Origin of the sequence: Massilia sp. Root133, from assembly GCF_001426525.1 — a bacterium.
GTDB classification, from domain to species: Bacteria; Pseudomonadota; Gammaproteobacteria; order Burkholderiales; family Burkholderiaceae_D; genus Telluria; species Telluria orientalis.
Genome location: NZ_LMEW01000012.1, coordinates 1 through 115,343, shown reverse-complemented (window position 1 = coordinate 115,343; position 115,343 = coordinate 1). Strand labels below are relative to the sequence as shown.

Genomic DNA, 115,343 nt, shown 5'->3' with positions numbered 1-115,343 from the left:
GCGATGCCCAGCACGGCGTTGTCGAGGATCGCCTGGTTTTCCAGCAGCGCGTTGCGCAGCGATTCCTCGGCCGCCTTCTGGCCGGTGCGGTCCTCGATCATCCAGATCATCGTCCCGGTGCCCAGTTCCTCGGGATTGACGGCGTAGCCGATCATGTTCACCCACATCCGCGTGCCGTCGCGGCGCACCATCGTCGTCTCGGTCTTGAACGAACCGCCCAGCGCCAGCACGCCGTACGCGGTGCGGCCCATTGCCTCGAACGCGGCGTCGTCGGCATACAGCACGCGCGTCGAACGGCCCAGCACCTCGCCGGGGGAATAGCCGAACATCGAGCCGAAACAGTGGTTGTAGCGCGTGATGGTGCGGGCGCGCGTGAAGAAGATCCCGATCGTGGCATTGGTCATGATCGACTGGATCTCGGTGAACGCCTGGCGCGCTTCCGTGACGTCTTCCACGATCCACACGGTGCCCGCCTCGCGTGCGCTCATGTCGACGGCCTTGGCGCGGATGCGGCACCAGATCGTGCTGCCGTCGCGCCGCCGCAGCGGCACCTCGCTCTTTTCGAACAGGCTGCCGGCCGTCAGCACGACGACGGCCTCGCCGATGAACGCCTCGTACTGGGCGCGCGAGGCGAACACCCGGGCCGGGCTGTGGTTGATGAGTTCTTCCGGCGCATAGCCCAGCATCTCCGCCATGCGCGGATTGCACGACTTGACCAGGTCGGGCAACGTGACGGCAATGCCGACCGGCGCATGCTCGACGACCGCGGCCTGTTCCAGCAGGCGCCCGCGCAGCGCGGCCTGGCCGTCGCCGAACGTGAGCACGTCGCCGAAGACGAAGGTGGCGCCCTCCGGGGACAGTGGCTTCGCGCGTACCTCGACGGGCCGGCCGGTGGCGCCGTGTTCGATCAAACCGTCCCAGCGGCGTTCGCCGGACTGCGACAGGCGGATCTCGACCGCCATCGCCGCCGCCGTACGCGGGCAGAACAGCGACACCAGCGGCCGCCCCACCACGTCGCCGCCGGCCAGTTCGGCCAGCGCCGCGTTCGCGGCCCAGATGGTGCCCTCGCCGTCGCAGGCGCAGGCCGGCGCGGCGATCAATGCCAATGCGTCGGCCACCAAGGCCGCTATGCTCGTTCCCCGATCCATCCCTCTGTCCCTAGCGCGCCTATTGACAAGGCGCTATGTCGATTTTTGGATGGATCATAGCCGAAAACCCACCTGATTTATCGTTCGGGAAAGATGAATTTCCGCGTGTGACGCGGCGCAGCAACGGTCTCAGAAGGCGTCGCCCGGCACGCGCACCCAACCTTCCATCAGCACGCGCGCACTGCGGCTCATCACCGCCTTCTTGACGATCCAGTCGCCGTCCTCCTGGCGCGCCTCGGCGCCCACGCGCAAGGTGCCGGACGGATGGCCGAACCGCACCGCCTCGTGCGCCCTGCCGCCCGCGGCGAGGCTCACAAGCGTGCCCGGGATCGCGGCCGCCGTGCCGATGGCGACGGCCGCCGTGCCCATCATCGCATGGTGCAGCTTGCCCATCGACAGGGCGCGCACGAGCAGATCGATGTCGCCCGCCTCCACCTGTTTGCCGCTCGACGCGGTATAGGCTGCCGGCGGCGCGACGAACGCCACCTTCGGCGTGTGCTGGCGGCGCGCGGCTTCCTCGACGTGCGCGATCAGGCCCATGCGCATGGCGCCGTAGGCACGGATCGTCTCGAACATCGCCAGCGCCTTCGGGTCGCCGTTGATCGCATCCTGCAGCTCCGTGCCCGTGTAGCCGATGTCGGCGGCGTTCACGAAGACGGTCGGGATGCCCGCGTTGATCAGCGTCGCCTTCAGGGTGCCGACACCAGGCACCTCCAGGTCGTCGACCAGGTTCCCGGTCGGGAACATCGCGCCGCCGCCCTCCCCTTCTTCGGCCGCGGGGTCCATGAATTCCAGTTGGACCTCGGCCGCCGGGAACGTGACGCCATCGAGCTCGAAGTCGCCCGTCTCCTGCACCTGCCCGTCCGCGATGGGCACGTGGGCGACGATCGTCTTGCCGATGTTGACCTGCCAGATGCGCACGACGACGGTCCCGTTGTCGGGGATGCGCGCGGGATCGATGAAGCCGTTGGCGATGGCGTACGGGCCGATCGCGGCCGACAGGTTGCCGCAGTTGCCGCTCCAGTCGACGAACGGCTTGTCGATGGCGACCTGGCCGAACAGGTAGTCCACGTCGTGGCCGGGACGGGAGGACGGCGCGACGATCACGGTCTTGCTCGTGCTGGACGTGGCGCCGCCCATGCCGTCGATGTGCTTCGCGTACGGGTCGGGGCTGCCGATCACGCGCAGCAGGAAGTTGTCGCGCGCCTCGCCCGGGACTTGCGCGGCTTCCGGCAGGTCTTGCAGGCGGAAGAACACGCCTTTGCTCGTGCCGCCGCGCATGTAGACGGCGGGGATTTTGATTTGGGGTACGTGAGTCATGAGTGTTGTCCCTAGCCCGTCGTCCCCGCGAAGGCAGGGGCGACGGTGTTTTTATGCCGCGACTTTGGAAGACGCGAGGAAGTCCTGCGCAAACCGCTGCAGCACTCCACCCGCCTCGTAGATCGACACTTCTTCGGCCGTGTCGAGACGGCAGATCACCGGCACCTCGACCGTTTCGCCGCTGCGGCGATGGATGACCAGCGTGAGGGTCGCGCGCGGCGTGCGCGCGCCCACGACGTCGAACGTCTCCGTGCCGTCGATCCCGAGGGTGAGGCGCGTGGTGCCCGGCTGGAATTCCAGCGGCAGCACGCCCATGCCGACGAGGTTCGTGCGGTGGATGCGTTCGAAGCCTTCGGCCGCGATGGCTTCCACACCGGCCAGCCGCACGCCCTTCGCGGCCCAGTCGCGCGACGAGCCCTGGCCATAGTCGGCACCGGCGATCACGATCAGCGGCTGCTTGCGCTCCATGTACGTCTCGATCGCTTCCCACATGCGGGTCACGGTGCCTTCCGGCTCGATGCGCGCGAGCGAACCGGCACGCACGCTGCCGTCCGGGTTGCGCACCATCTCGTTCTTCAGCGTCGGATTCGCGAACGTGGCGCGCTGCGCCGTCAGGTGGTCGCCGCGGTGCGTCGCGTACGAGTTGAAATCCTCTTCCGGCAGGCCCATCTTCGCGAGGTATTCGCCCGCGGCGCTGTTCAGCATGATCGCGTTCGACGGCGACAGGTGATCCGTCGTGATGTTGTCGCCCAGGACCGCCAGCGGACGCATGCCGGTCAAAGTACGCTCACCGGCGAGCGCGCCTTCCCAGTACGGCGGACGGCGGATGTAGGTGCTCATCGGGCGCCAGTCGTACAGCGGCGCCACGGCACCGTCTCCGCCTTCGCGGCGCGCGAACATGATGTCGTACACCTTGCGGAACTGCTGCGGCTTCACGGCGCGCTCGACGACGGCGTCGATCTCCGCATCGCTCGGCCAGATGTCCGCGAGGCGCACCGGCTTGCCGTCGGCATCGATGCCCAGCACGTCCTTCTCGATGTCGAAGCGGATCGTGCCCGCGATGGCGTACGCGACGACGAGCGCCGGCGACGCGAGGAACGCCTGCTTCGCATACGGGTGGATGCGGCCGTCGAAATTGCGGTTGCCCGACAGGACCGCGGTCGCGTACAGGTCGCGCTCGACGATCTCCTGCTGGATCGCCGGGTCCAGCGCACCGGACATGCCGTTGCAGGTGGTGCACGCGAAGGCGACCACGCCGAAGCCCAGCTTTTCGAGTTCCGGCAACAGCCCCGCTTCCTCCAGGTACAGCGGCACGGCCTTGGAGCCCGGCGCGAGCGACGACTTCACCCACGGCTTGCGCGCGAGCCCGCGTGCGTTCGCGTTGCGCGCGATGAGACCTGCGGCCACCATGTTGCGCGGGTTGTTCGTGTTCGTGCAGCTCGTGATGGCGGCGATGATGACGGCGCCGTCGGGCATCTTGCCCGGCTCGTTCTCGACCGTACCCGTGATGCCGTGCTGCGCCAGCTCCGACGTCGCCACGCGCTTGTGCGGGTTCGACGGGCCGGCGATGTTGCGCACGACGGTCGACAAATCGAAGCTCAGCACGCGCTCGTACTGCGCGTGCGCGAGCGTGTCGGCCCACAGGCCCGTTTCCTTCGCATACAGCTCGACCAGTTTGACCAGGTCGTCGTCGCGGCCCGTCAGCTTCAGGTACTTGATGGTTTGCTCGTCGATGGCGAACATCGCCGCGGTCGCACCGTATTCCGGCGCCATGTTGGAAATCGTCGCGCGGTCGCCCAGCGTGAGATTCGCGGCGCCTTCACCGTAGAACTCGAGGTAGGCGGACACCACTTTCGACTTGCGCAGGAATTCCGTCAGCGCCAGCACGATGTCGGTCGCGGTGATGCCGGGGCCCGGCTTGCCGGTCAGCTCGACGCCGACGATGTCCGGCAGGCGCATGTACGACGCGCGGCCCAGCATGACGCTTTCCGCTTCCAGGCCGCCGACCCCGATCGCGATGACGCCCAGCGCATCGACCATCGGCGTGTGCGAGTCGGTGCCGACGAGCGTGTCGGGGAATGCCACGCCATCCTTCACCTGCACGACGGGGCTCATGCGCTCCAGGTTGATCTGGTGGAGGATGCCGTTCCCCGGCGGGATCACGTCGACGTTCTCGAACGCCTTGCGGGTCCATTCGATGAAGTCGAAGCGGTCCTCGTTGCGGCGGTCCTCGATGGCGCGGTTCTTCGCGAACGCGTCCGGATCGAAGCCCCCGCATTCGACGGCGAGCGAGTGGTCGACGACGAGCTGCGTCGGCACGACGGGATTCACGAGCGCGGGATTGCCGCCCTCCTGTGCGATGGCGTCGCGCAGGCCGGCCAGGTCGACGAGGGCCGTCTGGCCGAGGATGTCGTGGCAGACGACGCGCGCGGGGAACCACGGGAAATCGAGGTCGCGTTTGCGCTCGATGATCTGCGTCAGCGACGGCACCAGCGCGACGGGATCGCAGCGGCGCACGAGGTTTTCGGCCAGCACGCGCGAGGTGTACGGGAGCGTGTCCCAGGCGCCGGGCTGGATCTCCTCGACGGCGGCGCGCGCGTCGAAGTAATGGAGGTTCGTGCCGTGCAGGGGCTTGCGATAATGGCTGTTCATTTTGCGACTCCGTAGTCCGCGGCCCTGGCACTGTCTTCCCCGCGAAGGCGGGGATCCAATTTCAGTCCGCCGGTACGCGACGTAATTGGGTTCCCGCCTGCGCGGGAACGACGGTGTTCGGGCCGCATGTATGTTTACTTGCGCTCGGCCAGCGGCACGAAGGTCAGGTCTTCCGGACCGACATAGTTCGCGCTCGGGCGGATGATCTTGTTGTCGATCCGCTGCTCGATGATGTGCGCGGACCAGCCGGACGTGCGCGAGATGACGAACAGCGGCGTGAACATCGCCGTCGGCACGCCCATCATGTGGTACGAGACGGCCGAGAACCAGTCGAGGTTCGGGAACATCTTTTTCACTTCCCACATCACGGATTCGAGGCGCTCGGCGATGTCGAACATCTTCATCGAGCCGGCGCTTTGCGACAGCGTGCGCGCCACTTCCTTGATCACCTTGTTGCGCGGGTCGGAGATCGTGTAGACCGGGTGGCCGAAGCCGATGACGACTTCCTTGTTCGCCACGCGGTTGCGGATGTCGGCTTCCGCCTCGTCCGCGTTCTCGTAGCGCTTCTGGATGTCGAGCGCCACCTCGTTGGCGCCGCCGTGCTTCGGACCGCGCAGCGCGCCGATCGCGCCCGTGATCGCGGAATAGATGTCGGAACCGGTGCCGGCGATGACGCGGCCGGTGAACGTCGACGCGTTGAACTCGTGTTCCGCGTACAGGATCAGGGACGTGTGCATCGCCTTGACCCACTCGTCGGACGGCTTGAAGCCGTGCAGCAGGTGCAGGAAGTGGCCGCCGATCGAATCGTCGTCCGTCTCCACGTCGATGCGCTTGCCATTATGGCTGTAGTGGTACCAGTACAGCAGCATCGAGCCGAACGACGCCATCAGGCGGTCGGCGATGTCGCGCGCGCCGGCGATGTTGTGGTCGTCCTTTTCCGGCAGCACGCAGCCCAGCACCGACGCGCCCGTGCGCATCACGTCCATCGGATGCGCGCCGGCCGGCAGCGCTTCCAGCGCGGCCTTCACGGCGTGCGGCAGGCCGCGCAGCGATTTCAGCTTGGCCTTGTAGCCGCGCAGCTCCGCCTCGTTCGGCAGCTTGCCGTGCACGAGCAGGTAGGCGATTTCCTCGAACTCGCTGTTGCCCGCCACGTCCAGGATGTCGTAGCCGCGGTAGTGCAGGTCGTTGCCGGAGCGGCCCACGGAGCACAGGGCGGTATTGCCGGCGGCGACGCCGGACAGCGCGACGGATTTCTTCGGTTTGAAGGTGGGCGTATCGGTCTTCACGTCGGTCATTTGCGTCTCCTTTATTTGGATTTATTCTGGGCGAACAGAGCGTCGAGCTTCTGTTCGTAGCTGTGGTAATCGATGCGCTCGTACAGTTCGGCGCGGGTCTGCATCGTGTCGACGACGTTCTTCTGCGTGCCGTCGCGGCGGATGGCTTCATAAACGTTTTCCGCGGCCTTGTTCATCGCGCGGAACGCGGACAGCGGGTACAGCACGATGTCGACGTCGGCACCGCGCAGCTCGTCCACGGTGAACAGCGGCGTCGCGCCGAATTCCGTGATGTTCGCGAGGATCGGCACCTTGACCGCCTTCTTGAACTGCGCGTACATCTCCAGGCTCGTGATCGCTTCCGGGAAGATCATGTCGGCGCCCGCCTCCACGCACGCGACCGCGCGCTCGACGGCTTTGTCCAGACCCTCGACGGCCAGCGCATCCGTGCGCGCCATGATGACGAAGTTGTCGTCGGTGCGCGCGTCGACGGCGGCCTTCACGCGGTCGACCATCTCGCCCTGGGTGACGATTTCCTTGCCCGGACGGTGGCCACAGCGCTTGGCGCCGACCTGGTCCTCGATGTGGCAGGCACCCGCGCCGGCCTTGATCAGCGAGCGGACGGTGCGCGCGACGTTGAACGCCGACGAACCGAAACCGGTGTCGATGTCGACGAGCAGCGGCAGGTCGCACACGTCGGTGATGCGGCGCACGTCGATCAGCACGTCTTCGAGACCGGAGATGCCGAGGTCCGGCAGGCCCAGCGATCCGGCCGCGACGCCGCCGCCCGACAGGTAGATCGCACGGTAGCCGGCCCGCTTGGCGAGCAGCGCGTGGTTGGCGTTGATGGCGCCGATGACCTGCAGCGGATGTTCTTCCTGGACGGCCTGGCGGAATTTGGCGCCGGCGGATTGTTGGCTCATGTCCTACCCTTTCATGATGCGTTCTGTGATGGTGGCCTATGGGATTGCAAGGACCGTGCCACTCACGCGGCAGCCTAGACAGCCCGGATATTCAAGGGGTTGGGTGGTTCGCCCGGTCATGACACGTTTCATCGCGTTTCAAAATGAAACAGTGTTGACACATCGAACGAAACTGAACACACTGCGCGCGACCCGCCACCACCACATCGACAAAGACGAGGACCACCATGTTAAAACGCTCATCCAGGCTGTGCGCCGCGCTGCTGGCCGGCCTGTCCATCACCACGTCCGCCGCCGCTGCCGGCCCGGACAGCCGCGCGGAAGCGGTGAACATCATCGCCGGCATGCGCCGCATCGTCACGCCGCAAGGCATCGAACAGACACGGGCAGTACGCATCGGCGGCATAGCCCAATGGATCAGCGTGCGCGGCACGGACCGGCGCAATCCCGTGCTGCTGTTCCTGCACGGCGGCCCGGGCTATGTCGCGATGCCGACGAGCTGGTATTTCCAGCGCGGCTGGGAAGAATATTTCACGGTCGTGCAATGGGACCAGCGCGGCGCCGGCAAGACGTATGCCGCCAACGACCCGGCGCAGATCGCCCCCACGATGACGCGCGCCCGGATGCTGGCCGACGCCGAAGAGATGGTCGCGTTCCTGCGCAAGGAATTCGGCAAGGACCGCATCTTCGTGCTGGGCCACTCGTGGGGGTCGTCGCTCGGCATCCAGCTCGCGCAACGCCATCCGGACTGGCTGCACGCGTACATCGGCATCGGCCAGGTCACGGATGCGATGGAATCCGAACGGCGCGGCTGGCGGTACACAATGGACGCGGCGCGCAAGGACGACAACCAGGACGCGATCCGCGAACTGGCCTCGATCGCGCCGTATGCCGCGCCGGGCAAGCCGCTCGTGCTGAAGGATCTGTACCTGCAGCGCAAATGGCTCGCGCGCTACGGCGGCGCCGTGTACGGCCGGACAGGGTTCGACGCCGAATCGGCGGCCGCGAAGCTGGCGCCGGAATACACGGATGCCGACCTGAAGACCATGTGGGACGGCACGGAGTTCTCGTCCAGCCGCATGCTGACGGACGTGCTCGCGCAGGACTTCAGCGTCTACACGACCTTCCGCTGTCCCATCGTGATCTTCAACGGCCGTCACGACTACAACGTGTCGGCATCGGCCACGGCGGAATGGTTCGACAAGGTGAAGGCGCCGGCCAAGCAGCTCGTGTGGTTCGAGGACTCGGCGCACGAGATCTTCAACGAGGAGCCGGGCAAGACGCTGGTCTCGCTCGTGAAGTATGCGCGGCCGTTCGCCGAGAAGGCCGGCGACGTGGCGCCATGAACGAAAAAACCCGCACGCGGGTGCGTGCGGGTTCGTGAGACAGCAGCCGTAGGGTGGGCATTTGGGGCCGGGGGCCCCAAATGAGACGTGCCCACGTTCACATCAGTGTGCCGATGCCGTTGCGGCGCCGATACCGGTTTCCGAACGCACTTCCTGTGCTTCGTAGCCGGCCTTGTCGATGGCGGCACGCGGGCTCTTGTCGGTGACCGAGAACAGCCACACGCCGACGAAGCCGACGGTCATCGAGAACAGCGCCGGCGACGTGTACGGGAAGATCTCGTGCGCATTGTGGAAGACGTCGACCCACACGGACTTCGACAGCAGCGTCAGGATGACGGCGGTTCCCAGGCCCAGGAAGCCGCCCACGGTCGCGCCGCGGGTGGTGCACTTGCTCCACAGGACGGACATGAACAGCACCGGGAAGTTGGCCGAGGCCGCGATCGCGAAGGCCAGCGAGACCATGAAGGCCACGTTGATCTTCTCGAACACGATACCCAGCAGCACGGCGGCAATGCCCAGGAAGACCGTCGTGATCCGCGACACGCGCAGTTCGCTGCCCGGGGCCGGCTGGCCCTTCTTGACCACGGTGGCGTACAGGTCGTGCGACACGGCCGAGGCGCCGGACAGGGTCAGGCCCGCCACGACGGCCAGGATCGTTGCGAACGCGACGGCCGAGATGAAGCCGAGGAACACGTCGCCGCCGACGGCGTTGGCGAGGTGCACGGCCGCCATGTTGTTACCGCCCAGCAGCTTGCCGGCAGCGTCCTTGAACGCCGGGTTCGTACCGACCAGCACGATCGCGCCGAAGCCGATGATGAAGGTCAGGATGTAGAAGTAGCCGATCCAGGTGGTTGCCCACAGCACCGACTTGCGCGCTTCCTTGGCGCTCGGGACCGTGAAGAAACGCATCAGGATGTGCGGCAGGCCGGCGGTACCGAACATCAGGGCCATGCCGAACGAGATGCCGGAAATCGGATCCTTGATGAAGCCGCCCGGGCCCATGATCGCATCCTTCTTGCTGTGCACTTCGACGGCCTTGGCGAACAGCGCTTCCGGGCTGAAGTTGTACAGGGCCAGCACGGAGAACGCCATGAACGTGGCGCCGCCCAGCAGCATCACGGCCTTGATGATCTGCACCCAGGTCGTGGCGGTCATGCCGCCGAACAGCACGTAGACCATCATCAGCGCGCCCACGATCACGACGGCGATCCAGTAGTCCAGGCCGAACAGCAGCTTGATCAGCTGGCCGGCGCCGACCATCTGCGCGATCAGGTAGAACAGCACGGTGACGAGCGTGCCGGAGGCCGCGAACATGCGGACCGGCTTCTGCGCGAAGCGGTAGGCGGCCACGTCGGCGAACGTGAAGCGGCCCAGGTTACGCAGGCGCTCGGCCATCAGGAACGTGATGACGGGCCAGCCGACGAGGAAGCCGATCGCATAGATCAGGCCGTCGAAGCCGTTGGCGAACACGGCCGCGGAAATGCCGAGGAACGATGCGGCCGACATGTAGTCGCCGGCGATCGCCAGGCCGTTCTGGAAGCCGGTGATGCCACCGCCGGCCGTGTAGAAGTCGGAGGCGGAACGGGTGCGCTTGGCGGCCCACTTCGTGATGAACAGGGTGAAGATCACGAACCCGACGAACATGATGATCGCGGTCCAGTTGGTGGGCTGTTTCTGTGCCTGGCCCAGGTCGGGCGCGGCAATGACGGCGCCGGTGGCGGCCAGCAGCGCGGCGGCGGCAGCGCTCTTCATGAGGGACGTGTTCTTCATGCGCGCACCTTGTCCTTGCCCGAAGCGGCGTTACGCTGGATGGCGTCGGTCAGCGCGTCGAATTCGCTATTGGCGCGGCGCACGTAGATGCCGGTGACCGCGACGGTGAACAGGATCACGAACAGCCCCAGCGGCACGCCCCACGACATGACGCCGGCACCGATCTTCGAGGCCATGAACTGCTTGTCGAAGGCGTTGAGCAGCGTGAAGCCGTAATACACGATCATCACGGCCCAGGTCAGCAACCAGCCGTAGCTGGAGCGCGATTTGACGAGCTTTTGGTAATTCGGGTCTGCTTTGACCCGCTGGACGATGTCATCTTCCACTTTTGTCTCCAATCTTCTAGTAATGCGCCGCTCAGGTTGACGGGCTGGTATCGATCCTAAGTGGGCCGCCTTACCCGATTCTTACGGCTCGCCGAAATGTTTGCGCCCAACCGTTTCAGCGTGAAACCGCGTTGAAACATGCGTTGCACATTCATGTACACTTGCAACATGAGTTACCCGACCCGTCCCGCGCCCGCGCCGGACCAGGGCCCCGGCAAGCCCGTCATCTGGACGGTCTCCGTGTCGCGCCTGTCCGACCTGTTCCGCCACATCACGCCGGAATACGACCACCTGGCCCAGATCGAACCGCTGCACCTGGGCTTCGACGAGGCCGCGCGCCACATCCGGGAACGCATGGCGACGGAACACTGCGACGTCGTGATCGCGGCCGGCTCCAATGCCGCCTACCTGAAAGGACGCGTGTCGGTGCCGGTCGTCGTCGCGACGGCGAGCGGTTTCGACGTCATGCAGGCCCTCGCGCGCGCGCGGCGCATGTCGGCGCGCATCGGCCTCGTCCACTACCAGCGTCCCATGGCGGAACTGGCCGAGTTCGCGGCCACGTTCGGCCTCGCCGTCGAACAGCGCACGTACGTCACGGAAGACGACGCGCGCGCCAGCATCGCCGAGTTGAAAGCCGCGGGCGTCGAGGTGATCGTGGGCGCCGGCCTGATCACCGACCTGGCCGAGGAAGCGGGCCTCAAGACGGTGTTCGTGTACTCGCTGGAGTCCATCCGGCGCGCGTTCGACGACGCCCTCGAGATGGCGCGCCTGACCCGTCTCGAAAGCGGACGCGGACGGCGCGTGGCCGCCACCGACAGCCGGCGCGCGCGCCGCGGCCTGGCCGACCTGCGCGGAGACTCCGCCGCGATGGAGCGGCTGCGCCAGACCGTCGTGCTGTACGCGCGTTCGCCGGCGACGGTGCTGATCCAGGGCGAGACGGGCAGCGGCAAGGAACTCGTCGCCCAGGCCATCCACCGCGAAAGTCCGCGGCGCGGCGCGAACCGGCCGTTCATCGCCGTCAACTGCGGCGCCATCGCCGAGTCGCTGCTGGAATCGGAACTGTTCGGCCACGAGGAAGGCGCGTTCACCGGCGCGCGCCGCGGCGGCCACGCGGGCCTGTTCGAGGCGGCGGACGGCGGCACGCTGTTCCTCGACGAGATCGGCGAAATGCCGCTCGCGCTGCAGACCCGCCTGCTGCGCGTGCTCGAGGAACGCGAAGTGATGCGCGTGGGCGGCACGCGCCCGGTGCCCATCGACGTGCGCGTGATCAGCGCGACGCACTGCGACCTGGAAGCGAGAGTCCGCGAGGGGCGCTTCCGCGCCGACCTGTTCTATCGCCTGGCCGTGTTGCGCCTGTCCCTGCCCCCGCTGCGCGCCCGCCCGGAGGACGTCCCGCAACTGGCCGAGTGGGCACTGAAGAACGCCCTCGCCGCGCTGAGCGCCCGGCCGCATCCGAACCTGGCGGCCGAGATCGCGGCGTGCGCCCCGCTGTTGCAGGCCTATGCCTGGCCGGGCAACGTGCGCGAACTGCGCAACCTGATGGAACGCCTGGCGCTGTTCCTCGCCGCCGAGCCGCTGCAGGCGCTGACGCCCGCGTTCTTATTGTCGGTGGCGCCGGAGCTGGGGACGCTGCCGTCGATCGCTCCGGTGGCGGCGCCTTCTCCGGCCGGGGAAAGCCTGGCCGACGTCCTGGCCCGCTTCGACGGCCAGCGCGACGCGGCCGCACGCTACCTGGGCATCAGCCGGACGACGTTGTGGCGCAGGCTGAAGGCGGGATCTTAGGTCGTCGGGTTAGTTGTCGGTTTAATGCGGCCCAACCCACACGCGCGGGAAAAACCGTATTATCATTTTTTTACTACGGCCTGGCGCCCGACCGGTGCCAGCTTCCCGGCTGCGCCGCCCATGAGGTGGCGCACCGCCCGTCCGCACGGAGGCAATATGCAAGACTTGTCGCAAGCTGCACTGTTTTCGCTGATCGGCAACACCCCCATGGTGGAGGTCACCCGCATGGACACGGGCCCCTGCCGCCTGTTCCTCAAGCTGGAATCCCAGAACCCCGGCGGCTCCATCAAGGACCGCGTCGGCCGCGCCATGATCGAGGCGGCGGAACGCGACGGCCGCCTGCAACCCGGCGGCACCGTCGTCGAGGCCACGGCGGGCAACACGGGCCTCGGCCTCGCGCTCGTCGCCCGGATCAAGGGCTACCGCGTCGTGCTCGTCGTGCCCGACAAGATGGCGTCCGAAAAGATCCTGCACCTGAAAGCCCTCGGCGCCGAGATCCACCTGACCCGCTCCGACGTCGGCAAAGGTCACCCCGAGTACTACCAGGACTACGCGGCGCGGCTCGCGCGCGAGATCCCCGGCGCCTGGTTCGCCGACCAGTTCAACAATCCCGCCAACCCGACCGCGCACGAAACCACCACCGCGCCGGAGATCTGGGACCAGATGCGCCACGAGCTGGACGCCATCGTCGTGGGCGTCGGCTCGTCCGGCACGTTGACGGGCCTGTCGCGCTTTTTCGCGCGCGTGCAGCCGGACCTGGAATTCGTGCTGGCCGATCCGCAGGGCTCGATCCTGGCCGACTACGTCAAGACCGGCAAGGTCAGCGACGTCTCCGGCTCCTGGGCCGTCGAGGGCATCGGCGAGGACTTCATCCCGTCCATCGCCGACATGTCGCGCGTGAAGACGGCCTACTCGATCAGCGACGAGGAGAGCTTCAACACGGCGCGCGAACTGCTGCGCCAGGAAGGCATCCTGGCCGGTTCGTCGACGGGCACCCTGCTCGCGGCCGCGCTGCGTTACTGCCGCGCGCAAACGACGCCCAAGCGCGTCGTGACCTTCGTCTGCGACACGGGCACGCGCTATCTGACCAAGGTGTACAGCGACGGCTGGATGGTCGACCAGGGCCTGCTGCACCGTCCCCGCACGGGCGACCTGCGCGACCTGATCGGCCGCCGCTTCGACGACGGGGAAGTCATCACCGTGTCCCCGACCGACACCCTGCTCACCGCCTTCAACCGCATGCGCAGCGCCGACCTCGCGCAGATGCCCGTCGTCGACAACGGCAAGCTCGTCGGCCTGATCGACGAGTCCGACCTGCTGCTGCACGTGACGAGCGACCGGGAACACTTCAAGGCACCGGTCTCCGGCACGATGACGTCCGACCTGCAGACCCTGGCGCCGTCCGCCGGCATGCAACAGCTGCGCGACATCCTCGACCGGGGCCTCACCGCCGTCATCGTCGACGGCGACCGGTTCTATGGGCTGATCACCCGCTTCGACCTTCTCAACCATCTGCGCAGGACACTCACGTGAGCCACCAAGACGACAACCACCAACGCCACATCGCCACGCGCGTCATCCACGGCGGCCAGGCGCCCGACCCCACGACGGGCGCCGTGATGCCGCCCATTTACGCGACGTCGACCTTTGCCCAGGAAAGCCCGGGCGTGCACAAGGGCCTGGACTACGGCCGCTCGCACAACCCGACCCGCTGGGCGCTGGAGCGCTGCGTGGCCGACATCGAAAGCGGCGGCGCCGCCTACGCGTTCGCGTCCGGCCTCGCGGCCATCGCGGCGGTACTCGAACTGCTGCCGGCCGGCTCGCACATCGTGGCCGGCGACGACATGTATGGCGGCACCTACCGGCTGTTCGAGCGCGTGCGCCGCGTTAGCAGCGGCCACGAGTTCACGTACGTCGACCTGACGGACCCGCTCGCACTCGCGAACGCGCTGCGCCCGGAAACGAAGATGGTATGGGTCGAGACGCCGACGAACCCGATGCTCAAGCTGGCCGACCTGCACGCGATCGCGCAGCTGTGCCGCGAGCGCGGCGTGATGACGGTGTGCGACAACACGTTCGCGAGCCCCATCAACCAGCGCCCGCTGGAACTGGGCATCGACATCGTCGTGCACTCGACGACGAAGTACATGAACGGCCACTCGGACGTGATCGGCGGCATTGCCGTCGTAGGCGGCCATGCGCACCAGCAGGCATGGCGCGAACGCCTCGGCTTCATCCAGAATGCCGTCGGTGCGATCCAGGGCCCGTTCGACAGTTTTCTCGTACTTCGCGGAATCAAGACGCTGGCCTTGCGCGTGGAACGCAGCAACAGCAACGCGCTCGACCTGGCGCATTGGCTGCAGGGCCAGGCCAGGGTGCGCCACGTCTACTACCCGGGCCTGGCGTCGCACCCGCAGCATGAACTGGCGCGGCGCCAGATGCACGGCTACGGCGGCATCATCTCCATCGACCTCGACACCGACATCGCCGGCGCGCGCCGCTTCCTGGAGCAGTGCGAGATCTTCACGCTGGCCGAGAGCCTGGGCGGCGTCGAGAGCCTGATCGAGCATCCGGCCATCATGACGCATGCGACCATTCCGGCGGATCAGCGGGCGAGGCTGGGGATTGGGGATGGGTTGATCCGGTTGTCGGTCGGGATCGAGCATGTGGAGGATCAGCGGGCTGATCTGGCGCGGGCGCTGGCCGCTATCTGAAAAACCGTCGCCCCCCCCGCAGGCGGGGGCCCAATTTGCACACTACTCGACAGCGCACTTTGAAAAACCGTCGCCCCCCGCGCAGGCGGGGGCCCAATTTGCACGCTACTCGACAGCGCACGCAGGACTTGGGTCCCTGCCTTCGCAGGGACGACGTCGATCAGTGTCGCGGGTTACTTAAGCGTACGCGGGTACTGGCAACGCCAGTCCCCGCTCGTCCTCGCTCTCGTCAACGAACACGTGACGTGCGACCTCGTTGCCGCGCACCCGGAACGTCGACACCACATCCGTCAACTCCTCCGCCTGCGCCCGCATCGTGGCCGCGGCAGCCGCCGCCTGCTCCACCATTGCCGCATTCTGCTGCGTCGCCTCGTCCATCTCGGCGATGACGCCGCGCACGCGGGCGATGCCGGCCGCCTGCTCGGAGCTGGCGCCGTCGATCGCGTGCAGCAGATCGGCCACCTGCTGCACGCGGTCGAGGATCTCGCGCATCGTGTCGCCCGCCGCGCTGGCGATGCCGGCGCCGGACGCGATGGCGAGCGTCGACTCGGCGATCAGGTTCTTGATTTCTTTCGCCGCCGATGCGGAATGCTGGGCCAGGTTACGGACTTCGCCCGCGACGACCGCAAAACCGCGGCCCTGCTCGCCCGCGCGCGCCGCTTCGACGGCCGCGTTCAGCGCGAGGATGTTCGTCTGGAACGCGATCCCGTCGATCATCGCCGTGATGTCGCCGATGCGGGCAGCCGACTGGCGGATCGTTTCCATGCGCTCGACCATCTGCCCGACGGCGCCGGCGCCGTCCTTGGCGACACCCGATGCGGCCAGCGCGAGCCCGTTCGCGTCGTGGGCGTTGACGTGGTTCTGTTCGACGGCCTCGGTCAGGTCGGCCATCGCCTGCACGGTCGCATGCAGGCTGCGCGCCTGCGCTTCCGTGCGGTGCGACAGGTCGCTATTACCGGCCGCGATCTCGGCCGACGCGCCGTCGATCATGCGGGCGCTGTCCAGCACTTTCACGACCGTGGCCGAGACGCCGTCCGTCATGTGGTTCAGTGCATCGAACAGGCGCCCGATCTCGTCGCCGCGCGCATGCTCGATGGTGGCGGACAGGTCGCCCGTCGCGACGCGCTCTGCCAGCACGACGGCATCCTGCAGCGGCGTCACGATGCTGCGCGTGAGCAGCCAGCCGGCGGCGCAGCCGACCAGCAGCGCGGCCAGGCCGAACGCGGGCAGCAGGACGCGGCTGAGGGCGAACGCCTGTGCGGACGTGGCCGCCAGCGCGTGCGCCTCGCGGGTCTGCCATGCGAGCAGCGCGTCGAGGGCTTGCGTGTAAGCGTCGAAGGTCGTGGCCAGCTCGCCGGACGCCAGTTGCTCGACCTCCTGCGTCTTGCCGAAGTCCTTCGCCTGGAACACCTGCTTGCGGACGTACACGTAGGCCGCCTTGCGTTGTGCGACGGCGGCGATCAGGGCGCGCTCGTCCGGCACGGCCGGCAGCGCGCCCAGCTTCGCCTCGAGCGCGGCCGCGTTCTTTTCGCCCTGCTGGAGCATGGACTGGAAGTAGTCGCCCGCCTCGAGGCTGTCGCTGCGGGCAATGGCCACGGCGCGCACGCCGTTCAGGCGCGTGACGCCCAGCAGCTCGGCCGTCAGCTGTTGGCGGGCAAGCTTGTTATTGACGAGATCGTTTGTGATCGCGTCGGCGGCATGCATGCGCCACAGCGCGACGAGGGAAATGATGACGATGGCAAGGGACACCACGGCAAAGGCGCCGATGATCTTGGTGCCGGTGGAGAGCTGTGCGAGTCGCATGGGCTATGTCCGGAAGGGAGGGATGCGACCGATGATACAAATGCCGTATGACAACAAAATGACTATGTGTGACACCCATGCATTCTTTTGTGACATGGGCATGACGAAAAAAAAGCCCGCACGAGGCGGGCTTTTCATCAGAGCGATCGGTTATTCGATCTCGACGGTCTCGACGGGCTCCGGCGGCGGCGGGACGTCGCCTTCCGGGAACTCGAGGAACACGTCGTCCTTCTCGTTCAGGTCGACCGTGACACGGCCACCGTTCACGAGACGGCCGAACAGCAGTTCGTCGGCCAGCGCCTTGCGGATCATGTCCTGGATCAGGCGCGACATCGGACGCGCACCCATCAGCGGGTCGAAACCTTTCTTCGCGAGGAACTTGCGCAGTTTCTCGGTGAAGACGGCTTCCACCTTCTTCTCGTGCAGCTGCTCTTCCAGCTGCATCAGGAACTTGTCCACGACGCGCAGAATGATGTCCTCGTCCAGCGCGCGGAAGCTGATGATCGCATCCAGGCGGTTGCGGAACTCAGGCGTGAACATGCGCTTGATGTCGGCCATCTCGTCGCCCTGCGCCTTCGAATCCACGAAGCCCACCGAACGCTTGGTCAGGCTTTCCGCACCTGCATTCGTGGTCATGATGATGATCACGTTGCGGAAGTCCGCCTTGCGGCCGTTGTTGTCGGTCAAGGTGCCATGGTCCATCACCTGCAGCAGGATGTTGAAGATGTCCGGATGGGCCTTCTCGATCTCGTCCAGCAGCAGCACCGCATGCGGCTTCTTGGTGATGGCCTCGGTCAGCAGGCCGCCCTGGTCGAAGCCGACGTAGCCCGGCGGCGCACCGATCAGGCGCGACACGGCGTGGCGCTCCATGTACTCGGACATGTCGAAACGCACCAGCTCGATGCCGAGGATGAACGCCAGCTGCTTCGCGACTTCCGTCTTGCCGACGCCGGTCGGACCGGAGAACAGGAACGAACCGATCGGCTTGTCCTGCTTGCCGAGGCCGGCGCGGGCCATCTTGATCGCGGCCGACAACGCTTCGATGGCCGGGTCTTGCCCGAACACGACATTGCGCAGGTCGCGGTCGATCGTCTGCAGCTTGCTGCGGTCGTCCTGGTTGACGGTCTGCGGAGGAATCCGCGCGATCTTCGCGATGATGTCCTCGATCTCGGTCTTGCCGATGGTCTTCTTCTGCTTCGACTTCGGCAGCACGCGCTGGGCCGCACCCGCTTCGTCGATCACGTCGATCGCCTTGTCCGGCAGATGACGGTCATTGATGAAGCGAGCAGCGAGCTCGGCCGCGGTCGACAGCGCCGACGCCGAATACTTCACGCCATGGTGCTCTTCGAAGCGCGACTTGAGGCCGCGCAGGATCTGCACGGTCTGCTCGACCGACGGCTCGTTCACGTCCACTTTCTGGAAGCGGCGGCTCAATGCGTGATCCTTCTCGAACACGCCGCGGAATTCCGTGAACGTGGTCGCGCCGATGCACTTCAGCTGGCCGTTCGCGAGGGCCGGCTTGAGCAGGTTCGACGCGTCGAGCGTGCCGCCCGATGCCGAGCCGGCGCCGATGATCGTGTGGATCTCGTCGATGAACAGGATGCCGTTCGGCGTGTCCTTGAGCTGCTTCAACACCGCCTTCAGGCGTTGCTCGAAGTCGCCGCGGTACTTGGTGCCGGCCAGCAGCGCGCCCATGTCCAGCGAATACACGACGGCATTTTGCAGGATCTCGGGCACGTCTTCCTGGACGATGCGCCATGCCAGGCCTTCGGCGATCGCGGTCTTGCCGACGCCGGCCTCGCCCACGAGCAGCGGATTGTTCTTGCGGCGGCGGCACAGGATCTGGATCACGCGATCCACTTCTTCTTCGCGCCCGATCAGCGGATCGATGCGGCCGTCGGCGGCAGCCTTGTTCAGGTTCGTGGTGAACTGATCCAGCGGGCTTTCCTTGGCCTGGCCTTCGACCTGCGCTTCTTCCACGCCCTCCGACGCCTTCTGGCTGTCGATCTGCTGGTCCTTGCGCACGCCGTGCGAGATGAAATTGACCACGTCGAGACGGGTCACGCCCTGCTGGTGCAGGTAGTAAACGGCATGCGAGTCCTTCTCGCCGAAGATCGCCACGAGCACGTTCGCGCCGGTGACTTCCTTCTTGCCGTTCGACGCCGACTGGACGTGCATGATCGCGCGCTGGATCACGCGCTGGAAGCCCAGCGTCGGTTGGGTGTCGACTTCGCCGGTACCCGGCACGGTCGGAGTGTTATCGCCGATGAAATTCGTCAAGGTCTTACGCAGGTCTTCGATATTGACCGCGCACGCACGCAGGACTTCAGCGGCCGACGGGTTGTCGAGCAACGCCAGCAGCAGGTGTTCGACCGTGATGAACTCGTGCCGAGCCTGCCGCGCTTCGACAAAGGCCATGTGTAGAGATACTTCCAATTCCTGCGCAATCATACTTCCTCCATCACGCACTGCAGGGGATGGCCTGCCTTGCGCGCATGCGTTAATACAAACTCCACTTTGGTACACGCTATATCTTTGGAAAACACGCCGCACACCCCTTTACCATGGCGGTGTACAGAAAGCATGATCTGCGTCGCCGTCTCGCGATCCTTGTTGAAGTACTCCTGGATGATGGCGACCACGAACTCCATCGGCGTGTAGTCGTCATTGAGCAACGCCACCTGATACAAGGGAGGTGGCTTGACTGTCTGCCGCTCCAGCAGCTGTTCGGTATCGTGCTTGGTTGCCATAGGGGTATTCTAAATTGCTTTCGATCTTCGTGTGTGCGGAAACTAACGCTCAAGGTAATCCCATTTGCTTTCCATCTTACGCGTTTTCCAGTTGGAGCGCAGATGGCGGTTCCATTGCGAAAATCAAGAGCTTGATTTTCAGCCACTATGTCATTTTTTACAACGCGTGTTCAAAACCGCTTGACTTACGAGATTCTTGCGCCAACAATGCAGTTATTGACATGTACTTATGTACTTGTTGATAAGAAGTGAGCAGGCTGAGGAGGGGGCAAGAAGCTTCTTGCTTTTATGGCTCGTGTGATTTGTTTTTAATCGAAGGTTATTTTATGGCAACAGGTACTGTTAAGTGGTTCAATGATTCCAAAGGTTTTGGCTTCATCACCCCTGATGACGGCGGCGAAGATTTGTTCGCGCACTTCTCCGCGATCAATATGAACGGTTTTAAGACCCTCAAAGAAGGTCAAAAAGTCCAATTCGAAGTCACGCAAGGCCCGAAAGGCAAGCAAGCTTCTAACATCGTCGGCGCGTAAGCACCCTCCGGAAGCAAAGAACCCCGCTTCGGCGGGGTTTTTTTTGGCCCGCCGCCACGCATCATCCCTCTCCTGCAAAAAAAAGCCCCGTACGCATACGGGGCTTGATCTGCGTCAATAAGACTGCGCTTACATATTCTCGATCATTACGTCGCCGAAGCCCGAGCACGACACCTGCGTCGCCCCTTCCATCAGGCGCGCGAAGTCGTAGGTGACGCGCTTGGACGCGATCGCCTTTTCCATCGAGCTGATGATGAGGTCGGCCGCTTCCGTCCAGCCCATGTGGCGCAGCATCATCTCGGCCGACAGGATCAGCGAACCCGGGTTCACGTAATCCTTGCCCGCGTACTTGGGCGCCGTGCCGTGCGTTGCTTCGAACATCGCGACGGAATCGGACATGTTCGCGCCCGGCGCGATGCCGATGCCGCCGACCTGGGCCGCCAGCGCGTCCGAGACGTAGTCGCCGTTCAGGTTCAGGGTGGCGATGACGCTGTACTCGGCCGGACGCAGCAGGATCTGCTGCAGGAAGGCGTCCGCGATCGAATCCTTGACGACGATGTCCTTGCCCGTGCGCGGGTTCTTGAACTTGCACCACGGGCCGCCGTCGACCAGCTCGGCCCCGAATTCGCGTTGCGCCAGCGCATAGCCCCAGTCGCGGAAGCCGCCTTCCGTGTACTTCATGATATTGCCCTTGTGGACAATGGTAACGGACGGCTTGTCGTTGTCGATCGCGTACTGGAGCGCCTTGCGCACGAGGCGTTCCGTACCTTCGCGCGACACCGGCTTGATGCCGATCGCGGAGGTTTCCGGGAAGCGGATCTTGCGCACGCCCATCTCGCGGGTCAGGAATTCGATGACCTTCTTCGCCTCGGCCGACTCGGCGGCCCATTCGATGCCCGCATAGATGTCTTCCGAGTTCTCGCGGAAGATCACCATGTCCGTCTTGTGCGGCTCGCGCAGCGGGGACGGCACGCCATTGAAGTAGCGCACGGGACGCAGGCAGACGTACAGGTCGAGTTCCTGGCGCAGCGCCACGTTCAGCGAGCGGATGCCGCCGCCGACCGGCGTCGTCAGCGGGCCCTTGATCGACACGACATACTCGCGCACGCAGTCCAGCGTTTCGGTCGGCAGCCAGACGTCCGGGCCATACACCTGCGTCGACTTCTCGCCGGCAAACACTTCCATCCACGCGATCTTGCGCTGGCCGCCGTATGCCTTTGCGACGGCCGCGTCGACGACCTTCAGCATCACCGGGGTGATGTCGACGCCGGTGCCATCGCCTTCGATATAGGGGATGACCGGCTGATCGGGGACGCTCAGCGAGAAGTCCGCGTTGACGGTAATCTTTTGACCATCGGTAGGTACTTTGATATGTTGATACATCATGTTCTCCGAAGTGGGCACGCGGCGGCGGCGGACCGCCAGGACTGCGATCTCCATTAGAATAGTGGGCTGGCCGTCGTCTTGTCTAAGACGCAACACTGACACAACATTATGCACCAGTATTGATCGCGACGGGCCAGAGGCTCGCTATTTTGCTCCAAAATCCATCCTTCATGTCCCTCATCCTGTTCAATAAACCCTTCCAGGTGCTGTGCCAGTTCTCGCGCGAGGACGAGCGCGCAACCCTTGCCGACTACCTCGACATCCCGAACATCTACCCCGCCGGCCGGCTCGACGCCGACAGCGAAGGCCTGATGCTGCTGACGGACGACGGCCGCCTGCAGCACCAGATCGCCCATCCGGACCACAAGGAAGCGAAGACTTATCTGGTGCAACTGGAGGGAGTCGCCGACCGCGCCACCCTCGACCGCCTGCAGGCCCCGATCGACCTGGGCGACTTCGTCACGAAACCGTGCCGCGCCACGCTGATCGCGGCGCCGGAATGGCTGTGGCCGCGCAACCCGCCCATCCGCGTGCGCCAGGACAAGCCGACCAGCTGGATCGCGATCACGCTCGAAGAGGGGAAAAATCGCCAGGTGCGCCGGATGACGGCCGCCGTCGGCCTGCCCACATTGCGCCTCGTGCGCTCGAGCATCGGGCCGTTTTCGCTGGCGACGCATCCGCTGATGCCCGGCGAGTGGATGGAAGTGCCGGCCGCTGCCGTGGGCGGCAAAAGCTGACACGCTTGAGGCAGATCAACCTTTCCAAACGTTAATGTAGAACGGGCAGAAAACTGTCAACCGGCAATTCCGAGGCACCGTTAAGGGGACAGATTCACCGTTGTGGATCACCTTCTTCTTTAAAGGAACTCGAAATGTCCAAACTGATCGCTGGCCTGGTTGCTTCCCTGTTCGCCGTTTCCGCTTTCGCCGCCACCCAGGCCGCGGCACCGGCAGCTGCCGCTCCGGCTGCATCGACCACGGCCGAGCAGCCCGCCGCTCCCGCAAAGAAAATGAAGAAACACCACAAGAAGGCCAAGAAGGCCGCAGCAGCGGACGCAGCCGCTCCGGCCGAGCCGGCAGCGAAGTAAGCGCCTCGCCGCACATCCAGGCAGCCTGCGGGCTGCCTTTTTTTATGTCTATTTCCCAAAACCGGGGTCAGACCCCGGTTTTTGGCAACAGGTCATAGGCAACGGGCTTTGGAAAACAAAAAACCCGCCGGACGCAAGTCGGGCGGGTCTTCATCACGCTCAGCGCGCGACCAGGGCCGCGCGGGCGTTGCTGTCGGGTGTATTAAGCCGACAGGGCCTTGATGGCGGCAGCCAGGCGGCTCTTGTGGCGAGCGGCCTTGTTCTTGTGGATGATTTTCTTGTCAGCGATGCTGTCGATGGTCGACACGGACTGCTGGAAGATTTGCGAAGCAGCGGCCTTGTCGCCAGCCTGGATGGCCTTTTTGACGGCCTTGATTGCGGTACGCAGAGTCGAGCGCTGAGCCGAGTTGTGTGCGTTTTGCTTGACTGCTTGACGAGCGCGCTTGCGCGCCTGTGCGGTATTTGCCATGGAATTTCCTAATCGGGGTCAAGTTGCGTTTGCAAACATTCAAACCGGCCCATTCCAGTGCCTGCCAAACGAGTGTCTGCTAACAGAATTCAATACAGCCCTCGATTATAGCGAAGGTTTCATCGAAGGGCAAATCCTGGTTCGTTTTTGTGCAATAGCCCAGCTATAATCGCGGGCTATGAACCTACTCAAGACCCTGGCAGCCATCTCGAGCATGACGATGCTGTCCCGTATCACCGGCCTGTTGCGCGACTCCCTGTTTGCCCGCGCGTTCGGCGCCAGCGATTATACCGACGCCTTCAACATCGCCTTCCGCCTGCCCAACCTGCTGCGCCGCCTGTTCGGCGAAGGCGCGTTCTCGCAGGCGTTCGTGCCGATCCTGGCCGAGTACAAGAGCCAGAAAGGCGATGCCGCCACCCGCACCCTCATCGACCACGTCGCCAATACGCTCGTGTGGGCGACGCTCGCGACGAGCGTCGTCGGCATCATCGGCGCGCCCATCGTCCTGTACGTCATCGCCAGCGGCCTCGAAGGCCCCGCGTTCGACGCCGGCGTCGTGATGACCCGGCTGATGTTCCCGTACATCTTGTGCATGTCGTTCGTCGTGCTGGCCGGCGCCGTGCTGAATACCTGGCGCGAATTCAAGATCCCCGCGTTCACGCCCGTGCTGTGGAACCTGTCGTCGATCTTCTTCTCGCTGTTCATGGTGAAGTATTTCGACGTGCCGATCTATTCGATGGCGGTGGCCGTGATGGTCGGCGGCGTGCTGCAGGTCGGCATCCAGATCCCCGCGCTGAAGCGCATCGGCATGCTGCCGCGCCTGTCGATCAATCCGTTCGCCGGCCTGTCCGACCCGGGCGTGCGCCGCATCCTCAAGAAGATGGGCCCGGCGGTGTTCGCCGTGTCGGCCGCGCAGATCAGCCTGCTCATCAACACCAACATCGCGTCGCGCCTGGGCGCCGGCAGCGTCTCCGTGCTGCAGTACGCCGACCGCTTGATGGAATTCCCGACCGGCATGCTCGGCGTCGCGCTGGGCACGGTGCTGCTGCCCAGCCTGTCGAAGGCGAATGCGGACGGCGATCCCGCCGAATACTCGGCCCTGCTCGACTGGGGCCTGCGGTTGACGTTCCTGCTCGCGCTGCCCGCCGCCGTCGGTCTCGCCACGCTGGCCGAACCGCTGATCGCCACGCTGTTCAACTACGGCGCGTTCAACGCGCGCGCCGTCACGGCCGCCACGGCGCCGCTGATGGCCTATGCGGCCGGCCTGCTCGGCATCATCCTCGTCAAGATCCTCGCCCCGGCCTTCTATGCGCGCCAGGACATCCGCACGCCGGTCAAGATCGCCGTCGGCGTGCTCATCGCCACCCAGCTGATGAACCTCGTGTTCGTGCCGGTACTGGGCGTGGCGGGCCTCGCGCTGTCGATCGGCCTCGGTGCGTGCATCAACGCGAGCTTCCTGTTCACGGGCCTGCGCCGGCGCGCGATCTACGTGCCGCATGCGGGCTGGCTGGCGTTCTTCCTGAAAGTCGTCGTGGCCGTCGCGCTGATGGGCGCCGTGGCCTGGTTCAGCCAGGCGCAGCTCGACTGGGCCGCGCTGCGCGCCCATCCCCTGCTGCGCGCGGGCGCCCTGTTCCTCATCATTGGAGCCTCCGCCGCCGTGTATTTCGCCGTGCTGCTGGCGCTGGGCTTCCGGCCGCGCCACTTCATGCGCCGCGCTAAGTAGCCGGGACGGGCTGGGGCCCCTCCGCGGGCTCGCCCTCTTTCTCTTCCTTCTCCGGCGGCGCAGCGGCACCCGGCGCCTGCTCGGCCGGCGCGGGCGGCGTCGCGTCCCGCTCGGGAAACAGCGACGGCTGCTGCGGCGGCGTGCCCGCGGGCGGGTCCTGGAACAGCGACGGCTGGCCGGGCATTTGCGGCTTGCCCTGCGCGAGGACCTGCCCCTGCATCAACGCCTGTCCGGTCGCCGCGAACTTCCAGTCCGACACGTGCTGCTTGTTCTCGAAACCGGAAAAGCGCTTGTCGAAATTCGCCACTTTCAGCGGCTTCGCCTTCGACAGGCTGTACACGGCCAGCACGCCGCGCCGGTCGCCGGGATTGGCCCACACGATGCCCCACTCGGCCTTGCCCGTCAGCGGGTCGACGAAGATCTTGCGCAGATGCCGGCGCACGCCGGGGAAACGCGGATCCTTCAGCAGTTCCTGCAGCGACGGCGGCTGCGCCGGCTGGCCCTTCGGCGTCGCTTCGGCATACGTGCGCAGCGCCTCGCCGAACGCGGCGCCGATGTCCAGCAGTTCTTCCTCGGCGGCCGCGCGCCGCAGCAGCGCGTCGACCTTCAGCGTGGCCGCGCCGACGAGGCCGATCACGGTCACGAGGATGATGAGGCCGAGGTAAGTAAAACCGCCCTCGCGCCGCGGCGTCCTACCATTCCGCATACGGCTTGCCGTTGCGGCCCGTGCCCGGCGCGCCGCTGTGGATGTCGTGGATGCCGCCCTTGTCGCCATCCTCGGGGGGGACGACCGTCCAGGCCGAGTCGCTGTCCGCGATCGGATCGAACGGCAGCGCCGGCAGGTATTTTTTCTCGACGAGCTGCTGCAGCGAATCCGGATAGCGCCCCGTGTCCTCGTAAAACTGGTCGATCACGGCACGCGTGTTGCGCAGGTTCTCGGCGAGGATGGTCTCCTTGGTGCTGTCGACCTTCGGGAAGAAGCGCGGCGCCGCGAGCGTGAGCAGCAGCGCCACGATGCCCAGCACCACCAGCAGTTCGATCAGGGTAAAACCCCGTTGTCGTTCGACGTTCATGTCTTCACCAGCGGTCGTAGGGGATGCCGTTCAGCCCGACCTTGCCCGAGGTCGAGTAGACGTCGTACACGTCGTCGCCCTCTTTCGGCTCGTCCGGCTCGCTGGCGTAGCTGCGCTTGCCCCACGTCTCGGCATCCTTCAGGTCGGGGTCGCCGTTGAACGGGTCGCGCGGCAGGCGGCGCAGAAAAAAGATCTTCGCCTTCTTCGGGCTGCGCTGGTCCGGCACGCCCTCGACGAGCACTTCCAGCTTCGGCGGATAACCGCTGGCGCCGGCCTGGCGCGCCACGCGGCCTTCGTCGCCGGCCTTCTTGTAGGCGTCGAGGGCGGCGCGGATCTCGCGCAGCGCCACGCGCAACTCCTGTTCGTGGCGGCGCTGCAGCGCGATCTGCGCGGTCGGCACCACCAACGTGCCGAGCAGCGCCAGGATCGCGAGCGTGACGAGCAGCTCGATCAGGGTGAAGCCGCGCCGGCGCCGGGTGCTCATCTCACGCTCACTTCTGGTTCGGGAACGCGGCCTGCGACGCCGGCACGCGGTTGGCGGCCGGCTGCACGGGCGTGACCTCCGGTTGCGGCAGCGGCGTGATGTCGATCGCGGGCGCGGACGGCAGTTCCGACGGCGAGCTGGAGGCCGGCGCGGGCGGCAGCGTGCCGGTCCTGCCGACGCTGCTGGCCGGCACCATGCCGGTTTCGCCAATCACGGGCAACGGCGCGGGCGACGGCGCCGGCGGCTGCGGTTGCGACTGCGCGGCGGGCGGCTGCACGGCGCCGGCGGGCGCCGCCGGCGCGCGCGCGGGCGCAGCGGCCGGCGCCGCGCGCGCACCCTGCGCCGGAATCTGCACCGGCGTGCGCACGTTCGTGTCCGGACGGCGCCGGAAGCTGGATTCCGTGCCAGCGCTGAATTCGGAGCTCGATGCCGGCGGACGCTGCAGGGTGCGGATCAGGTGCGGCGTGATCGACAGCACGACCTCGGTCTTGTTGCGCGTGTCCTGCTGGCTGCCGAACAACCGGCCCAGTATCGGCAGGTCGCCGATGCCCGGCAGCTTCGTGCTGCTGGAGCGGTCTTCGTTCTTGATCAGGCCCGCCAGCACCTGGTTCTCGCCATCCTTCAACTGCAGCATCGTGGACGCCGAGCGCGTGCCGATGCGGTACGCCGTCGTGCCGCCCTTCGTCGTGACCGTGTCGACCAGGTTGCTGACTTCCAGCGAGATGCGGATGCCCACCTCGTTGTTCAGGTAGATCGTGGGCTCGACGTCCAGCTTCAGGCCCACGTCGACGTAGTTCACGGACTCGGACGCGAAGCCGCCCACGCCCGACGAGATGGTCGTCGTGATGGTCGGCAGCTTGTCGCCGATGACGACCTTGGCCTTTTCCTTGTTGCGCACGCGGATGCGGGGCGCGGCCAGGGTGTCGGAGTCGCCGTCCGTCTTGCTGGCGGTGATCGAACCGGCGATACCGGTCACGCCGATCGTCGTGCTGTCCAGGTGGTGCAGCTGGTCGATCGTGATCGCTCCGCCGGCCGCCGACGTCAGCGGCGCGAACGCCAGGCTCGTGGGCCAGTCGATGCCCAGGTCGAGCAGGCGGTTGCGCTGCACTTCCAGCACCTCGACGTCCAGCATCACCTCGGCCTCCGGCACGTCCTGCAGCGCCACGAGCTGCGACGCCAGCTTCACGGCTTCCGGCGTGTCGCGCAGGATCACGAGGTTGAGCTTCTCGTCCACGACGACGTCCTTCGATTTCAGGATCGTCTTGAGCGTGTTGCCGATGGACTTCGCGTCCGCATTGGCCAGGTAGAAGGTCTTCACCGTCATCTCCTGGTATTCTTTCTGCTTGGCCGCGATGTTCGGGTAGATCAGGATCGTGTTGCCGTCCATGACCTGGCGCTCCAGCTGGTTCGTCATCAGGAGGTAGTACACGGCCGCTTCCACCGTGCTGTTCTTCAGGAAGACCGACGCGCGCTGGTCCGTCTTGACGTCCTTGTCGAACAGGAAGTTCAGGCCCGAGTGACGCGCGATGACTTCGAAGATCTGCTTGATCGGGGCGTCGCGGAATTCCAGGTTGATGGGCGTGCGGAACGCGGCCGCCAGCGCCGCCTCGGGCGAATTCGCCGCGATCTTTTCGTTCACCTCGGCCAGCAACTGGCGCGCCGGTTCGTACGTCGGGCGCTCCGTCAGGATGGCGGTCAGCTTCGTTTTCGCCGCGTCGTAATCCTTGCGGTCCAGCGCGGCGCGCGCTTCGCCCATCAACACGCCGTGGCGGCGGTCGGCATCCACCTGGCGCAGGCCGGCGCGGGCGCGGTCGTTGAGCGGATCGATCGCCAGCACGCGCCGGTAGTCCGCCACGGCCAGGTCGACCTTGCCGTCGGCCAGTTCACGGTCGGCCTGCGGCAGCAGGCGGTTCGTGGCTGCATCGCGGGCGCGCAGGTACGCGGACTTGTACTGGACGTTGGCCGGATCGTCGGCCAGCGCTTCCTGGTACTTGGTGAGCCCGGCCTCGACCTTGTCCTGGGCCACGAGCTCGTTCCCTTCGCGGTAGGCCATTTGGGCCGCGCAGCCGGACAGCAGAATGGCGAGCAGCGCCGGGAGCAGGCGCCGGGCCAGAGTTGGGCGAGCGATCAATCGAATACTCCAATATTGAGCTGCTGAACCTGGTTCAGCGGGAGGTAGGTCAGGGTCAGGACCGGCGGCGCGATGGACTCGACGCGGTACGTCCCGTCGATCACGGCGCCCTTGTCGCGCACGACGTACGTGCGGTCGCCGCGCGCCAGGTAGACTTCCCAGGCGCCGTCGCCGACGGACTTGCCGATGAAGGTGAACGGCAGCGGCGGCGCGGTGGGCGGCGGTGGCGGCGGCGCGGGTTGCGGCGGCGGCGGCGGCGGGGGCGGCGGCGTCCAGTCCTGGCGCCCGAACGGACCGGCGCCGTTCTGCCCCTGGCCGAACGCGGCGTCGCCGTCCCCGATCAGCATGTCGCGCGGCACCAGCGCGAGGATCTGCTGTCCCGCGGGCGCATCGCCGGCCTGCGCCGCCGGCACGGCGGGCACCGGTGCCGGCGCGGCCGTGCGCACGAGCGCCGCCTTCGCGACGGGACGCTCGGCCGGCTCGGCGATGTCACCTTCCGGCGACCGGTCGCCGAACGCGGCCAGCAGCGCGGCGCCGACGAGGGCCAGCGCGAGGATCGCGTGGCGCGGCTTGATGTCGGCCTTCTTCATGACGGATCCGTCCCGTCGCGCAGGTACAAGGTCAGCTTCAGGCGCGCGTCCACCGTCGCGTCGCCGATGGCGTCGCGGTGGAAGGTGATCTCGTCCAGCGACGCGAACGGAATCGTGCGCAGCGCCGCCATCGCGAACTGCCAGATCGCCGCGTAGCTTCCTTTCACCGGCAGGTTGACCTGGTACGTGTACACCTTCGCGTTGCGGTCATAGCCAGGCTTGTACTCGCCCTGGCGCAGCACGAGGCCCGATTTCGCCGCGAGGCCGAACAGCGTCTTGACCTGCTGCTCGGCGCTGCCGCGCACGCCCAGTGCGCCGTAGAAGGCGGCGAGGTTGTCCGGGGCCCGCACGGGCACGGGTGCCGGCGCGGATGCAGGTGCGGGCGCGGTGGCCGCCTGCGCCTGCTGTTTCGCCTGCGCGGCGCGTGCTTCCTGCGCCCGTTCCATCGCCCACACGGCATGCAGCGTCCACGCCAGCGCGCCCGCCATCACGAACACGAGGATGCCGGCCGCCGCCACGAGCGGATTCGCGCGCAACAGCATCAGGCGCAGGCGCAGCAGCGGCGACGTCAAGGTCGTCTTCATCGCGCGGACCTCCACTGCGCATCGATCTGGAAGCGGATCGGCCGGTTCGCGTCCTGTTCGTTGATCTCGTGGCGCGCCAGCAGGACGGTCGTGAACCACTCGACGCGCTGCAGCGCCTCGACGTAGGCGATCATGTCGTCGCTGTTCTTCGCTTCCGCCGTGATGCGCACGCTGCTCTTCCTGGCGTCCGGTTCCAGCGCCAGCAGCGCGATGGTGGCGGGCGTCGCCGCCTGGACGGCGTCGTGCAGGCCGCGCCACGGGAGGTTGAGCTGCTGCACCGACGCGTTCACGGCACCGGCCTGCGCGGGCGGCACCGTGCGCGCGGGCGCGGCGACGGGTGCGCGCGCGACGGCGCGTGCCTGCGCCTGCGCGACCTGCGCCGTCCGCTCTGCTTCCACGCGCTGCAGGCTGCGGTATTGCGCGACAGTGCTCGCGAGCGGCCCCGCCAGTGCCAGAGCGGCAAGCAACAGGCTCCACGTCCCGCGCGGCGCGCGGTGCCACGTGCGCGCGAGGCTGGGCGGCGCGAAATCGATGCGGACCTTCTTCATGGCGCCCTCCCCGTCAGCGCGAGCCGCGCGCAATCGGGCCACAGCGGATCGGTTTCGTCCTCGAACAGCGTGCAGGCGAATTTCAGCCGGCCCGCGCTGCTCGCCCAGCCCTTCGGCGCCGGGCCGCAGATCTGCAGGCGCTCCGGCCGCGACAGGCCCACGCGCAGTGCCTCGCGCGCCACGTGGCCCTCGAGCCAGTCGCGGTCCGCGCCCGCGGGAATCGGCGCGGTGCGCACGGCCGCGAGCAGGTCGCCGTCGAACGCGGCAACACTCAACACGCCGCCGTGCACGACGCCGAACCACGCGCCCGCGCGGCGCACGCGGCGGTGCTGGTTCAACGCGGCGACGAATTGCGGCACGATCTCGACCAGCCTGAAACGCTGGGAGATTGCTGCCGTCGTCAGTTGTTCGAGCAGGGACAATGGCACCGCGGCCGCGAGGAACGGGCGCGCGGCATCCCAGTCCGCGCTGATGCGCCACCCGGACACGCCGGCGCCGAACAGCGCCTGGTAGCGCAGCATGGCCGCCGCTTCCAGGTCGGCGAGGCGCGTCGCGCCTTGCGGCGGCGTCACCTGCCACAGGCGCGCGAGGTCGTCGGCCAGCACCACCGTCACCGGCAGGCCGGCCACGTCATGCTCGCCCAGCAGCATGCCCAGCGCCGCGCCGAGCGACACCGGATCGGCGCCCGTCGCCGCCACCTGGCCGAGCAGGCGCGCGCGCTCGTGCGGCCAGATACTGGTGCGCACGAGCGCCAGCGCGTCGGGCGCGATGCCGATGCGCAGCGACTGGCCGAAGCTCGACTTGAAACCATTAAGCATGCAGCGTGACCCTCCGGATTTCCTCGATGGTGGTGGCCCCGCGTTTCACGAGATCCAGCGCCGCGAGACGCAGGCTGCGCGTGCCGTTGGCGGCGGCGGCGGCCTTGATGCGGCGGATCGGCTGCTTGTCGACGATCAGCTCGCGGATCTCGTCGTTCAAGGTCAGGATCTCGGCGATCGAGCGGCGGCCCTTGTAGCCGGTGCCGCGGCAATCGCCGCACCCCAGGCCGTGCATGAATTGATAGTCGTGCGCGTCGGCGCGCGTCAGGTGCGCGGACGCCAGTTCGTCGTCGGAAGGCGTGTACTGGACCACGCAGCGCGGGCAGTTCATGCGGATCAGGCGCTGGGCCCAGATGCCGTTCAGCGCCGACACGAACGCGTACGGGTCGATGCCCATGTGCGTGAAGCGGCCGAACACGTCGAACACGTTGTTGGCGTGGACCGTCGTCAGCACGAGGTGGCCCGTCAGCGCCGACTGCACCGCGATCTCCGCCGTTTCGCGGTCGCGGATCTCGCCGACCATGATCTTGTCCGGGTCGTGGCGCAGGATCGAGCGCAGGCCCTTCGCGAACGACAGCCCCTTCTTTTCATTGACGGGAATCTGCAGGATGCCCGGCAGCTGGTATTCGACGGGGTCCTCGATCGTGATGATCTTTTCGCGGCCGTTGTGGATTTCGGTCAGCGCCGCGTACAAGGTGGTCGTCTTGCCGGAGCCCGTCGGTCCCGTCACGAGCAGCATGCCGTACGCCTCCTGCGCGAGCATGCGCAGCGTCGCCAGCGACGGCGCGTCGAAGCCCAGCGCTTCCAGCGTGAGCGAGCCGTAGGCTTCGATCATCGCGCGCTTGTCGAGGATACGGATGACGGCATCCTCGCCGTGGATGCTGGGCATGATCGACACGCGCAGGTCGATCTCGCGCCCGGCCGACTCCACGCGGAAGCTGCCGTCCTGCGGGATGCGGCGCTCGGCGATGTCCAGCTCCGCCAGCACCTTCAGGCGCGAGACGATGTGCTCCGCCAGCTCGATGCCGCCGACGGACGCCGCGTGATCCAGCACGCCGTCCACGCGATATTTCACCGCGAGTCCGCCCGCGGTGCTCTCCAGGTGGATGTCGGAGGCACCGGCTTTCAAGGCGTCGTACAAGGTCGAGTTCACGAGCTTGACGGCGGGGCTCGCGGCTTCCGACACGGACGCGAACGACAGCACCGTCGCGCTCTTGCCGTCGCGGCGCCCCTCCCCGCTGTCGCCGACGAGCGTGTCGACGGCGCGCGCGGATTCCTCGTGCTTGCCGAGATAGGCCTGGATGTCCGATTGCAGCGCGAGGCGCAGGTGCAGCGGAGACGCCGCCGTCGCGCCGGCCTGCGCCTGCAGCCACGTCTGCAGGTCGAGGTCGAACGGATCCGCGATCACGCCCGTCAGGTGTTTCGCATCGTCGCGCAGCAGCACGCAGTGGCGCGCGAGCGCCTGCGCCAGCGGCAGCAGGTCGAACGCGGGCTGCTGGCCGAACATCTCCGGCGTTTCCATCGTCGACAGCCCAAAGGGCTCGGCCAGCAGGCGCACGATCTCGCGCGGCTCCAGGCCCGACAGGCCCTGCAGCTCTTCGACGAGGGAACGGCGCGATTGCCGGCTCTGCGCGCGCGCGCGCGCCAGCAATGCGGCATCCAGGGAGGCGAGCGGCGCGTTCACGACATGTCTCCGGCGAGATCGAAAATGGGCATGTACAACAGCACGACGATGGCGCCGACGACGAGGCCGATGGCCGCCATCAGCAGGGGTTCGAAAGTACGGGTGAAGCGGTCGATCCAGCGGCCGATCTCGCCGTCGTAGAACGCGGCCGAACGCGTGAGCATCGTGCCCATCGAGCCCGTGCGCTCGCCCACGCGCAGCATGCGCAGCGAGATCGGCGTCGTCAGGCCGTTCGCCTCGAACGCGTCGGACATCGGCCGTCCCGCCTCGATCGCGGCGCGCGCCGCTTTCAGGCCGCCGGCGATACCGGGCGATACCATGCCCTGCACGGTGTCGATCGCGTTCACGAGCGTGATGCCGCCTTCGTTGAGCATGCCCAGCGTGAGGTACAGGCGCGAGAGTTCATAGATGCGGGCGCGCTCGCCGATGCCGGGCAGCCTGGCCAGCAGGCGCGCGGCGCCGCCCTGTTTCAGGGCACGCCGGATCGCCCAGGCGGCCAATGCGACGAAGGCGGCGAAGCCGATGAAGAGTCCCCCCGCATGCCGGCCCGCGAACTGGCCCCAGTCCAGCATCAGGCGCGACATCCACGGCAGGTTGCGGCCCGCGCCCTGGTACACCTCGGCGAAGCGCGGCACGACGTACGACATCAGAAAAATGCTCACGCCGCCGCCCACGAGCAGCAGGATCGCAGGATAGATGGACGCGCTGACGACCTTGGCGCGCACGGTGTCGATGCGCTGCTGGTATTCGATATAGCGTTCGAGCGCGCGCGGCAGGTCGCTGGTCCCCTCGGCCGCGCGCACGATGCCCACGTAAAGCGGCGGGAACAGCGCGGGCTGCGCGGCCATCACGGCCGACAACCGCTTGCCTTCGCGCAGGCCGGCCAGCAGCCGTTCCAGCACGCTGCGCGTGGCGGGACTGGTTTCCTTTTCCAGCAGCGCTTCCAGGCCTTCGACGATACCCAGGCCCGCCGTCAGCAGCGCGAGCAGTTCCTGGCTGAACAGCACGAGCGACAGCTTGCCGCCGCGCTGGCGGCGCAGCAGCGGCGCCTGCACGGGTTCGATCGCGCTGACGAACAGCCCGCGCGCCTCGACCTGGCGGCGCGCGTCCGCCTCGTCGAGGGCGTCGACGAGCACGCTGGCGATGCGCATGTCGGGCGCAAGGGTGCGAACCGCGAACTGCATGGGAGCGACAGGCGGGAGGCGTTATTGGGAGCTGAGGTCGGCGTTCTCGCCTTCGCCGCCCGGCTGGCCGTCCTTGCCGAGCGAGAGTACTTCATACTCGCCCTTCGTGCCGGGCGCGCGGTACTGGTAGGCGTGGCCCCACGGATCGAGCGGGACACCCTTCTTCAGGTACGGACCGTTCCACTTGCCGGACGCCGTCGACGGCGCCGTGAGCAGCGCGGCCAGGCCCTCCTCCGTCGTCGGATAGCGGCCGACGTCGAGGCGGTACGTGTCCAGCGATTTTTCGAACGCTTCGATCTGGGCCTTGGCGACCGTGACCTCGGATTTGCCCAATTGGGAGAAATATTTCGGGCCGACGTAAGCCGCCAGCAAACCGATGATAACGATAACTACCAAGAGTTCAAGCAGGGTAAAACCAGCCTGGCGGACCCGCGCGGCGGTGTCCTGGTTCTGCACACGATACATCCAACCGACTCCTCTATTGCTTTAGTGTAAAGCCTTGCGTGAAGGCTACCATGGCCCCGTCATGGCGACAAATCATTTTCCCGCATCGATCGTCGGTGGAATTCGCGAACGGATTTCTTGTTCGCAAAATTTTAACCGCGTTCTACTTGCCTGAACACTGTTACAGCAATCGTCCCCCCATCCCTGGGGTCGGGGATGACGGACTGCCTAGCATACCCCGTTATCTGTGTGAAATCCTTTATGATTTTTCGTTAATTGAAGAAGGATTTATGTGGTTTTTGCGCGATTTTTTCTCGACTGCATTTAAAGTTTCTTTGAGGATATTTCCTAACATCATCGCTTATCGTCGCTTATTTCCACGCGAAAATCTTTCGAAAAGATAATATTTGCACGAAATTAACAACAAAAATATTGAGCCACGGAAAAACCGAGGTTACAGTGACGCATCGATGAGTTTTGCGTTGCCTTGAATCATGAAAATCTCCGCTTTCCGTACCGCTGTCGCCGTCACCCTCGCCACCCTGCTCGCCGCCTGCGGCAGTGGCGCCCAGATCGACCAGCCGGTCCAGACCGCCGCGATGACCGGCAGCGCCGCCCAGGTCGCCTCGGCCAACTCGCCCGCCCCGGATTGCGCGGCCGATGGCTGCCAGGGCCTGCGCATCATCGACGCGAACGCCGAAGCCTACCGCTACGAAGCCATGCGCCGCGCCGCCGCCGACGCACCGCAGTCCTGATCACTGCTCCAGCAGCCGTAAATCCATGCAGCGCGCCAGCGCATGCGCCCGGTTGTTGACGCCGAGCGTGCGGTAGATCCGCTGCAAATGGTTCTTGACGGTCAGCGCACTGATCCCCAGCAACCTCCCCACCTCGTCATTGCTCTTCCCCGCCCGCAGCCAGCCGATGATTTCGGTCTCGCGCGCGGAGAGCGCACGTGCCGGCGCCCCGTCCACGGCCGTCCGCGCCACCGGCAGCCTTCCCAGCGCCAGGTGCAGGTGCGGCAGCAGCAGCTCCAGGAAATACGCGTGACGCGCCGTCGGCCGCGCCGCCAGGCCGAACATTAAAAACACGCTGCCCCCGGCGCTCGTCGGCCCGGTGCCATGCGCGAGAACGTTGTCGAACCCCAGCCGCAGGATCTCGCCGCCCAGGCCGTCCGGCGCCTCGTGCGCGTCGATCGCCGCTGCCAGCCGTCCACCGCGCGCGATGCGCAGCGCCAGATCGGTCAACGCCTGCTGCGCCCCCGGCGCCAGCACGGTGCCGTGCAGGCATTCCACCCGCGCCAGCGCGCCGCCATGGCCGAATTGCAGGCACACGAGCACCCGGTGCGGCAACAGCGCCTGCACCTGGCCCTGGGTCCACAGGAAGAACTGGTGCGGGCCGGCCACGCGCAGGCCGGACTCGATGGCGCACAGCAGGTATTCCTGCTCCTGGCGGCTGAGGATGACGACGGGGTCCACGGTCAGGCCACGAAGCGGTAGCCGGTGCCGCGCACCGTTTCGATATGCTCCTGGTGACCGCTCGGCTGCAGCGCGTGGCGCAGGCGGCCCACGTGGGCGTCGACGGTGCGCTCCTCCAGCACGGCGTGCCGGCCCCAGACCTTGTCCAGCAATTGCGAGCGGGTGTGCACCCGCTCCGGATGGTGCATGAGGAAGTTTAGTAAACGGAATTCGACGGGCCCCAGCGCGATGGGGCTCGCCCCGGCCACCACGCGCTGCGTGTACGGATCGAGGTGCAGGCCCGCCATCTGCACGGCGTCGACGGACGCATGCGGCGCACGCCGGCGCAGCACGGCCTGCATGCGGGCCAGCAGCTCGCGCGGGTTGAACGGTTTCGTCAGGTAGTCGTCGGCGCCGGCCTCCAGCGCGAGGATCTTGTCGTGCTCCCCTGCGCGCGCGGACACCATGATGATGGCGATCCCGCGCGTGCGCGCCTGCGCGTGCAGGCGCCGGATCAGCGCTTCGCCCGACTGGCCGGGCAGGTCCCATTCCAGCAGCAGCATGTCGGGGACGGCATCGTCGAGCAGGACGAGCGCCGACTCGGCGTTCGCGCACAGGCGGACGTCGTGGCCGGCACGGGCCAGGTTCAGTTCCAGCAGTTGGCGGACGGCCGGGTCGGGGTCCACCACGAGGACATGTGCGCGCATATAAGATCCTTGTCTCGGCGACAACAGGAACGAATATGCACTAAGCAAAGTCCGATGAACAATATGATTTCTATTTGGAATTCATATGTTTAACAAATAAATAAACCCACCGTCGTTCCCGCCCAAGTTTGCATGCTGGGCGCTCACGCAAGATTGGGTCCCTGCCTTCGCAGGGACGACGTTTTGGGATCGCAGGTCAGGCGCGGCGCCGCTGCATCGCCCCCAGCAAGACCAGGCCGGTCGCGACGATCAACCAATCCTCCGGCTCCGGCACCGGATTCACGGTCGCGAAGCCGGGATCGACGGCAATCGCCGCCGGCTCCCCCGCCACCAGGCTGATCTGCGCCGCCTGGAACGACAGGTAGTCGCCCACGCTGTCGAGCAGGCTGACCGACAGCCCGATGCTGCCGCCGTCCGTCGGCACGCCGCCGAACATCACGTCGAAGCCGAATTTGCCGCCCAGCGTGATCGACTGGAAGAACTCCGAGAACGCGTCGCTCGAGAACGTGTACGAACCGCCCGATTGCACCACGTTGTCGAGCGACGGCGTCCCCGTGAAGGCTCCGTCCAGGCCGCTGATCGTCGCCGTTAGCACGTCGCTCGTGGCGAACGGCAGGAAGTCGATCTGCATGTAGCCGTCGCCGCTCGTGCCCGTCGTGTCGAGGGCCACGTGGTAGACCGGGTTCGCGCTCGCGGCGCCGGCCAGCAGGGACAGCGCCAGCAGCGCGCGGGAGAAGAAGGTTTTCAGGTTCATCATGTGCGGTCTCTCAATCAAAAGGTGCCGGAATACAGTTTGGACGTGAACGTGATGCTCGTCTTCGACGGGTTCGTGAAGGTCAGCGCCACGGTCACGGCCGCGCCCGGTGCGAGGGTCGTGCCCGGCAAGGTCACGTAGGGCGCGCCGTTGAAAGCGCCGCTCTTGTTGTCGAGCGTGACGCCGGCCGGCAGGCCCTGCAGCACGTATTGCAGCGGGCCGGACAGCGCCGCGCCGCTCGTGTTCGTGAACGTCACGTTGCCGCTGAATTTACCGGTGACGCGGTTGTAGCCGAGCGTGCCCGGCACGATCTTCACGCTGGCCGTGACGTCGGCGTAGGCCGGCGCCAGGTTCAGGCTCACGACGACCGGATCGTGGTCGGACGCGCGGAACGGATTGTTCACGTACGGGTCGTCGGCCGTGTCGCCGAGGTTGTAGTCGATCGCATCCGGCTCGTCCGCATTGTTGTGCCACTCGGTCACGCCGGCCACCTGCGGGTCGAGGGCGCTGCTGGCCAGCGCGTGGTCGAGGTAGCCGCTCTGGCCGTCGAACACGTACGAATACGGGGTGCCGTTCGGCCGCACGAAGCGCTCCAGCTCGTTGACCATGCCATTGTCCGTCAAGTACGCGATCGGGTCTTCATGGCCATACGCGTTGAAGTCGCCCACGGCGAGCACGTCCGGATCGCCTGCGGCGGCCACGACGGTCGGGATAAAGTAGGTGAACAGGCGCTTGGCCTGCAGCACGCGGGTGGCGGTCCAGCAACCCTGGCCGTCGCCGCTGTCCGTGTCGCCGGCACCCGCGCCGCCGCAGCTGCCCTTCGACTTCAGGTGGTTGACGATCAGCGAGAACTTCGCGCCGTTCGCGTTGACCTTGAACGTCTGGGCCATCGGCGGACGGTTGTTGACGGCGTCGCCGTCCGACAGCGCGCCGCCCACCGGCGTCAGCACGGCCGGTTTGTAGATCATCGCCACGCGGATCGCGTCCGTGCCCGTCGCGGCCGGTTTCGCCACGTAGGCGTACGTCGGCGTGGGCGCGCCGATCGCCTGGTTCAGCGCGTCGACGAGGTAGCTCACCGTGATGTCGCCGTTGTTCTGGATTTCCATCAGGCCGACGGCGTCCGCGTTCATCGCTTTCAATTCATTGACGATCTTGTCGCGCTGGCGGTTGAACTCGGCCAGGTTGTCGGCGCCGCGGCAATTGCTCCTGGACGGTGCGGACGAGCCGATCGTGCAGCCCTGCCCCGTGCGGCCCCACGCGTCGGTGCCGTCCGTGAACGTCGTGAAGAAGTTCAGCACGTTGGCGCTGGCCACGCGAACATTGCCCGCCACGACGGTCGGCGCATCCTCGCGTGCGTTCGTGCGGCTGAACACGGGCGTCTCGGTCGGTTGCAGCTTGTACCAGCCGCCGCCCCCGCCGATGGCGCCGAAGTCGAGTACGCCGACGAGGTCCGTCACCGTATCGCCCGCGCGCACGGTCTTGTCGACAGCGAGGTAAGGGATGTGCGGCGGCACGGTGAAGATGCCGTCGTCCAGGACCACCATGTTCTGCGCGTTGGCGGCGATCAGCGCGTTCGCGTCAAGCGTGCCGGCGCGGTAGCGGTTCGTCGGCGTCTCGCGGCGGCCGTTGGCCAGCACCAGTTCGCCGCGGTCGCCCAGGTAGCTGTTGCCGTTGACGGTCAGCGGACTCGTGAAGCGCACGAGCATGCCTTCGTAGTGGCTCAACTCGGTCGGCAGGTCGATGTTGACGGGCTGGATCGTGTTGCCGCTGCCGAGGACCGTGGCGGCACTGACGTCCTTCAGTTCCGTGTACGAGCGTTTCGCACCATTCGGCGTGAACTCCGTCACGGTGCCCGTCACGCGCACGAGGTCGCCTTCTTTCACCGCGGCTGCGGTCGAGGCGCCGAACACGAAGATCGCGTCGGACGTGTCCGGATCGCCGTCGCCCTGCGGATCCTGGATGGTGAAGCCGCTGCCCAGTTTCTTCGTGACGACGCCGGACGTGGTCTGCACCGTGTTCACGTACGGGCTCGCCAGGCCGCTGCCCTGGATCTGCGGGATCTTGACGAGGCCGCTGACGGCCACGTTGACGGTGCAGCTCGCGGTCTGGCTCGCGTCGTTGCCGAACGTGATCTCGACCGGATATGTGCCGGCCGGCAGGCTCGCGTCGACGACCAGGGTCGCGGTCGCCGTACGGTTATCGGCCGTGGCCGGCGTGAAGCCCGTCAGGCTGATGCCGGACACGGCGCCCTTGCTGATGGCGGCCTTGTCGACGAGGCTGTCGGCGTCGCTCGCCTGCAGCGGCGCGGTCGTGCCGGTGCCCACGTCGATGCCCACGCTGCCCGGGCAGGCCAGCACGATCGGCTGCGGCAGCGGTCCGCCGCTGCACGACACGCGTTCGCTGGCCGTGGTGCGCGGGCTTGCTGCGCCGGTGACGAAGTCGCTGCTATTGTCGTTGGAGTCCAGGCACCCATTGTTCTTGCGAATCACGGCCAGCGTGTTCGACGGCGCCGGCGTCGCGCCCGAGCCTTCGTAATAGCCGGCGGTGGTGCCGAAGCCGACGAGGTCGACGACGTTGTCGACCGGCTTGCCGCCCGCCAGTGCCGTGATCGAGTTGACGAGCGCGACCTTGCCGGCCGTCGCGCTCATCGGGATGGTGCCGGTGGCGTCCGGCGTCAGCGCGTCGGTGCCGCCGCTGCCCAGCGCCTCATGCACGAGGTAGTACTGGCCGGCCGCCAGCGTGACGCTGGCGGGCAGCTTCGTTACCTGCCAGCTCGTTCCCGTGGCCGATGCGTATTGCACGCTCCAGTTCGTCAGGGTGACGGCCGTGTCGCCCGTGTTCAGCAGCTCGATGTAATCGTTCTTGTAGGTGGCGCCTGAGTTGCCCCCGCCGCCGTAGACCTGGCTGATGACGACGCCGCCCGGCGCGGCGAACACGGGTGCCGCTAGGGCCGCCAGCAGCGCGGCCAGCACGGTCATGCGTCCTGGAGAATGCAAATGTGTCATGGGTTATCCTGGAAATGATTTGTCAATGCAACACTTAACAAATGTATATTAAATGCACAAATTGACAACATCATGACCACGGATTAGTCCGAACGGACCAATCAGCGTTTGCGGTAGGGCGCAGCCAAGGGTTCGCCGATGAACAGGCCCTGCGTGGGCCAGGCGACGCTCTTCCAGTAGGCCTCGATTGCGCTATTGCCCTGCACATAGTGCTTGAGCAGCACCGCCGGATTCGGGAATTTCTGCCAGTGGTTGCAGGGCTCGCTGACGGTGCCGTAACTGGCGGTCGCGCCCGCTTCCAGCCAGCGCAGGCTGCTCATCTGCTCGCCGCCGAGCAGGTCGCCGCCCAGCGACGTCAGGTGATCCGCCAGCGCGCCGGGCAGGAAATGCAGCGTGTCCAGTTTGGCGACCTCGGCCATGCCCGTCTCGTAGATCATGACGTCCTGCGCGCCGTCCAGCACGTCGGCCTGCATCGTCTTCGTCGCCAGCTTGCGCGCGGCGATCCTGCCGGCTGGCGGGAAGAACTGCGCGCGGGAATTGCGCGCCTTTTCCGACGTCGCCAGGAAGTAGGCGGTGGCCGGCACGATCCGGAAACCCGCGCCGGCGCCGCGGTCGATAAGGGCTTTCGCCTGCTCCACGGATTCCGTCGGCAGCAGCATCGAGATGCGGATCTTCAGGTCGGTGTAGGGACGAGGAGAACTGGAATTGAAGTAAGGGCTCGGCCGTCCCGGCAAACACGTCTTGATGCACTGGTCGGGATCGAACCCGAGGCTGTAGGCGCCCGTGATCGAATTGCACGCGACCTTGTACGGCGCGGTCCACACCATCAGCACGGCCTGCACCTCGGGCCGCAGGTGCGCGTCGATCTCTTCCTTCAGTTGCGCGAAGCGTTCCGGACTGATCTCGTGCGGCTTGCCGGGAATGCGCACGTGCACGACATTGGCCGCCGGGATGCCGCGCCGCTTGCGGTAATACTCGCCGACCTTGACGCTGTTCGGCTCGGCATCGTTGATGACGATCGCCAGCTGATCCGGCTGGAGGTTGGAAGCGCTGACGAACTGGGCGCGGGCCGGTGCCGTCAGGACGGCGGCGAGGAGCAGAAAGAGGCAGAGTCTCGGGATCCGGATCATAGGCAGTGGCAACGTAATGAAAGACGGGAGCGCGAGGCTCCCATTCATCATGCCACAGCTTGCAAGGCAAACAACTTAGGAACGGCTTAGCGTACGCTTGCGCACGGTAACGCCGAGGATGCAGATGCCAGCCAGCAGCATCGCGACGTTCCCGGGCTCCGGCACGGGCGAAATCGCGAACACTTCCATTGCATTCAGCTTCACGATCTCGCCGTGCAGGCTGCCGTCGATGATGCTGTAGCCTTCGTTCGCCGGATTTCCATAGCTCAGTTGCCACGACGTGGCGGCCGTCAACGCGTCGTTGACGTACAGGTCCGGCCCGGAACCGAAGATGGGACCGTAGCCGGCCTCGTTGTACGTCTGGCGCAAGCCCTGGCTCGGCAGCACGTAGTCGGTGAGGACTTGCCGGTACACGGCCGGGGTCGTCATGTTGAACAGGAAGGCCGTGCGCTGCCAGTCGCGCTGGGTCTCGTGCCAGCCTTCGCTTGAGGCCCAGCCCTGCGGGTTGTAGCCGCCCACGAGGTAGCTCGCGCCGGCGTCGTTCGTCACGTCGAACAGGGTGAAGGTCGCGCCCTTCCCGTCCGCGCCGGCATGGAAGGCGTCCGACGTATCGCCGGGACGCAGGGTGTACACATTGTTGAGGTTGAATTCGCCGGCGCCGAGCCAGCGTTCGAGTTGGGCGTGGCTGTCCGCGTCCAGCAGAGCAGATCCGCCGATGATATCGCCTGCCGCCGCCGTGCCGCCGACGCCGGCGAGCGCGCATGCCGCGATGATCGTCTTCATCTTCATGATGTTCCCCCGATGGGTTTCGACGATGCATTGTATGCCGCATGCGCGCGGCCATACGCACTGTAGACCTGGGGAAAACACATCAACACCTGACCGTCGCGAGCGGCAGCGGATTGGCCGGGGCGCGCAGCCCGAGAAGCGCAGCTGTACTGACGTACAGCGAGCATCGCAGGCCAAAGCCGCAACGCGCAGCAGGTCAGGCGCGCTTGTAGATGTCCTCGAAGCGGACGATGTCGTCCTCGCCGAGGTAGCTGCCCGACTGCACTTCGATCAGGTGCAGCGGCAGCTTGCCCGGGTTTTCGAGGCGGTGCGTCATGCCGATCGGGATGTACGTGGACTCGTTCTCGGACAGCAGGGTGACGTTGTCGCCGCACGTGACGCGGGCCGTGCCGGACACGACGATCCAGTGCTCGGCGCGGTGGTGGTGCATCTGCAGCGACAGCTTTTCGCCCGGCTTCACGCAGATGCGCTTGACCTGGAAGCGGTCGCCCGCGTCGATGCCTTCGTAATAGCCCCACGGACGGTACACCTTCGTGTGGTACAGGTGTTCCGTGCGCTCGTTGCCCTTGAGGTGGTCGACGACGTTCTTCACGCGCTGGACCATGTCCTTGTGCGCGACGAGCACGGCATCGTTCGTCTCGACGACGACGAGGTCCTTCACGCCCACGACGGCCACGATGCGGCTCTCCGCGCGCACGAGCGTGTTGCTCGTGCTGTCGAGGTAGACGTCGCCGCGGATCGCATTGCCGTTGGCATCCTTGTCCTGCACGTCGGCCAGCGCCGACCAGGAACCGACGTCGCTCCAGCCGATGTCGGCCGCGACGACGACGCCGTCGCGCGTGTGTTCCATCACCGCGTAGTCGATCGAATCGGACGGGCTCGCGGCGAACGCGGCTTCGTCCAGGCGGCAGAAGTCCAGGTCGCGGTAGGCCGACTGCACGGCGGCGCCGGCAGCCTCGGCGATCGTCGGCGCGTGCTTCCCGATCTCGGCCAGGAAGCGGTCGGCACGGAACATGAACATGCCGCTGTTCCAGTAAAAGCCGCCGTCGGCGACGAAGCCTTCGGCCGTGTTTCGGTCCGGCTTTTCGACGAAGCGCTCGATCTTGTAGCAGTCGTCGCAGCCCGGCAGCGGTTCGCCGCGGCGGATGTAGCCATAGCCCGTTTCCGGGGCGCTCGGCACGATGCCGAACGTGGCCAGCGCGCCCTGTTCCACCTGCGCCGCCGCGCGTTCCACGGCAACGCGGAACGCTTCGTTCTTTTCGATCACGTGGTCGGCCGGCAGCACGAGCATCACGGCGTCCGGATCCTGCGCTTTCAGGAAGGCCGCCGCGGCTGCCACGGCCGGGGCCGTGTTGCGGCCCGCCGGCTCGAGCAGGATGCCGTGCGGCGTGATGCCGACGCCGCGCAGCTGCTCGGCCACGAGGAAGCGGTGCTCATTGCCGCACACCACCAGCGGCGCCATCAACCCCGGCCAGCCGCGGACCCGCAGCGCGGTTTCCTGCAGCATCGTCTTGTCCGTCACCAGCGGCAGCAACTGCTTGGGCATCACTGCCCGCGACAGCGGCCACAAACGGGTACCGGCACCGCCGGAGAGGATGACTGGGTAAATTTTCATGCGTTGGCTTTCTCTAATGTCTTGTCTGTTTCTTCGGCCTGCTCTGTGCGCCGGCTGCGTCGACGGTCGCGCGCGTTCAGCCACTCCGACGAGCTGTACTCGGAGGAATGCTTCATCTCCCCGGCACGGTCGATGCTGTAGTCTTTGAAAACGATCATTTCATGTAACGTCACGTCGTTCAGCACGCGAGTGTACTCGAAAAGCACACTGCGGACGACCTCGGCACCCTCGCAGATGTGGCTGCCGTGGCCGATCCACGTGGGGCCGATGATCGTGGCGCCGGCCTCGATCTTGACGCCGGAACCGATGTAGACGGGGCCCTTGATCGTCGTGCCCCGCCAGTCGATGCTCGTGTTCAGGCCGGTCCACAGGCCGGGCTCGATCTGGATGCCCGGCACATCCATATGGTTGACCTCACCAGTCAGCACGTTCTGCAGCACTTCCCAGTAATCGCTCACGCTGCCGATGTCCAGCCAGTTGAACGGACGGCCCTGGGCATAGAACGGCATGCCCTTTTCGGCCAGCAGCGGGAACAGTTGGGAACCGATGTCGAATTCCACGCCCGACGGGATCAGGTCGATCACTTCCGGCTCGAAGATGTAGATGCCGGTGCTGATGAAGTTCGACAGCGCGTCTTCCTGCTTCGGCTTTTCCTGGAACTGGGTGATGCGGCCGTTCTGGTCGGTCACGACGACGCCATAGCTCGACACCTTGTCCCACGGGACTTCCTTCGTGATGACGGACGCCATGGCACCCTTGCGGCGATGTTCCGCCAGGGCAGCCTTGAGGTCCAGGTCGATCAGCGCGTCGCCGCACAGGACGATGGTCGTGTCGTCGAAGAAGCCGCCGAATTCCTGGATCTTTTTCATGCCGCCGGCCGAACCGATCGGCACGGCGACGACTTCGCCGTCTTCCTTCGTGTAGCCTTCGAAGGAATAGCCGATCTGGACGCCGTACTGCTCGCCCTCGCCGAAGTATTCCTCGATCTTTTCGTGCAGGTGGCTGACGTTCACCATGATCTCGGTCACGCCGTGCTTGCGCAGGTGCTCGATCAGGTAGGCCATCACGGGCTTGCCCAGCACGGGGATCATCGGTTTCGGCAGGTCATAGGTCAACGGACGTACACGCGTACCTTTGCCTGCTGCAAGAATCATCGCTTTCATGGTTCGGTCCTCATACGTTTATTTTGGGGTAGTCTGGTAGCGCCAGGAATCAGCGCACATCTGAGCGATGTCACGCTGCGCGGTCCAACCGAGTTCCTCGCGCGCTTTCGTCGGGTCGGCGTAGCACTTGGCAATGTCGCCGGGGCGACGGTCAACGATCTGGTAGGCGATCGGCTTGCCGCAGGCCTTCTCGAAGGCATGCACCATTTCCAGCACGCTGTTGCCATTGCCGGTGCCGAGGTTGTACGTGTGCAGGCCGGCACCCTGTGCCAGCTTGTCCAGGGTCTTGACGTGGCCGATGGCCAGGTCGACGACGTGGATGTAGTCGCGCATGCCGGTGCCGTCCGGCGTCGGGTAGTCGCCGCCGAACACGGACAGCTTTTCGCGCTGGCCGTTGGCGACCTGGGCGATGTACGGCACCAGGTTGTTGGGGATGCCGTTCGGCTCCTCGCCGATCAGGCCGCTTTCATGGGCGCCGACCGGGTTGAAATAGCGCAGCAGGGCGATGCGCCAATCCGGCTCGGCCTTGAACACGTCGCGCAGGATGTCTTCGATCATCAGCTTGCTGCGGCCATACGGATTGGTGGCCGACAGCGGGAAGTCCTCCTTGATCGGCACCGAGGCCGGATCGCCATACACGGTGGCCGACGACGAGAACACGAGCGTCTTGCAGCCGAACTTGGCCATCGTCTCGAACAGCGCGACGCTGCCGTAGACGTTGTTGTCGTAGTAGCGCAGCGGCTGCGCCACCGATTCGCCGACCGCCTTCAGGCCGGCGAAGTGGATCACGGCATCGATCTTGTGTGCACCGAACACGGCTTCCATGGCCGCGCGGTCGCGGATGTCGCCTTCGACGAATTCGAAAGGCTTGCCGGTGATCTTTTGCACGCGGTCTTGCACGGAACGCACCGCGTTGTACAGGTTGTCGTACACGACCACGTCGTGGCCGGCGTTCTGCAGTTCCACGACGGTGTGCGAACCGATGTAACCCATGCCGCCAGTAACGAGAATCTTCATGAATGCTCTTCTTTCTTAAAAGTGTTGCCGCCGCCGTGCCCATTCCTTGAGCCGGCGCGCATCGTTATGTTGTCGGCGCGGGACTCCTCCCGCGCCATCCCTGTCTGGTGTTTTGGTGTACTGCAACCTCGTGGACGCTATCGTGCGCTCTTCAACTTCAACTCCTTGAGGAACAGCCAGATGAAGGCCATGTCCTCGATAAAATACCGACGGAACATACGGCGCGGCTCCTGCAGGAAACGGTAGAACCATTCCAGCCCGGACTTCTGCATCCAGAGCGGGGCGCGCTTGACGTGTCCGATCGCCACGTCGAAGGTCCCGCCGACGCCCATGGCGAACGGCACCTTCATCTCGGCCTGCCAGCGGCCGAGGAACTGCTCCTTCTTGGGCGAACTGATCGCCACGAACAACAGGTCGGGGCGCGCGGCGCGGATCTGCTCGACCACGTCCGCTTCTTGCGCCTCGCCCTTCCAGTAACCGTTGCGGTAGCCGGCCAGCACCAGGTTCGGGTATCTGTGCCGGTACGTGGCTGCCACCTTGCTCACCACTTCTTCTTTGGCGCCGAGCAGGAACACGCGCCAGCCCTTCTCGCCCGCGCGCCGCATCAGCGCCTCGAACAGGTCGCAGCCCGCGACCCGTTCCTTCAGCGGCCGGCCCAGCAGGCGCGACGCCCACACGACCGGCATGCCGTCGACATTCACGAGCGCGCAATCGTTGATGATCCGGCGCAGTTCCGGATCGCGGCTGGCCTTGACCAGCTTGTCGACGTTGACCACCACGTGTTGATGGGGCCGTCCGCTATGGATGAACCCCTCGACCGTCTGCAATGTCTCTTCCATCGTCAGGTTGTCGATGGAGCACCCCATCAGCGTGATGCGCTCGTTCATGTCTACTCCATGGCGTTATCCGCGGATTTCCTTCGTCAGGACGTCCACGATGCGTTCCGCCGCCTTGCCGTCCCACAGGTGCGGCCGGCGGCCCTGCTTGCCCTCGCCGCGCAGGATCTTGCGCGCCTCGAGGAGGATCGCGGCCGGGTCGGTGCCGGCCAGCACGTTCGAACCTTCGTCCACGGTCACGGGGCGTTCCGTGTTCTCGCGGATCGTGACGCAGGGCACGCCCAGCGCCGTCGTTTCTTCCTGCAGGCCGCCGCTGTCCGTCAGCACGACGGCCGCGTCCTTCCACAGGTTCAGGAACGCCATATAGGCCTGCGGGCCCGCCAGGGTGATGTTCGGACCGAGGTCGATGCCGAACTTCTCGATGTTCGCGCGGGTGCGCGGGTGCACGGGGAAGATCAGCGGCAGGTCGGCCGCAATTTCCTTCAGCGCGCCGGCGATGCGCGCGAACGTGGCCGCATCGTCGACGTTGCTCGGACGGTGCAGCGTCACCACACCGTAGCGCTGGCTGGCGTTCTTGCGTTCGGCCTTCCACTTGCTCGTCTCGAACGCGGACGCGTCCGCGCTGCCGAGCTTTTCGGCCTGGTACAGCACGTTGTCGACCATCACGTGGCCGACGTAGTGGATCGCGTCCTCTTTCTTGCCTTCGCGGCGCAGGTGTTCCACGGCCGACGGCTCCGTGACGAAGAACCAGTCGGAGATGCTGTCCGTGACGAGACGGTTGATTTCCTCCGGCATCGCCATGTCGAAGCTGCGCAGGCCGGCCTCGACGTGGGCGACCGGGATGTTCAGTTTCTTGGCGACGATCGAGCACGCGAGCGTCGAATTCACGTCGCCCACGACGAGCACGGCGTCCGGGCGCTCGCCCTGGCACAGCTCTTCGAAGCCGATCATGATCTTGGCCGTCTGCTGGGCGTGGCTGCCGCCGCCTGCCGCCATGAACACGTCCGGCTGCGGGATGCCCAGTTCTTCGAAGAACACATCGTTCATCTCGCGGTCGTAGTGCTGCCCCGTGTGGATGATCTTGAACGCCGGCGCATCCGCGCGTGCCTGCAGCGCGCGCACGATCGGCGCGATCTTCATGAAGTTGGGGCGGGCACCTGCGACCAGATAGATGAGCATTTGAAACAATCCCTTTAGTTATGGAAAAACGCTGTTAGAAAAACGTTATTGTAAACTTGCACTCGACCGGAACGGCGGACGATACGGTGCTGATCTTCAGAACGTCGCACGGCTGCCTGCTTTCATAGCAGCGCGAGTACCAGCCGAGCGGCGGATTTTCGTTGCCGCGCACCAGTTCCAGCTTCAGGTCCGCGCCGTGCGCATGCATCTGCAGCGCGAAGCGCTTGCCCCGCACGTGCAGGCCGGCGCTGTTCAGGCGCACGTCCAGGCCGGGCGCGAAATGCCAGAATAGCTCGACCTGGTGATGTTTCTTGGCGGCGATCTCGTCGCGCACGGTCAGGGTCGCGCTCGCCGCGTCGAACCGGACACTCCGCATATGCCGGACGGGATCGGCGAGGCGCTCGTAACCGTCGTGCGACCCGCGGAAATCGAATTCGTGCGGCGATTGCGGCATGCGCTCGATCGAGGCCCGCGCCTTTTTCAGCCACATGAAGCGCCCGCCGGACACCGACTGGTCGAGCCCGTCGATGCGCACCGTGTTGTGCGCCGACGTGCCGCGGAAATAGTCGCGCCACTTGGGTTCCTGCCAGTACGAATACGTGCCGGGATCGACGAGGCATTCCTCGCCGCCGATGGAGAGCGTCAGCGCCAGCGCGTCCGCATGGCCGTGCGCGGCGATGCCGAGATAGCCCAGCGGGCCGCAATCGACCATGCCCTTGATCTCGCCGGGCTCGCCGAAGTGCGACCCGAACAGCAAATAGCCCCCGTCCGGGAACGCCCAGCCCGTCTCCGACTCGTGCGGATCCGCTTCCGGCCGCTTGCCGGGCAAGGTGTGCAGCAGCCAGCGCACGCCGGGATGCGTAGGCTGGCTGCTGCGCAGCACGGCGTCGCCCAGCGCCAGCAGTTGTTCGGCGCGGTCGCTGCCGGGAGAATCCAGCCGGAACACGATGCCGTCGTCCGCGTCACCGACCATCGGCACGTTGCCTTCCAGGTCGCGCACGGAGCGCAGGAAGCGCAGCGCGCGCAGCAACGCGGTCCAGTAGGCGCGCGAGAACGGGTGGTCGCAGGCCTGGCCGACGAGGCCCGCCACGAACAGGAATTCGGACGAAAAGATGTGGTACGCGAACGCCTGCTCGCGGTTCACGCCGTCGCGCGAGAACTGCGCCTGCGCTTCGTGCTCCAGTTCGCGCCGCGCCTGTTCCAGCCATGCGCCCGACGACTTCCAGCACGGCCAGATCGACGCGCCCACGTACAGGCCGGCCAGTTCGCCGATCAGGTGATTGTTCGCCGACGAATGGCGGGATAAATGCCGCGCGATCGCGGTGCAGTGGGCGTGGATGCTGTCCAGCCAGTCGGCGCGCAGGCGCTGGCCCTCCTCGCCCGCGAACAGGCCGCTGCCTTCGCCGCCGATCATCTGCCACACGAGGCCCCAGTTGATGAGGCGGATGCCCAGTTCCAGCGAGCTCGTCCAGTTGGGGCCGACGAGGGGCGGGCACTGGTCGAGCCAGCTGCGCAGCTGCGCCTGCAGCGCGTGCAGCCAGGCGACGTCGTTCGTCACGGCCCACGCCTGCGCGAGGCGCACGAGGTGCAGGTGGCGGTTCAGTTCCCACACGTGCTTGATGTCGCCGACCTGTTCGCGGTTCGTGATCGTGATGTCGCCCGCGTAGATGGCGGGTCCGAGGACGCCGCTGTCCGGATCGCGGTTCCACACGGGCGGCATGCCGACATCGAATCTACGGTTGGCGAACAGGACGACGTGGCCGGCGCAGATGCTGTCGGCGTCCGCCAGCAATGCGTCGCGCTCGGCCTGCAAGATGGCGGGCAACGCGGTGGGTGCCCCGCGGACGCTGAACGTGCGGGCCCGGGGCAGCGGCGGCGCGGCGCGAGCGCGCATGCGTTTCGCCACGCGCGTGACAGCCGCCTGCTGGATCCGATAGCCGACCTCGGCCACGGACATGCAGCGCAATCGGTTGACCAGCCAGACCATCCCTGTCGCTTCGCTCATCATCGTGTCCCCGCCAGTTCACGGTAGATTGCGGACAATTGCCCGCACACCACCTCGGTTGAGTATTGTTGTTCGATGGTTGCGCGCGCACGTTCCGCCAGCCGGTCGCGCAGGGCGGTATCGCCCAGGAGTCGTGCAAGCGCCCTGGCGAGCGCCCGTTCGTCGCGCGGCGGCACCAGCAGGCCGTTGTCGCCGTCGCGCAGGGTTTCGGGAATGCCGCCGACGTGCGTCGCGACGACGGCCTTGCGCGCCGCCATCGCTTCCAGCATCGACATCGGCAAGCCTTCCGCGTGGGAAGGCAGGCAGAACACGCTGGCCTTCGCCAGCTCGGCGTCGCGCGCCTCGGGGCCGACCCAGCCCAGCAATTCGATGCGTTCGGCGATGCCCAGCTCGGCCGCGCGCCGGCGCACCCCTTGCGCATCGCCCTCGCCGCCGAACACGAGACGCAGCGGCGTCGGGCCCGATGCTTCGCGCACGATGCGGGCGCCCGCATCCAGCAATTCATGCACGCCCTTGGCTGTTTCCAGCCGGCCCAGGAACAGGATGCGGCCGGGCACGGCGGCGTCCCTGGACGGCAGCACGGGCAGCGGCACGGCATTCGGCACGACGGCCACGCGGGCGCGCGGCGCGAACGCGTGCACGAACTGGGCCCAGCCTTCGGACAGGGTGATCACGCGCGAACTCGCTTCCAGCGTGTGGCGGATCCAGCGCCGCAGCAGGAAGCCCGCTTCCTCGGCGGCGAACGTGCGGAAGCCGCCACCGTGCAGGTGGAAAATGGTCTTGCAACCGGCCAGGCGCGCGATCAGCAGCACGACCGACTTGCGCAGGAAGCTGGCATGCGACGCCGCGTGCACGTGGACGACGGCCGGATGCCGCACCAGGCAGGCGACGAACGTCTGCCAGAACCCGGCCAATGCACCCTGCGCCTTCACGAGCGGCGAACCGTCGCGGTGGGTGGCCACGTAGCGCACCGATTCGCGCTCGAACAGGCCATGACGGCGCAGCACGGACACCACTGCCGCCACCCCGCCCCTGCCTTCGAGCGCGGTGCCGACCATCAGGACCCGTGGCGGGGCCTTCGTCCGCATCTGTGCTGGTCGTTCCAACGCTCAAGCCCTTATGAAATGGACAATATTTCGATAGTACATCATGATTTTTCCGCCGTGCGCACGCTTCAACTCTCGATCGCGATGAACTCGAACTTGCCGTTCGGCCCACGCGGAATCGCCGCCACGCGCTCGACGCGCACCTTCACACCGGGCACGCGCAGCAGGAACTTGTCGACCAGCGCCCGCTCGTCCGCATCCGAAAAACCGTCGGCCGTCACGACGCGCAGCACGAACTCGCCGGCGCCGCGGTACAGCACCTGCCCTTCGACGAGGTGCCGGTCATGGCCCTGGAAAACGCGGTCCAGCCGGGCGATGATGCGGCCGTCCGGCAGGGTGACGATCTTTTCCTGGCGCCCGATCACGGCCTTGATCGTCGGGAACACCCGGCCGCAGGGGCAAGGTTCTCCGTCCGGGATCACGGTGTCGCCCGTGCGGTAGCGCACGAGCGGCATCGCGGCATTGTTCAGCGACGTGCCGACCAGTTCGCAGGCACCGCCCTCGGTATCCAGCAGTGCGACGCCGGAATAATCCGTGAGCACGTGGTAACGGCCCTCCTCGCACGTGCCGATGGCGGCCACGCGCTCGGCCTGGCCGTACCAGTCGAACACCTTCACGCCGAATGCCTGCTCCACGGCCGCGCGCACGTCCGGCGCCAGTGTCTCGGACGACGTCATCACGCCCTGGAGGGCGCGTCCGCGATAGCTTCTACCGGCCGCGTTGAGCCACGCGGCCAGCGCCGCGATCGACGACGGGTACGCGTGGATCACGACGGGATCGAAGCTTTCCAGTTCGGCTATGTAGCGGCCGATCGTATCGTTCGACAAATGGTACGAGGACATCATGAGCATATTGCCCACCCAGTCGCGGCACCAGTAACGGCCGTCCGCCGGATGGTCGGGGCAGACGATGTCGCCGCGGATCCACGCGCGCGGCTGGCCCTTGCGCCAGCCTATCCATTGCAGCTGGCGGTGCACGAAACCTTCCTCGCGCACGAGGTTGGCGAGCGACTGCACGATGGTCAGCGGCGAGCCGGACGTGCCGCTCGTCTTGATGGTCGTGCGGATCCACGAACCGGGGCCGCGCGGGCGCACCAGTCGTTCCGGGTGCTGGCGCACGTCGGCCTTCGTCAGCATGGCGCTGCCGGCGGACAGCCGCGGCAGCGCCGTCCCGTCGCCGTCCAGCGGCACGCCGACCTGGCGGGCGCGCCGCGCGACGTACGCGGCGAGCGCCTCGCGCGAGCGTTCGTTCGCGACCAGGCCCGGATAGACCAACGCCCTGCCCCAGACGTTGCGGACCGCTTCGCGCACGAGCGAACGCAGCGAGCACTTCAGCGAGTAGGTCCACATCGACATTGTTACCGCGACTCCGTCAGGATTTTTTTGTAAGTTTTTGCAACATTGTTACCGAGAATATCATACGTTCGGTGGCTTGTTACGTACGGTGGCCCACGTAATGCGAACTCGGCAGCAAGCGCCCCATCATTTAACAATTGCAGAACGGCATCGGCGAACGGCACCGGCTCCATGGTCACGCACAGGCCCGCCCCGCTCTCGTCGATGACAAGTTTCTGGTCGGGGATATCGTTGGCGACGCTGGGGATGCCGAGCGCCAGGTATTCGACGAGTTTCGTGGGCGACGACACGTCGAACAAGGTGCCGCGCGGGATCGGCGACAGGCCCACCTCGGCCCGCACGGCATAGCCGAGCGCCGTGCGCTGGGGCAGCCAGCCCGTCAGCAACACGTGGCCGTCGAGGCCGCGGCGCGCGATTTCGCGGCGCATCCACGCCATCTCGTCGTCGGACGGGGCGTCGCCGGCGATCACGAGCAGCACGTCTGGATTGGTTGCGCGCAGCCTGTCCGCCACGTCGAGCAGGAAGTCGGAGCGGCGCGAACGGGCGATGCGGCCCAGGTACAGCACGACGCGGCGGTTATCCAGGCGCGGATCGTCGACCGGTTCGACATTGGCGCGGTCGAACAGCGCCGCGTCCACGCCCATCGGCACGGCCGTCATGGTCGAACGATCGAAACCTTTCGCGGCGAGCCAGTCGGCCATCGCATCGCTCTGCACGAACACGTGGCGCGCGCCGGGCAGCACGAAGCGGTAGATGGCCGCGCGCGATGCCCACGCGCGCAGCGCATGGCCCAGCCATTTCAGGCCGCGGCCGTGACGCCCGATGTCGTCGCGCCGGACCTCGAAGCCTTCGACGATGGGGAACGACATCCAGTAGAGGAACGGCACGCGCAGCAGCGCGGCCACGATGCGTCCGAGCACGCCGCTGGCGATCTTGTCGCGCACCTGGATGCAGTCGGGCCGGCCGTGGCGCAGCGCACGCACGAGTCCCAGCAGGTCCCACAGCGGCGCGCACACGCTGGCGAAGCGGCTGCGCAGCGAACCGACGACGTGCATGCCGCCGGCCGGCCACGGCGACGCATCGCCGCTGCCGCCCTGCCCCACCAGCTCCGTCGCCACGCCGTAGCGGGGCATCTCCGTGCCGAACAGGGTGCGCACGTCGGCGCGGATGGGGGGCAATGGATCGCGGACGACAAAGAGGATGGAACGCATGGATTCCTTGCCTTATGAACAACGCATGGAATCCGATTCTAGCTTACTCGTCACTGCGCACAATTGCGCGAGTCTTAAGGAAACCTAGGCGGCCCTGAGCGCGAGCAGGCGCGGCAGCAGCGCGGCGCTGGCCTCGCTGTCGATCTTGCGGCAGAAGTGGGCGCGCGACGCGGCGATGCGCTCGAAGTCGCCTTCGTCGAGGATTTTCGGGTTGCGGGCGCCGTGTTCGGGCCACTGCACGTAGCGGAAATTCTGGCCCAGCACGCGGGGCGCGAACGGCGAATTCATCACGAGGGTCTGGAAGAACATCTCGTCCGGACACGCGCAGTGGCGGAAGAAGCGCACGAGGCCGGGATCGCGCGCGACGCGCGCGAGGATGTCCTGCACGCAGGCGCGCGACAGCGCCCACCACGACGAGCCGCCGTATGGCCGCATGCCGCCCGGCAGGCGGCGCGTGATGCCCGTCGCGCGCATCGCGCGGTTGACGATGCGGCAGGCCCAGCGCAGCAGGCGCGGGCCGTCGTCGCGGTAGAAATACTGGTAACGGAAGCCGGCCGCCCACTGGCCCGGTCCGGTGCCGATGGCGACCGTGTCCAGCAGTTCCTGGTGGGCGTGGCGCGCGAGCGCTTCTTTCAGGCGCGCATTCGACAGCAACGGGAAGTCCTGGGCGGACAGGAAGATGACCTTGTCGAAATCGGGCACCTCGGCCACGATCTGTGCGAGGGAGTTCAGCACCGCCTGCACCTGGCTGAACGTGCCCCAGTGGACGTCGACGCGGTCACGCACGAGCCGCGCGGACGGGTGTACGGCGGCGGGGTCGAGCGCGCACTTGCGGTCGAGGTTCACAACCACGCGAAAATCGTCGTCGCGCAGCTGCTCGACCAGCGCATTGAGCTGGTCCAGGTCCTTGTGTGCCTGGATCAGGAATACCTGTGTCGTCATCGCGCCCAGTCTAGCACGGGGCGTTACGACACCACGTGACGCCTGAGTTTGGAACGTCGATAAACCTGCTGCGCGTTGCAACGTCGTCCTGCGATGCTCACTGTACTCCCGTACAGCTCCGCTTCTCAGACGCCATTGCTGCCGCTCGCGACGGTTTCTCGAGGTCCCAATCAGTTCAGGTTCACCGACTGCGTACCGACCGTCAGCGTGCGGGTCGTGCCCGACGTGGCGACCTTGGTGGTGGGACGCTTGCAGCCGACGTCGATCAGCACGAGGAACTCGGCCGCCGACTTGCCGTCGTTCTTCAGGTAGAACGCGCCGTGGTCTTCCGTCACGCCGGACTTGGGCGCCGGGCCGCTCCACTTGGCGAACGGCGCATTGCCGTTCAGGTCGCGCAGGCACACCGACTGGCCGCCCGCCGCGATCTTGACGCTCGACGGGCTTTCGACCGTCATCGCCACCGGCGCGTGGAAGTTCCACTCGTACGTGTGGGCGACGACCGCCTGCATCTTGTCGCGCACGACCATCGCGTTCTGGCCGTGCAGGTACCAGATCTGGCGCTTGGCCATCGTCAGCTGGCCGCCGTACGACGGGGTCGCGTCGCCTTCGGCGTAGTCGTAGGTCGACTGGGCCGAGAAGCCGGTGACGCGGCCGTTGCGCTGCAGCTGTTCGCGGTAGCCGGTGACCACCTGGCCCTTGCCGCCGTCGAACGTGACCGCGTTCTGCGACTTGGTCTGGTGGTACCAGTCGGTCCACAGCGGCGAACCGTACCAGTCGTACCAGCCGGCCTTCACCAGCAGCGGCTGGCCGGCGACCGACAGCAGCAGGCCGTTCTGGTCGCCGTGGCTGTGGTTGAACGAGCCGTACGGGCTGGACTTGAAGTAGAACGACGTGCGGCCCGTCGAGCCGATGTCGCTGTGCATCGCGACCCAGCCGGTGCTCGGGTAATAGGCCGAGTTCGACGGCGGGACCTTCAGCGTCGTGCCACTCACCGGCATCGGGTACGGCGCTTCGACCACGGACAGCGAATCCTCGAGGCCCGGCAGGTTGGCCACGTACCAGGCGGCGCGCGGCGACACCATGCGGTTGGCGAAGGCGCGGAATACGCGCGGGTCCGGCTTCGTCTCGGAGCCGTCGCCGAAAGCGTGGACTTTCGAGCCCGGCGGCGTGAACTGCGTCGCGAAATCGAGGAAGCCCAGCGTCCACGGCTTGGCGTACAGGTTCACGCCGGTCGCCTGGACGATCGGGTCCCACAGCGCCGTCATGTAGCCCGCCGCGTACTCGGCGTAGGCGGTGCCGTTGGCGTAGCCGCCTTCCGCACCCGACCACGGCGACGGGGTGTTCACGTACGCGCGGAACGTGAAGTCGAACCACGTCTGCGCTTCCGGGATGTCGCCCAGCGCCAAGGTCGAGATCAGCGCCATGTAGATCATCAGCGTGTTGCCGTGCGAATCGAACGGGTACTGGTCGAGGCGGCCGTTGTCGCCTGCGATGTTGCCGTACATTTCCGTCACGCGCGTCTTGACGACGCCGAGCCACCTGGCCTTGCGGGTCGCGTCCAGGTCACCGGCCAGCAGGTCCATGCCCTTCAGCAGCGACAGCGCGATCTGGCGCGTGGCCTGGTCCTGGTTGGCGTAGCTGGTGGGGCCGGCCGGATTCAGCGAGGCCAGCTGGTCGCCGCGCTTGAGCGCTTCGGCCAGGTGGACCGGGTCCTTCTTCAGGCGCCACAGCACCGCGGCCGCTTCCAGCTGGCGCGACGATTCGTTGATGCGGTTGCGCACGTCGGTCTGCTGCGAGGCCATCTGCGCCGTCAGCGGCGACGCGATCACGATCGGCCAGCGCGAATCGGACAGGTCGGGCAGCGCCGTCATCTGCAGCTTGACTTCGTTGATGATGCGGCTGACGTACGGATCCAGGTCGGCCTTCCTGGCCGAGCTCCACGTCGAGTACGCGGTGAACGACGGGGCCAGCGAACGGGGACGCGCCTTGTTCAGGATGCGCGAACGCAGCGTGGCGTTGTCGGGCACTTCGAACACGGTCGACTTGCTCGTGATCGCGAACGCGCGCGGGGTCGACCATTCCGTCGAACCGGCGGGGCGCACGCGCCACGTGTAATTGCCCAGCGCCAATGCCTTGGTCGGCAGGTACCAGTTGCGCTCGACCGTCGCCTTCACCGGCGAGCCGCCCGACGGGGTGATCTCGATCTCGTAGCTGGCCGGACCGGTCGGATGACGCGCCCAGGCAAATCCCGGCGGGTTCTGTGCCTGCACGGCGCCATTGGCCGGCGCGGGCTGGACGACCAGGGGATCGGTGGATTGGGCCCAGTCGGCGCGCGCGCTGAACGACATCAACAGCGACGACAGTGCAGCGACGGCGACGACGCCCTTCCGGTGAAATTTCATGTACTTGCTCCGAGAAATATTAACTGGACGACTAGAGGGTCAGCCCGTTGGCAGGAAGCCAGGGCCCGATTTGCTTGAAGCGCTCTGCTGATGCAAATGAGCGCTGTTCGATACGAGAAATAGTACCGTAAATAAATTTTCTCGCGGAAAAATCCCCTTAGAAATCAAAGATTTTTCTCGTATACCCCACAAATCGGACGACCCTGTAGACCCCTTATTAACGGTAATATTTCCAGGCAGCTAAAAGCTTTTTTTTAAAAGAAAAGGCTTTTTGAAAACTGTGCAGTTATTTCGGCAAAATTGATCGATTCATCATCGAATTAATGACTTCGACAATCATGTTGTTTATTTAATCCGGAACAAACATTACGACTGCATTACCGGTACGCCGGCGTGCGCCTCGGCGCGCAGCGCGCGCATGCGCCTGGCGTAGCGCAGGCAATACAGGCCGAACGCGAGCGGCGCCTCCTTCAGGTAGCGGCGCCGGACCTGGAACTCTTCCTGGCGCGCCTTGATCTTGTTGGCGGACGAGACACTGCCCGCATGGTCGCGGAATACCGTCAAGGGCCGGGCGATCGTGGCCGGCTGCGCCACCTTGCCCAGGCGCAGCCACAGGTCGATGTCCATTGCGTATTTCAGTGTTTCGTCGAACATGCCCACGCGGCCGAACGCGCTGCGGCGGATGAAGACGGCCGGATGCGGCACGGACGCGCGGCCCGCCGCGAACGCGTGGTAGCTGAACGGCACCATGCGGTACGGCGGAACCAGCTGGCCATCCTTCAACACCTGCACGGTGCCGAACACCCAGTCCACGCGTTCGCTGGCGAAGCGCTCCGCGACGACATGCAGCACGTCGTCGCTGGCGTAGTAATCGTCCGAATGCAGGTGCGCCACATACTCGCCGGTGGCCGCTTCGATGCCCTGGTTCATGGCGCGGCTGATGCCGCCGCCCACGTCGCGCAGCACGCGCTTCCTGCCCGGGTACGCGGCGATCATCTCCAGCGTGCCGTCGGTGGAACCGCCGTCGACGAAGATGTGTTCGACGTCCTGGCAGGTCTGCCGCTGGACGGATGCGAGGGTGTCGGCCAGGGTGGCGGCGCTGTTCCATGTGCACGTGACGATCGAAAAGGTCGGTTTGTTCATGGGATCACTCGTGATAGAAGTCCAGGATCTGGGGGACGGCGTGGAACACGTCCATCGGAAAGGCATCGGGCAGCGGCACCGTCGCTGGCGCACGGCCGAGGGTGTGGGCCAGCCGCTCGACGAGCCGCGGCATGGTCTCGGCCAGTTGCAGCTGGCCGTCGTAATACTGGTACGCGGCCAGCTCCGGCGTGCCGCCGCGCGCCAGCGCGAGACACTGCTTGCCGAGGGCCAGCGCTTCCAGCACGGTGGTGCCGCACGGCTCTTCCCACACGGACGGGATCACGAGCACGTGGCTGCGCGCCGACATGCGGATCACCTCGTCGTACGGCAGCCAGCCGAGGAAGCGCACCTGCCCGTTCGCATGGCGGCGCTCCAGCGGGTCCCGCAGCGGTCCATCGCCGATGATGGTGACGCGCGCATGCTTCGGCAGCCAGCCCTGCACCTGCGCGAGGAATTCGCCGAAGCCCTTGCCGGCATCGATGCGGCCGACGAGCAGGACCTCCCCCGCCCTCACCTCGTCGGGCCGCGCCGCGCGCTCGCGCAGGTACGGGTAGCGGATGAAGTTGTGGATCACGCGGGCGCGCGACAGGTCCGCGTCCGGCACGGCGCGCAGGAATGCCTGGCGCAGGAAGTCCGACACGAAGATCGTCTTGTGGCGCGAGAACGCTTCCGCCGTCTCCGACCGGTAGCGGCGCACGGCCAGCCCGGACATCTCGCGCCGCACCGCATTCGGCGCCGGGTGGATGCATGCGGCGCAATCGCGCGCGTCGAGCGTCGTGCACACGTGTTCCTGCCTGAAGCGCAAATGGATCACGCATTCGCTGCCCTGGTCGTGGCGTGTCTGCACGAAGTTGACGCTCCGCGGCACGTAGCGCCCCGCCATCGGCAAGTGGCCGTGGTAGTGCACGACGTCGTACTTGCCCGCCTCGCGCAAGAGCGCGCGCGCGATGCTGCGCGCGAACCATGGCCGCTTGACGGGATTGAAGAAGCCCAGCTGCGACTCCTTCCACCCCGGCCGGGAAAAATCGAAGCCGGGCAGCACGCGCCCCTTGAAGCCGATTTCGGCCGCGCTGCCGCCGTGGAACCGGTCGCTGCGTCCCATGATGTCGACCTCGTGCCCCAGCTCGAGCAGCGCGTTCGACAACGTCACGACATGCTTGCCCAGGCCGCCCACCTGCGTGCCCGGCAAGTCTTCCGACACCATCAAGACTTTCAAGCCGCTTTCCTCATCGATAACAACCCTTTCACCCGCGTCCATGCCGTGCTCATGTCGTCCCGTTCGATCACGAACAGGCTGCCGTACGCGAGCAGCAGGCCCGCCGTCAGCAGCACGAGCAGGAGCAAATCGACCGGGCCGCCGTCGAACAGGCGGTTGCCCGCGTTGGCGGCGACCGCGACGACGGCCACGCCCGCCACGCTGGGCAGGTAGGCTTTACGGACGAGTTCGCCAAGCCGCGCGGGCACCGTGCGGCCGTGCACGGCGACGAGAAAGGCGCAGGTCAGCAGCACCGACGCGACCAGATGGCCCCACGCGGCCCCGTCGATGCCCCAGCCCGCGACGCCCACGTAGACGACCAGCAGGCCGAACACGGCGCGTGCCAGCGCGAACATGCCGGAAAAGCGCGGATGGCCCATGCCGTCGTTCACCAGGGACGGCAGGCTCGTCAGCGAATCGATGAATTGCGACAGGGCCATCACGGCCAGCACGACCTGCCCCGCGCGGGCGAACTGCGGGTTCATCCAGTAGAACAGGATCTGGTACGAAAACACGGCCACGAGCACGAGCACGGACGCGTTGATGAACACGACGTAGCGGCTCGCCTTCAGGTACAGCCGGTTCAAACGCTCGAGCTCGCCACGGGCCGCCAGCGCGCTCGCGGCCGGAAAGAACACGCCGGACAGGCGGTACGTGAGGCTGAGGATGCGGTTCGCGAGCGTGGACGCCACGGTGAAGTAGGCGAGCCCCGTGACGCCGACCAGCGCGCCGATGATGAGCTTGTCCGCGTACGCGTACGAGAGCGTCGCGAAGCGGCTCAGGAACGAGTACGCGGAAAAGCCCAGCAATTCCTTGCGGATCGCCGCGCCCGGCTTACGGTAGCGCAGGTCCGGCAGCAGGCGGCGGATACCGCGCCACAGCACGGCGCAATTGATCGCGCTCGCGATGACGCGCAGCAGGATCACTTCGAAGAGGCCATAGCCCAGCATCAGCACGGCCACCGTCAGCAGCGGCACGGCGGTGCCGAACAGCATCTCGATGCGGCTCGCGATGTCGTAGCGCATCAGCGATTGGGGCACGCTTTGCAGATAGCTCTGCAACTGGCCGAGGAAGAAGCCGAGCGCGGCCAATTGGAGTGTCGCGACCGCTTCGTGTTCGAGCGCGGCCGGTACGGAGAACACGCGGGTGACGAAGAAGTGGGCGCCGAAGAACAGGCCCAGCCCGCCGACGAGGCCCACCAGCGAGTACACGGACAGGCCGAAGAACACGGTCTCGCTGATGCGTTCCTGGTCCTTGCGGGCGTTGAATTCCGCGATGTATTTCACGGAACCGGCGGTCACGTTGATGTCGATGACGGCGAAATAGCCGACGATCGCCGTCACGAGCGAATACACGCCATAGTTCGCATCGCCCAGCCCTTGCACGACGAGCGGCACGGTGCCCAGCGCCACCAGCGCGGGGATCACGGCGCCCAGCAGGTTCGAGAAGGCGTTGCGGACGAGGCTGAGGTTCATACGTGCGCCGGCACCAGGTTGACGTGGCGGCGCTTGCGGGACTCGACGGGCTGCACGGCCGGCTGCGCGCTCGCCACGGCCATCGCCACGTACGGCAGCGCGAGGCAGATCGCCAGCATCTGCGTCGTGCGCACCTGCGGGAATGGCGTGCCGACGAGCAGGTCGGGCAGCATGAACGCGAGACCCGCGGCGCCGGCCGTCGCCAGGCCCAGCAGGTCCGGCGGCAACGTGCGCAGCGCGTGGCGCGCGAGTCGGGTGAACGCCCAGATGGTGCCGCCCAGCAGGATCAGCCCGGGCAGCCCGGCCTTCAGGGCGATGTGCAGCACGCCGCTGTGCACGAACAGGCCGCCGTCCTGCCCCGCCTGCCACGAGATGTGCTGGTAGCCCGTGTAGCGGCCCCACGTGCCGATGCCCGTCAGGGGGTGCGAGATGAAATCGGCCAATGCGAATTTCAGTTCCAGCACGCGCTCGCTTTCCGCGCCGAAGCGCTTCGATTCCATGTCGTAGAACAGGCTCGAGAAGCCGCCGCTCGCGCCCTTCGTATGGCCCAGGCGCCTGAACGCCGCGTACAGCAGGCCCGCGCCGAGGACGGGCGCGCCCAGCGCCATCATGTGGATGCGGCGCTGCAGCGGGAAGCGCATCATGATGATCAGGAAGGCCAGCACGAAGCCGATCCACGCGCTGCGGCGGTACGACAGCACGATGCACGCGGCCGTCGCGAGCAGGGTCGCCCAGTCGATCGCGGTCCAGAACAGCGAGCGCCTGTGTTTCACCACCTGGAACAGGTTGACCGCGGCGATGGCGAACGCGATCGTGCACAGCAGGCTGTCGTTGATGTCGAAGAACGTCAGCTTGATCTTGATGGCGTTCATGTTCGCATACACGTTGTTCGGGTCGCCGCCGAGGAATGCCCAGCGCGCAAGGCCGAACAGGGCGCGCCCGAGGCCCGCCAGCATGATGAAGCGCGACAGTTCGATCGCGTGCTCGCGGGTGCGGAACGCCAGCAGCATCAGCGAGACGAGCGGCGCCATCCAGACGATGTTGGAAAAGCCGGACGGCGCCAGCGCTTCGGCCAGGGTCACGTTGGAGAACAGCGCCACCGCGACGTGGCCGCCCAGCAGCAGGACCCACGCGAGAAACCACGGCCGCAGGTTGCACGGCGGCGCCGGATAGCGCTGGAAGCCGGCCGACACGCGCGCGCAGCACCACGCCCCCGCCATGCACCACAGCAGCAACGGGAAGAACAGCACGCCCGAGCCGCGGCTGTAGATGCCTGGCGCGGCGGCGGCCGCCAGCGAACCGTAGCTCGTCGAATTCTTGAAGAAGAACACGGCGATGTACACATAGGCAAGGAAGCGCGGCCACACCATCCCGACGCCCATCCCGGCCACGGCCATGATGGCCAGCACCACGACGGCGATGAACGGCAGCGAGGTATAGAAGACCAGGAGGAAGTTCTGCATGGGACGTCAACCTTTGTTGGTGGCTGCGCCCAGCAGCTTGGTGCGGTCGTGCGGCGACATGGCGTCCAGCATCTGGTTCACGAAGCGGTCCTGCACGCGGTAGGCGCTGTGTTCGTCGGCCTCGATGGTCGACACGCGCACGAGCATGCCGTCGGGGATCTTGCCCGTCAGGCCGTACAGGAAGCGCTGGTATTTCTGGCCCAGGCCGGACATCACGGCCTTGTCGCCGACCGTCACCCAGTACGTGATCGGCTCGTTGCGCGCGTTCTGGCGCGCAACGAGGCGTTTCACGGGGACGGTGCCATAGTGGGTCGGAAGCTCGGCCTTGTGGTCCTGCACCATGTCGAAGCCTTGCGCCACGTAGCAGACTTCCGGCAGGTGCAGCTGCAGCTGCTTGCTCTGGTCGCCGCCGTATGCGATCGACAGCATCACACGCTGGCCCGCATCGTTGACGTAGGTGCGCGCCAGGGTCTGGTCATACAGGGTGGCGATGAGTTCCTTCTGCGTCTCGTCGGGCGTGAGCGGCACGACGCTGTTGTCGACCGTCCAGTTGCCGAAGCGCTTCGGAATCATCGTCTCGAGGTCGAACCGTTCCTGGACGGCGGCCACCTTCTGCTTCGGCGTGAGCGCGCCCGTCAGCGCGGACGTGCCCGCCATCGCCACGCCCAGGAGCACGCTGGCCATGAACCGGCGGTTCATGTTGCCTCCCTGCGCCGGATGAACCACTGCAGCGCGGAGTCGATCGACAGGATCAGCACGAGCGCCGTGACGAACAGGACCATGCCGGCGAACCCGTGCAGGAAGCCCTGCCCCGCCGCGTCGCCGAAGTAATACGTGATCAAGGTGAGCACGACGACGCGGATGACGTTGGCGGAGAACGAAATCGGGACGATGAACAGCGCGAGGCCGATGTTGCGGAACGCGGACGGGTGGCGCATCAGGTTCAGGTAGAACAGGCCCAGCGCTTCCAGGGTCAACAGGGTCTGCAGGCCGGCGCACGCGTCCGCCACGAGCAGCTGGTACTGGCCGATCTGCAGGATCACGCCGGAGCGGCTGATCGGGTAGCCGAACGCGAACAGCAGGTGTTCCGTCGCCCACGACACGGCCATCTTCATCGGCATCGTCACCGCGGCGACGAATTCGCTGGGCAGCGGCACCATGAACAGCATGAAGAAGAACGGGAACCACAGCACCCGGAGGGCGCGGCCGCCCCGCTTGACGAGCAGCACGGCCGCCATCACGAGGATGATCGCGACGATCTGCAGCATCAGGATGTTCTGCGACCGGCCCAGCAGGTGGGCGACCAGGCCGATGGCGAGGATCGGCCAGCCGGCCCAGCTGGCGCGCGGGGGCGTCGTCGCCTCGATCACGTCCGGCCATTTGCGGTAGATGAGCCACAGCGCGAGGCCGAAGATGATGGGCCCGTGGCCCTGCTCCTCGCCGACCCAGGCGCCGGTGAACAGGTCGTAGAACGTGGGGACGAACAGGATGGCCAGGCCCAGGAAGACCGGCCACCATTCGGGCAGGACGCCGCGCAGTGCACGCAGGTCCGGTGCATGCTGCCGCACGGTGCTGGCGCGTGCTCCGGTGTCCATGTCAGAACTCCATCACCACCGAGCCGAGGACTTCGCAGCCGGCGTCGACGAGTTGCTCGGCGGCGCGGCCGATGTGCGAGATCCGCGTGTAGTTCTTGCGCGTGACGAGCAGCGCGCCGCCGGCGCGGCTCGCCACCGCGACGGCATCCATGCCGAGCTGGAACGGCGGCACGTCGTACAGCACGATGTCGTAGCGGCTTTCGAGCTGCGTGTTGAGGTTGCGGAAGCCTTCGCGCGCCAGCAGTTCGCCCGGGTTCGGCGGGAGCGTACCGGCCGGCATGATCGACAGGTCGATGAACGCCGGCACCCGCGCGATCACGTCGAGGTCGGCGCGGCCGGCCAGCAGGTCGGACAGGCCCTGGCGCGGCTTGAGCGCGAACGCGTCCTGCTGGCGCGGGGCGCGCAGGTTCGCGTCCACGAGCAGCGTCTGCTCGCCCAACTGGGAAAACACGATCGCCAGGTTCGAGGCGAACAGCGCGGACCCGTCTTCCGGATCCACGCCGACGATGGCCAGCGCGCGGCGCCCGCGCGCGAACCAGCGCAGCATCAGCTGGCTGCGGATCGCGCGCAGCGATTCGACTTGCGGGCAGAACGGATCGTAGGCGGCGAGCAGCTTCGGCGACAGGCCGGCCTGGCCCTTCTGCAGATACGGGTACGAGAACTGGCGCGCCAGCACCTGCTGGATATCGTCCTCGCTGACCAGGCCCAGCCGCACGGCCGCTTCGCCGAAGCGGATGCCGGTCTCCTTCTGCATGCGCAGCACGCGTTCGGCGTCTTCCGGCTTGAGCTTGCCCGAGTCGAGCAGCAAGGCACCCATGCTGGTCTCGGGACCGGCGCCGGCGCCGGCGGGGAGCGTGTTGAATATCGGAGAGTTCATGGTGGGATCCAGGATCAGTTAAGACGGAGCAGGCGGCGCGGCGTCATCAGCGAGCGGATGCCCCCCGTCCGTCCACGCGGCGACTTCCATTCGATCGTGCCCAGCACGGGGATGCCCAGCATGTCCTTGACGTCGCTGGCCGAACGCACCGGACGGTTCAGCAGTTCCAGCAGCAGCGCCAGGCCGACACCGAGGATCGTGCCCAGCAGGAACCCGATCAGCGTGTTCAGCAGCACGCGCGGGCCCGACGGCTGCGTCGGCGCCACGGCCGGGTTCAGCAGGGAGATGTCGGATTGCTCGGACTGCGCCTCGATGCGCGTCTGCGAGAAGCGCTGCGACGCGGAATCGAACGCGCGCTGGGCGCTGTCGAGGTCTTTCAGCAGCACGCCCAGTTCGTCGCGGGCGCGATTCATTTCAAGTACCTTCGCCTTTTGCTCGGCGACCGCCTGGCGCAGTTCCGCCTCGCGCTGGCGCAGTACCTGGGCGTTCGCACCCACGCTGCGCGAGACAGTGCCCAGCGCGGCATTCAGCTCGCCCTGCACCTTGTCGAGCTCGGCCTTGGCGGCCTGGTATTGCGGATGGTTCTTGCCGTAGCGCTGCGACGTGTCGGCGAACTTGCCGCGCGCCTGGGCGACGTTGGCGCGCATCGTCTGGATCAGGGCGTTGTTGGCGACGTCCGGCGACGTCAGCGCGGAGCCGGCCGCGGCCTGGCGGGAGTTGCCTTCCATCGCGGCCGTCTGCGCCGCCACCAGTTGGGCGGACAGGTCGTTCAGGCGCGCCAGTTCGACGTCGACGCGGTTGTTGTCGAGGCTGACGATGCCCTTCTCCTGCTGGTACTTGGACAGGCGGGCCTGCGCGGCCTCGACGTTGTCGCGCAGTTGCTTGGTCTGTTCGTTGAAGTACGAGGCCGTCTTCTTGGCCGGATCGGTCTTCAGCTGGACGGTGATCTTCTGGTACTCGTCGGCGAACGCATTCGCCACCGCGGCCGCGAACGCGGGGTCCGCGCCCTTGAAGCTGATCTCGACGACGGACGATTCGCGCGACGGCACGATCTCGAGTTTCTTCAGCAGCAGGTCGGCCAGCCAGTCGCGCACCGAACCCTTGCCCTCGGTCGCATCCTTGAACTGTTCGACGACGGCCGGGCTATTCGCCAGGTGCAGCGCGTCGACGACCCGCAGCGCCACGTTCTTGCTGCTGATGATGTCGATCTGCGTGGCCATATACCCCGGCAGCAACTGCCCGGGCATCGTCAGCCCGGTCAATGGATCCACGCCTTTGTAGTTCAACAGAACGGATGCCGTTGCCTTGTACGTCTTGGCCTGGATCAGGCTGAACCCGAGGGCCAGCCCGACCGTGACCAGCAGGGTCGTCAGGATGATCTTCTTCCGTGCAAGCAAGATCAGCAGGAATTGATGGACGTTCATGATGAACCTTTTAATTCGGAGTGGAACGAAAACCCAAGACCGCGTTACCTATACAAACAACAAAAAGATACTCTGCACACCACTAGCGTATCGGGACCTCGAGAAACCGTAGCGAGCGGAAGCAGCTTTGGCCGAGAAGCGCAGCCGTACATCCGGTACGGCGAGCATCGCAGGCCAAAGATGCGACGCGCAGTAGGTTTATCGAGGTTCCCTCAAAACCAGGACTCTTTGACCGTGATGACGTCGTCGACCTGGACCAGGTCATCGGCCTTCGCTTCGATCGTGTGCGGCGTGCCGCCCGCGTCGCGGCGCGTGATGCGCAGGCCGCGCTGCGTGCCGCGCTGGGTCAGGCCGCCGCCGGCCGACAGCGCCTGCTGGACGGTCATCGCGCGTTCCAGGCGGAACGGTCCCGGACGCTGCACTTCGCCCGTGATGTAGGCACGCGGCGCGCGTTCGACGAAGATGATGTCGCCGCCGGCGACTTCGTAATCGCGGTTCAGCTCGCCCTTGCGCACCATCTCGACGACGTCGATGGTTTCGCGCGTGGTGACGCCGTTGCGGGTGCGCACGAGGCTGACCATGTCGCCGCCTTCCGGGCCGATGCCGCCGGCCAGCGCCAGCAGATCGAGCACCTTGCGCGGACCGTCGACCGGATAGCGGCCCGGACGGTTGACCTGGCCCAGCACGGACACCTGCTGGCTCGCCAGCGTGGTGATCAAGAGGTTGACCTGGGCCTTCTTGAGGTAGCCGCCCTTTTCGAGCAGGCCGCCGATTTTCTTTTCCGCCTGTTGCGTCGTCAGGCCACCGACCTGCACTTCGCCCAGCAGCGGGAACGTCATCGTGCCGCCTTCCGAGACGCGCGTCTCGATCGCGAGGTCGGGGCTGCCGTAGACCGATGCCTTGACCACGTCGCCCGGGCCCAGCAGGATTTCTGCCGCACCGGCCATGCCCGCGCCGAGCATGAGGACTGCCGCAACCATCCAGTGTACGAGTCGTTTCATCTTCTTCACTCCTTATGGGTCGTCAATGTTGGGATTACTTCAGTCCGGCGACGCCGCGGTCCAGCGCTGCCTTGTCGGCCCCGGATGCGTTGTCGGCTGGTGCGTTGTCCGCCGCGGGCATGGCGGCGGGTGCCGCCGCGGCGGGATCGGCATTCGCCACCGCGCTCGCCGGCGCGGCCTTGGGATCGGGCACCATCGATTTGTTCAGGTACTCGATCTTTGCGGTGGAACGCAGGCGCTGCAGCTCGGCCGCGGCCAGTTCCTTGTTCTTGCGGTTCACGAGGAATTGCTCGATCTGGTTCGATGCGACCTGCAGCGAGACCGGCGCATCCTTGACTTCGGCGACGGAAATGAACATCGCGCGCGGCCCTTCCTTGACGACGAACAGCTGCCCCTTGGGCATGCCCAGCAACTTCGAGGACAGCTGCGGCGGCACGTCGGCCGTCGAGCGCGTGACCTGGTTGCGGCCGTACTTGATCTTGTGCGTGTCCAGCCACACGGCGACCTCTTCCAGCGACTTGGCGCTGTCGGCCGCGCTGCGTACCTCGGGCGTCAGGTCGTTGGCGGAGATCACGAGTTCGTTCATGCTGAACTGCTTACGATTGGAAAAGAATTCGGGATGCTTGTTGTAGTAGTCCTCGACTTCCGCCGGCGTCGGCTTCGCCACGTTGCCGACGCGCTTTTGCAGATAGGCCTGAGCGATGATCAGCGATCTGGCGCGGTCGATCGCCTGCATGACCTTGGGATCGCGGTCGAGGTTTTCCTTGGCGGCCGCTTCCTGCAGCAATTGGCGGTCGATGAGAACCTGCAGCAATTGCTTGCTGGCGGCATCCTGCTGGGCGGCAGAGACGCCCGCGCGCTGCAGTTCCTCGTTGAGCTGGAGTACCGTAACCTCTTCCCCATTCACGCTCGCCAGCGCCTGGCCGGGTTTCTTTTCTTTCGCCTTGTCGCCGCACGCGCTCAAGGTTGCCGCAACCAGGATCAGCGCGGCGCACAGCACGCGCTTCGGAGTCGTAGGAGAGGATGTGTTCATGTTGGCAGCCACGTGGTTGTTGTTCACTGGGTTTCCTTGGGAATGGGGTGGAACTCTTGTTATAGCCCGCTCATTCTGGGAGCCGCACGACGCGGACTCTGTTCGTCAATTAACACTCTGCCGTACGGCTCCCGCCGCGATCGCTCAGGCGGCGGCCCGCTTTTCCTGGTCCGCCACCAGGTCGAGGAAGGCCGCGTACGCGCGCCGCAATCCTTCCGGCAACGGTGTGCGCGCCTGCCAGCCGAGGGATTTCAGCTTGGACACGTCGAGCAGCTTGCGCGGCGTGCCGTCCGGCTTGGTGGGATCGAATGCGATGCGGCCGCGGTAGCCGACGGTCTCGCCGACGAGCCGCGCGAGGTCCGCGATCGTGACGTCCTCGCCCGTGCCCACGTTGATGTGCGAATGCATCGGGTCGGTGTACGACGCGTACGTGGCGTGGTCGAGGTTCATCACGTACACGCTCGCTTCCGCCATGTCGTCGACGTATAAAAATTCGCGCATCGGCTTGCCGCTACCCCAGATCACGACTTCGGGCGCGCCGGCGAGCTTCGCCTCGTGGAAGCGCCGCATCAGTGCGGGGATCACGTGGCTGTTTTCCGGGTGATAGTTGTCGCCGGGGCCGTACAGATTCGTCGGCATCACGCTGCGGTAATCCGTGCCGTACTGGCGGTTATAGCTTTCGCACAGTTTGATGCCGGCAATCTTCGCCATCGCATACGGTTCGTTGGTCGGCTCCAGCATGCCGCTCATCAGATACTCTTCCTTGATGGGCTGCCGGGCCAGGCGCGGGTAGATGCACGAGGAGCCCAGGAACAGCAGCTTGTTCACCCCGTTGCGCCAGGCTTCGTGCACGACGTTCGCCTGCACCATCATGTTGTCGTAGATGAAGTCGGCCGGATACGTGTTGTTCGCATGGATGCCGCCGACCTTGGCGGCGGCCAGGTAGACCTGGTCGATGCGCTCATTGCGGAAGAACGCGCGGACCTGGGCCTGGTCGGTCAGTTCGAGTTCCGCGTGGCTGCGCGTGACGATGTTCGTGTGGCCTTGCGCGCGCAGCACGCGCACGATGGCCGAACCGACCAGCCCGTTATGGCCGGCCACATAGATGCGGGGTTGAGTATTCAACGTTCACTCCAGTGAAATTGCAACGTTGTAGCCATGCGAGGCGAGAAGCTTGTGGCGACGCGCCGTCTCGAGGTCGTGCGCCACCATCTCCTGCACCATCGCTTCGAAAGAGGTGCGCGGCTCCCATCCCAGCCGGCGGCGCGCCTTGCCCGGGTCGCCGAGCAGCGTGTCGACTTCGGTCGGACGGAAGTATTGCGGGTCGACGGCGACGATCGGTTGGCCCACCACGACGCCGGTCGCCTTGTCGCCATGGATGGCGGCGATCACGCCGCGTTCGTGCACGCCCTCGCCCTGCCATGCGATCTCGATGCCCAGCTCGCGTGCGGCCACCTCGACGAAGTGCCGCACGGAATACTGGCGGCCCGTCGCGATGACGTAGTCCTCGGGCGTGTCCTGCTGGAGCATCAGCCATTGCATCTCGACATAGTCGCGCGCATGCCCCCAGTCGCGCAGCGCGTCGAGGTTGCCCAGGAACAGTTGCTGCTCCAGGCCTTGCGCGATGTTCGCGAGGCCGCGCGTGATCTTGCGCGTGACAAAGGTCTCGCCGCGGCGTGGCGACTCATGGTTGAACAGGATGCCGTTGCATGCGTACATGCCATACGCTTCTCGGTAATTCACCGTGATCCAGTAGGCGTACAGCTTGGCGACGGCATACGGGCTGCGCGGATAGAACGGCGTCGTCTCGCGCTGCGGGGTTTCCTGGACAAGGCCGTACAACTCCGATGTCGATGCCTGGTAGAACCGGGTCGTCTTTTCCAGGCCGAGGAAACGGATCGCTTCCAGCAGGCGCAGGGTGCCGAGGCCGTCCACGTCGGCCGTATATTCCGGCGATTCGAACGACACCGCCACGTGGCTCATCGCACCGAGGTTGTAGACTTCGTCCGGCCGGACTTCGCACAGGATGCGGTTGAGGTTCGACGTGTCGGACAGGTCGCCGTAATGCAGGTGGAAGTGATTGTCCTCGACGTGCGGATCCTGGTAGATGTGATCGATCCGCTCGGTATTGAAGAGCGAGGCGCGCCGCTTGATGCCATGCACTTCGTAACCCTTGGCCAGCAGCAGTTCCGCGAGATAGGAACCGTCCTGGCCAGTGACACCCGTGATCAACGCTTTCTTCATTGGCTGTTGTCCTGGCGAATTGTTATGCAAAATCAATAAAAAATTGCAATCTCAGCAATTATTTTCACGCAGCCCATCGGGCGCCGCAAGCGCCGATCCGATTGAATCGGCCTCTTTAAGCGGGAGCTAAGCGACCCGGCATGTGCAGGTTCTAAAACGCGTTCTCGCGCGTGAGCACCACTTTCACGGTCTTGAGAACGATCCACAGGTCCAGCCACAGGGACCAGTTGCGCAGGTAATCGAGGTCGTACTGGATGCGCGCTTCCATCTTGTCCAGCGTGGCAGTTTCACCACGCAGCCCGTTGACCTGCGCCCAACCGGTGATGCCTGGTTTGACCTTATGGCGCAGCATGTATCCCTTGATCAGCTTGCGATATTGCTCGTTGTGCGCGACCGCGTGCGGACGCGGCCCGACGATGCTCATCCTGCCCTGCAGCACGTTGACGAACTGCGGCAGCTCGTCGAGCGACGTGCGGCGCAGGAAGCGGCCGATGGGCGTCACGCGGTCGTCTTCCTTGCGCGCCTGCACGACGGTATCGCCGTTTTCCATCACCTTCATCGAACGGAATTTGTAGACGATGATCTCTTCGCCATACAGGCCGTAGCGGCGCTGGCGGAAGATCACGGGGCCAGGAGAACTCATCCTGACGACCGCGGCGATCACGAGCATCAGCGGCGCCAGCAGCAGCAGGATCAGGCTCGACAGCACGATGTCGGAACCGCGCTTGATGGTGCTGTTCAGGCCCATGAACGGGGTCTCGCAGATCGCGATCACGGGCATGCCGCCCACGTTGTCGAAGCGCGCCTGCATCAGGTCGAAGATATAGACGTCCGGCAGGAAATAGACGGACGCGGTCGTGTCCTGCAACTCGTCGATGAGCTTGCGGATGCGCGGCTGCGCGGAGATCGGCTGGCTGATGAAGATCATCTTGATGCCGTTGTCGCGCACGTACTGCACCAGCTCGCTCGTCTTGCCCAGCATCGGATGCGGCAGCTCGGCCGGGTGCCGTTCGCCGTCGCGGTCGTCGAAGAAGCCGCGCACCTGCATGAACAGGTTCGGATGGCGGTCGCAGATGCCGGCGAATTTCAAGCCCACGTCGTTGACGCCGACCACCACCACGGAGCGCACTTCCTTGCTCTTGCCGGGCCGGCTCGCAATGCGCACGGCGATGTGGCTGCCCAGCAGAATGAGCGGCGTGGCAACGGCCCAGGCCAGCAGCACGCGCTCGTCGTAATAGTATTTGAGGCCGCTGGACGAGCCGAGGAACATCAGCACGGCGATCGTCACGCACCAGCCGAACACGGTGTCGCGCGCATAGGCCCACATGCGCCCGCTGCGCCACGTGCGGTACGGATCGACGTGCTGGTACACGGCCGACGAAATGAAGAAGGCCAGCACCATCAATACCAGCAGGTAGCCCGAGAACGGCTCATGGAACAGCACCGCCGACAGGTACAGCGTGCCCATGATGATCAGGGGATCGAGTACGCGCTGGAAGAACGAGATCAGCGGTATGTCATTGACCGTCATGAGAATGATCGGAAGCTGCGCATTCAAAACTGCGCATTGGCCGACAGCGACACGCTGTTCGACTTGAAGCTGCCCGTACCGAGCACGGGCGATCCGCTGCGCGCCTGGTGCGCCAGCCCCGCCGACACCTGGATGGTCGGCCGCGGCGTCCACGTCGCGGACAGGCTCTGCGTGCGGATGGCATCGCGGATGTCGCCCGCGCTGGCGAACGACGCGCGCGCGTTGTAGTTGCGCCGTTCGTAGACGGCGTCGGCATTCACCTTGATCTTGGCCGTCGCATCCCATTGCGCGCCGACGCTGGCGCCCTTGTTCAGCGTATAGCTCACGACCGTGCTTTCCAGCGGCGCGAAGTCGCGCCAGACGGCGGCCCGGTACGTCATCTTGCCGCGCGGCTGGTACGTGGCCTTGATCTTGCCGGCCACGCCGCTCGTCTTGCCGGTGCCGAACGACGGCTGGTCGCGCCGCGTGTAGCCGACCAGTGCATCGAACGTCGTGGAACCCGTCGCGATCCACAGCACGCGCGCCTTCAGTTCGTCCTGCGTGAAGTTGTCGTTGAGAAGATTCGGACCGACGGGGCGCGGATAGGGATACTTGCCCTTGACCCGCCGCGCCACGAGGCCGACCGTGCTGCCGCTGCTGGGCAGGTAATCGAGTTCGACCTCGCTCGCATCTTCCGTGCGGTTGTTGTAGCGCTGGGCGAACAGCTCGTAGTCGTACTTGTCGCGCTGGAAGCCCGTGCGCACGCGCCAGGACGAGTGAAAGCGCCACGCGCCTTCCGCGAAGTGGCTGCGGCTGCGGCGCAGGTTGCGCTCGTTGCTCTGGAAATCGGTGTACGGCGCCAGCACCTGTTGATAGGTGGTGCCGACCTTGCCTTCGAGGTGGTTGCCGAGTTGCCAGAACCAGGTTGCCTGCAAGTCCTTGCCATCGTAATTCAGCTGTTTGAAGTGGTCGAAGTCGTATTTCGACAGCTTGGCCACGATGGAAATCCGCTGGCGGCTATAGGTCTTATCGAAGATCAATCCGCCCTCCCGCATCCACCAGGAATCGGCCCGGGTGCCGTCGAACCCGGGCTGCCCCTCCGGCACACGCAGCAGGTTGTCGTCGTGGCCGTAGCCGACGCCGGCATACAGGTGGAGCGCATCGCTGGGACCGGCGCCGGCCGGCAACGTGAACAGGGTGCAGAGCAACAGGGCAAGGGGACGCACGCGGAAATTCAGCATGATGGTTAGTCTTTTTCTTGAAGTTAATGGCGGACGGCTTACCAGTAAGACCAGCTGCCGGTCCGAACCACCCACACGCCCAGCAGGCCGTTGGTGACGGCGTGCGCCAGGATCGGCGACCACAGGTTGCGGTGACGCATGTACAGCAGGCTGTAGGCCGCGCCCGCGACGATCCCCGCAAGCCAGAGGTTATGTTCGACACCGAACAGCACGACAGTGATGACGAAGCTTTTGATGGAGAGTTGAGAGGGCTCAACCGACGCGAAGTCTGGCGCATCCACCCACCGCATTAGGAAAGAGCGCCAGAACAACTCTTCCATGACGGGCACGACGAGCGCGGCGCCGGCGATGCGGATCGCCACGAGCAGCCAGTCGATGCGGCCGTCGACGCGCGGATCGAAGCCGGACGGGGAACCGAACACCATCCAGCCGGCGTCCAGGCTGATCCACAGGACGAGCACGAGCACGCCCGTCGCCAGCGCGGTAAACGCGTGCAACGGTGCGAGATGAAAGCGGGAAAGTTCTTTGTACTGGCGCCAGAACAGCGCCAGCAACAGGGCCACGAGGGCGATCTTGGCGGGGTACAGCCAGCGCAGGGCGTCCGGCGCGACACCCAGGCGTTGCAGCACGTCGCCGATGACGATGAAGGCCAGGTAGGCGGCGAAGGGCAGGATGCGGAGCCAGGCCGCGCGGTTGAACATGGGAGCGTCGGTGCGGATGGCTGCCGTGGCGGGCACGGCGCAGCGGTCGTCATGCTCAGTCATGTCTCTCCGTCAGCGGGCGCCTGGCCCGCGCTCAGCGATGCGCTAACGCATGGGCTAGTCTCCCCGCGCGCGCGCTTCGAGGCCTTCCCAACGCTCCAGGGCGTCGAGCAGAAGCTCCTCGATTTCCGCGTAACGCGCATTGATCCGGCGCGCGTCAGCGGGATTGGTCTTGTAGAAGTCGGGCGCATTCAGCTGTGCCGTGATGGCCGACTGCTCGTCTTCAAGGCTGGCGATAAGCTGCGGCAACTCCTCCAGCTCTCGCTGTTCCTTGTAGCTCAACTTTACCTTCTTGCCCGACGCGTTCTGTGCGTTGGATGACATATCCTGCGCTTTCGCCGGCGCGGCCTTTTGTGCCGCCGCGGGCGCCGGCGCCGCCTTCACGCGCTCCCAGTCGCTGTAGCCGCCGACGAATTCGCGCCACGTCCCCTGCCCTTCGGAAACGATGACCTGCGTGACGACGTTGTCGAGGAATGTGCGGTCATGGCTGACGAGGAACACCGTGCCCGAGTAATCCGTCAACAGTTCTTCGAGCAGTTCGAGCGTCTCGATGTCGAGGTCGTTGGTGGGTTCGTCGAGCACGAGGCAGTTGGCCGGCTTGGCGAACAGGCGCGCCAGCAGCAGGCGGTTGCGCTCGCCGCCGGACAGCGATTTCACGGGCGAACGCGCGCGCTCGGGCGCGAACAGGAAGTCGCCCAGGTAGCTCATCACGTGCTTGCGCTGGCCGTTGATCTCGACCCAGTCGCTGCCCGGCGCGATCGTGTCGGCCAGCGTCGCTTCCTCGTTCAGTTGCGCGCGCATCTGGTCGAAGTACGCGACGTTCAAGCGCGTGCCCAGCTTGACGTTGCCGCTGTCCACCGTCTCTTCGCCGAGAATGATCTTCAACAGCGTCGTCTTGCCCGCGCCGTTCGGGCCGATCAGGCCGACCTTGTCGCCACGCATGATCGTGCCGGTAAAGTCTTTCACGATCACCTTGGCGCCATACGACTTCGAGATGTTTTCCAGTTCCGCGACGATCTTGCCGGAGCGCTCGCCGGTCGCCACGTCGATGCGCACCTGGCCCTGCTGGTCGCGGCGCGAAGCACGCTGCAGGCGCAGGTCTTCCAGGCGGCGCACGCGGCCTTCGTTGCGGGTGCGGCGCGCTTCCACGCCCTTGCGGATCCACACTTCTTCCTGTGCAAGCACCTTGTCGAACTTGGCGTTCTCGACCTCTTCGATCGCGAGCAGTTCCTTCTTGCGTTCCTGGTACTTGCTGAAATTGCCGGGGAACGAGAGCAGGCGGCCGCGGTCCAGTTCGACGATGCGCGTGGCGACGTTGTCGAGGAAGCGGCGGTCGTGGGTGATGAACAGCACGGAGCCGCGGAATTCGCGCAGCAGGCCTTCCAGCCACTGGATTGACGTGAAGTCCAGGTGGTTCGTCGGTTCGTCCAGCAGCAGCACGTCGGGACCGGACACGAGCGCGACAGCCAGCGCCACGCGCTTCTGCATACCGCCCGACAAGGTGCCCATGGTCGCATCGCCCGCGAGGCCCAGGCGGCCCAGCGTCGTCTCGACGCGGTTGCCGAGGTTCCACGCATCCGTCGCATCGAGCTTGGCCTGCAGATCGTGCATGCGCTCCATGATCGCGTCGTCATTGCCCTGGCCGAATTGCCCCGTCAGCGATTCGTACTCGGCCAGCATCGCCTGCTGGTCGCCCATGCCGGTGGCGACGGCATCGAACACGGTCATCTCCGGATCGAATACGGGCTCCTGCTCGACGTACGCGATCTTGACGCTCTGCTGCATGACGAGCAGGCCGTCGTCCAGCTTCGAGCGGCCGGAGATGATTTTCAGCAGCGAGGATTTGCCGGTGCCGTTGCGCCCGATGAGGCCGACGCGTTCGCCGGCTTCCAGCGAGAAATCGGCATGGTCGAGCAGCGCGACGTGGCCGAAGGCCAGTTGCGCGGAAGAGAGGGAAATGACAGCCATGGTGTGAGCGGCCGCGACGCGGATCGTGCGCGGGTATCAGTAAGAGTGTGAGAAAGCAGGCATTGTACCGAAGGGGGACGGCCTGATGCGGCTGGGGGAAGGTGAAACTGGTGTCGCCAGCAGGAATCGAACCTGCATCTAAGTCTTAGGAGGACCTTGTACTATCCATTGTACTATGGCGACACTCTGCGTACTGCAGCCAGCTATTCTACAGCAGCCAGGCCCCGCCCACAACGTTCGCCCCCTCTCCCGGCATCCGCGCATTTGGCAGATTCCCAATTCGGCATTATTCAAAGCAATAAAAATAACTGGATAAAAACCGCTTTTATCCAAATCTATTTAGCCCGAAAGAATTGTAACGTTTGACCGTGCATGCTGGACGCATTTGCAAACTGCATGTTATATTTTTTCCCCGTCGTTTTAACAATCGACGCTCCTGAAAATGCATCGAAACGGTGCATTGCACCGTTTTGGTTCAATCCAAATCAAACGTTCATGAATCCGGTTCATCGGCCATAAACCGATGTAAATCGTTATATCGCCATGCGCAAAACGAATCAGCGCATTCTGACTGACAACCATCGTTCTTCCGTGAGATTCCCATGCATACGAATACCCTCAAGTACGATTTGCCGGCCGGCATAGTAGTGTTTCTTGTCGCCTTGCCCCTGTGTCTCGGTATTGCCCTCGCCTCCGGCGCCCCTTTGTTTGCAGGGATTATTTCCGGCATTATCGGCGGCATCGTCGTGGGTGCCATCAGCGGTTCCCATACGAGCGTCAGCGGCCCCGCGGCCGGGCTGGCGGCCGTCGTCCTCGCCTCGATCACGAAACTCGGCGCTTTCGAAATCCTGCTCGCGGCAATATTGCTTGCCGGCGTAATGCAATTGGCCATGGGTGTCGCCCGTGCCGGCTTTATCGCCAACTACATTCCCTCGAACGTAATCAAGGGATTACTCGCGGCGATCGGCATTCTGCTGATACTCAAACAGATTCCCCATGCGATCGGTTATGACGTCAATCCGGCCGATGAAACGTCGTTCATCCAGGCCAATGGCGAAAACACGTTTTCCGCGATTGCGCATGCATTCAGCGCGATCACGCCCGGCGCCATGATCATTGCGCTCCTGTCGATGCTGATCCTGGTGTATTGGGACAGGACGCCATTAAAGAACATTAAATTGCTGCCGGCGCCATTGTTCGTCGTGGCACTGGGTGTTGCATTGAATGTGACATTCGATCGTTTCTTTCCCGCACTGAGTATCGATCCGGAACATCTCGTCGATATTCCGCCCCTCGATATCGGTAACCTGGGTGCCTACCTGAATTTCCCGGATCTCGCCCATTTCACGAACCACGACGTCTGGATCGTCGGCTTCACGATCGCCATCGTCGCGTCGCTGGAAACGCTGCTGAACGTGGAAGCGGTCGACAAGCTCGATCCGCACAAGCGCGAAACGCCCACGAACCGCGAACTCGTCGCACAAGGCGTCGGCAACATCTGCGCCGGCCTGCTGGGCGGCCTGCCCGTCACGTCCGTCATCGTGCGCAGTTCCGTCAACATCCAGAACGACAACCGGACCAAGGCCTCGACCATCCTCCACGGCGTGCTGCTGCTGGCCAGCGTGCTCGTGCTGGCGCCCATGCTGAACCTGATTCCGCTGGCCGCGCTGGCCGCGATCCTCATCGTGACGGGTTACAAGCTGGCCAAGGTCTCGCTGTTCCGCGACATGTACAAGAAGGGCTGGTCGCAATTCGTGCCGTTCGCCGTCACCGTGGCCGCCATCGTGCTGACGGACCTGCTGACCGGCGTGCTGGTCGGCCTCGCCGCCAGCCTGTTCTACCTGATGCGCAGCCACTTCAAGAATCCGTTCTCGATGGAGCAGTACCGCCTGCACATCGGCGAGGTCGTCAAGATGGAATTGCCGAACCAGGTGTCGTTCCTGAACAAGGCCACGATCAAGAGCGCGCTGTGGGAAATCCCGGAGAACGCGAACGTGCTGATCGACGCGGCCAACTCGGACTACATCGACCACGACGTGCTGGAAGTCATCAACGACTACCGCGTCGTGGCGGCGGAACGCAACGTCAAGCTGAACGTCGTGGGCCTGCGCGACGAGTACAGCCTGCACGATCCGATCCAGTTCGTCCCCGCCCTCGACAAGGACACGCAGACCAGGCTGGCTCCGGAAGACGTGCTGCAGCTGCTGCGTGACGGCAACGAGCGCTTCCGTGCGGGCCGCACGACGAAGAAATACTATCTGCACCAGGTCGAGGCGACGGCGGGCGGGCAGCACCCGATGGCCGTCGTCGTCAACTGCATCGACTCGCGCACGTCGCCGGAAATCATCTTCGACGCCGGCCTGGGCGACCTGCTGACGATCCGCATCGCGGGCAACGTGATCAGCCGCGAGATCATCGGCAGCCTGGAGATCGCCCATAAACTGGGCGCGAAGCTGATCGTCGTGAAGGGCCACTCGAGCTGCGGCGCGATCGGCCTCGCGCTGCAGAACGAAGGCGCGCACAGCATGGGGGCGATCACGGGCAAGATCCGCAAGGCGGTCGACCAGTGCAAATGCGGCGCCCACCATCCGCCCGAGGGCAAGGCAATGCTCGAGGCGGTCACGCGGCGCAATATCGAGAACTCGCTGGACGAGATCATCGCCGGCAGCGCCTTCCTGCGCGAGCGCATCGCGCGCGGCGAGATGGGCCTCGTGGGCGCGTACCACGACATCGCGACGCGGACCGTGCAGTTCGGGGAACCGGTCACGCTGGACGACGGCCGGAACGACCTGGCCGCCTGATCCCGCCCATTGAAAAGCCGGGGCCGCTCAGGCGGCTTCGGCCCCCGTCTCCGCGCCCACGGTCAGCGCCAGCATGCACCCGACCTTGTCCACCAGCGCGTTCATCGCGAACGGCTTGGTCAGGATCTCCATCTGCGCGGGCAGCTTTTCGTTCTTCATGACCGTGCTTTCCGCATAGCCCGTCACCATCAGCACGGGCAGTTGCGGCCATTGCACGCGCACGTGGTCGGCCAGCTGGCGGCCGTTCATGCCGTTGGGCAGGCCGACGTCCGTGACGAGCATGTCCGGCCGCGTGTCCTTCAACAGGCGCAGCGCCTGCGGCGCATCGCAGGCGACGAGCACCGTGTAGCCCTGCAATTCGAGCACCTCGGTCATCACGGCGCGGATGTCCGCCTCGTCGTCGACGACCATCACGACACCCTTGCGCGTGCCTGCTTCCAGCGGCGGTTCGACGTCGGGGCTCGCGGCCGGCTGCGTCTCCACGAGATGGCGCGGCAGCAGCAGGCGCACTTCGGTCCCCTGCCCCGGCCGCGACTCGATGCGCACGTTGCCGCCCGACTGGTGCGCGAAGCCGTACACCATCGACAGGCCCAGGCCGGTCCCCTGCCCCATCGGCTTCGTCGTGAAGAACGGATCGAACGCGCGCGCGACGACGTCGGGCGCCATGCCGGCGCCGTTGTCGCGCACGCTCACCTGCACATATTCTCCGGGCCGCAGGTCGCCGTGGCGGCGCGCCTGGGCTTGTGTCAACGTGACGTTCTCCGTCTCGATGACGAGCAGGCCGCCTTCCGGCATCGCGTCGCGCGCATTGTTCGCGAGGTTCAGCAGCGCGCTTTCCAGCTGGTTCGGATCGCACAGGGTCGTCCACAGCGCGGCCGCGAGACGCGTGCGCACGGCGATCGACGGGCCCGCCGCGCGCTCGATCAGGTCCGTCATCGACATCACGAGCGCGTTGACGCTGGTCGGCTTCGGATCGAGGGCCTGGCGGCGCGAGAACGCGAGCAGGCGGTGCGTCAGGGCGGCCGCGCGCTGGGTCACGCCGAGGGCGGCGTCGATGCGCGTCAGCAGGTCGCCGCTCTGGCCCATGCGCAGGCGCAGCTTCATCAGTTCCAGGTGGCCCGTGACGCCCGCCAGCATGTTGTTGAAATCGTGCGCGAGGCCGCCCGTGAGCTGGCCCACGGCTTCCATCTTCTGCGACTGGCGCAGCGCTTCCTCGGCCTGGCGCAGCGCGTCGGCCTGGTGTTTTTCCGCCGTGATGTCGCGCGCGACGCCGTACAGCAGCTCGCCTTCCGGGGAGATCGTCCACGACACCCAGCGGTACGAGCCGTCCTTGTGCAGCACGCGCGTCTCGTAGCCGACGAGCGGGGTGCCGTCGGCCAGGATCTGCATCTTGCGCAGCACGTCCTCGCGGTCGTCCGGGTACACCATGTCCATGAACGGGCGCGTGGTCGCTTCCTCGGCGCTCCAGCCGAAGCACGCGGTGAACGCGGGATTCACGGTAAGGAAGCGCCCCGTCGCCAGCGACGCCGCGGCCATCACGTCGGGCGAGATGCGCCACAGGCGTTCGCGGTCGCTCGCGTGCGACGCCACCTGGTGCGTCAGCGCCTCGTTCAGGCGGCGCAGCGACTCTTCCTTCTGGCGCAGGGACGCCAGCGCGCGCACCTTGCCCGTCGTCTCGACGACCGTGCACAGGATGCCGCCGACGGTGCCGTCGTCGTCGCGCACGGGGCTGTACGAGAACGTGAACCAGCGCTGTTCCGGATAGCCGTGGCGCGCCATCGGCACGGGCATGTCTTCGTGGTGGCAGGCTTCGCCCGCATGGGCTTTCGTTGCGATCGGCCCGACGGTGTCCCACACCTCCGGCCAGGCCGTGCGGAACGGCCGGCCCAGCGCGGCCTTGTCGCCGAGCAACGGCATGCAGGCGTCGTTAGGAAAGCTGATCAGGTCGGCGCCCCAGCACAGCAAGGTGGGGAACCGGGAATTCAGCGCCAGGCCCAGTGCCGTGCGCAATGCGGCGGGCCAGTCCTCGATGGGGCCGAGTGGCGTGATGTGCCAGTCATGGTCGGCGATATGCGCGGCCATCTGGCCGCCGCCGGTAAGGAAGGTCAGGCTGGGGGAAACCGTGGTCTTCATAGTCCTCGCTCATGCAATCCCTGGTCGATAGTCCATCCCGACAGTTCTCTGCTGCCGTGCAAAGTCGACTATTTTAATGACAAGCTCGTGACGGACGGCGCGCGCTTGGCGTGGTCCGAACGGGGCAAAAAAGACGCCCGACAAGTTGCCGTTCTGCCTGGAAGGTGCTGCATGCCGGCCACGGCAAAAGATCAGTATGCCGGATTCCGTGGCCGTGTGGAGGGGTGATTTACAACATTTCCGACAACAATTTTTGTCGTTTTCCAGCAGGAATTTAACGTTGCGGACAGGCGCGCAACCTTACATCGCCAGGTGCCGCGTGGCGTCGGTCTGGCGCAGCACGGCGCGGTGCGCGGCTTCCAGTTCGCGCGTCAGGGCGGCGCCGTCGGGCGCGGAGCGCAAGGCGTCGAAGCCGTGCGCGGCACCGTGCAGGCCCAGCGTACGGCACCCTTCGCACAGGCGCGCGAGGTGGGCGCGGGCGGCGTCGAGCTGGCTCGTGGCCAGCAGCGCGGCCAGGTCGGTACCCGCGCTGACGAGCTGGCGCTGCAGGCCGCCGAGATACAGCAGCAGGCGCGTGGCGTCGATGCCGAGGCGGCGCAGGGTGGCGTCGGGCTGCTCGTCTGGCGCGCGCATCAGGGGTTGCAGGTGCTGCGCGACGCGCGCGGCGTCGAACGGCTTGACGATGTAGCCGGCGGCGCCCAGCGACAGCGCCTGTTCCATCGTCGCGCCGTCGGCCGCGGCCGAAACGAGGACGAACGGCAGTCCGGCGAAGCGGGCGTCCGCCTTCACGCGCGCCAGCAATTCCATGCCGGACAGGCGCGGCATGCGCAGGTCGCAGAACAGCAGCGCGGGGTTCGCGCCGGCGTCCAGCTGCGCCCAGGCGTCTGCGCCATCCTCCGCTTCCAGTACGTCGAACACGCCGCTCGCGGTGTTGTCGATCATGTGCATCAGCATCATGCGCGACACCACGTCATCGTCGACTATCAATACCTTCATCCCTGCCCCATTGTGTCGCAATTGTTAAATGGCAATTATACAGACTGTGAGACGCGCGCACGATTCAGGCAGTCGCCGCCTCGAAGCGGGCCAGCAGGTCCCACAGGCGCGGCAGGCCCGCGCGCACGGCGTCGAGCTGGCCCGCGTCCGCCAGGGCCTCGAGTTCGGCGCACAGCGCGCGCAGCCCATCCTCGCCCAGGTAGCCGGCACTGCCCTTCATGCCGTGCAGGACGCGTCCGGCCGTGTCGCGGTCGCCCGTCGCCAGCGCCTTGTCCAGTTCGATGCGGCGGCGCGGCAGGTCGGCCAGGAAGGCGCCGCGCAGGCGGTCCTTCAGGTCGCTTGCGCGCCGGATCGGGGCCGGCGGCGCGGCGGGCGCAACGGCGTCGCCCGGCACGTCGAACATCGCGTCCAGCTCGGCCGTCGACGGCGCGCGCGCGGCCGGCTCCGGCATCGGTGCGAGTTCGATGCCGCGCTGCAGCTGGCGCTCGATGGCGCGCGTGAGGTGGTAATGCAGTTGCGAATCGTCGATGGGCTTGGTGATGAAGGCATCCATGCCGCAGGCCAGGTAGCGCGTCCGGTCTTCCTCGCTGACGTTGGCGGTGAGCGCGACGATCATCAGGTGCTGGTCCAGTACGGGCGCTTCCAGCGGACCGCCGGCGCGGATCAGACGCGTGGCCGACGCGCCGTCCATCTCGGGCATGCGGCCGTCCATCAGGATCAGGTCGTAGCGCGTGCGCGCGCAGGCCATCACGGCCAGCAGGCCGTTCTCGACGACGTCGACCTGGTGGCCCAGCTCCTCCAGCATCATGCGCACGATGATCTGGTTGGTCGGATAGTCTTCCGCGCACAGCACGCGCAGGCGGTGCGTGTGCGGCGCGCGCGGCTGGTCGGCGACGGAGTGCGGCTGCACGCCGTCCGCCAGCGGCAGCACGAAGCTGAACGTGGAGCCCACGCCGGGCGTGCTGGCGACGCCGATCGTGCCGCCCATCAGTTCGACGAGCTGGCGGCAGATCGCCAGGCCCAGGCCCGTGCCGCCGTAGCGGCGCGTCGTCGTCGCGTCGGCCTGCTCGAATTTCTGGAACAGGCGCGGCAAGGCGTCCGGCGCGATGCCGATGCCCGTGTCTTCGACCGAAAAGCGGATCATGTTGCGGCCCGCGCGGTCGTGCTGGTCTTCCGCGCGGCGCTCGACGCGCACGGTGACGGAACCGCTCTCGGTGAACTTGAAGGCGTTGCCGACGAGGTTCACGAGGATCTGGCGCAACCGGGTCGGGTCGCCCACGACGAAACGCGGCAGGTCCGGATCGAGGCGCACGGCGAACCCCACGCTGTGCGCGCCGGCCTGCTCCTCGAACAGCGTGCCGACATGCGAAATCGATTCGTCGAGCGCGAAGTCGATGTTCTCGATGGTCAGCTTGCCCGCCTCGATCTTGGAAAAGTCGAGCAGGTCGTTGATGATCGCCAGCAGCGACTGGGCGTTCGCCTGGCCGCGCAGGATCTGCTCGCGCGTGCAGTCGCGCAGCGCCGTGTCGCGCAGCGCGAAGCCCAGCATGCCGATCACGCCGGCCAGCGGCGTGCGCATCTCGTGGCTCATGTTGGCGAGGAATTCGGACTTCTGGCGCGTCGCGTCTTCCGCGCGCTGCTTGGCCTGGTACAGCCGTTCCTCGTTTTCCTGCAGCGCGTCGTTGGCGAGCGCCAGCTCGTTCGTGCGGCGCCGCACCTGCCGTTCCTGCTCGCGCAGTTCCTCGGTCTGGCGTTCCAGCAGGCGGTTCTGCTGTTCGATGCGTTCCGTACGCGCGCTGACCTGCTGTTCCAGCATGGCCTTCTGGCGCCGCAGGACGTCCACGCGGATCCGATACGCGCCGTAGCCGCAGCCGATCACCACCAGCGCGCACAGGGTGCGGAACCACCACGTCTTCCAGTACGGCGGCAGCACGGTCACTTCCAGCGTGGCGGCGGCATCGCTCCACACGCCGTCCTTGTTCGCCGCGCGCACCTGGAACGTGTAGCTGCCCGGATCGAGGTTCGTGTAGGTCGCGAAGCGCTTGCTGGCGTCGACGCCGATCCAGTCCTGGTCGAAGCCGACGAGGCGGTAGGCGAAGCGGTTGCGGCCCGGCGCGGCGAAGTGCAGCGCCGAGAACTCCAGCGAGAACACGGAGTCCTGCGGCGTGAGCGTGATGCCGGACAGGCGCTCGATCGGCCCCGGCAGCATGCCCGGCCGGACGTCCTGCCACGGCTGGCCGAAGATCTGCAGGCCCGTGATGACGGCGCGCGGCGCGATCAGGTTGTCGTGCAGCGCGCGCGGATTGAATGCGGTGATGCCGTTGTTGCCGCCGAAGTAGAGCGTGCCGTCGGCCACGCGCAGCGCCGAGGCGTCGAAGTACGCCCCTTCGATCGTGCCGTCGGTCGCGTTGTAGTTGCGCCAGGCGCCGCTGGACGGATCGAGCCGGTGCAGGCCGCTCGAGCTGGACACCCAGATGAAGCCGTCGAGGTCTTCCTGCATCGCGGCCACGACGTCGTCCGCCATGCCGTCGCGCACCGTGTAGCGCTGGAAGCGCGGCGTGCCGTCGCTGCCGATCACCATGCGGTTCAGGCCCACGGCCGTGCCGACCCACAGGTCGCCGCGCCGGTCTTCCAGCAGGTAGTGCACCTCGTCGTGCGACAGGCTGGTGGGATCGTCCGGATCGTGGCGGAAGTGGCGGAACTTGCCGGTGGCGCGGTCGAGCAGGTCCAGGCCGTCGAACGTGCCGACCCAGAACCGGCCGTGGCGGTCTTCCAGCATCGGCCGCACGATGTTGTCGGCCAGGCTCGCGGCCGCGGTCGGGTCGTGCTGGTACGTCGTCTGCTTGCCGTCCGGCGCGATGCGGTGCAGGCCGCCGCGGGTCGCGGCCCACAAGGTGCCGTCGCGCGTGACGTGCACGTTGCGCACGTAGTTGGCGTCGACGTCGTCGGTGGACAGCGGGCGCCGCGTGATGCGCCCGGTCTTCGGATCGAAGTGCGCGAGGCCGTTGCGCGAGCCGAGCCACACGGTGCCGTCGCGGCCGAGCGCCACCGACGTCGCCATCGCGTCGCCCGACAGCCCCGCTTCGACCGGCGCGAGGCGCCACGCCTGGTCCGCGCCGGTCGCCGGATCGAACAGGTGCAGGCCGCCGTTCGTGGCGAGCCACAGCTTCCCGCCGCCGTCGCCGACGATGCCGCGCACCTTGTTGTCTTCCAGCGCGAGCGGCGTGTCGTCGCCGCGCACGATGCGCGCGAAGCCGCCGCTGCCCATGTCCGCGCGCGACACGCCGCCGTACCACGTGCCGACCCAGAACGTGCCCACGCGGTCGCCGTACAGCGCCGTGACCTGGTTGTCGCCCAGGCTGTAGCTGTCGGTGATGCGGTGCGGATGGCGCTCGAAGCGGCCCAGCGCGGGCAGCCAGCGGTACAGGCCGCGGTCGTGCGAGCCGACCCAGACCTGGCGCTCGGCGTCCTCGTACAACACGCTGATCTCGCCGGGCGGCATGCCGTCGTCGAGCCCGAACGTGCGCACGTCGCCCTTCGGCCCGAGCGACAGGCGTTCCAGGCCGCCCATGCTGCCGACCCACAGGCCCTGGCCCGCGTCGACCATCAGCGTCTGCACGAAGTCGTACTTGCCGCCGCGCGGCGACGGATGGTGGCGGAAGTGCATCCGCTCGGGATCGAGGCTGTCGAGGCCCGCCGCGGTGCCGATCCACAGGCGGCCGTCGCGCCCGCGCGCGAGGGCCGTCAGCTTGTCGGACGCGAGGCTGTCCGGCACGCCCGGCACGTGGTGCCACGTGTCGAAGCGGCCGGTCGGGATGTCGAAGTGCTGCAGGCCGTCGGCCGTGGCGAGCCACAGGCCTTCCTTGCCGTCGTCGAGGATGGCGCGGATGTGGCGGTTGCCGTTGCCCCGCTTGGCCGGTTCGTCCGGCAGGAAATGGCTGAACGTGCCGGTCTGCGGTTCGTAGCGATCGAGCCCGCCGTCCGTGCCGATCCACAGCCGGCCCTTGCGGTCGGCGTACAGCACGCGCACCCAGTTGTTCGCGAGCGTCTTCGGATCGCCGACGACGTTGCGGAAATTCGTGAAGCGGTAGCCGTCGTAGCGCGACAGGCCGGACTGGGTGCCGAACCACATGAAGCCGTCCGGGTCCTGGACGATCGACAGCACGGATTCCTGCGCGAGGCCGTCGTCCACCGACAGGTGCTCGAAGCGCAGGGTCGGCGTCGGCGCGGCCTGGGCGACAATGGCCCACAACAGCGCGAGCACCAGGAACAGGCATCGTTTCATGCTTCGAAAAACTCCAGTACGTCGCGGCGCCGGGCATAGGTGTCGCGCTGGCCCAGCGCCATCAGTTCGCGCGTGTAGCCGCCTTCGAACAGCAAATAGGACGCCAGCGAGGCGCCGCGCGCCTCGATCGCCCCGATCCCGCCCAGCAGCGTGCGCACGGGCCCCGGCAGGTTGGCCGCGTGGCGCGCGGCGATGTCGTCCAGGCGTTCCGACGGCACGATCGCGAGCAGCTCGATGCGGCGCAGCGGCGTCTTCGCCAGCGCCTCCTCAGGCAGCATGGAGAGCGTGTCGTTGATGCGCTGCAGGCGCTCGATATCCATCGCGAGGCCGTCCAGGAAGATCGACGACAGCGCGTGGCCGGCGATCTGCGCCAGGCTCGGATAGCGCACGTGCGCCGGCAAATGGTTCACGGTCTCGTTCATGCGTCCCGCCCCCACGACGAGCACGCGGCGTGCGCCCAGGTGGATCGCGGGCGCGATCGGCGCCAGCTGGCGCATCGAGCCGTCGCCGCAGTATTCGAGGTGGCCGTCGAAGTACAAGGGCACGGCCGGGAAGATGAACGGCAAGGCGCTCGACGCGAGCAGGTGCTCGACGCCGATCTGTTCCTGCAGGGCGAGACGCTGGTGCCGCTTCCACGGTGCGATCTTGCGTTCGCTCTGGTAGAACGTGACGTGCTGGCCGCCGCTGTACGACGATGCGGTGACCGCGAGGGCGTCGAGGCAGCCGCTGGCCAGCGCCGCGTCCAGGCGCGGCAGGTCGAGCATGCGGTGCAGCAGGCCCACGAGCGGCGTGTTGTCGAGCAGCGACGTCGGCGGCGCCGCGTGCCACTGGCGCAGCATCCAGCCGAACGACAGCAGCGACAGCCAGCGCGCCCCGGAACGCAGCACGCCCAGCGAATCGGCGCGATAGACCTGCGTGACATCGATGCCCTCCCACACGTCCGCCAACTCGTCGACGGCGTCGCCGAAGTCGTCGGCGCGGCACGCCAGCCCGGCCGCGTTGAGGGCGCCGGCCGACGTGCCGCAGATGATCTCGAACGGATTGCGCGCGGCGGGCCAGCCCGCCTCCCCCAGGATGCGGGAGATCGCCTGCAGGACCCCCGCCTGGTAGGCCGCGCGCGCGCCGCCACCGCTGAGGATCAAACCCGTTTTACATTCAATATCCACAGAGCAAGATTAGCAAACTCTGCCAACCTTGCGTTGAATAAATAGCTCTTCGACAAACACTTCGTTGTATTAGGGCCTCGACAAACAGTCAAAAAGCGGCCCGCGGCGCATCAGGGCCTCGAGAAACCGTAGCGAGCGATGCGCAGCAGGTTGATCGAGGCCCCACCACTAGTCACCTTTTGCAATACCTTCGCGCCGCGGATCGGCACCGCCGAACCACAGCGGCACGCCGTGAATCTCCATGCGCGCGATGCCCTGCAGGCCGGATGTCTGCTCGAACACGCGCACGTCGTGGCCGCGCGCTTGCAGGGCCTTCACCTCGGACAACGGGAAGCGCCCGGCCTCCAGCTCGGTCGGGCCGTTGCGGCTGCCGAAGTTCGGCAGCGAGATCGCCTGCTGCATGTCGAGGCCCCAGTCGAGCGTGCCGACGAGGACCTTGGCCACGTAATTGATGATCAGCGGACCGCCCGGCGAACCGACCGCTTCCACGAAACGCCCGGTCTTCTTGTCGAACACGATCGTGGGGCTCATCGCGCTGCGCGGGCGCTTGCCCGGTTCCACGCGGTTGGCGATCGGCCCGTTCGCGTCGCGCGAGTCGAACGAGAAATCGGTGAGCTGGTTGTTGAGGATGAACCCGTCGACCATCTGGCGCGAGCCGAACGCATCCTCGACGCTCGTCGTCATCGACAGGCCCGCGCCATACGGATCGACCGCGACGATGTGCGACGTCGAATGCGCCTCGATCGAGTTGTCCAGGCCCCAGTGCCACGCCGTCTCCACGCCCGGCGGATGGCCGGCTTGCGCCTTGCCCATCGAGCGCTGCTTGACGAGGCTGGCGCGCTGCGACAGATAGCCCTTGTCCAGCAGCGCGGGGATGCCGCGGCCCGGCAGCGGGACGAAATCCGTGTCGGCGGCGTAGCGGTCGCGGTCCGCATACGCGAGGCGGCCCACTTCCGAGAACACGTGCACGGCGTCCGCGCCCGGGATGCCGTTCGCGGGCGCCAGCGCTTTCATGTCGCGCGTCTCGAACATGCCGAGCATCTGCGCGACGGCGATCCCGCCCGACGACGGCGGCGGCATGCCGCACACCGTGTACGCGCGGTAGTCGTTGCAGACCGGCTCGCGCAGCTTCGGCTGATACGCGGCGATGTCAGCCGCGGTCAGCAGGCCCGGATTCGTCGGGTGGCTCTTGACCTTCGCTTCGATGTCGCGCGCGATGCGGCCCGTATAAAACACCTCGGCGCCGCCGGCGGCCAGTTCGCGCAGGGTGCGCGCCAGCTCGGGGTTCTTCAGCACGTGGCCGACGGGCCACGGCTTGCCGTCCGGCGCATAGAAGTAGGCGCGCGCGGTCGGGTCGTTGCGCAGATAGCGGTCCTCGGCCAGCAGGCTGTTCAGGCGCGGACTCACCGCGAAGCCTTGCTCGGACAGGCGGATCGCGGGCTGGAACAGCGTCTTCCACGCCAGCTTGCCGTGCTGGCGATGGGCCAGCGCCAGCATGCGCAGCACGCCCGGCGCGCCCGTCGAACGGCCGCCCACGATGCCTTCGGCCCGCGACATCGGCGTGCCGTCCGCATGCTGGAACAGATGCTCGTCCGCCTTCGACGGCGCCGTCTCGCGGCCGTCGAACGCCTGCACCTTCTTGCCGTCGTAATACATCAGGAATGCGCCGCCGCCGATGCCGGACGATTGCGGCTCGACGAGCGTAAGGACCAGTTGCGTCGCGATGCCTGCGTCGATCGCCGTGCCGCCCTGTTTCAGCATCTCGTAGCCCGCTTCGACCGCCAGCGGATTCGCGGCCGCCACCATGTACTTGCGGGCGGTCCAGCCGGCCTTCTCGGCATAGCCGCTGGCGGCCTCGGGAGCCCGCTGCAGGGCCGAGGCGTCCTGCGCGAGTGCGACTGCGGGGTGCAGGGCGGCGGTCAATACACCGCCCAAAACGAGGACGAGCAACTTCTTGGTCATACGATTTCTCCGGGAATACCAGAGGGCATCGTACCCGAAATTGCTCAAGGGCTCACTTCGGTTGCATGCGGATGGCGCCGTCCAGGCGGATCGTCTCGCCGTTCAGCATGACGTTCTCGATGATGGTCTTCGCCAGGTGCGCGTACTCGCGCGGCATGCCGAGGCGCGGCGGGAACGGCACCATCTTGCCCAGCGAATCGCGCACTTCCTGCGGCATGCCCATCAGCATCGGCGTCTCGAAGATGCCCGGTGCGATCGTCATCACGCGGATGCCGCTGCGCGACAGGTCGCGCGCCATCGGCAGCGTCATGCCGGCCACGCCCGCCTTCGATGCGCCGTACGCGGCCTGGCCGATCTGGCCGTCGAACGCGGCGACGGACGCCGTGTTGATGATCACGCCGCGCTCGCCGTGTTCCAGCCCCTCTTCCTTGCCCATCGCATCGGCCGCCAGGCGGCACATGTTGAAGGTGCCGACGAGGTTGATGTTGATGGCGCGCTGGAACGCGTCCAGCGGATGCGGACCGTCCTTGCCGACCGTCTTGATCGCCGGCGCCACGCCGGCGCAGTTGACGAGGCCGCGCAGGCTGCCCAGTTCGAGCGCCGCCGCCACGACGGCCTGGCCGTCCGCTTCCGACGTCACGTCGCATTTCACGAAACGTGACGCGGCACCGAGCTCGGCGGCCAGCGCCGTGCCGGCGTCGTGCTGCACGTCGGCTAGCACGACCTTACCGCCCGCCTCGACGATGGTGCGCGCGGTGGCCGCGCCCAGGCCCGAGGCGCCGCCCGTCACGATGAACACGTTATTCTGGATTTGCATCTGTCTCCCTTTCGATATGCTTCGCGTTAATTTCCGCTTATTTTCCGCTTATTTCCGTTTACGTAAACGTCAACTAGAAGATTCTAGCGGGGATTGGGTCGACACGTCAAAAACAAGTGACGGTGGTCCCGTTCCGCACACATGCGCGGCCCGTGCTGCTGACGCCGGCACTGCCACCCGCATTGAACGTATTGCCGGCCCCATCCGTGCAAACGATGCCCTGGCAGCCGCGGATGACGCTCGTGCTGGGCACGGTGGGCTGCGGCGCCGTCGCCGGCGGCGGAATCGGCACGGCGGCCGTCGCGGGCGGCGTCGCGCCGGACCGCAGCGGCCGCGGCGCCATCGCCCCTTCTCCCTGCCACGCCGGGTGGCGGCGTGCGGCGCGGCGGCGCAATTCCTCGATCTGCTTGTCGGTGAGTGGCTTGTCTTGCGGCTGGGCCTGGCGGGCCAGCGTATCCGCTTCGTCGTGCACCTCTGCCGGGTCCTTGCGGACGGCGTCGGCGCCCTGCTGTGCGCGCGGATTCAGCACGGGGCCATAGCTCAGCGTCGCCGGCGGCGACGTGCGCGCCGGCCTGGCCGTGCTCGCTTCATCGGCCACGGTGGCGTCGCGGTTGGCCTGCTCCGCACGCTGGGCCTGGTTCTGCGCGTGCGCCATGCACGACCACGTCAGCAGCATGCATGCAGTCAGTACATATCGTTTCGGTTCCATGATGGGTCGCTCCTCGCGTTCCATTATCGGCCGCGCGGCGCCTCGCCGGCGCGCTGCTGTGCGCCGGATGCGTGTCAGGTGAGCGTCAGTTTCCTGCGCCACGCTGTTAAGCTGCCACGGTGCATGTTTTTCAAACAAAAACGACACAGGAGACGACCATGCAGACCCTGCAGGAGATGTATCGCGCCAAGCGCGGCAGTGCCTTCGATGCCCTCAACCACGTCCGTGACGGCGACATGATCGTCGTCCCGACCGGTGTCGGCGAACCGCCCACCCTGCTGCACGCGCTGTCGCAGGAATGCCGGGGCTTCCACGACGTCCAGGTGGCGCAGATCCTCGCGATGCGCAAGTTCGGGTATTTCGCGCCTGAATGCCGGCCGCACGTGCGCCACGCGGCGCTGTTCTTCGGCGGCGCGTCGCGCGCCGGCGGCCAGGGCGGCTGGTGCGACTTCATCCCGAATTATTTTTCCGAAATCCCGCTGCTGATCGAACGGGGCCTGATGCCGTCCGACGTCGTGTTCGCGATGGCGTCGCCGATGAGCGCCTCCGGCCACTTCGCCCTCAGCCTCGGCACGGATTACACGATGGCGGCCGTCGCCAAGGCGCGCGCCGTCGTGCTGGAAGTGAACCCGCACGTCCCGTTCACGCACGGCCAGTGCCACGTGCACATCTCGCAGGTGACGGCGCTGGTCGAAAGCGAAGACCCGATCATGGAAGTGGGCCTGCCTCACATCGGTCCCGTGCAGGAAGCGATCGGCCGTCTCGTAGCGGAGCACATCGAAGACGGTTCCACCCTGCAGATCGGCTACGGCGGCATTCCGGACGCCGTCGTCATGCAGCTGACGGACAAGCGCGACCTCGGCATCCACACGGAGATGATCGGCGACGGCATTTTACGACTCGTGGAAGCGGGCGCCGTCAACAACCGCCGCAAGACCCTGTTGCCGGGCAAGATGGTGGCGACGTTCGCGCTCGGCTCGCGCCGCCTGTACGAGTTCATGCACCACAATCCGATGCTGGAGATGCACCCGTCGAACTTCACGAACGACCCGTACATCGCCGGGCAGAACGACAAGCTCGTGTCGATCAACGCGAGCCTGCAGGTCGACCTGCTCGGCCAGTGTGGCAGCGAGAGCATCGGACACCTGCCCTACTCCGGCACGGGCGGCCAGGTGGATTTCGTGCGCGCCGCGAACCGCTCGCGCGGCGGCAAGTCGTTCATCGTGTTGCCGTCGACGGCGAAGGACGGCACCGTCTCGCGCATCGTGCCGACCCTGTCGCCGGGCACCCACGCGACGACGAGCAAGAACGACGTCAACTACGTCGTCACGGAATGGGGTGTGGCGCAATTGCGTGGCAAGTCGGCCAAGCAGCGCGCGCAGGCGCTGATCGGCATCGCGCATCCGGACTTCCGGCCGTGGCTGCGCGAGGAAGCGGACCGCATGTGCGTGTTCTGAAATAAAAAGGCTGTGTTCGCGGTAATTCGGTAACCCGCTCGTCTAGCCGAGCTGGACCGCAGCGCACAGCAGATGAGCCGGCTTCGTGAGCCGACGATCGTCCAGCACGCGCTGCCAGCCCGAGTAATGGATCAGGTAGCGGCTCGCCACGCCGCGAAACCGTTTTGAATGTGAATCGCGCCGCGCGCCCGGACGCCCGCTTCCACGTTCACCGCTTCATGCGTGATGCCGGCCTGCTCCGCGAAATGCTGATAGACGCCGAGACAGCGGAAGCGCTGCAATCCGCTCGCCTGGCCGCAGCGGTGCTTGCGGGCGCAGCGGCAGTGCGGACACGGCCGGCCTGCCGCCGCCTGCTCGATCAGGGCAGTGCACTCGGCCGGATCCGCGATGCCGGCGATCCATTCCCGTAGCCGAGACAGGTCGTCTGGCGACAACTGCACCGCCAACAGCATGGCGAACAATTCGTCGAACGTCAGGCCGCGCNCGCAGCGGCAGTGCGGACACGGCCGGCCCGCCGCCGCCTGCTCGATCAGGGCAATGCACTCGGCCGGATCCACGATGCCGGCGATCCATTCCCGTAGCCGAGACAGGTCGTCTGGCGACAACTGCACCGCCAACAGCATGGCGAACAATTCGTCGAACGTCAGGCCGCGCATCGTCACTCCTCATGAGTTAACTCGACGATGCGTATGACCTCTGCAACGAATGACAGTTCACATAAATAGCGCGAACACAGCCAATAAAAAACGGGACCGCGCGGGTCCCGTTCGTGCGACCGGCGTTACCGGTCAGTTGCGCACGTCGCCGATGGCGCCGCGGGCCTGCCCGGCGCCGAGCGCGCCGGCCATGCCGTAGACCAGCAGCGCGCGCTGCAGTTCGGCGCGTTCGGCACCGTCGGCCTGCTGCATGCTGTCCTGGCGCGGTGCGTCGGTGGACTCAAGGCCGAGGGCGTCGGTTACGCCCTTTCCTCCCAGATTGGTCGTCATGGTTTTCTCCATTTGGTTAGTAAGCTGGCGCGGCTTGTTCAATAAACAAAACCGCTGATAACGCTACTGTACCGCAACGGAGGCTAACTCGTCGCCATCTGTTTTGTTTTTACACCTATCTTCTTTCCGGGTGAAAATTTACTACACAAATACGCCTGCCGTGTCATGATGGCGCCTCGACGCGACCAGGAGACATGAATGAAACGAGTTGACGAGATCGGCAACGACGAACACGTGCGCGGCCCGGCGGATGCCGCGCTGACGGTGATCGAATATGCGGACTTCCAGTGCCCGTACAGCGCGCGCGCCCACGTCGCGCTGCGCGACCTGGACGAGCGGTTCGGCGGGATCCGCCTGGTCTACCGCCATCTGCCGCTGGCGCATCTGCACCCGCTGGCCGAACTGGCGTCGGAAGCGGCCGAGGCCGCCGGCAGCCAGGACCGGTTCTGGGACATGCACGACGCGCTGTATGAACAGCAGCGCCAGGTGTTCGACAAGCAGGATCTCGCCGTGCTGGCGCAAAACCTCGATCTCGACATCGAGCGCTTCGGCGCCGAGGTCCTGGAACGCCGCCACCGCGCACGCGTGCAGGCGGACGCCGAGCGCGCCCGCCACGACGGCGCGACCGGCACCCCGACCTTCTACATCAACGGCGTGCGCTACCGCGGCGATTCGGACCGGGCGTCGCTGGAAAGCGCGCTCAGCGAGGCGCTCGGACGCTGAACCGCTGCTTTCGGGGCCGTTGCGGGTGCACGCGCGGTCGCGGCGGGTTTGCCATACAGCGCCTGCGGTTCCGACACGGCCAGCCAGCCGCCGGCCGGCAGCAGCGGGACCAGCAGCAGCGCCACGATGTTGATGATCTTGATGAGCGGATTCACGGCCGGCCCGGCCGTGTCCTTGTACGGGTCGCCCACCGTGTCGCCCGTGACGGCCGCCTTGTGCGCATCGGAGCCCTTGCCGCCGTAGTGATTGTCCTCGATATATTTCTTGGCGTTGTCCCAGGCACCGCCACCCGTCGTCATCGAGATCGCGACGAAGAGTCCGGTCACGATCGTCCCCATCAGCATGCCGCCCAGCGCCGCAGGCCCCAGCAGCATGCCGACGAGGATAGGCACGATCACGGGCAGCAGCGACGGCAGCACCATTTCGCGGATCGCGGACGCCGTCAGCATGTCGACGGCCTTGTCGTATTCCGGCTTGCCGGCGCCCGTCATGATGCCGACGATGTCGCGGAACTGGCGCCGCACCTCGATCACGACGGCACCCGCCGCCCGCCCCACCGCTTCCATCGCCAGCGCGCCGAACAGATAGGGCACGAGGCCGCCGATGAACAGGCCGACGATCACCATCGGATTCGACAGGTCGAACGCGATATGCGTGCCGTGCGCCTCCAGCGCATGCGTGTAGTCGGCGAACAGCACGAGGGCCGCCAGCCCCGCGGAGCCGATCGCATACCCCTTCGTGACGGCCTTCGTCGTGTTGCCGACGGCATCCAGCGGGTCGGTGACGGCGCGCACCTGGTCCGGCATGCCGCTCATCTCGGCGATGCCGCCGGCGTTGTCGGTGATCGGGCCGTAGGCATCCAGCGCGACGATGATGCCGGCCATCGACAGCATGGCGGTGGCCGCGATCGCGATGCCGTACAGGCCGCCCAGCTGGTACGCGACGAGGATCGCGGCGCACACGACGAGCACGGGATACGCGGTGGACTTCATCGACACGCCCAGCCCCGCGATGATGTTGGTGCCGTGGCCCGTCGTCGACGCTTCGGCGATGTGGCGCACGGGGCCGAATTCCGTGGCCGTGTAGTACTCGGTGATATAGACCATCAGGCCCGTGAGGGCGATGCCGACCGTGGCGCAGCCCAGCATGCGCCAGCGCATCGCATCGTCCGGCCACACGAGCCATGTGACGACGGCGAACCCGATCAGCGACAGCGCGGCCGACCACCACAGCCCCGTGTACAGCGCGTACATGATCTTGTGACCCGGATGGTTCTTCACGAGCGAGCAGCCGACGATGGACGCGAGGATGGAGATCCCGCCCAGCAGCAGCGGATACACGGTGCCGGTGCCGCCCATCCCCGGGATCACCAGCGAGCCGAGCAGCATCGTGGCGACCAGCGTGACGACGTACGTTTCGAACAGGTCGGCCGCCATGCCGGCGCAATCGCCGACGTTGTCGCCCACGTTGTCGGCGATGACGGCGGGATTGCGCGGATCGTCCTCGGGAATGCCGGCCTCGACCTTGCCGACGAGGTCGGCGCCGACGTCCGCGCCCTTCGTGAAAATGCCGCCGCCCAGGCGCGCGAAAATCGAAATGAGCGACGCGCCGAATGCGAGGCCCACGAGCGGCTGGATGACCTCATGCTGCGTGAGGGCAGCGTCGGCGCGCAGCATCAGGATCCAATAGAACAGCGCCACACCCAGCAGGCCCAGCCCGACCACGAGCATGCCCGTGATCGCACCGCCGCGGAAGGCGACGTTCAGCGCCTGGTCGAGCCCGGTCGCAGCCGCCTGCGCCGTGCGCACGTTGGCGCGGACGGACACGTTCATGCCGATGAAGCCGCAGGCCCCGGACAGCACCGCGCCGGCCAGAAAGCCGCCCGCGGTGGCCGCGCCGAGCAGGAAGTAGATGGCGATCAGCAGGACGACGCCCACGATGCCGATGGTGCGGTACTGGCGCGCCAGGTAGGCCGACGCCCCCTGCTGGATGGCCAGCGAGATTTCCTGCATGCGGCCGTTGCCGGGATCCTGGTGCAGGACCCAACTGCGCGACCACAAGCCGTAGAATACCGCGATGACGCCGCACGCGACGGCGAAGATGAGCTGCGCGGATGCCATGTCGTCCCCCTCGTTCTTCGATCAAACCACCACAGAGTCGAAAGGCCGCGTGCGCTTAGTTGAGCTTCGTTGAGCTGATCTGCGGTACGGCCAACCTTGCTGCATTCGCCGCACAAGCGTGCGACAAAACTTTGATCTAAAAACCTGGACGGATGGCATTAGTCATCCGGAGCCAAAAAGAGCGGCTTGCGCCGCCCTGGCGCTCAGCCTTCGAGTGCCGCGAATGCGGCGTCGCGCACCTGTTCGACCGGGCCGACGCCCGAGATCTTGCGGTACTTCGGCGCGCCCGGCAGACCCGATTCCGCCCACTTGTTGTAGTAGCCGAGCAGGACTTCGGTCTGGTTGTGGTACACGGCCAGGCGTTTCTTGACCGTTTCTTCCGTGTCGTCGTCGCGCTGGACCAGCGGTTCGCCCGTCACGTCATCCTTGCCTTCGACCTTCGGCGGGTTGAACTTCACGTGGTAGACGCGGCCCGATGCCGGGTGGCTGCGGCGACCGCTCATGCGTTCGACGATCAGTTCGTCGGGCACGTCGATTTCCAGCACGTAGTCGATCTTCACACCGCTGTCCTTCATGGCGTCGGCCTGCGCGATCGTGCGCGGGAAGCCGTCGAACAGGTAGCCGTTGGCGCAGTCAGCTTCCTTCAGGCGCTCCTTCACCAGGCCGATGATGATGTCGTCCGACACCAGCTGGCCCGCATCCATCACTTTTTTCGCAGCCAGGCCCAGCTCGGTGCCGGCCTTGATGGCCGCACGCAGCATGTCGCCGGTAGAGATTTGGGGGATGTTGTATTTTTCTTTGATGAAGTTCGCCTGGGTGCCTTTACCGGCGCCGGGGGCTCCTAACAAAATGAGACGCATGAAGGGATTCCTAAAGGTATTTAATAATTCTTGTAGAGGCGGTTAGTTTGGGAACAGATAACCGCCTTGATGCATATCTGACTAGCTGATACGAAACTTACCACAAAAGCAGCATTAAACGCCACTGACGGCGGCCGATCTCTCAGCCGTTTGACCTGGCGCAAGCAGCCTGAAGAGTAGTTTCCACGCGGATCAAGACGTGTAGAAAAGTCGCACCCGCTCCAGGTCGGCCGGGGTATCGACGCCCGCATGGGGCGCCTCGGCCGTCACGTGCACGGCGATCGGCACGCCGTGCCACAGCACGCGCAATTGTTCCAGGGCTTCGATGGATTCGAGCGGCGACGGTTCCAGCTGTGGGTAGCGCTGCAGGAACGCATTGCTGTACGCGTACAGGCCGATGTGGCGCAGGGGTACGTAACCAGCAGGCAGTTGCGCGCGAGTGGCGGCAAAGCCGTCGCGGTGCCAGGGGATCGTGGCCCGCGAGAAGTACAGCGCTCGCCCGAGCTTGTCCAGCACGACCTTCACCACGTTCGGATTGAAGGCGTCGGCGACGTCGGAGAGCGGATGGGCGCAGGTGGCCATCGGCACGTCGGCCGAGATACGCGCGGCGCAGGCGGCCAGCAGCGCGGGATCGATCAGCGGCTCGTCGCCCTGCAGGTTGACGACGACGGCATCCGGCGCGAGGCCGAGCAGGTGCGCCACTTCGGCGATGCGGTCGGTGCCGGACGGGTGATCCGAACGCGTCATGCAGGCTTCCACGCCATGCGCGGCGCAGGCGGCGGCGATGTCGGCGTGATCGGTGGCGACGATGATGCGGGACGCGCCCGATTGCTGCGCGCGTTCGGCCACGCGCACGACCATCGGCTTGCCGCCCAGGTCCGCGAGCGGCTTGTTCGGCAGCCGCGTCGACGCCAGGCGTGCCGGGATGATGACAACGAAACTCACAGGAATAGCCAATGCGTCAAAGCGCGGGCTCGACCTTGCGCGCCTCTTCGGCCCACATGATCGGAATGCCGTCGCGGATCGGATACGCGAGGCGGTCCGGGCGGCAGATCAGTTCCTGCGCTTTCTTGTCATATTCGAGCGGTCCCTTGCACAGCGGGCAGACCAGGATATCAAGCAGTCGGGCGTCCACGACATTTCTCCACGATTTGGGCAGCCAGCGCGGCATCGATCTGCGCGCCGACCGGCACGACCCACACGCGCGGGTCGTTGTTGATTGTTTCAAGTTGCCGACATTTTACTGCATCCTTCTCCGTCACCAGGATGACGTCGGCGTCGACGGCGCGGAACGGGTCGTCGAGGAAGTCGTGATGGTCGGGCAGCGGCAGCTCGGCGACGTCCAGGCCGGCGGCGCGCAGCAGCGCGAAAAAGCGCCCCGGATTGCCGATGCCGGCCGCCGCCAGCACGCGTTTGCCGCGCAGCGCGGACAACGGCACGCGCTCGTCCGCATCCATCAGGCGCTCGGCATGGTCGCCCGCGAGGCGCATCTGCCAGGGATCGCCGCCCACCGCGGCGGCCAGCGCCGGCGTGATCTCCGCCGCGTTGACGACGGTGACATCGCGCCGGCGCGACGGCGGTTCGCGTAGCGGGCCGGCCGGCAGGGTCCAGCCGTTGCCGGTGCCGCGGCCGTCGAACAGGATGATTTCCACGTCGCGCGCGAGCGCATAGTGCTGCAGGCCGTCGTCGGTGATCAGCACGTCCACGTCGGGGTGCAGGTCCAGCAGATGGCGCCCGGCCTCCACGCGCTTGCGGCCCACGACGACGGGGCAGCCGGCACGCGCGGCGATCAGCAGGGGCTCGTCGCCGACGTCCTGCGCGCGCGACGTCGCCAGCACTTCACGGGGTGCGTCCGCGGCCCCGCCGTGGCCGCGCGAGATCACGCCGGGCCGCATCCCAGCCGCGCGCAGTTGCTGCGCCAGCCAGATCGTCAGCGGGGTCTTGCCCGTGCCGCCGATGAAGATATTGCCGACGACGATGACGGGCACGGGCAGGCGTCCGGCCTTCAGCACGCCGCTGCGGTACAGGGCGACGCGCAACGCGACCAGCACGCGCAGCAGCAGCGCAAGCGGCAACATGGCGATGGCGAGCGGCCCGCGCCGGAGCCATGCGCGGGTGAGTGTCGATTCGAGGGAAGATGCCATATGATGATCCGTCGTCCCCGCGAAGGCGGGAAGCCAAGTTCTGCATGCGCTGTCGATACGCCGGCAAAATCAGGCTCCCGCCTGCGCGGGGGCGACGCTGCTTTCTGCTTACTTCTGCCCGCCCGTCTGCGCCGCGAACGTCAGCTTGTCATACCCGGCCATGCGCGCCGCTTCCAGTACGTTGATGACCATCTGGTGCATCGCGAACTGGTCGGCGTTGACGATGATGACGGGATCCTTCACGGGCGCCGCCAGCGGCTGGCCGTTCGGGCCGGTGCTGGCCGCGCGTTTCAGGTCGTCGGCGAGGCTCGCCACGCCGTGGAACGCGACGGGCACGTTGTTCACCGTGTAGTTACCTTTGGCATCGACCGTGACGTTGATCTCGAACGGCTTCTCGATCGCCTTCTCGGCGTCGGCCGTCGGCAGCGTGATCTGCAGTTCGGTGAACTTGCTGTACGTGGTCGTCACCATCAGGAAGATCAGCACGACCAGCAGCACGTCGATGAACGGGATCAGGTTGATTTCCGGATCCTCGCGTTTGCGGCCGCGGCGGAAGTCGATCATTTGCGGGCACCGTGGACGACGTCGACGAATTTCACGGCCTGCAGCTCCATGTCGATGATGAAGCTGTCGACCAGCGCGCGGAAGTGGCGGTAGAACACGAGGGCCGGCATCGCGATCGCCAGGCCGAAGCCGGTGTTGTACAGCGCCACCGAGATACCGTGCGCCAGCTGGGCGGGATTCGTGCCGCTCGCATTCTGCGCGCCGAAGATCTCGATCATGCCGACGACCGTGCCGAACAGGCCCATCAGCGGCGCCAGCGACGCGATCGTGCCGAGCGTCGTCAGGAAGCGTTCCAGCACGTGGGCCACGCCCCTGCCCGCTTCCTCGATCGATTCCTTCATCACGTCGCGCGGCGCGTCGACATTGCGCAGCGCGGCGGCCAGCACCGTGCCGAGCGGGGAATTCGTTTGCAACTTGTCGACGATATCCGGAGTGACCTTGCCGCTGCGATAGACCTGGATGACTTCATCGAGCAGCTGGCGCGGCAGGATCTTTTCGCGGCGCAGGTAGATCAGGCGCTCGATGATCAGGGCCAGGGCAATGATCGATGCGATCAGCAACAGCCAGATGGGCCAGCCGGCGGCTTGAAGAATGGCGAGCAAGGGAACTCCTGGATAAGTAAAAAACAATGAAACAAGTTAGTTGCGCAATGTAACGTGTTGCCCGGATTGCGGCAAGTAGAGTTCTGCACACTTTCTGTGGATAAAAGTGTGTGCAAGACCGTCCAGCGGCGCTAAGTGGCTTGATTCTTAAGGGATATTTTTCCGTGCGTAAAAACTTGGCAGGGTCAGCGTGCACTTCCCGGGAGAAACTTCACAGGCTTGCGAGGGGTCTGTACGCATGTAGTTGCCCACAATTTCTGTGGATAAATTTGTGAGGAATCAGCTTTCCCAGCGGTAAGTACTTGATTTTACTCAGAGAAATTTCCGAGTCCAAAAAATAGGCACGGTTGTGCTTGACTACAGGTCTGGCTCTATCCTGCCGTTCTGCACATTTTTTGTGGACAAAATTGTGCGCAAGCGCACAAACCGACCCTTAAGACTTTGATTCTTAAGCAGAAATACTTTGCGCCCGTTTTTTGGGCAAAGGCTTATCCACTGACACGACCGCCCGACCGCAGGATTTTTCACACAAACTGTGGAAAAAGATGTGAGCAAGCGCATCGTTCTCCCACTAACTCTTTGATTTCTCTCAGCATTCCTTGCCAAGCCCGATTTTTAGGCAGATTCGACTTGTGCACAGCAAACACGCTTCGACGGCCGGCTATTCCGGGCGCGCAGCCACGAGGTTATCGTCGCGTCCCGGCGCAACCGGTCTTCTTCACACATTTTGTGGAAAAGATTGTGAGCAAGACCCTTGATCGCATACAAAGTCCTTGAATCTAAACAGTATTTTTTCTGTGCAGATTTTTTAAGCAGTGGAAAACCGGACCCGCGATGCGCCTCGAAGGGAGGCTGTGCACATAAACTGTGGAAAACGATGTGAGCAAGGCCTCGGACAGTGCCCTAAGTGTTTGATTGCTTTAGGAAAATATATCCAAGCTGAATATTTAAGCACCGCCGACTTGTCCACTTTCACACATAAACTGTGGATAAGATTGTGGCCAAGTATCCGAAGATGCACTCAAGCCATTGATCCGTAAGGTAATTTGGTTGCTGCATCGAAATCAGGCAGCATTGTTTTACTATAAAAATCAGGTGTTTACAAAAACTACCTGTTGTTTTACAGCAGATGTGTCTTACACTTCGCGCAGCCATGTTTTTGTGGACAGTTCAAACGAGCCCAACCCTATGTTCCCCACCGAAGACGCCGATCCGGCCTACGCCGCCCCGCCCGTACTGACCGTCACGGCCCTCAACCAGCAGGTGGCACGCCTGCTGGAGCGCACCTTTCCCCTCGTCTGGATCGGCGGCGAGATCTCGAATTTCACGCGCGCGGCCAGCGGCCACTGGTATTTCACATTGAAGGACGACGCGGCCCAGGTGCGCGCCGTCATGTTCCGCGGCCGCGCCCAGTACGCGGGCTTCACCCCGCGCGAAGGGGACAAGGTCGAGGTGCGCGCCCTCGTCACGCTGTACGGCGCGCGCGGCGATTATCAGATCAACGTGGAGGCGATCCGCCGCGCGGGCGTGGGCGCGCTGTACGAAGCATTCATGCGCCTGAAGGAAAAGCTGGGGGCCGAGGGCCTGTTCGACGAAGGGCGCAAGCGTCCGCTGCCGCTGTTTGCGCGCACGGTGGGCATCGTCACGAGCCCGCAGGCGGCCGCGCTGCGCGACGTGCTGACGGCCCTCAGGCGGCGCGTGCCGCACGTGCGCATCGTGCTGTATCCGGCGCCCGTGCAGGGCCAGCTGGCGGCGCAGAAGATCGCCGAAGCCATCGCGGTCGCGTCGCACCGGCGCGAAGTGGACGTGCTGATCGTGTGCCGCGGCGGCGGCTCGATCGAAGACCTGTGGAGCTTCAACGAGGAAGCGGTCGCACGCGCGATCGCGGCGTGCAGCATGCCCGTGATCTCGGGCGTGGGCCACGAGACGGATTTCACCATCGCCGACTTCGCCGCCGACCTGCGCGCCGCCACGCCGACGGCCGCCGCCGAGCTCGCCGCCACTGCCCGCGCGGACTGGGTCGCATCGCTGCAGGCGGACGCGGGCGACCTGCGCCGCGCGATGGGCCGCGTCCTGTCCGACGCGAGCCAGGGCCTCGACAACCTGTCGCGCCGCCTGTTGAGCCCATCGAGCCAGATCCAGCACCAGCGCCTGAAACTTCTCGGCATGGCCAGCAGTCTGACGCATGCCGTCCGCGCGCCGGTGAACCGCCATGGCCTGCTGCTCGCGCAGCTGCAACAGCGCTGGGCCCGCCATCGCCCGGACTGGAGCGGCTTGCGCACGCGGCTGGAATCCGACCGGCGCCACCTTGTGGCCAGCGTCGGCAACCAGTTGCGCGCGCGGCGCGAGGCATTGAACGCCCTCGCGGCGCAACTGGAACTGCTGAACCCGCAGCGGACGCTGGAGCGCGGCTATGCGATCGTCAGCAACGCGAAAGGTAAAGTTTTACATGCGCCGGGCCAGATCAAGCCGCGCGACGTGTTGCGCATCCGCCTGGCGGAAGGCAGTGCCGAGGTCAGCGTCGCAGGCGTACAGGACTTACTCGAATGACAATCTGATGTATTCGCAAAGCCATATCTGCAACGTTTAGCTAACCGGTTTAGAATAAGCGCCCGAATTGCTGTACCGCAGAGACTTCGAAGTCTCCCGTCAACTTACACTAAGGAACAAGACATGGAACATACCCTGCCCCCACTGCCGTACGCTAAGGACGCCCTGCAGCCGCACATCTCGGCCGAGACGCTGGAATACCACTACGGCAAGCACCATCAGGCTTACGTCACGAACCTGAACAACCTGATCAAGGGCACCGAGTTCGAAAACCTGTCTCTGGAAGAGATCATCAAGAAATCCCAAGGCGGCGTGTTCAACAACTCGGCCCAGGTGTGGAACCACACCTTCTTCTGGAACTGCATGACCCCGAACGGCGGCGGCGCCCCGACCGGCCCGGTCGCCGATGCGATCAACGCCAAGTGGGGTTCGTTCGACAAGTTCAAGGAAGAATTCCAGAAGTCGGCCGTCGGCAACTTCGGTTCGGGCTGGACCTGGCTGGTCAAGAAAACGGACGGCACCGTCGACATCGTCAACACCTCGAACGCCGGCACCCCGCTGACCACCGAGAACGTGGCCCTGCTGACCTGCGACGTCTGGGAACACGCCTACTACATCGACTACCGCAACGCCCGTCCGAAGTTCGTCGAGGCATGGTGGAACGTCGTCAACTGGGACTTCGTGAACAAGAACTTCGCGTAATCAGCCCGGCTTGTTCCATCGTTACGACGTCCAGGAGCAAGCCAACGCGATGTATCGAATCGCACACCTACGGCCCGCCAACGCGGGCCTTTTTTTCGGCCACCGGTTGGTATGCAGGTGGCATTGCGTCGGCGTCGACTTCCCTACACACTCGTGTAATTGAACTCACGAACGGAAATATGGCCACGAACATCAAACTCAATATCAGAAAGTCGTCGCTCCGGTTGACCGATGAACTGCTGACGGTTCGCCTGATTCAAAACGATTCCCACCGCGTAACCATCGGGAATCTCGACGGACTGAAACGATCATTGGAGACCGCCACATCCGACGAGATCCAGGAATTCAATGGGCTTCTGCAAGATGTGCCCACCACCGATCTCACGGTCATGTCCTACCACCCGGCGATCGCGAATAATCCGGGCGCTGTCAGGAACTATGCGGGCAAACGACATGTCGTCGCATTGGCAGGGACAATCGAGAAGCGCAACGTCACCTATATCGCGAGCGGTGGCAAGCTGTACGAGCAGAATAAACTGTCCCTCGCGTCCGAAGATGGCGATCTTGATTGCCAGCCGGGGGACGAGCTCATGATTTTCAAAGGTGACCGGGAGTGCGTCAGCTGGGCTGTACTGAATTGCCATGAATATACGCACATCGACATTCTCCGGGCGCTGCAGGATTACGAGATCGAACTTCTCGTCGTCGTGACCTATAACGCTGCATCCAGGCTCTACTGGGAATATGCCCGGGCCGACGTGCATCGCCTGTTCTGTTTCGTGGTCATCGTCAACGTGGGCGAACTCGGGGGCTCCGGCGTCTTTGCACCATTTCGCCGCATCGGCAAGGAAAAGAACGCGACGCTCAGCACTGCCGGACAAATGTTCGGCGCACGCGGCAGTGCCGAAGTCGATGCCAGTATGAAGCTCGAAATAGGCTGCCTGCGCCAGCTGAGAGAGACCTATCGTACGAAGGGTTTTCCAGAAAAAGCTGCACGAGACGGCAGGGATGTGATCCTCCCTTCCCAACGTTTTCTACATACATTCGACGTTTCCCCTGGCGTGCCGCAAGCACGGCCCAGGCAAATCGACAATTTCTCGTGGAACTCGAAGAATCCGGTTATCGCTTTTTGCCAGCTGGATTCCCTGTCCATCGAGACCTACCGAAAAACCGGTTACAGGCTGGACAAGGCCGACAACGAAGTCGCCTTTTTCAAGCAACGGCTGACGGCAAAGTTGCATGAACTGATGCTGCGCTGCCGGTTACGCGAGGAACCAGCGAATCTGGATTTCCTTGTGATGCCCGAAGTCTTCGTACCGCGCTCCTTCCTTCCTGAACTGATCGCATTCAGCAAGGCCAACAAAACGATCGTGATTGCGGGCCTGGACTATCCTGACGACGAGAATGCGAACGAGTGCGTCATCATTCATCCGGACCGTCCAGAAGGGGTGACTACGTTTTACCGGAAGATCACGCGCTCGCAATATGATGCGCAAGGCAGCGCAGACCCGGAAGACCGGCAACCGCTGAAGCGCGGCAGCGAATTACTCCGCTTTACCAACGATAGCGGAGCGTCGTTCGGGGTGCTGATCTGTTACGACTACAGCCACCTGGAATTGATCGAACGATTGAACCTGGGAGACGGCGCCGAGCCATTGGATATCCTGTTCGTCGTGTCGCACAATCCGTTCGGCGACTTGTACCGGTCGTGCTGCATCGCCGATTCGCACCGCTTTTATCAGCACATTGTGATGTGCAACGTCGCTGAATTCGGCGGCAGCGGGATTTTCGCCCCACGCCGCGAGCCGGGTTCACGTCAGGTGCTGTGCGAAGTCGGCAAAGGTATCGAAGCGACCGGGTTGCACCAGCTCGACCTCGATATGCAGCGTGCGATGCGTGCAACGGCGGACAACAAACTCCAACACGGAAAATTCATGCGAAAACCCGGCATATTCCAGGAACGTTTTACGTTCGAGAAAGTCCTGAAAGAGGATTGAGGATGCCCGGTCGAAGGCGTCCACGCTGGATTTGTCGCGAAACTGTACGTTTTTGTCATGACGACCCACCAAACATGCTCCAACCTTGCCCACTCTTATAAAATGTCGGGCTCAAGGAGAACATCATGTATCGCGTACTGTTGGTGGAAGACGATCCGCGCCTCGCGGAACTGGTGACGGAATACCTGTCCGGCTATGAATTCTCGGTCGACCTCGTCACGCGGGGCGACGCCGCGCTGGAGCACTTCAAGACGGCCGTGCCGGACATCGTCGTGCTCGACCTCATGCTGCCCGGCATGGACGGCATGGTCGTGTGCCGCCAGATCCGGGACGTATCGGACGTGCCGATCCTGATCCTCACGGCGCGCGAGGATACGTACGATGAAGTCTCGGGACTGGAACAGGGTGCGGACGACTTCGTCAACAAGCCCGTGCAGCCGCGCGTGCTGCTGGCGCGCCTGCGCGCCCTGCTGCGCCGTACGCAGACGAAGACGACGACGGATTCCCGCGTGCTCGAGTTCGGCGCGCTGCGCATCATGACGAGCGACCGCAGCGTCACGTGGCGCGGCCAGCCGTGCGTGCTCAGCAACACGGAATACAAGCTGCTGCTCGTGCTGGCCGAGGCCGCCGGGCGCGTGCTGTCGCGCGACGAACTGCTCAAGAAGATGCGCGGCATCGAATTCGACGGCCTCGACCGCAGCATCGACAACTGCATCTCCAAGCTGCGCCGCAAGTTCGACGACAACCTGTCCGAGAAGATCAAGACGGTGTGGGGCGAGGGTTATCTGTTCTCGCCTTCGGCCTGGAACTAAACGTCGTCCCCGCGGAGGCGGGATAGCGCCACTGGCGCTATCCCCCCAATTTTTACGCGTTAACGCGACGCATGCAGCACTTGGATTCCCGCCTTCGCGGGAATGACGGTCAATGCAAGCCCAAACGGCGTCTCAGCGGCCGCCCGACACGTCGATGAACGTCCCGGTCGCATACGACGCCTCGTCCGAAAGCAGCCACAGCACGGCGGCCGCGACTTCTTCCGCCGTGCCGCCCCGCGCCATCGGGACGGACGATTGCAGGCGCTGGATGCGCCCCGGCTCGCCGCCGCTGGCGTGCATGTCCGTGTCGATCAGCCCCGGCCGCACGCCGTTCACGCGGATGCCCTCCTGCGCCACTTCCTTCGACAAGCCGATCGTCAGCGCATCCACGGCCGCCTTCGACGCCGCGTAATCGACGTATTCGTTGGCCGACCCGAGCACGGCCGCGCGCGACGATAGATTCACGATCGCCCCGCCGTTGCCGCCGTGCTTCGTGGACATGCGCCGCACGGCTTCGCGCGCGCACAGGAAGCTGCCGGTGACGTTGGTGGCGAGGATGCGGTTGATGCGGGCGGCGTCCATATGCTCCACGCGCGATTGGCGCGCGAGGATGCCGGCGTTGTTGACGAGGGCGTCGAGCCGGCCGCAGCGCGCATCGACGGCCGCGAACAGGCGCGCGACGTCGTCTTCCTCGGCCACGTCGGCCGCCACCGCGAACGCGTGGCCGCCGGCCGCTTCGATGACCTGCACGACGGCGTTTGCCGCCGCGTCGTTGTCCCGGTAATTCACGCAGACCGTGTAGCCGCGCCGTGCGGCCAGCAGCGCGCAGGCGGCGCCGATGCCGCGGCTGGCGCCCGTGATCAGGATGGTCTTGTCCATTGTCGTCCCTGTTATTTCAACCGGATGAGCATACCGCGTTATTCGAAGATCGGGACGATCGCGAGCGGCGCATTGTAGGTGACGACCTGGGCCCGTCCGGGCGCCGTGGCGAAGCGCCAGGTCACGATGGGAAAGCCTTCGTCGGGATCGCCCGTGAAGGCGGCGCCGGACGTCACGGGCAGCGCCTGCTCGCCGCCCTCCGCATGGCGCAGGCGGGCGCCGGCCGTTTCGGCCGATCCCTTCCTTGGGAACACGAAGCGCACGCCGACGCACTGGCGCGCGCGCTGCGACGCATCCACGTAGCGCACGAAGCCGAGCGCCTGGGCGCAGGCCGTGCGCAGGTCCGCGGCATCGTACTGGCCGTCGGCGCGCGGCGCGATCGTCACCTGCGGGCGCAGCACGAACGGCATGCCCTTGCGGTTCAGGACGAGGGCCGCGTTCTCGTCGTACGCCGCCTTCGTCAGCGGAAACACCGTGCGGCCGAGGGCGTCCAACGGCAGGTTCAATTGCGTCGTCTTGCCCGTCAGCGTGAGCTGGGCGCCCTCGCCCAGTCCGGCGTGGTCGCGCGACTGCACCTGCAACTGGCTTTGCAGCAGGTTCTTCGGACCGCCGTATTTCTCGAACTGGACCATGGCCCGGTACGCATCCCGGTAGCTCACCCATTCGCCTGCCTGTGCCTGCGCCTGCACGACGGCTGGAGCGGCCGCGAGCAGCGAGACAAAGGCAGCGATGAGTTGGCGGGATGCGCGCATCGTCAGAACCGGTAGGCGAAGGCGGTCGAAACCGTCAGGTTGGTGGACCGCTCGACGAGCGGGCTCTTGGCGGCATTGCCCAGCAAGCCCTTGGCCTGCAGGTTCGAGGTCAGCATCCACGAGGGCGACAGGGCCCAGTTCCAGCGCACGCCGACGTGCGCCTCCTGCAGGCCGCCGCCCGCCTCGTAATAGGAAAAGCGGCTACGCGACGCTTCTTCCCGCGAGACGCCGAAATATGTCTGGTTGTAGTTGCGGTCGACGATGGACACGCCGGCCGACAGCGACACGCGGTGCTGGCTGCCCAGCTCGAACGCGAGCCGCTGCACGCCCAGGTCCAGGCGCGCGCCGTCGTGGTCGTTGCCGGCGCCATACAGCACGCTGCTCGTCAGGCGCCATTGCGGCGTCAGGTAATAGTTCGCGAAGACGCCGCCCTGCAGACGTGCGCCGATCTTGTCCATGCCCTCCAGGCGCGTGGCGACCATGTGGCGCTTGTCGATCGGATCCGGGACCGGGCCGATCAGGGTCGTACCCCATGAGCTGGCGCCGTCGACGGTCTGGCCGGTGCCGGTCTCGTCACGGCCGGGCTGCACGGCCACCAGCGGGCCGTATTCGAACGTCGGGCTGTCCGTCAGGTGCATGCCGGCGCTCATGCCGGAAATAAAAAGGCCGTTGCTCCATTGAACCTGGAGCACCGGCAACGCTGATACCTTGCGGCTTCCCGTCCCGTCCCAGCGCGGCGCCGACTGCACGCCGAGGCCCACGTACATGTCGCGGCTGCCGTCGGGCATGGGGTTGGTCGCCGGCGTCTGGGCCCACGCCGTACCGCAGGCAGCGCCCAGCGCGAGGAAGAGAAGCTTGTTCATGTTCGGGGTTGAAAGATTCGGGAAGACAATATTCTACGTCCTTGTCTTCCTTCCTCCCATATCCTTTCCTGCTTTAATGCCTCGTTGCCACTTCGGTCGAAAATACCACCGGCAACTCGCTGCGCGGGATCACGGCCAGGTGCGCGGGGGTCGTCACGTGCATGGCGCACAGGATGTCCGGTCCCGGCACCGAGCGCAGCTCACGCACGAGGATCTTGTCGCCCGCGCGCAGGATGCCGTCGATGGAAGTCGAATAGCAGCTGTTGGCGCCGCTGCCCATGAAGACGCCGACGACCATCTGCGACGCGAAATCGACGGCAGGCCTGGCGCGGCCCGGCGCGTGTTCGTTCCACAGGCGGGTCCAGGCAGCCTCGTCCTTGACGACGACCGTGCGTTCGTCGTGGACGCCCGACAGGCTCGTCGCATCCGCGGTCTGGAACAAGATGTCCGCGGCGGCCACCTTGTTGAACGCGACGTCGGCATCCACGCGATCCACGGCCACGACCTGCATCGGCTGGGTCACGACGGGCAGGCAGATGGCGACCGTCGTCACGTCGCGCTCGTCGATCTCGACTTCGAGCTTGCTGGCGCCCGCCGCCACGCGGCCGACGACCATGCTGCGGCAACCGCTGGCGTAGTCGCCGGCGAACACGGCGAGGAGCATCTTGCGCGTGAAATCGACTTTCGGCTGGGCCGGGACCGGGGTGCGGCCGGCGGTGTGCTGGGCCCACAGCTTGTCCCAGGCAGCCTGGTCCTTGATGACGACGGTCTGGGGCGCCGTCACGCCCGAGAAGGTATCCTTCGCGACGGTATCGAACGTGACCGCCGTGCCGGCTGCCGGCAGGAAGGCCAGTTGTTCGACCTTGTGGCTGCCGCCCAGGCCCAGATCCGGCTGGTCGGCATGCTTGACGATCGTCTCGAACAGCGCGCGGGCGCTCTCGTCCTGGCAATTGGTCTTCGGTCCGGCAATCGTGTCGCCGTACGAGCACAGGCGGGCCTCCGGCTTGTTGCCGAACAGGACTTGCTCATAGGACGCGTCCGCGCAGCGACCGGCATGGTCCCAGAACACTTGCTTGCCGTCGATGACGAACAAACGGTTCTTCGTCTCGCTGCAGGCGGCAGTGCGCGCCATCTCGACGAACGGGGCGGTTGCCAGGGCGGCCGGGTTCGGCTCGCCGACCGCGATGCCGGGGCTGGCTTGCTGGTCATGCATCGTGCTTCCTCCACCGCAGGCGGCCAGTGTCGCGCCGACGATCATGGCGCCCAGCGGCGTCATCACGCGTCCAAACATGCTCATACTCTCCCTCTCCTGGAAACGATGGCGCCGTGTGCCCGGCACGCATCCCGAATAAAAAAGGGTCCGCCTTCTCTCGCGCATCGGGCGGACCCAAACGGAAAACCCAATGAGGACAGGTCGAAAACCTGCCGCGTCGCGACGGTTTTCGACCTGTCCTGACGTGTAGACATCGTACGCAGTCCGGTCAAGAACTTCATCCGCGGACTGTCCAGCATTTGTCCTCAATTTGTAAGGGATGGTTTTTTAGATCATTGCTCCTATACAATTTCGAGATGTGTAAGACAAACTCAGCCCAGGACAGTGCCCACGACCGGAGGACGGCGGCGTGAATCGCCTGTTTTTCCGCTTCTTCGTGCTCGTGATGCTGTCGATCACGGCGGCGACGTTCGTCATCTATTTCGTCTTCGCCCGGCTGTTCGGCGACCCGCTCGACGACATCGCGCGGCGCCAGGCGTCGGCGCAGATCTTCCTGCTCGAACAATACGTCGACCGCGCGCCGGCCGACGAGTGGCTCGGCCGCCTGAACAAGGTGCGCGAAGTGTCGGAGGCCCATTTCGACCTGATCCCGCTGGACCAGGCGCGCGCCGCCCTGCCCGCCCGCCAGCATGAGGCGCTGGAGCGGGGCGACGTCGTGCTGGATCCGCAGCACAAGGCGTTCTTCCGGCGCGTCGACCTGCGCGGCGACCGCTACATCGGCAGCAACGAGGAAGCGATCCGCGCCTACAACCTGCCGATCGACCTCGGCCAGGCGCTCGCGATGGAAGTGGTGCGCTACGTCGTCGTGGCGCTGGCGCTGCTCGTGCCGATCGCGCTGTGGTCGCGCTCGCACTGGCGGGCATTGCAGACGCTGTCGCGCGTGGCGGATGAATTCGGTGCCGGGCAGCTGTCCGCGCGGGCGCACCTGAAACCGGCGGACGCCGTGTTTCCGCTGGCCGAACGCATCAATGCGATGGCCGAGCGCATCCAGGGCTTGCTGGAAGCGCAGAAGAACCTGCTCCACTCCGTGTCGCACGAACTCCGCACGCCGATCGCGCGGCTGGAATTCGCGCTGGAACTGCTGGCCGAGCGCGCGGGCGACCCCGCGCTGACCAAGCGCATCGCGGCAATGGAGGGCGACCTGACCGAGTTGAACGACCTCGTCAACGAACTGCTGTCGATGAGCAAGCTGGACAACGCCCAGGGCCCGCAGCGCGCCCTGTTCGAGCTGGAGCCGCTGCTGCGCGAATGCGCGGACGGCCTGCATCCGCGGCCGCAGCGCCTGCACGTGGACCTGGGCGAGCGCCTGGGCAGCGTGGACGGCGACCGCCGCCTGATCGGCCGCGCCATCGGCAATCTGCTGAGGAATGCGCAGAAGTACGCGGCGCACGAGGTCGCGCTGCGCGTGCGGCGCGACGATTGCCGCATCGAAATCGCCGTCGAGGACGACGGGCCCGGCATTCCCGAAGAAGAACGGGAACGCATCTTCGAGCCGTTCTACCGCCTCGACCGCAGCCGCGACCGCGCCACCGGCGGCTTCGGCCTCGGCCTGTCGATCGCGCACAAGGCGATCGCCCTACATGGCGGCAACCTGAAAGTCGAGCAGTCGACCCTGGGCGGCGCCCGCTTCGTGATCAGCCTGCCGGACGGCGTACTGTCGGCCTGATTACTTCGCCTGCGCGGCCTTGTCGACGAGCTTGTCCGCCACCTGCAGCGTCGCCTTGAACACGTCCGCGCGGTCGGCGCCTTCCATCTGGCGCGACAGCAGGCCGGGGTTCGTCAGGAAGCGGCCGCCGACGATGAGCGTGGGCGCGGACTCGACCTGGTAGTTGGCGGCGACCTTGTCGAGCTGGCGCAGGCGGGTCGTCACGCCGAACGAATTCCACGCGTCGAGGAAGGTCGCCCGGTCGATGCCGTTCTGCGCCGCCCAGTCGATGATGACGTCGTCTTTGTTCAAACGGATATGGTCCGTGTGCACCGCCTTGAACACTTTCGCGTGCATGTCGCCCAGCCGGCCAAGCGCCTCGAGCGTCAGGAACAAATGCGCTTCCGGATCGGCCTGTCCCGTCGACGGGTAATGGATGCGGCGCACCGTGATGCGGTCGCCTTCCTTCCTGACCCACTCCTCCAGTAACGGTTCCAGTGCATTGCACACCGGGCAGTGGTACATGAAGAATTCGATGACCTCGACCTTGTTGCCGTTCGCCTGCACGGGCTGCGAACGGGCGAGCGTGGCATAGTCGACGCCATTCTGCGGAACAGCGGGCGACGCATGGGCGAGAGACAGCGACAGGGACAGCAGCAGGCCGAGGCCGGCGGCACGCAGCAGAGGCATGGACAATCCTTCAGGTCGTGGAAAACCTGAAGGTTACCATTTCCTTAAGGAATTATCGACGTCCGACCGGCGCCGGGCGTTCCGGCTTCACGTGGCCCATCGCGTAGAACAGGTGGTCCCACCAGTGCTCGCGCGAATGCACGGTCAGCAGGCACTGCCGGTCGATCTCGCCCTTGAACACGGGGTCCGCGCATTGATTCGTCACCAGCGCATTGCGCTGGTTTTCGGCGTTCACGAGGGCAATGGCGAGCCAGAATGCAAGACCTGCGAGCACGATCACGAGCACCCAGGCCGCGTGGTTCCAGTTACTCGAATCGAACAGATGCTCTTCGTCCGGCTTGGACTTGTCGTACATCTTCAGGATCTTGCCTTCGGCGTCACTCATTGCGCTGTTTCTACCTTTTATTTATTTCGACTTGGCGGCTTTCGCGACCAGGGCGTCCATCACTTGCAGCGTGGCTCCGAACAGGGCCGGCTCGTTCTGGGTCTTTACCGAATTGTAGACCAATGCCGGCGACGTCTGGTACTTGCCGTCGATGATGATGGTCGGCACGCTGTCGACCTTGTAGTCGCTGGTGATCTGCGGCAGGCGGCGCAGCTTGGTCGTCACGCCGAACGAGTTCCACGCGTCCAGGAACTTGTTACGGTCGAGACCATTCTTCGAGGCCCAGTCGATGATCGCTGCATCCGTGTTCAGGCGCAGGCGATCCACGTGCCAGGCCTTGAAGACCTTCGGCTGGAACTCTTCGGCCTTGCCCAGCGCTTCCAGCGTCAGGCGCAGGTGCGCTTCCGGATCGTTCGGGCCCGACGACGGCAGGTGGACGCGCTTGAACACGATGTTGTCGCCCTGCTTTTTGACCCACTGTTCGAGCTGCGGTTCCAGCGCGTTGCAGTGCGGGCAGTGGTACATGAAGAACTCGATCACCTCGACCTTTTTACCCGTGGCCTGCACCGGTTGCGGCTGAGCGAGCGTCACGTACTCGACACCGCTCTTCGGGTCGGTCGGCGAAGCGAACGCGGTGCTGGCGGCGAGGACGGTGGCGAGCAGGGCAAAACGCAGGGAACGCATAGTTTTCCTTCTAGGGTTGGTTAAGCAAACGACGCGAGATTACCACTTTTTCGGTCGCGAGCCTTAGCCAAGGCTTATTTCTTGCAATTGGTTACCGTCGTAACCAACACCGGGGTCAGAGCCCGATTTTGGGCAATTTCCAAATTAAGGGCTCTGACCCTGACCCTTCCCCTCAAATTTTCACAACCTGCACCAAATTGATCAGTGTAAGTAGGGCGAGCTGGAAGGCGTGGTGATCCAACTGCCCTGACCCTTCCCCTCAAATTTTCACAACCTGCACCAAATTGATCAGTGTAAGTAGGGCGAGCTGGAAGGCGTGGTGATCCAACTGAGGTCGTACGCAATCGGTCAAATAATGACGTGCCAGGGTTAGTATTGAGAGTGTTGGTCCCGACTTTTTCGTGTTGCCGTAATTGATGTGGTAGCCAGCACTTGCCGCCGCCAAGCCGATAAGCCAGAGGGCATAGCCGATCAATGCTCCGAGCATCAAGAGTACTTCCAGACGTTGGGGCGCGCGCGTCTGACTTTCTGATAATGCCATTCCCCACTGAGCATTTTTTACATCCCGGAAGGTCTGCTCGATCTGCATTCGGCCAGCGTAGATCTCCACTACCTGTCTCGCACTCAATGCTTCCAGGTCTGGGGAGACGGCGAGTAACCACGGTTCAACTTGGGCAGCCCTGTTCTTCTTGCTGTTGGAGCTCATTGTCTTCTTGTCGAAGCTGGTGCGATGATGACGCCCTTGAGGTGCCTTTTTGTACAGCACCAGCTGGCATGGCGTCGCGTTGGCGCGTGCATACTCAAAGCGGCCAAGACAGCGTGGCTTTGCTGTCGCTCCGGCATACCAGGTCTTGCAGCCGTCCCACCGTCCGGATCCTTCGGCACATACCATGTCACGGTTCCGGATGCGCCCAACCCACGAAATGTGCATTCCCGTGGCTAGCTTGAACCACGTCGCCCGAAACCCGGCATCAGTGACCAGTATGGGCAGACATTGATCGGGCAATAGCGAGCATAACGTCTCGAGGAAGCGGCGGTGTACCTTCGTAGATCCCAGGTCACATTCCGCATGCACCTCTTCGTAAAGAACCAAGGCACGTCCCTTGACGGTGACCGCAGCGCGCAAAAGATGCAAGCTTCCGTCAGGCAGCAAACCGGACCAGTCGACACTAATGGCAATGTGCCGATGACCAGCCAGGACGGCTTCGTCCAGAGCACGAAAAATCGTTAGCCGCTCAGCCGGCAAATGACGATTACTCAGCAGACGATCACAGCACTTGATGCGATGACGAATGCTCGTCTTCGTGTCTAGACAGCGCCCCATCTTGACGACACCAAGCCCGCCGATTCTGCCGGCCTCTGCCACTTTCGCTATACAGCCGCGGCGCTTGGCATGGATCTCGCCACACTTCGTGTCCAATAGATTTTGTATGATGCGGTGTGCGTGCATGGTTGCTTCTCCTTCGCAGTTTGGTCGCTACGAAAGAGAGGGCTAACACAGCTATGCATGCACCAGCTTTTTTCACCGGAAGCTAACAGCAACCCCGTCCACCTACAAGAAAAATATGTGGGGAAGGGTCAGG

The 115,343-nt window shown here is 65.7% G+C and carries 96 protein-coding genes and 1 tRNA gene (1 of these 97 running past the window's edge); 17 read left to right on the top strand and 80 right to left on the bottom strand.

Annotated elements, in window-relative coordinates:
• From ASD28_RS11215 to prpB, 5 genes are all read right to left on the bottom strand, one after another.
• Positions 1 to 1,118: the 5' portion of an EAL domain-containing protein gene (locus ASD28_RS11215; RefSeq protein ID WP_229412191.1), read on the bottom strand. Its footprint begins 1,699 nt before the window's first position; the window shows 1,118 of its 2,817 coding nt (coding positions 1–1,118); the start codon lies at positions 1,116 to 1,118; its stop codon lies beyond the left edge, outside the window.
• A 159-nt stretch (positions 1,119 to 1,277) separates the two neighbouring features.
• On the bottom strand, positions 1,278 to 2,468 hold the full coding sequence (gene prpF, locus ASD28_RS11210; RefSeq protein WP_056127124.1) for a 2-methylaconitate cis-trans isomerase PrpF: 1,191 nt from the start codon (positions 2,466 to 2,468) through the stop codon (positions 1,278 to 1,280).
• 51 nt (positions 2,469 to 2,519) lie between these two features.
• Positions 2,520 to 5,120 carry a Fe/S-dependent 2-methylisocitrate dehydratase AcnD gene (acnD, locus tag ASD28_RS11205; protein ID WP_056127123.1) on the bottom strand — a complete coding sequence of 867 codons (2,601 nt, stop codon included), beginning with the start codon at positions 5,118 to 5,120 and terminating at the stop codon, positions 2,520 to 2,522.
• A gap of 134 nt (positions 5,121 to 5,254) precedes the next feature.
• A complete protein-coding gene (gene prpC, locus ASD28_RS11200; protein ID WP_056127120.1) occupies positions 5,255 to 6,415 on the bottom strand; it encodes a 2-methylcitrate synthase in 1,161 nt (386 codons plus the stop codon).
• 11 nt (positions 6,416 to 6,426) lie between these two features.
• A complete protein-coding gene (gene prpB / locus ASD28_RS11195; protein WP_056127118.1) occupies positions 6,427 to 7,317 on the bottom strand; it encodes a methylisocitrate lyase in 891 nt (296 codons plus the stop codon).
• Positions 7,318 to 7,544: 227 nt separating this feature from the next.
• Between prpB and ASD28_RS11190 the strand changes: the two genes are divergently transcribed.
• Positions 7,545 to 8,663 carry an alpha/beta fold hydrolase gene (locus ASD28_RS11190; RefSeq protein WP_056127116.1) on the top strand — a complete coding sequence of 373 codons (1,119 nt, stop codon included), beginning with the start codon at positions 7,545 to 7,547 and terminating at the stop codon, positions 8,661 to 8,663.
• 102 nt (positions 8,664 to 8,765) lie between these two features.
• Here ASD28_RS11190 and ASD28_RS11185 read toward each other — a convergent pair whose 3' ends face one another.
• Both ASD28_RS11185 and ASD28_RS11180 read right to left on the bottom strand, forming a co-directional pair.
• Positions 8,766 to 10,433, bottom strand: coding sequence for a cation acetate symporter (locus ASD28_RS11185; RefSeq protein WP_229412192.1), 1,668 nt, complete (start codon positions 10,431 to 10,433; stop codon positions 8,766 to 8,768).
• On the bottom strand, positions 10,430 to 10,759 hold the full coding sequence (locus ASD28_RS11180) for a DUF485 domain-containing protein (protein ID WP_056127114.1): 330 nt from the start codon (positions 10,757 to 10,759) through the stop codon (positions 10,430 to 10,432). The genes ASD28_RS11185 and ASD28_RS11180 overlap by 4 nt, the downstream gene beginning before the upstream one ends.
• A 168-nt stretch (positions 10,760 to 10,927) precedes the next feature.
• Between ASD28_RS11180 and prpR the strand changes: the two genes are divergently transcribed.
• The 3 genes from prpR (at position 10,928) to ASD28_RS11165 (ending at position 15,255) form a co-directional block, all read left to right on the top strand.
• Positions 10,928 to 12,541, top strand: a complete 1,614-nt coding sequence (gene prpR, locus ASD28_RS11175) for a propionate catabolism operon regulatory protein PrpR (protein ID WP_056127112.1) — start codon at positions 10,928 to 10,930, stop codon at positions 12,539 to 12,541.
• A 156-nt stretch (positions 12,542 to 12,697) separates the two neighbouring features.
• Positions 12,698 to 14,074, top strand: a complete 1,377-nt coding sequence (locus ASD28_RS11170) for a cystathionine beta-synthase (protein WP_056127110.1) — start codon at positions 12,698 to 12,700, stop codon at positions 14,072 to 14,074.
• Positions 14,071 to 15,255, top strand: coding sequence for a PLP-dependent aspartate aminotransferase family protein (locus ASD28_RS11165; protein ID WP_056127108.1), 1,185 nt, complete (start codon positions 14,071 to 14,073; stop codon positions 15,253 to 15,255). The genes ASD28_RS11170 and ASD28_RS11165 overlap by 4 nt, the downstream gene beginning before the upstream one ends.
• Positions 15,256 to 15,432: 177 nt before the next feature.
• Here ASD28_RS11165 and ASD28_RS11160 read toward each other — a convergent pair whose 3' ends face one another.
• From ASD28_RS11160 to clpS, 3 genes are all read right to left on the bottom strand, one after another.
• The gene (locus ASD28_RS11160) at positions 15,433 to 17,058 is read right to left on the bottom strand and encodes a methyl-accepting chemotaxis protein (protein WP_082577443.1); all 1,626 of its coding nucleotides are present in this window, start codon (positions 17,056 to 17,058) and stop codon (positions 15,433 to 15,435) included.
• 150 nt (positions 17,059 to 17,208) lie between these two features.
• On the bottom strand, positions 17,209 to 19,509 hold the full coding sequence (gene clpA / locus ASD28_RS11155) for an ATP-dependent Clp protease ATP-binding subunit ClpA (RefSeq protein ID WP_056127106.1): 2,301 nt from the start codon (positions 19,507 to 19,509) through the stop codon (positions 17,209 to 17,211).
• Positions 19,506 to 19,808, bottom strand: coding sequence for an ATP-dependent Clp protease adapter ClpS (gene clpS / locus ASD28_RS11150; RefSeq protein WP_027864722.1), 303 nt, complete (start codon positions 19,806 to 19,808; stop codon positions 19,506 to 19,508). Before clpS ends, clpA begins: the two co-directional genes overlap by 4 nt.
• Positions 19,809 to 20,134: 326 nt before the next feature.
• On the opposite strand from clpS, the gene ASD28_RS11145 reads away from it, so the two are divergent.
• Positions 20,135 to 20,338: a cold-shock protein gene (locus tag ASD28_RS11145; RefSeq protein ID WP_036165387.1), complete on the top strand. Its 204-nt coding sequence runs from the start codon at positions 20,135 to 20,137 to the stop codon at positions 20,336 to 20,338.
• A gap of 129 nt (positions 20,339 to 20,467) precedes the next feature.
• Here the strand turns inward: ASD28_RS11145 and icd are convergent, their stop codons facing one another.
• A complete protein-coding gene (gene icd / locus ASD28_RS11140) occupies positions 20,468 to 21,721 on the bottom strand; it encodes an NADP-dependent isocitrate dehydrogenase (RefSeq protein ID WP_056128342.1) in 1,254 nt (417 codons plus the stop codon).
• A gap of 173 nt (positions 21,722 to 21,894) precedes the next feature.
• On the opposite strand from icd, the gene ASD28_RS11135 reads away from it, so the two are divergent.
• Positions 21,895 to 22,461: a pseudouridine synthase gene (locus tag ASD28_RS11135; RefSeq protein ID WP_056128339.1), complete on the top strand. Its 567-nt coding sequence runs from the start codon at positions 21,895 to 21,897 to the stop codon at positions 22,459 to 22,461.
• Between the two features lie 134 nt (positions 22,462 to 22,595).
• On the top strand, positions 22,596 to 22,811 hold the full coding sequence (locus ASD28_RS11130; RefSeq protein ID WP_056127104.1) for a hypothetical protein: 216 nt from the start codon (positions 22,596 to 22,598) through the stop codon (positions 22,809 to 22,811).
• 202 nt (positions 22,812 to 23,013) lie between these two features.
• Here the strand turns inward: ASD28_RS11130 and rpsT are convergent, their stop codons facing one another.
• On the bottom strand, positions 23,014 to 23,280 hold the full coding sequence (gene rpsT / locus ASD28_RS11125; protein ID WP_036237481.1) for a 30S ribosomal protein S20: 267 nt from the start codon (positions 23,278 to 23,280) through the stop codon (positions 23,014 to 23,016).
• 178 nt (positions 23,281 to 23,458) lie between these two features.
• Between rpsT and murJ the strand changes: the two genes are divergently transcribed.
• The gene (murJ, locus tag ASD28_RS11120; RefSeq protein WP_056127102.1) at positions 23,459 to 25,003 is read left to right on the top strand and encodes a murein biosynthesis integral membrane protein MurJ; all 1,545 of its coding nucleotides are present in this window, start codon (positions 23,459 to 23,461) and stop codon (positions 25,001 to 25,003) included.
• Here the strand turns inward: murJ and ASD28_RS11115 are convergent.
• The 11 genes from ASD28_RS11115 to gspG are packed head-to-tail and all read right to left on the bottom strand — an operon-like array spanning position 24,996 to position 34,564.
• Complete coding sequence (locus ASD28_RS11115) at positions 24,996 to 25,709, bottom strand: type II secretion system protein (RefSeq protein ID WP_056127100.1); 714 nt, start codon at positions 25,707 to 25,709, stop codon at positions 24,996 to 24,998. The two genes, murJ and ASD28_RS11115, sit on opposite strands and share 8 nt — an antisense overlap.
• Positions 25,696 to 26,076, bottom strand: a complete 381-nt coding sequence (locus ASD28_RS11110; protein ID WP_056127099.1) for a type II secretion system protein — start codon at positions 26,074 to 26,076, stop codon at positions 25,696 to 25,698. The genes ASD28_RS11115 and ASD28_RS11110 overlap by 14 nt, the downstream gene beginning before the upstream one ends.
• Positions 26,077 to 26,080: 4 nt before the next feature.
• On the bottom strand, positions 26,081 to 26,560 hold the full coding sequence (locus ASD28_RS11105) for a type II secretion system protein (protein ID WP_056127097.1): 480 nt from the start codon (positions 26,558 to 26,560) through the stop codon (positions 26,081 to 26,083).
• Between the two features lie 7 nt (positions 26,561 to 26,567).
• On the bottom strand, positions 26,568 to 28,691 hold the full coding sequence (locus tag ASD28_RS11100; RefSeq protein ID WP_307167970.1) for a secretin N-terminal domain-containing protein: 2,124 nt from the start codon (positions 28,689 to 28,691) through the stop codon (positions 26,568 to 26,570).
• Positions 28,688 to 29,281, bottom strand: a complete 594-nt coding sequence (locus ASD28_RS11095) for a hypothetical protein (protein WP_082577444.1) — start codon at positions 29,279 to 29,281, stop codon at positions 28,688 to 28,690. Before ASD28_RS11095 ends, ASD28_RS11100 begins: the two co-directional genes overlap by 4 nt.
• A complete protein-coding gene (locus ASD28_RS11090; protein WP_082577453.1) occupies positions 29,278 to 29,865 on the bottom strand; it encodes a hypothetical protein in 588 nt (195 codons plus the stop codon). The genes ASD28_RS11095 and ASD28_RS11090 overlap by 4 nt, the downstream gene beginning before the upstream one ends.
• Positions 29,862 to 30,413 (bottom strand): PilN domain-containing protein, encoded by a 552-nt coding sequence (locus ASD28_RS11085; protein ID WP_056127095.1) that lies wholly within the window; start codon positions 30,411 to 30,413, stop codon positions 29,862 to 29,864. The genes ASD28_RS11090 and ASD28_RS11085 overlap by 4 nt, the downstream gene beginning before the upstream one ends.
• The gene (locus ASD28_RS11080; RefSeq protein ID WP_082577445.1) at positions 30,410 to 31,231 is read right to left on the bottom strand and encodes a hypothetical protein; all 822 of its coding nucleotides are present in this window, start codon (positions 31,229 to 31,231) and stop codon (positions 30,410 to 30,412) included. Before ASD28_RS11080 ends, ASD28_RS11085 begins: the two co-directional genes overlap by 4 nt.
• Positions 31,224 to 32,915: a GspE/PulE family protein gene (locus ASD28_RS11075; protein WP_056127093.1), complete on the bottom strand. Its 1,692-nt coding sequence runs from the start codon at positions 32,913 to 32,915 to the stop codon at positions 31,224 to 31,226. The genes ASD28_RS11080 and ASD28_RS11075 overlap by 8 nt, the downstream gene beginning before the upstream one ends.
• A complete protein-coding gene (locus tag ASD28_RS11070; RefSeq protein WP_056127090.1) occupies positions 32,912 to 34,099 on the bottom strand; it encodes a type II secretion system F family protein in 1,188 nt (395 codons plus the stop codon). Before ASD28_RS11070 ends, ASD28_RS11075 begins: the two co-directional genes overlap by 4 nt.
• A gap of 21 nt (positions 34,100 to 34,120) precedes the next feature.
• Positions 34,121 to 34,564: a type II secretion system major pseudopilin GspG gene (gspG, locus tag ASD28_RS11065; RefSeq protein ID WP_056127088.1), complete on the bottom strand. Its 444-nt coding sequence runs from the start codon at positions 34,562 to 34,564 to the stop codon at positions 34,121 to 34,123.
• Positions 34,565 to 35,037: 473 nt separating this feature from the next.
• Between gspG and ASD28_RS11060 the strand changes: the two genes are divergently transcribed.
• Entirely contained in the window at positions 35,038 to 35,298 is a 261-nt protein-coding gene (locus tag ASD28_RS11060) for a hypothetical protein (RefSeq protein WP_056127085.1), read from the top strand.
• Here ASD28_RS11060 and ASD28_RS11055 read toward each other — a convergent pair whose 3' ends face one another.
• The 34 genes from ASD28_RS11055 to ASD28_RS10890 form a co-directional block, all read right to left on the bottom strand.
• A complete protein-coding gene (locus tag ASD28_RS11055) occupies positions 35,299 to 36,018 on the bottom strand; it encodes a LuxR C-terminal-related transcriptional regulator (protein ID WP_056127084.1) in 720 nt (239 codons plus the stop codon). It abuts the gene before it with no gap.
• A 2-nt stretch (positions 36,019 to 36,020) separates the two neighbouring features.
• On the bottom strand, positions 36,021 to 36,704 hold the full coding sequence (locus ASD28_RS11050; RefSeq protein ID WP_056127081.1) for a winged helix-turn-helix domain-containing protein: 684 nt from the start codon (positions 36,702 to 36,704) through the stop codon (positions 36,021 to 36,023).
• Positions 36,705 to 36,900: 196 nt separating this feature from the next.
• Positions 36,901 to 37,461 (bottom strand): NF038129 family PEP-CTERM protein, encoded by a 561-nt coding sequence (locus ASD28_RS11045; RefSeq protein WP_056127079.1) that lies wholly within the window; start codon positions 37,459 to 37,461, stop codon positions 36,901 to 36,903.
• 14 nt (positions 37,462 to 37,475) lie between these two features.
• A complete protein-coding gene (locus ASD28_RS11040) occupies positions 37,476 to 40,463 on the bottom strand; it encodes an ExeM/NucH family extracellular endonuclease (RefSeq protein WP_056127077.1) in 2,988 nt (995 codons plus the stop codon).
• A gap of 101 nt (positions 40,464 to 40,564) precedes the next feature.
• The gene (locus ASD28_RS11035; protein WP_056127075.1) at positions 40,565 to 41,593 is read right to left on the bottom strand and encodes a TIGR03790 family protein; all 1,029 of its coding nucleotides are present in this window, start codon (positions 41,591 to 41,593) and stop codon (positions 40,565 to 40,567) included.
• Positions 41,594 to 41,668: 75 nt separating this feature from the next.
• A complete protein-coding gene (locus tag ASD28_RS11030; RefSeq protein ID WP_156403884.1) occupies positions 41,669 to 42,382 on the bottom strand; it encodes a PEP_CTERM-anchored TLD domain-containing protein in 714 nt (237 codons plus the stop codon).
• A 196-nt stretch (positions 42,383 to 42,578) separates the two neighbouring features.
• The gene (locus tag ASD28_RS11025) at positions 42,579 to 43,997 is read right to left on the bottom strand and encodes a mannose-1-phosphate guanylyltransferase/mannose-6-phosphate isomerase (RefSeq protein WP_056127072.1); all 1,419 of its coding nucleotides are present in this window, start codon (positions 43,995 to 43,997) and stop codon (positions 42,579 to 42,581) included.
• Positions 43,994 to 45,160 (bottom strand): sugar phosphate nucleotidyltransferase, encoded by a 1,167-nt coding sequence (locus ASD28_RS11020; protein ID WP_056127070.1) that lies wholly within the window; start codon positions 45,158 to 45,160, stop codon positions 43,994 to 43,996. The genes ASD28_RS11025 and ASD28_RS11020 overlap by 4 nt, the downstream gene beginning before the upstream one ends.
• Before the next feature lie 18 nt (positions 45,161 to 45,178).
• The gene (gene galE / locus ASD28_RS11015) at positions 45,179 to 46,177 is read right to left on the bottom strand and encodes a UDP-glucose 4-epimerase GalE (RefSeq protein ID WP_056127067.1); all 999 of its coding nucleotides are present in this window, start codon (positions 46,175 to 46,177) and stop codon (positions 45,179 to 45,181) included.
• Between the two features lie 137 nt (positions 46,178 to 46,314).
• The gene (locus tag ASD28_RS11010) at positions 46,315 to 47,064 is read right to left on the bottom strand and encodes a WecB/TagA/CpsF family glycosyltransferase (RefSeq protein ID WP_056127066.1); all 750 of its coding nucleotides are present in this window, start codon (positions 47,062 to 47,064) and stop codon (positions 46,315 to 46,317) included.
• Positions 47,065 to 47,079: 15 nt separating this feature from the next.
• A complete protein-coding gene (wecB, locus tag ASD28_RS11005) occupies positions 47,080 to 48,192 on the bottom strand; it encodes a non-hydrolyzing UDP-N-acetylglucosamine 2-epimerase (protein ID WP_056127064.1) in 1,113 nt (370 codons plus the stop codon).
• Positions 48,193 to 48,226: 34 nt separating this feature from the next.
• Positions 48,227 to 50,197 (bottom strand): alginate lyase family protein, encoded by a 1,971-nt coding sequence (locus tag ASD28_RS11000; protein ID WP_056128323.1) that lies wholly within the window; start codon positions 50,195 to 50,197, stop codon positions 48,227 to 48,229.
• Positions 50,197 to 51,285 carry a glycosyltransferase family 4 protein gene (locus ASD28_RS10995; protein ID WP_229412193.1) on the bottom strand — a complete coding sequence of 363 codons (1,089 nt, stop codon included), beginning with the start codon at positions 51,283 to 51,285 and terminating at the stop codon, positions 50,197 to 50,199. The genes ASD28_RS11000 and ASD28_RS10995 overlap by 1 nt, the downstream gene beginning before the upstream one ends.
• A gap of 86 nt (positions 51,286 to 51,371) precedes the next feature.
• Positions 51,372 to 52,658, bottom strand: coding sequence for a phenylacetate--CoA ligase family protein (locus ASD28_RS10990; RefSeq protein ID WP_229412387.1), 1,287 nt, complete (start codon positions 52,656 to 52,658; stop codon positions 51,372 to 51,374).
• 2 nt (positions 52,659 to 52,660) lie between these two features.
• Positions 52,661 to 53,869, bottom strand: coding sequence for a glycosyltransferase (locus ASD28_RS10985; protein ID WP_056127060.1), 1,209 nt, complete (start codon positions 53,867 to 53,869; stop codon positions 52,661 to 52,663).
• Positions 53,870 to 53,953: 84 nt separating this feature from the next.
• Complete coding sequence (locus tag ASD28_RS10980) at positions 53,954 to 54,811, bottom strand: beta-1,6-N-acetylglucosaminyltransferase (RefSeq protein ID WP_056127058.1); 858 nt, start codon at positions 54,809 to 54,811, stop codon at positions 53,954 to 53,956.
• A 170-nt stretch (positions 54,812 to 54,981) separates the two neighbouring features.
• Positions 54,982 to 57,213: a heparinase II/III family protein gene (locus tag ASD28_RS10975; protein WP_056127057.1), complete on the bottom strand. Its 2,232-nt coding sequence runs from the start codon at positions 57,211 to 57,213 to the stop codon at positions 54,982 to 54,984.
• A 366-nt stretch (positions 57,214 to 57,579) separates the two neighbouring features.
• A complete protein-coding gene (locus ASD28_RS10970; RefSeq protein WP_082579125.1) occupies positions 57,580 to 58,356 on the bottom strand; it encodes a glycosyltransferase family 2 protein in 777 nt (258 codons plus the stop codon).
• A 4-nt stretch (positions 58,357 to 58,360) separates the two neighbouring features.
• Positions 58,361 to 59,572: a glycosyltransferase family 4 protein gene (locus ASD28_RS10965; RefSeq protein ID WP_229412386.1), complete on the bottom strand. Its 1,212-nt coding sequence runs from the start codon at positions 59,570 to 59,572 to the stop codon at positions 58,361 to 58,363.
• A complete protein-coding gene (locus ASD28_RS10960; RefSeq protein WP_056127055.1) occupies positions 59,569 to 61,086 on the bottom strand; it encodes an oligosaccharide flippase family protein in 1,518 nt (505 codons plus the stop codon). Before ASD28_RS10960 ends, ASD28_RS10965 begins: the two co-directional genes overlap by 4 nt.
• Positions 61,083 to 62,549 carry an O-antigen ligase family protein gene (locus ASD28_RS10955; RefSeq protein ID WP_056127053.1) on the bottom strand — a complete coding sequence of 489 codons (1,467 nt, stop codon included), beginning with the start codon at positions 62,547 to 62,549 and terminating at the stop codon, positions 61,083 to 61,085. The genes ASD28_RS10960 and ASD28_RS10955 overlap by 4 nt, the downstream gene beginning before the upstream one ends.
• Before the next feature lie 6 nt (positions 62,550 to 62,555).
• Complete coding sequence (gene epsI, locus ASD28_RS10950) at positions 62,556 to 63,248, bottom strand: exosortase-associated protein EpsI, B-type (protein ID WP_056127051.1); 693 nt, start codon at positions 63,246 to 63,248, stop codon at positions 62,556 to 62,558.
• A complete protein-coding gene (xrtB, locus tag ASD28_RS10945; RefSeq protein WP_056127049.1) occupies positions 63,245 to 64,144 on the bottom strand; it encodes an exosortase B in 900 nt (299 codons plus the stop codon). Before xrtB ends, epsI begins: the two co-directional genes overlap by 4 nt.
• Position 64,145: 1 nt before the next feature.
• Positions 64,146 to 65,021, bottom strand: coding sequence for a chain length determinant protein tyrosine kinase EpsG (epsG, locus tag ASD28_RS10940; protein WP_056127047.1), 876 nt, complete (start codon positions 65,019 to 65,021; stop codon positions 64,146 to 64,148).
• 14 nt (positions 65,022 to 65,035) lie between these two features.
• Complete coding sequence (gene epsF, locus ASD28_RS10935) at positions 65,036 to 66,445, bottom strand: chain length determinant protein EpsF (RefSeq protein WP_056127045.1); 1,410 nt, start codon at positions 66,443 to 66,445, stop codon at positions 65,036 to 65,038.
• Between the two features lie 212 nt (positions 66,446 to 66,657).
• Complete coding sequence (gene epsE, locus ASD28_RS10930; protein ID WP_056127043.1) at positions 66,658 to 67,446, bottom strand: polysaccharide export protein EpsE; 789 nt, start codon at positions 67,444 to 67,446, stop codon at positions 66,658 to 66,660.
• A gap of 34 nt (positions 67,447 to 67,480) precedes the next feature.
• Positions 67,481 to 68,506 (bottom strand): EpsD family peptidyl-prolyl cis-trans isomerase, encoded by a 1,026-nt coding sequence (locus ASD28_RS10925; RefSeq protein WP_229412196.1) that lies wholly within the window; start codon positions 68,504 to 68,506, stop codon positions 67,481 to 67,483.
• Positions 68,507 to 68,623: 117 nt separating this feature from the next.
• Complete coding sequence (locus ASD28_RS10920) at positions 68,624 to 69,604, bottom strand: GDP-L-fucose synthase (protein WP_056127040.1); 981 nt, start codon at positions 69,602 to 69,604, stop codon at positions 68,624 to 68,626.
• Between the two features lie 3 nt (positions 69,605 to 69,607).
• The gene (gene gmd, locus ASD28_RS10915) at positions 69,608 to 70,723 is read right to left on the bottom strand and encodes a GDP-mannose 4,6-dehydratase (RefSeq protein WP_056127038.1); all 1,116 of its coding nucleotides are present in this window, start codon (positions 70,721 to 70,723) and stop codon (positions 69,608 to 69,610) included.
• Positions 70,724 to 70,874: 151 nt separating this feature from the next.
• Positions 70,875 to 72,254, bottom strand: coding sequence for an undecaprenyl-phosphate glucose phosphotransferase (locus ASD28_RS10910; RefSeq protein ID WP_056128312.1), 1,380 nt, complete (start codon positions 72,252 to 72,254; stop codon positions 70,875 to 70,877).
• 23 nt (positions 72,255 to 72,277) lie between these two features.
• Positions 72,278 to 73,474 (bottom strand): XrtB/PEP-CTERM-associated polysaccharide biosynthesis outer membrane protein EpsL, encoded by a 1,197-nt coding sequence (gene epsL / locus ASD28_RS10905; RefSeq protein ID WP_056127036.1) that lies wholly within the window; start codon positions 73,472 to 73,474, stop codon positions 72,278 to 72,280.
• A gap of 38 nt (positions 73,475 to 73,512) precedes the next feature.
• Entirely contained in the window at positions 73,513 to 74,238 is a 726-nt protein-coding gene (locus ASD28_RS10900; RefSeq protein ID WP_082577448.1) for a CAAX prenyl protease-related protein, read from the bottom strand.
• A 54-nt stretch (positions 74,239 to 74,292) separates the two neighbouring features.
• The gene (locus tag ASD28_RS10895; protein ID WP_056127034.1) at positions 74,293 to 76,203 is read right to left on the bottom strand and encodes an ATP-binding cassette domain-containing protein; all 1,911 of its coding nucleotides are present in this window, start codon (positions 76,201 to 76,203) and stop codon (positions 74,293 to 74,295) included.
• 108 nt (positions 76,204 to 76,311) lie between these two features.
• Positions 76,312 to 76,386 (bottom strand) — tRNA-Arg (locus ASD28_RS10890).
• A gap of 419 nt (positions 76,387 to 76,805) precedes the next feature.
• On the opposite strand from ASD28_RS10890, the gene ASD28_RS10885 reads away from it, so the two are divergent.
• The gene (locus tag ASD28_RS10885) at positions 76,806 to 79,004 is read left to right on the top strand and encodes a bifunctional SulP family inorganic anion transporter/carbonic anhydrase (RefSeq protein WP_056127033.1); all 2,199 of its coding nucleotides are present in this window, start codon (positions 76,806 to 76,808) and stop codon (positions 79,002 to 79,004) included.
• A gap of 27 nt (positions 79,005 to 79,031) precedes the next feature.
• On the opposite strand, the gene ASD28_RS10880 is transcribed toward ASD28_RS10885, so the two are convergent.
• The 7 genes from ASD28_RS10880 to ASD28_RS10850 form a co-directional block, all read right to left on the bottom strand.
• The gene (locus ASD28_RS10880; RefSeq protein WP_056127031.1) at positions 79,032 to 81,137 is read right to left on the bottom strand and encodes a PAS domain-containing sensor histidine kinase; all 2,106 of its coding nucleotides are present in this window, start codon (positions 81,135 to 81,137) and stop codon (positions 79,032 to 79,034) included.
• 300 nt (positions 81,138 to 81,437) lie between these two features.
• Positions 81,438 to 82,133 (bottom strand): response regulator transcription factor, encoded by a 696-nt coding sequence (locus ASD28_RS10875; protein ID WP_056127028.1) that lies wholly within the window; start codon positions 82,131 to 82,133, stop codon positions 81,438 to 81,440.
• Positions 82,134 to 82,197: 64 nt separating this feature from the next.
• Complete coding sequence (locus tag ASD28_RS10870; protein ID WP_056127026.1) at positions 82,198 to 86,418, bottom strand: two-component regulator propeller domain-containing protein; 4,221 nt, start codon at positions 86,416 to 86,418, stop codon at positions 82,198 to 82,200.
• Complete coding sequence (locus ASD28_RS10865; RefSeq protein ID WP_056127024.1) at positions 86,415 to 87,560, bottom strand: patatin-like phospholipase family protein; 1,146 nt, start codon at positions 87,558 to 87,560, stop codon at positions 86,415 to 86,417. The genes ASD28_RS10870 and ASD28_RS10865 overlap by 4 nt, the downstream gene beginning before the upstream one ends.
• 192 nt (positions 87,561 to 87,752) lie before the next feature.
• On the bottom strand, positions 87,753 to 89,546 hold the full coding sequence (ggt, locus tag ASD28_RS10860; protein ID WP_056127022.1) for a gamma-glutamyltransferase: 1,794 nt from the start codon (positions 89,544 to 89,546) through the stop codon (positions 87,753 to 87,755).
• A gap of 52 nt (positions 89,547 to 89,598) precedes the next feature.
• Positions 89,599 to 90,363 (bottom strand): 3-hydroxyacyl-CoA dehydrogenase, encoded by a 765-nt coding sequence (locus ASD28_RS10855; protein ID WP_056127020.1) that lies wholly within the window; start codon positions 90,361 to 90,363, stop codon positions 89,599 to 89,601.
• A 106-nt stretch (positions 90,364 to 90,469) separates the two neighbouring features.
• The gene (locus tag ASD28_RS10850; RefSeq protein ID WP_156403885.1) at positions 90,470 to 91,072 is read right to left on the bottom strand and encodes a hypothetical protein; all 603 of its coding nucleotides are present in this window, start codon (positions 91,070 to 91,072) and stop codon (positions 90,470 to 90,472) included.
• A gap of 158 nt (positions 91,073 to 91,230) precedes the next feature.
• Between ASD28_RS10850 and ASD28_RS10845 the strand changes: the two genes are divergently transcribed.
• Complete coding sequence (locus tag ASD28_RS10845) at positions 91,231 to 92,529, top strand: acetyl-CoA hydrolase/transferase family protein (protein ID WP_056127017.1); 1,299 nt, start codon at positions 91,231 to 91,233, stop codon at positions 92,527 to 92,529.
• Positions 92,530 to 93,317: 788 nt separating this feature from the next.
• On the opposite strand, the gene ASD28_RS10835 is transcribed toward ASD28_RS10845, so the two are convergent.
• Positions 93,318 to 93,515, bottom strand: a complete 198-nt coding sequence (locus ASD28_RS10835) for a hypothetical protein (RefSeq protein ID WP_056329679.1) — start codon at positions 93,513 to 93,515, stop codon at positions 93,318 to 93,320.
• Between the two features lie 198 nt (positions 93,516 to 93,713).
• On the opposite strand from ASD28_RS10835, the gene ASD28_RS10830 reads away from it, so the two are divergent.
• The gene (locus ASD28_RS10830; protein WP_056127010.1) at positions 93,714 to 94,238 is read left to right on the top strand and encodes a DsbA family protein; all 525 of its coding nucleotides are present in this window, start codon (positions 93,714 to 93,716) and stop codon (positions 94,236 to 94,238) included.
• On the opposite strand, the gene ASD28_RS10825 is transcribed toward ASD28_RS10830, so the two are convergent.
• From ASD28_RS10825 to ASD28_RS10800, 7 genes are all read right to left on the bottom strand, one after another.
• A complete protein-coding gene (locus ASD28_RS10825) occupies positions 94,175 to 96,358 on the bottom strand; it encodes a sodium-translocating pyrophosphatase (protein WP_056127008.1) in 2,184 nt (727 codons plus the stop codon). The two genes, ASD28_RS10830 and ASD28_RS10825, sit on opposite strands and share 64 nt — an antisense overlap.
• A 203-nt stretch (positions 96,359 to 96,561) precedes the next feature.
• Entirely contained in the window at positions 96,562 to 97,218 is a 657-nt protein-coding gene (adk, locus tag ASD28_RS10820; RefSeq protein WP_056127006.1) for an adenylate kinase, read from the bottom strand.
• 192 nt (positions 97,219 to 97,410) lie between these two features.
• A complete protein-coding gene (gene kdsB / locus ASD28_RS10815; protein WP_056127004.1) occupies positions 97,411 to 98,163 on the bottom strand; it encodes a 3-deoxy-manno-octulosonate cytidylyltransferase in 753 nt (250 codons plus the stop codon).
• A 16-nt stretch (positions 98,164 to 98,179) separates the two neighbouring features.
• Complete coding sequence (locus ASD28_RS30985; protein ID WP_081984107.1) at positions 98,180 to 98,353, bottom strand: Trm112 family protein; 174 nt, start codon at positions 98,351 to 98,353, stop codon at positions 98,180 to 98,182.
• Entirely contained in the window at positions 98,334 to 99,362 is a 1,029-nt protein-coding gene (gene lpxK / locus ASD28_RS10810) for a tetraacyldisaccharide 4'-kinase (RefSeq protein ID WP_056127002.1), read from the bottom strand. Before lpxK ends, ASD28_RS30985 begins: the two co-directional genes overlap by 20 nt.
• Positions 99,363 to 99,470: 108 nt before the next feature.
• Positions 99,471 to 99,923 carry a biopolymer transporter ExbD gene (locus ASD28_RS10805; protein WP_056128306.1) on the bottom strand — a complete coding sequence of 151 codons (453 nt, stop codon included), beginning with the start codon at positions 99,921 to 99,923 and terminating at the stop codon, positions 99,471 to 99,473.
• Positions 99,923 to 100,528, bottom strand: a complete 606-nt coding sequence (locus tag ASD28_RS10800; protein ID WP_056127000.1) for a MotA/TolQ/ExbB proton channel family protein — start codon at positions 100,526 to 100,528, stop codon at positions 99,923 to 99,925. The genes ASD28_RS10805 and ASD28_RS10800 overlap by 1 nt, the downstream gene beginning before the upstream one ends.
• Before the next feature lie 1,188 nt (positions 100,529 to 101,716).
• Here ASD28_RS10800 and xseA point away from each other — a divergent pair.
• From xseA to ASD28_RS10780, 4 genes are all read left to right on the top strand, one after another.
• The gene (gene xseA / locus ASD28_RS10795) at positions 101,717 to 103,078 is read left to right on the top strand and encodes an exodeoxyribonuclease VII large subunit (protein ID WP_056126998.1); all 1,362 of its coding nucleotides are present in this window, start codon (positions 101,717 to 101,719) and stop codon (positions 103,076 to 103,078) included.
• 123 nt (positions 103,079 to 103,201) lie between these two features.
• A complete protein-coding gene (locus tag ASD28_RS10790) occupies positions 103,202 to 103,780 on the top strand; it encodes a superoxide dismutase (RefSeq protein WP_036237288.1) in 579 nt (192 codons plus the stop codon).
• A gap of 179 nt (positions 103,781 to 103,959) precedes the next feature.
• Positions 103,960 to 105,777, top strand: a complete 1,818-nt coding sequence (locus tag ASD28_RS10785; RefSeq protein ID WP_056126996.1) for a carbon-nitrogen hydrolase family protein — start codon at positions 103,960 to 103,962, stop codon at positions 105,775 to 105,777.
• A gap of 125 nt (positions 105,778 to 105,902) precedes the next feature.
• Positions 105,903 to 106,589: a response regulator transcription factor gene (locus tag ASD28_RS10780; protein ID WP_056126995.1), complete on the top strand. Its 687-nt coding sequence runs from the start codon at positions 105,903 to 105,905 to the stop codon at positions 106,587 to 106,589.
• Between the two features lie 132 nt (positions 106,590 to 106,721).
• Here the strand turns inward: ASD28_RS10780 and ASD28_RS10775 are convergent, their stop codons facing one another.
• The 4 genes from ASD28_RS10775 to ASD28_RS10760 form a co-directional block, all read right to left on the bottom strand.
• Positions 106,722 to 107,468, bottom strand: a complete 747-nt coding sequence (locus ASD28_RS10775; RefSeq protein WP_056126993.1) for an SDR family oxidoreductase — start codon at positions 107,466 to 107,468, stop codon at positions 106,722 to 106,724.
• A 38-nt stretch (positions 107,469 to 107,506) separates the two neighbouring features.
• Positions 107,507 to 108,220, bottom strand: coding sequence for a hypothetical protein (locus ASD28_RS10770; RefSeq protein WP_056126991.1), 714 nt, complete (start codon positions 108,218 to 108,220; stop codon positions 107,507 to 107,509).
• Between the two features lie 2 nt (positions 108,221 to 108,222).
• Entirely contained in the window at positions 108,223 to 109,083 is an 861-nt protein-coding gene (locus tag ASD28_RS10765) for a MipA/OmpV family protein (protein ID WP_056126989.1), read from the bottom strand.
• Positions 109,084 to 109,156: 73 nt separating this feature from the next.
• Positions 109,157 to 110,380, bottom strand: coding sequence for a hypothetical protein (locus tag ASD28_RS10760; RefSeq protein WP_056126988.1), 1,224 nt, complete (start codon positions 110,378 to 110,380; stop codon positions 109,157 to 109,159).
• A gap of 325 nt (positions 110,381 to 110,705) precedes the next feature.
• On the opposite strand from ASD28_RS10760, the gene ASD28_RS10755 reads away from it, so the two are divergent.
• Entirely contained in the window at positions 110,706 to 112,022 is a 1,317-nt protein-coding gene (locus ASD28_RS10755) for an ATP-binding protein (RefSeq protein WP_056126985.1), read from the top strand.
• Here ASD28_RS10755 and ASD28_RS10750 read toward each other — a convergent pair whose 3' ends face one another.
• The 4 genes from ASD28_RS10750 to ASD28_RS10735 form a co-directional block, all read right to left on the bottom strand.
• Complete coding sequence (locus ASD28_RS10750) at positions 112,023 to 112,691, bottom strand: thiol:disulfide interchange protein DsbA/DsbL (protein WP_056126983.1); 669 nt, start codon at positions 112,689 to 112,691, stop codon at positions 112,023 to 112,025.
• Between the two features lie 52 nt (positions 112,692 to 112,743).
• Positions 112,744 to 113,076, bottom strand: a complete 333-nt coding sequence (locus ASD28_RS10745) for a hypothetical protein (RefSeq protein ID WP_056126982.1) — start codon at positions 113,074 to 113,076, stop codon at positions 112,744 to 112,746.
• Positions 113,077 to 113,097: 21 nt separating this feature from the next.
• Positions 113,098 to 113,760, bottom strand: a complete 663-nt coding sequence (locus tag ASD28_RS10740) for a thiol:disulfide interchange protein DsbA/DsbL (RefSeq protein ID WP_056126979.1) — start codon at positions 113,758 to 113,760, stop codon at positions 113,098 to 113,100.
• A 259-nt stretch (positions 113,761 to 114,019) separates the two neighbouring features.
• Complete coding sequence (locus tag ASD28_RS10735) at positions 114,020 to 115,210, bottom strand: IS4 family transposase (protein ID WP_056126975.1); 1,191 nt, start codon at positions 115,208 to 115,210, stop codon at positions 114,020 to 114,022.
• Positions 115,211 to 115,343: the final 133 nt, after the last annotated feature.

What these genes read in the sequence shown, in the direction of transcription:
- clpS (WP_027864722.1), bottom strand. Translation starts at nt 19,808, where the DNA reads ATGGCAACCAAGCACGATACCGAACAGCTGCTGGAGCGGCAGACAGTC.
- ASD28_RS11130 (WP_056127104.1), top strand. Translation starts at nt 22,596, where the DNA reads ATGTCCAAACTGATCGCTGGCCTGGTTGCTTCCCTGTTCGCCGTTTCC.
- gspG (WP_056127088.1), bottom strand. Translation starts at nt 34,564, where the DNA reads ATGTATCGTGTGCAGAACCAGGACACCGCCGCGCGGGTCCGCCAGGCT.
- xseA (WP_056126998.1), top strand. Translation starts at nt 101,717, where the DNA reads ATGTTCCCCACCGAAGACGCCGATCCGGCCTACGCCGCCCCGCCCGTA.
- ASD28_RS11105 (WP_056127097.1), bottom strand. Translation starts at nt 26,560, where the DNA reads ATGAGCACCCGGCGCCGGCGCGGCTTCACCCTGATCGAGCTGCTCGTC.
- ASD28_RS10960 (WP_056127055.1), bottom strand. Translation starts at nt 61,086, where the DNA reads ATGAACCTCAGCCTCGTCCGCAACGCCTTCTCGAACCTGCTGGGCGCC.
- ASD28_RS10750 (WP_056126983.1), bottom strand. Translation starts at nt 112,691, where the DNA reads ATGCCTCTGCTGCGTGCCGCCGGCCTCGGCCTGCTGCTGTCCCTGTCG.
- ASD28_RS11085 (WP_056127095.1), bottom strand. Translation starts at nt 30,413, where the DNA reads ATGAAGAAGGTCCGCATCGATTTCGCGCCGCCCAGCCTCGCGCGCACG.
- ASD28_RS10990 (WP_229412387.1), bottom strand. Translation starts at nt 52,658, where the DNA reads ATGTCGATGTGGACCTACTCGCTGAAGTGCTCGCTGCGTTCGCTCGTG.
- prpC (WP_056127120.1), bottom strand. Translation starts at nt 6,415, where the DNA reads ATGACCGACGTGAAGACCGATACGCCCACCTTCAAACCGAAGAAATCC.
- ASD28_RS10995 (WP_229412193.1), bottom strand. Translation starts at nt 51,285, where the DNA reads ATGCGGACGAAGGCCCCGCCACGGGTCCTGATGGTCGGCACCGCGCTC.
- ASD28_RS10770 (WP_056126991.1), bottom strand. Translation starts at nt 108,220, where the DNA reads ATGCGCGCATCCCGCCAACTCATCGCTGCCTTTGTCTCGCTGCTCGCG.
- ASD28_RS10870 (WP_056127026.1), bottom strand. Translation starts at nt 86,418, where the DNA reads ATGAAACGATGCCTGTTCCTGGTGCTCGCGCTGTTGTGGGCCATTGTC.
- ASD28_RS11045 (WP_056127079.1), bottom strand. Translation starts at nt 37,461, where the DNA reads ATGATGAACCTGAAAACCTTCTTCTCCCGCGCGCTGCTGGCGCTGTCC.
- ASD28_RS11095 (WP_082577444.1), bottom strand. Translation starts at nt 29,281, where the DNA reads ATGAAGAAGGCCGACATCAAGCCGCGCCACGCGATCCTCGCGCTGGCC.
- xrtB (WP_056127049.1), bottom strand. Translation starts at nt 64,144, where the DNA reads ATGGACACCGGAGCACGCGCCAGCACCGTGCGGCAGCATGCACCGGAC.
- gmd (WP_056127038.1), bottom strand. Translation starts at nt 70,723, where the DNA reads ATGAAGAAAGCGTTGATCACGGGTGTCACTGGCCAGGACGGTTCCTAT.
- wecB (WP_056127064.1), bottom strand. Translation starts at nt 48,192, where the DNA reads ATGCTCATCTATCTGGTCGCAGGTGCCCGCCCCAACTTCATGAAGATC.
- ASD28_RS10740 (WP_056126979.1), bottom strand. Translation starts at nt 113,760, where the DNA reads ATGCGTTCCCTGCGTTTTGCCCTGCTCGCCACCGTCCTCGCCGCCAGC.
- ASD28_RS11030 (WP_156403884.1), bottom strand. Translation starts at nt 42,382, where the DNA reads ATGAAGATGAAGACGATCATCGCGGCATGCGCGCTCGCCGGCGTCGGC.
- ASD28_RS10785 (WP_056126996.1), top strand. Translation starts at nt 103,960, where the DNA reads ATGGCCACGAACATCAAACTCAATATCAGAAAGTCGTCGCTCCGGTTG.
- ASD28_RS11010 (WP_056127066.1), bottom strand. Translation starts at nt 47,064, where the DNA reads ATGAACGAGCGCATCACGCTGATGGGGTGCTCCATCGACAACCTGACG.
- ASD28_RS10980 (WP_056127058.1), bottom strand. Translation starts at nt 54,811, where the DNA reads ATGACGACACAGGTATTCCTGATCCAGGCACACAAGGACCTGGACCAG.
- ggt (WP_056127022.1), bottom strand. Translation starts at nt 89,546, where the DNA reads ATGACCAAGAAGTTGCTCGTCCTCGTTTTGGGCGGTGTATTGACCGCC.
- ASD28_RS10875 (WP_056127028.1), bottom strand. Translation starts at nt 82,133, where the DNA reads ATGAAGGTATTGATAGTCGACGATGACGTGGTGTCGCGCATGATGCTG.
- ASD28_RS11115 (WP_056127100.1), bottom strand. Translation starts at nt 25,709, where the DNA reads ATGCGGAATGGTAGGACGCCGCGGCGCGAGGGCGGTTTTACTTACCTC.
- ASD28_RS10760 (WP_056126988.1), bottom strand. Translation starts at nt 110,380, where the DNA reads ATGAGCATGTTTGGACGCGTGATGACGCCGCTGGGCGCCATGATCGTC.
- ASD28_RS11025 (WP_056127072.1), bottom strand. Translation starts at nt 43,997, where the DNA reads ATGAAAATTTACCCAGTCATCCTCTCCGGCGGTGCCGGTACCCGTTTG.
- ASD28_RS10970 (WP_082579125.1), bottom strand. Translation starts at nt 58,356, where the DNA reads ATGAACAAACCGACCTTTTCGATCGTCACGTGCACATGGAACAGCGCC.
- ASD28_RS11190 (WP_056127116.1), top strand. Translation starts at nt 7,545, where the DNA reads ATGTTAAAACGCTCATCCAGGCTGTGCGCCGCGCTGCTGGCCGGCCTG.
- ASD28_RS10765 (WP_056126989.1), bottom strand. Translation starts at nt 109,083, where the DNA reads ATGAACAAGCTTCTCTTCCTCGCGCTGGGCGCTGCCTGCGGTACGGCG.
- epsF (WP_056127045.1), bottom strand. Translation starts at nt 66,445, where the DNA reads ATGAACGTCCATCAATTCCTGCTGATCTTGCTTGCACGGAAGAAGATC.
- galE (WP_056127067.1), bottom strand. Translation starts at nt 46,177, where the DNA reads ATGAAGATTCTCGTTACTGGCGGCATGGGTTACATCGGTTCGCACACC.
- ASD28_RS10790 (WP_036237288.1), top strand. Translation starts at nt 103,202, where the DNA reads ATGGAACATACCCTGCCCCCACTGCCGTACGCTAAGGACGCCCTGCAG.
- ASD28_RS10855 (WP_056127020.1), bottom strand. Translation starts at nt 90,363, where the DNA reads ATGCAAATCCAGAATAACGTGTTCATCGTGACGGGCGGCGCCTCGGGC.
- ASD28_RS11110 (WP_056127099.1), bottom strand. Translation starts at nt 26,076, where the DNA reads ATGAACGTCGAACGACAACGGGGTTTTACCCTGATCGAACTGCTGGTG.
- ASD28_RS11080 (WP_082577445.1), bottom strand. Translation starts at nt 31,231, where the DNA reads ATGCTTAATGGTTTCAAGTCGAGCTTCGGCCAGTCGCTGCGCATCGGC.
- acnD (WP_056127123.1), bottom strand. Translation starts at nt 5,120, where the DNA reads ATGAACAGCCATTATCGCAAGCCCCTGCACGGCACGAACCTCCATTAC.
- ASD28_RS10830 (WP_056127010.1), top strand. Translation starts at nt 93,714, where the DNA reads ATGAAACGAGTTGACGAGATCGGCAACGACGAACACGTGCGCGGCCCG.
- ASD28_RS11145 (WP_036165387.1), top strand. Translation starts at nt 20,135, where the DNA reads ATGGCAACAGGTACTGTTAAGTGGTTCAATGATTCCAAAGGTTTTGGC.
- ASD28_RS11160 (WP_082577443.1), bottom strand. Translation starts at nt 17,058, where the DNA reads ATGCGACTCGCACAGCTCTCCACCGGCACCAAGATCATCGGCGCCTTT.
- adk (WP_056127006.1), bottom strand. Translation starts at nt 97,218, where the DNA reads ATGCGTCTCATTTTGTTAGGAGCCCCCGGCGCCGGTAAAGGCACCCAG.
- ASD28_RS10880 (WP_056127031.1), bottom strand. Translation starts at nt 81,137, where the DNA reads ATGAAGACCACGGTTTCCCCCAGCCTGACCTTCCTTACCGGCGGCGGC.
- ASD28_RS11090 (WP_082577453.1), bottom strand. Translation starts at nt 29,865, where the DNA reads ATGAAGACGACCTTGACGTCGCCGCTGCTGCGCCTGCGCCTGATGCTG.
- clpA (WP_056127106.1), bottom strand. Translation starts at nt 19,509, where the DNA reads ATGATTGCGCAGGAATTGGAAGTATCTCTACACATGGCCTTTGTCGAA.
- prpB (WP_056127118.1), bottom strand. Translation starts at nt 7,317, where the DNA reads ATGAGCCAACAATCCGCCGGCGCCAAATTCCGCCAGGCCGTCCAGGAA.
- ASD28_RS10845 (WP_056127017.1), top strand. Translation starts at nt 91,231, where the DNA reads ATGCAGACCCTGCAGGAGATGTATCGCGCCAAGCGCGGCAGTGCCTTC.
- ASD28_RS11020 (WP_056127070.1), bottom strand. Translation starts at nt 45,160, where the DNA reads ATGAAAGCGATGATTCTTGCAGCAGGCAAAGGTACGCGTGTACGTCCG.
- murJ (WP_056127102.1), top strand. Translation starts at nt 23,459, where the DNA reads ATGAACCTACTCAAGACCCTGGCAGCCATCTCGAGCATGACGATGCTG.
- ASD28_RS11135 (WP_056128339.1), top strand. Translation starts at nt 21,895, where the DNA reads ATGTCCCTCATCCTGTTCAATAAACCCTTCCAGGTGCTGTGCCAGTTC.
- ASD28_RS10775 (WP_056126993.1), bottom strand. Translation starts at nt 107,468, where the DNA reads ATGGACAAGACCATCCTGATCACGGGCGCCAGCCGCGGCATCGGCGCC.
- epsI (WP_056127051.1), bottom strand. Translation starts at nt 63,248, where the DNA reads ATGAACCGCCGGTTCATGGCCAGCGTGCTCCTGGGCGTGGCGATGGCG.
- epsL (WP_056127036.1), bottom strand. Translation starts at nt 73,474, where the DNA reads ATGCTGAATTTCCGCGTGCGTCCCCTTGCCCTGTTGCTCTGCACCCTG.
- ASD28_RS10975 (WP_056127057.1), bottom strand. Translation starts at nt 57,213, where the DNA reads ATGAAATTTCACCGGAAGGGCGTCGTCGCCGTCGCTGCACTGTCGTCG.
- ASD28_RS10835 (WP_056329679.1), bottom strand. Translation starts at nt 93,515, where the DNA reads ATGACGACCAATCTGGGAGGAAAGGGCGTAACCGACGCCCTCGGCCTT.
- ASD28_RS11040 (WP_056127077.1), bottom strand. Translation starts at nt 40,463, where the DNA reads ATGACACATTTGCATTCTCCAGGACGCATGACCGTGCTGGCCGCGCTG.
- epsG (WP_056127047.1), bottom strand. Translation starts at nt 65,021, where the DNA reads ATGAACTCTCCGATATTCAACACGCTCCCCGCCGGCGCCGGCGCCGGT.
- rpsT (WP_036237481.1), bottom strand. Translation starts at nt 23,280, where the DNA reads ATGGCAAATACCGCACAGGCGCGCAAGCGCGCTCGTCAAGCAGTCAAG.
- ASD28_RS10955 (WP_056127053.1), bottom strand. Translation starts at nt 62,549, where the DNA reads ATGCAGAACTTCCTCCTGGTCTTCTATACCTCGCTGCCGTTCATCGCC.
- ASD28_RS10735 (WP_056126975.1), bottom strand. Translation starts at nt 115,210, where the DNA reads ATGCACGCACACCGCATCATACAAAATCTATTGGACACGAAGTGTGGC.
- ASD28_RS11060 (WP_056127085.1), top strand. Translation starts at nt 35,038, where the DNA reads ATGAAAATCTCCGCTTTCCGTACCGCTGTCGCCGTCACCCTCGCCACC.
- icd (WP_056128342.1), bottom strand. Translation starts at nt 21,721, where the DNA reads ATGTATCAACATATCAAAGTACCTACCGATGGTCAAAAGATTACCGTC.
- prpR (WP_056127112.1), top strand. Translation starts at nt 10,928, where the DNA reads ATGAGTTACCCGACCCGTCCCGCGCCCGCGCCGGACCAGGGCCCCGGC.
- ASD28_RS10985 (WP_056127060.1), bottom strand. Translation starts at nt 53,869, where the DNA reads ATGCGTTCCATCCTCTTTGTCGTCCGCGATCCATTGCCCCCCATCCGC.
- ASD28_RS10885 (WP_056127033.1), top strand. Translation starts at nt 76,806, where the DNA reads ATGCATACGAATACCCTCAAGTACGATTTGCCGGCCGGCATAGTAGTG.
- ASD28_RS11070 (WP_056127090.1), bottom strand. Translation starts at nt 34,099, where the DNA reads ATGCAGTTCGCGGTTCGCACCCTTGCGCCCGACATGCGCATCGCCAGC.
- epsE (WP_056127043.1), bottom strand. Translation starts at nt 67,446, where the DNA reads ATGAAACGACTCGTACACTGGATGGTTGCGGCAGTCCTCATGCTCGGC.
- ASD28_RS11050 (WP_056127081.1), bottom strand. Translation starts at nt 36,704, where the DNA reads ATGCGCGCACATGTCCTCGTGGTGGACCCCGACCCGGCCGTCCGCCAA.
- ASD28_RS11185 (WP_229412192.1), bottom strand. Translation starts at nt 10,433, where the DNA reads ATGAAGAACACGTCCCTCATGAAGAGCGCTGCCGCCGCCGCGCTGCTG.
- ASD28_RS10825 (WP_056127008.1), bottom strand. Translation starts at nt 96,358, where the DNA reads ATGGCATCCGCGCAGCTCATCTTCGCCGTCGCGTGCGGCGTCATCGCG.
- ASD28_RS10780 (WP_056126995.1), top strand. Translation starts at nt 105,903, where the DNA reads ATGTATCGCGTACTGTTGGTGGAAGACGATCCGCGCCTCGCGGAACTG.
- lpxK (WP_056127002.1), bottom strand. Translation starts at nt 99,362, where the DNA reads ATGGCATCTTCCCTCGAATCGACACTCACCCGCGCATGGCTCCGGCGC.
- ASD28_RS10895 (WP_056127034.1), bottom strand. Translation starts at nt 76,203, where the DNA reads ATGGCTGTCATTTCCCTCTCTTCCGCGCAACTGGCCTTCGGCCACGTC.
- ASD28_RS11000 (WP_056128323.1), bottom strand. Translation starts at nt 50,197, where the DNA reads ATGAGCGAAGCGACAGGGATGGTCTGGCTGGTCAACCGATTGCGCTGC.
- ASD28_RS10850 (WP_156403885.1), bottom strand. Translation starts at nt 91,072, where the DNA reads ATGGAACCGAAACGATATGTACTGACTGCATGCATGCTGCTGACGTGG.
- prpF (WP_056127124.1), bottom strand. Translation starts at nt 2,468, where the DNA reads ATGACTCACGTACCCCAAATCAAAATCCCCGCCGTCTACATGCGCGGC.
- ASD28_RS10910 (WP_056128312.1), bottom strand. Translation starts at nt 72,254, where the DNA reads ATGACGGTCAATGACATACCGCTGATCTCGTTCTTCCAGCGCGTACTC.
- ASD28_RS11035 (WP_056127075.1), bottom strand. Translation starts at nt 41,593, where the DNA reads ATGATCCGGATCCCGAGACTCTGCCTCTTTCTGCTCCTCGCCGCCGTC.
- ASD28_RS10745 (WP_056126982.1), bottom strand. Translation starts at nt 113,076, where the DNA reads ATGAGTGACGCCGAAGGCAAGATCCTGAAGATGTACGACAAGTCCAAG.
- ASD28_RS11170 (WP_056127110.1), top strand. Translation starts at nt 12,698, where the DNA reads ATGCAAGACTTGTCGCAAGCTGCACTGTTTTCGCTGATCGGCAACACC.
- ASD28_RS10900 (WP_082577448.1), bottom strand. Translation starts at nt 74,238, where the DNA reads ATGACTGAGCATGACGACCGCTGCGCCGTGCCCGCCACGGCAGCCATC.